Origin of the sequence: Murinocardiopsis flavida (assembly GCF_003014485.1) — a bacterium.
Taxonomy (GTDB): Bacteria; Actinomycetota; Actinomycetes; order Streptosporangiales; family Streptosporangiaceae; genus Murinocardiopsis; species Murinocardiopsis flavida.
Window position 1 is genome coordinate 113299 of record NZ_PYGA01000006.1, and the last position, 115343, is coordinate 228641.

Here is a 115343-nt window from a genome sequence, read left to right on the forward strand (position 1 = left end):
GCCACTGGTGGAAGCCCAGCACCTTGAGGTCGGCCCGCGGGATGTCGGCGCACTGGCGCTCGGCGTACTCGCGGATCTCCGCGGCCTCGGCGTCGCTGGTCAGCCGCAGCCCCGGCGACACGCACTGGCGCACGGCGTCGTCGCACCCGGCCCGGCTGAAGATGAACATGATCGCCGGGAGCAGCCCTTCGCGGTCGAGCTCCGACACGATCTGCACCCGGTTCGGCGGCACGAACTTCGACCGCGGCCGCGGCGCCGACCGCGCCCGCGACTGCGGGTGGCGGCGGCGGTGCGCCAACTGGGTCGCCCGGTCGTCCTCCTCGGCCAGCCGGACCAGCCGCGGATTCACCCGCAGCCGCTCGCCGTTGACCTCCATCACCGGGCCCTTGTCGGTGCCCGAGCGCTCGCGCCGGCGCTTGCGCCGCTTCCCGTCGCCGCCGCCGTCATCGCCACCGTCGCCGTCATCGCCGCCGTCGGCCGCCGGGCGGTCCGCGACGAACAGGTCCTGCATCCGGTTGCCGGTCATGACGTGCTGCCACAGCGGCACCGGCCGGGTCTCGTCGACGATGACCGAGGTGTCGCCGCGCACCTGCTGCAACCACTGGCCGAACTCCTCGGCGTTGGACACCGTCGCCGAAAGCGCCACCATCCGCACCGACTCCGGCAGGTGGATGATGACCTCCTCCCACACGGCGCCGCGGAAGCGGTCGGCGAGGTAGTGCACCTCGTCCATGACCACGAACGCCAGCCCCGCCAGGGTGTGCGACCCGGCGTAGAGCATGTTGCGCAGCACCTCGGTGGTCATGACCACGATGGGCGCCTCGCCGTTGACGCTGTTGTCGCCGGTGAGCAGGCCGACGTTCTCGGGGCCGTACCGCTTCACCAGGTCGTTGAACTTCTGGTTGGACAGCGCCTTGATGGGGGTGGTGTAGAAGCACTTGTGCCCCTCGGCCAGCGCGAGGTGCACGGCGAACTCGCCGACGACGGTCTTGCCCGACCCGGTGGGCGCCGCCACCAGCACGCCGTGGCCCGACTCCAGCGCCTTGCACGCGCGGACCTGGAAGCCGTCGAAGGTGAACCCGTACAGGCTCTGGAAATCCTCGATCGCGGCGCTCGTCTCGGAGGCGCGGCGGCGGAACTCGGCGTAGCGCGCTGCGGGTGTGCTCATATGCACCAAGCGTAGAGCGTTGCGCTCAGTGACTCCGACGGCGGCGCGCTATCGCAGCACCCGCACCGCCCCGGGCACGACCTCGCAGGTCAGCGGCAGCGACGCCAGGGGCTCGCCGTCGGCGTGGGCCTCGACCTCCGTGTCGGCGCTGATGGTGATGCGCTTGCCGCGCAGCACCGTGACCTCGTCGAGGTCGACGTGGGAGCCGGTGAACACCCGCGGGAAGAACCGCAGCAGCCGGGCCCGGCTCGCCGCGCGCACGAACACCACCTCCGCGAGGCCGTCGGCGGGGTCGGCGCCGGGGCAGATGCGCATGCCGCCCCCGTAGCTGTCGGTGTTCCCGACGGCGACCAGGACGCCCTCGGCGGAGAGGACGGTGCCGTCGACGTCCACCCGGAACGGGATGGTCGCGAGCGTCCGCAGCTCGGCGAGCGTGCCCACCACGTAGCTCGCCCGCCCCATCCGCAGCGGGAACGCGCTGACGCGCGCGTTCACCCGCGAGTCGAAGCCGCACGCGAGCACGCTCAGGAAATGCCGGTCGCCCACGCGCACCGCGTCGACGTCGGACACCGCACCCGCGATGATCGCCTCGGCGGCGTCGCCCGGCGCCCGCGGCAGGCCGAAGGACCGCGCGATGTCGTTCCCGGTGCCCGCCGCCACGACACCGAGCGGCACCCCCGTGCCGACCACCCCCTGCACCGCGGCGTGGACCAGGCCGTCGCCGCCCACCGCCACCAGCGCGTCGGGGCGGCGCGCCGCCATCTCCCCCGCGAAGCGGACGCTGTCGGCCGCCGAGCGCCCCGCGGCGATGGTCACCCGGGCGCCGTGCGCCCGCAGCGCGCGCACCAGGCTCATGGCGGCGACCCCCGCCCGGCGGCTGCCGGAGGCGGGATTCACGAGGAGGGCGATCCGAGGGGTCATCGGGTGCGGCCGATCTACGGGGGGAGTGAAAAAAGGGGGGCCCGGCGCGGCCGCGCCGGGCCGCCGACCGCGCTACTGGGGGTCGGGCCGCCGGTTCAACGGCGACGGCACCGCGTGGACGTCGACCTCGCCGCGCTGGATCGCGATCTCCGCGGGGGTGAGGTACTCCTCCGGGATGTCGAACTCGCCGTCCTTGGCGCCGAGGACGAACGCCTCCCACTCCTGCGGGGTGAAGAACAGGATGCCTTTCTCCGGTGCCTTGCCGTCGCGCACCGCCCGGAAGCCGTCGTCGAACTTCGCGACCTCGACGATGGCGTCGGAGTCCTCCTTCGACAACGAGGACCGGTACCACACGGCGTCGGTGGTGTCGTGCCACTTCTCGTTGCCCATGGCCTCGGGCGGCAGGTCGCGCCGCGCCGAAGGCTCCGCGGCGGATTGCCCGTCGGACTGCTCACTCATCACTGGCCTCCACTGCCGCCTCGACTGCACACACCGCACGGCGCGCGGTCGTCCCGGCGCGCCGACGAACCATGACCTTAGCGGGTCGACGTCGCGCCCGGGGCGCCATCTGCCGATTCCTCCGCAATCTCCGACATCTCGTCGTCGTCCAACCCGGCGAAGGGGTCGCCCTTGCCCCTGCGGCGGTCGTTCAGGAACGCGATGAGCTCGGCGATCTCGAACAGCACCACGACGGGGATGCCGAGCGCCATCATGGTGAACGGGTCGCCGCCGGGTGTGGCGATCGCGGCGAACACGAACGCCAGGAAGATGATCATCCGCCGCCACTTGGCGATGGCGCTGTGCGGCAGCACCCCGATCATGTTCAACAGGACCACGATCAGCGGCAGCACGAACGCCACGCCGAACACCACAAGCATCATGATGATGTAGCTGAGGTAGTTGTCGATCGTGATCATCGGGGTCGTGCCGGCCGGCGCGAAACTGAACGTGATCTGCATGCCCTTGGTGGCGATGTAGTACGCCAGCGCCGACCCGCCGAGGAACAGCGGCACGGCCGCCGCCACGAACGCGTAGGTGTAGCCCTTCTCCCTGCCGCGAAGCGCCGGGGCGACGAACGCCCACAGCTGGTACAGCCAGAACGGCGAGGACACCAGGATGCCCGCGATCAGCCCCACCTTGAAGTACAGGAAGAACGCGTCGAACACGCCCGTGAAGATCAGCCCGCAGGCCTCACCGGGGCGGTCGCCCCGCACCTCGGCGGGCAGCTCGCAGTAGGGGCCCTGGAGGAAGTCCCACAGCGGCTTGAACTGCCACAGCCCCACACCGAGGCCCGCGCCGACGAACAGCAGCGCCTTGACCACCCGGTTGCGCAGCTCGCGCAGGTGGTCCATCAGCGGCATGCGCCCCTCGGGGTCGACCTGCCGCCGGAAACCCTTCACCCTCATGCGCGCTTACCCACTCCGCCCCGCACCCGATCCGACCCGTCCTCCCGCAGATCAGCCGCCGTGCGAATACCGGCTGGGCTCGCCCTGCTCGTTCACGATGCGCTGGCCCGCCGGAAGCTGGCGGTACTCCTGCTGCGGCGAGCCCTGCTGGGGCTGCTGCTGCGGCTGCGCCTGGTTCTGCGGCGCCGGGGTGTCGGACGCCTGGGCCTGCTGCTCCTTGGCAGAGCCGTCGTCCTCGTCCTGGAGGCCCTTCGCCTCGGCCTTCAGGATCCGCGCGCTGCGCCCCATCGACCTGGCGAGGTCGGGGAGCTTCTTCGCACCGAACAGCAAGAGGGCGATGACCAGCAGGATCAGGATTTCGCGGGGACCGAAGCCCATTGTCTCAAACCTCTCTTCAGGGGCGCAGGCTGCACCACCGATGCTACGCCCTGTGCGGGCGGGACTCACGGGTGCCCTGCCCCGCTCGGCGGCCGACCGCCGCCGAGGCCCGCGCCACCGCGGCGTCGAGCACGCGCAACTGCCGCACCATCGGCACCGCGCAGGCACCGACGGCGAGCACACCGGCCACCATCACCGCGGCCAGACCGAAGATCGCGATCATGCCCCAACACTACTCGGTCGACTCCGAAACGGCAGCGGCGCAATCGTGAACCGGACCTGACCGTAACCCGAACGGGGGCGGATCGTCACCCCTCGTTCGCGGCGAGTGCGCGCCGCGCGTCGGTGCGCACCCGCTCGGCCAGCCCCGCCGGAGAGAGGACGCGGGCGTGCCGCCCCAACCGCAGCGCCAGCCGCCGCACCCAGTCCGGGGCGGGGGTCCGCAGGGTGACCCGCAGCCGGCCGTCGGGCTCCTCGCGCACCTCCGAGCAGACGTACTCCTCGCTCACCCACCGCGCCTCGGGCGCCAGCAGCAGCACCACCTCGGCGTCGGCGGCCGAACGCTGGAGGACGCCGTCGCTGAGGTCGCGCGGCCGGGCGTCGGCGGGGACCTCGGCCGCCACCGGGAGCACGGTGAGGTCGAGCACCCGGTCCAACCGGAAGAACCGCACATCGGACCGCAGCCGGCACCAGCCCTCGAGGAACGGCTCGCCGTCCTGCACCAGCAGCCGCATCGGGTCGACGTCGCGCTCGGTCACCGCGTCGGCGTAGCCGCTGAGGTACCGCAGGTGCACCCGCTGGCCGGAGCGCAGCGCCGACTCGGCCCGCGCCTGCAACTCCCGCACCTGCGGGCTCATGTCGACCCGCACGCGCACCGAATCGGCGAGCTCCGCGACCGCGGACCCCGCGGCCGACCGCAGCTTCTCCCCCGCCCGCTTCAACGCGTCGGAATCGGCGGCGCCCGCCATGTCGCCCAGCAGCTCCAACCCCACCACCAGGGTCGCCGCCTCGTCGGCGGTCAACCGCAGCGGCTCGGCGAGGGTCTCGGCGTTGCCGATGATGATCTCGCCGGTGGCCTCGGCCGCCTCCAGGTCGACCTCGATCAGGTCGCCCGGCGTGTACCCCGGCAGGCCGCACATCCACAGCAGGCTGAGGTCCTTCAGCACCTGCTTCTCCGTCAGCCCGAAGTACTCGGCGACCTCGCCCACCCGGACATCGCGGCCGTGCGCGTAGGGGACCAGCAGCAGCAGCCGCCGCAGCTGCTCCGCCGACGCCGCGCCCTTGCGCGCAGGGGCCGCCTCGACGGGGCCCGCCGGGGCGGCGGCCGCCTCCGCAGGCAGCGCCCGCTCGGCCACCGGCCGCACATGCTCCAGCACCGCCGCCCGCAGCTCCGGAGGGTCCTCCACGACCACGGCGGCGCCGAACTCCGCCACGCGGCCCACCATCCGGCCGAGATCGGAGTACGCCAGCTCCACGAGGTCCCACCCCGGGCCCTGCTCGGGCCGTGCCCCCGGCACGATGCGCAGCGCCCGGCGGCGCAGCGCGTGCCCGGCGTCCGGGCGCACCCGCAGCGCGGCGAGCCGCGGCGGCTCCGCGCTCTCGCCGCTGACCAGCGACCGGACATCGGCACCCTCGGGCACCACCACCGGCGGCCCCGACGTCAGCGTGCGCACCTCGCCCACGACCCGGCCCAGCCGGAAGACGCGCCGGCTCGCCCGGTCGCGGTCATAGCCCGCCACGTACCAGCGGCCGCGGTAGTTCACCACCCCCCAGGGCTCGACCTCGCGGCGCGACACCGAGCGGTCGGGCTTGCGGTAGTCGAACTCGATCGGGCGGCGGTCGCGGACCGCCTGCCACACCGGGAGGAACGCCGGCTCGTCGGGGCGCAGCACCGGGATGACACCGGGCGCGTCGCCGGTGTCGATGGGCACGCCCGCCGCGCGCAGCTTCAGCAGCGCGCCCGTCGCCGCCCCGCCGAGCGCGGCGTGCCGCCAGGCGCGCGCCGCCAGGCCCAGCACCGCGGCCTCGTCGGGCAGCAGCGCGATCTCCGGCAGCACGTACTCCGACCGGGAGATGCGGTACCCCTCCTCGTCGGCCCAGAGGTCGCCGCCCCCGGTCTCGACGGGGATGCCGCTGTCGCGCAGCTCCTTCTTGTCGCGCTCGAACATGCGCTTGAACGCGGCGTCGGAATCGGCGTCCTCGTACCCGGCCACCATCGCGCGGATCTGCTGGGCCGTCAGGAAGCGCCGGGTCGCCAACAGGCAGATCACCAGATTCAACTGCCGTTCGGTCTTCCTGCGCGACATCGCCGAACACCCTTCCCCGCACACCCGATCCCAGTCAGGCAGAACGCTACCGCGCCGGGCGGCCCGGGACGACGAAACGGCCCCGACCGGACACTCCGGCGGGGCCGCTGCTCGGTGCGGCGGGGCCGCTACTCCTTCTTGGCGTCGTCGTCCTTCGGGTCGGCCTCGGACTCGGGCTTGCCGCCGCCCTCTTCGTCGAGCGGCGGTGCGCTGTCGAGCGAGCCCAGGATGTCGACCACGAACACCAGCGCGCCTTCGGGCGCCTGCTGCTTCGCGGCGTCCTTGCCGTACGCCTTGTCCTCGGGCACGGTCAGCAGCACCCGGCTGCCGACCTTCTTGCCGACCAGCCCTTCGTCCCAGCCCTTGATGACCTGGCCCCCGCCGATGAGGAACGCCGCCGGAACGCCGCCCTTCTTCCACGTGGAGTCGAAGACCTTGGAGTCCTTCCAGGTGACACCCTTGTACTGGGCCACGATCTGCTGGTTCTTCTCGACCTTGGGGCCGTCGCCCTCGATGAGGTCGACCGACTCGACGTCCTTGGGGGGATCGGAGTCGGGGACCTTGATCTTCGGCTCGCCGGCGTCCTTCGCGGTGACCGTGGGCATGCCGTCCTCGCCGCCGTCGGTGGCCTGCTCACCGCGGAGGGTGTCGCCCTTGCCGTACCGGCCCTGGATGTCGACCACCGACACCGAGGAGCCCTTGGGCGGCGCCGGCTGGCCCGGCTGGGCCTGCTGCGGCGGGAACACGTACACCACCCGGCTGCCCACCGGGTTGTCGACGAGGTCGCGGCGCAGTTCGTCGGGGATGGTCGCGAGGTCGAGCAGCACCGGGGTCTTCTTGTCGTAGGTCGACTGCGCCTTCTTCGTCTTGCCCTTGCCGGTCCAGGAGTAGTCGACGACGTTCGCGACGATCTTGTCCTCGGGCCGGACCAGCGCGCCCTCGCCCGCGCCCTTCTTCACGACCCCCGAGATCTGCTTCTTCGGCGGGGAGATGTCGGGGAAGTCGAGCTTGGGCTCCTCGCCGACCTTGCCGGTGACCTTGGGCAGCCGCTTGTCGACCTTCTCCTCCCCGATCTTCATGAACGCCGGGGTCTTCCAGTCCTCAGGGATCGAACTGCACCCGGAGAGCAGCAGCATGGCGGACAGGGGCGCCGCAAGAGCGGCCGCAGCACTACGGCGCATAAGTCACTACCTTCGGAAATCAGGCTCGGGTTCGGGCGACACACTACCGAATGGGTCCACCCATCCTGGCCCGTCGGGGTTAGAGCCCAGTAAGAGGCCGCCGCCGGGCACCGGGCCCGGCGGCGGTGCCTCACATGCCCGCGATGAGCTTCTCGACCCGCTCGTCGACCGACTTGAACGGGTCCTTGCACAGCACCGTGCGCTGCGCCTGGTCGTTCAGTTTCAGATGCACCCAGTCGACCGTGAAGTCGCGCCGCTTCTCCTGGGCCTTGCGGATGAACTCGCCGCGCAGCCGCGCCCGCGTGGTCTGCGGCGGCACCGACTTCGACTCGAAGATCTTCAGGTCGCCCACCACCCGGTCCATCTCCCCGCGCCGCTGCAACAGGTAGAACAGGCCGCGCTCGCGGTGGATGTCGTGGTAGGTGAGGTCCAGCTGCGCCACCCGCGGCGACGACAGCGACAGGCCGTGCTTGGCGCGGTAGCGCTCCAGCAGCTGGTACTTCGCCACCCAGTCGATCTCGCGCGCCACAAGGTCCAGGTTCTGGGTCTCGACCGCCTCGAGCGTGCGCTGCCACAGCTCCAGGACCCGCTTGCCGGTCGCGTCGACACCGTTGCGGTCGCAGAACGAGCGCACCTTCTCCAGGTACTCCCGCTGGATCTCCAAGGCGCTCGCCTCGCGGCCGTTCGCCAACCGCACCTTGCGCCGGCCCGTCATGTCGTGGCTGACCTCGCGGATGGCGCGGATCGGGTTCTCCAGCGTGTAGTCGCGCATCACCACGTTCGCCTCGATCATGCGCAGCACGAGGTCGGTGGAGGCCAGCTTCAGCAGGGACGTGGTCTCGCTCATGTTGGAGTCGCCCACGATGACGTGCAGCCGCCGGAACCGCTCGGCGTCGGCGTGCGGCTCGTCGCGCGTATTGATGATCGGGCGCGACCGGGTGGTCGCCGAGGACACGCCCTCCCAGATGTGCTCGGCCCGCTGGCTCACGCAGTACAGCGCGCCCCGCGGGGTCTGGAGCACCTTGCCCGCACCGCAGATGATCTGCCGGGTCACCAGGAACGGGATCAGCACATCGGCGAGCTTGCCGAACTCCCCGTGCCGGCCCACCAGGTAGTTCTCGTGGCAGCCGTAGGAGTTGCCCGCGGAGTCGGTGTTGTTCTTGAACAGGTAGATCTCGCCCGCGATCCCCTCCTCGTGCAAGCGCTGCTCGGCGTCGACCTGGAGCCCCTCGAGGATCCGCTCGCCGGCCTTGTCGTGCGCGACGAGGTCCAGCAGGCTGTCGCACTCCGGAGTGGCGTACTCGGGGTGACTGCCGACATCGAGGTACAACCGGGCGCCGTTGCGCAGGAACACGTTGCTGCTGCGCCCCCACGACACCACCCTGCGGAACAGATAGCGCGCCACCTCGTCGGGCGACAGCCGCCGCTGCCCCCGGAAGGTGCACGTGACGCCGTACTCGTTTTCCAATCCGAAGATCCGACGGTCCATGCGGCCACACCACTCCCGTCCCACGGCGCCGCGGCGGGTGCACCGCGGCGCGTCCACGACTCCACACTAGTGACCGGCACGGCGGCCGGCGATGGACCGCCGGCCGCGCCGCCGGTCAGTCGTCGGACTCCTCACTGCCGGAACCGCCGGAGGTACCGGAGGTACCGTCCTCGGCGCCGGCCGAGTCCGCCTCCGCCGCCGCGCCGGAGGCGGCGGAGCCGCGCGACTCCTCGATCAGCCGCTCCAGCCGCGCGCCCTGGATCCGCCGGAACTTGCGGTGCTCCATCCGCGTGCGGTCGAGCAGCGCGACCTCCAGGCTGGACGACTCCAGTTCGCGGCGCTCGCCGTTCTCGTGCGCCAGGGCGTGCATCGCGGCGCCCAGCGCAGCCGACAGCGAGGCGCCCTTGGTGTAGCGGTCCTTCAGCGCCGCGCTCACGGCGTCGGCGGAGCCGCCCATGGCGAGGTAGTCGCGCTCGTCGACCACCGAGCCGTCGTAGGTGATGCGGTAGATCTGGTCGAGCTCGATGGACTCGCCCACCTCGGCCACCACGATCTCGACCTCCCACGGCTTGCTGCTCTCGCTGAACACCGCGCCGAGGGTCTGGGCGTAGGCGTTGGCGAGCATCCGGCCGGTGACGTCGCGGCGGTCGTAGGAGTAGCCGTGCACGTCGGCGAACCGCACCCCCGCCACGCGCAGGTTCTCGAACTCGTTGTAGCGGCCCACGGCGGCGAAGGCCACCCGGTCGTACAGCTCACTGATCTTGTGCAGGGTCCTGGACTTGTTGTCCGCCACCAAGAGGATGCCGCCGTCGTACTGCAAGACGACGGCACTGCGGCCGCGCGCGATTCCCTTGCGCGCGTAGTCCGCTTTGTCCTTCATGCTCTGTTCGGGCGAGACGTAGAACGGCATCGACACCGCGGATCGTTCCTTACTAACTGGAGGCGAGGCTCTGAAAACCCGGGAGAAACGAGTCAGCGCAACGGCGCGTTCGGACCGTCGGGGCGCCGCGAGCGCTCGGTGACGACCCGCTCGGCCACCGCCGACACATCGCTCTCGGGCAGCCGCCGATGACCGTCGTCGGTGATGACATCGACCAGGGGGTAGATCTTGCGGTAGACGTCGGGCCCGCCGGTGGCGGAGTCGTCGTCGGCGGCGTCGTAGAGGGCCTGGAGCGCCACCACGACCGCGTCGTCCTGGGTGAGGTCGTCGCGGTAGAGCTTCTTCAGTGAGCCCCTGGCGTAGACCGAACCCGACCCGATGGAGTGGTAGCGCTGCTCCTCGTAGCGCCCGCCCACGGGGTCGTAACTGAAGATGCGGCCGGTGTCGTCGGCTTCGTCGTAGCCCACCAGCAGCGGGACGACCACGAACCCCTGCATGGCCATGGCGAGGTTGCCGCGGATCATGGTCGCCAAGCGGTTCGCCTTGCCCTCCAGGGACAGCGACCGGCCGTTGTTCTTCTCGTAGTGCTCCAGCTCCATCTGGAAGAGCTTCGCCAGCTCGATGCCGATACCGGCGGCGCCCGCGATGGCGACGGCGGAGAACTCGTCGGCGCGGAACAGCTTGTCCATGTCGCGGTTGGCGATGACGTTGCCGGAGGTGGCCCGCCGGTCGCCGGAGAGCACGACGCCGCCGGGGAAGGTCATCGCGACGATGGTGGTGGCTTCGGGGGTGAGTTGCGCAGCGGAGCCCTGGGGAAGGTCGCGGCGCCCCGGCAGCAGTTCGGGGTGGACCGCGCCGAGAAAGTCCATGAACGACGAGGTACCCGGATTCATGTAGGCCGCGGGCAGTCGCCCGCCTCCCTCGAATGCTTCAGACACGCGACTCCCTTCGCTGGCACCCCGGGCCCGGGAGGACCGGCCGGGATGCGACGGGTGACCAACAACTGCCGACGCGATCGACCCTACTGAGCACCAAGGACGATCGTGTACTCCCCTGTCTCCTATCCGCTCTCGGCGAACCGCGGATCCGGAATCCGTTCCATGCGCGAATCCGGCCGTCTCTCGTCTCCGCCGGAACCCTGCGGCAGCCTTCGTCCGGCCTCGGACTCCGCGCTGCCGAATGTCCGATATGTCTTACTCGCCCCCTTTTTGTACGAATTGCCGGACAAAGTCTTCCGAATTCGACTCGAGCACCTCGTCGATCTCGTCGAGGATGTCGTCGACGTCCTCGTCGAGCTTCTCGTTGCGCTCCTGGGTCTCGGTGCTCGCCTCGACCTCCTCCACGTCCTCGTCGGAGCGGTGGGCGTGCTTCTGTCCGCCGGTGTCCTTGCTGGCCATCTCCGCAACCTCCCGTTCGGGGCTCTCGCCCTAATAGTGGCCATTCAGCGCCGGGCTCAACCTTGATCACGGCGCATCATTTTGGGCACGCTACCCCGTGCCCGACCGTACAGACGTTCCCACCGCGCCAGGGTGGCGCACGCCATACGGCATCGCCTCACATCGAGTAGTCGGCATGCAGCCCATGGACCCGAGGACCGGCCGGATATCAGCAGGTGAGCACCTGTCGGCGGGATCCCCGGGCGCCACGGCCGCGCGCCGGCGGCCCGTTCCCCGTGGCGCCGCGGGCACCGGCGTCCGTCCACCTATCAGGAGGAGCAGCACTGTGAAGATCACCGACGTCAAGGTCATCGTCGCGTCCCCCGGCCGCAACTACGCGACCCTGAAGATCACCACCGATGACGGGCTGGTCGGGTGGGGCGACGCCACCCTCAACGGCCGCGAGCTGGCCGTGGCCGCCTACCTGCGCGACCATGTGGGCCCGCTGCTGATCGGGAAGGACGCGCACCGGATCGGCGACATCTGGCAGTACCTGTACCAGGGCGGGTACTGGCGGCGCGGCCCCGTGACGATGACGGCGATCGCCGCCGTGGACGTCGCGCTGTGGGACATCAAGGGCAAGGCCGCCGGGCTGCCCGTGTACCAGCTCCTCGGCGGCGCCGCGCGCGACGGTGTCACGGTGTACGGCCACGCCAACGGCGCCGACGTCCCGGAGCTGCTCGCGGACGTGCAGCGGTTCGTCGACGCGGGGTACCGGGCGGTGCGGGTGCAGACCGCCGTCCCCGGCCTGGAACGGACCTACGGCATGGGCGGCAACAGCACCGACGTCACCTACGAGCCGGCCGACGGCGCGCTGCCGAGCGAGCACGTGTGGGAGACCGGGCCCTACCTGGACCATCTGCCGAAGGTGGTGGCGGCGGTGCGCGCGGAGTTCGGCTATGGGGTGCACCTGCTGCACGACGTGCACCACCGGCTGTCGCCCATCGAGGCGGGGAGGTTGGGCCGGTCGCTGGAGCCGTACCGGATGTTCTGGATCGAGGACGCGACCCCCGCGGAGGACCAGGAGGCGTTCCGGCTGATCCGGCAGCACACCACGACCCCGCTGGCGGTGGGCGAGGTGTTCAACTCGATCTGGGACTGCCAGCACCTGATCACGAACCGGCTGATCGACTACATCCGCACGTCCGTCTCGCACACCGGCGGCATCACGCACCTGCGCCGGGTGTTCGACCTGGCGCACCTGTACGGGGTGCGGTCGGGGTCGCACGGAGCGGGCGACCTGTCGCCGATCTCGTTCGCAGCGGCGCTCCACCTCGACCTGGCGATCCCGAACTTCGGGATGCAGGAGTACATGGGGCATCTGCCGCCGTGGGACGAGGTGTTCTCGGTGGGCTACGAGTTCGCCGACGGCCTGTTCCACCCCGGCGACGCCGCCGGGCTCGGCGTGGACTTCGACGAGGCCGCCGCCGAGCGGTTCCCGTACGAGCCGAGGTACCTGCCGGTAAACCGGCTGCGCGACGGCTCGATGCACGACTGGTAGCCGGTGCGCCGGGCCGGCGCGGAGCCCCGCGCCGGCCCGGCCGGGCTCAGCCGCGCCCGCCGGAGAGCGCCGCGACGAGGTCGGCCGCTGTCGCGCAGCGGTCGAGGAGGCCGCCGACGTGCTCCTTGGTGCCGCGCTGGGGTTCGAGGGTGGGGACGCGCTGGAGGGAGTCGTACCCGGGCAGGTCGAATATGACGGAGTCCCACGAGGCGGCGGCGACGGAATCGGAGTACTTGGCGAGGCAGCGCCCGCGGAAGTAGGCGCGGGTGTCCTCGGGCGGTTCGGTGATGGCGTGCTCGACGTCGGCGGGGTCGAGCAGGCGCCGCATGCGACCGCGCGCGACCAGCCGGTTGTACAGCCCGCGCTCGGGGCGGACGTCGGAGTACTGGAGGTCGACCAACTGGAGGCGGTGGTGGCCCCAGCCGATGTCGTCGCGCGAGCGGTAGCCCTCGAGGAGCTTGAGCTTGGCGACCCAGTCGAGCTGGTCGGCGAGGCGCATGGGGTCGTCGTCGAGGGTGTCGAGGACGCTCTGCCAGCGGGTGAGGATGTCGGCGGTGTCGGGGGCGACGTCGGCGCCGAATCGGTCCTCGACGTACTTGCGCGCCTGGTCGAGGTACTCGCGCTGGATCTGGACGGCGGTCATGCGGCGGCCGTCGCGCAGCCGCGCGGTGTGGGTGAGGCCGGGGTCGTGCGAGAACGCGCGCAGGTCGGCGACCGGGGTCTCCATCGACAGGTCGACGGAGAGGAAGCCGTCCTCGATCATGGCGAGCACGAGCGAGGTGGTGCCGAGCTTGAGGTAGGTCGAGATCTCGCTCATGTTGGCGTCGCCGATGATGACGTGCAGCCGCCGGTATTTGTCGGGGTCGGCGTGCGGCTCGTCGCGGGTGTTGATGATGGGCCGCTTGAGGGTGGTCTCAAGGCCGACCTCGACCTCGAAGAAGTCGGCGCGCTGGCTGATCTGGAACCCGGGGTCGCGGCCATCGGCGCCGAGGCCCACCCGCCCCGCCCCGCACACGACCTGGCGGGACGTGAAGAACGGGACGAGGTGCCTCACGATGTCGCCGAACGCGGTGGAGCGGCGCATCAGGTAGTTCTCGTGGCAGCCGTAGGACGCGCCCTTGTTGTCGGTGTTGTTCTTGTAGAGCTGGATGGGCTCGGCGCCGGGGACGGCGGAGGCGCGTTGGGCGGCGTCGGCCATGACGTGCTCGCCGGCCTTGTCCCACAGCACGGCGTCGCGCGGGTTGGTGACCTCGGGCGCGGAGTACTCGGGGTGGGCGTGGTCGACGTAGAGGCGCGCGCCGTTGGTGAGGATGATGTTGGCGAGGCCGAGGTCCTCGTCGGTGAGCTGGGTGGGGTCGGCGACCTCGCGGGCGAGGTCGAAGCCGCGTGCGTCGCGCAGCGGGTTCTCCTCCTCGAAGTCCCACCGGGCCTTGCGGGCTCGTGCGGCCGTCGCCGCCAGGTAGGCGTTGACCACCTGGGTGGAGGACACCATCGCGTTGGCACCGGGGTTGCCGGGGACGGAGATCCCGTACTCGGTCTCGATGCCCATGATCCGCCGAACACTCATACTCCGAAGAGTATCCACCGGCGGCGACTCTTCAATGCTGCCCGCGCGATTGTGGCCGAAGTGCCGTCCCGCCGGGCGCGCCGCGCCCGCCCCGGGACCCGGCTCCAGGGGGCCTGCTCCGTGGGCCTGCCCCGGGTGCCCGCACCGGGCGCAGGCTCCGGGATCCCCGCTCCGCGATCCTGCTCCGGGCGCCCTCCGCCCCCTCTCCCGGACGGGCCGCCCCCTCCCCCGGACGGGAGGGCCGGGGGTGCGGGAGGGCCGGCGGCGCGGTCCCCGGCGCCCCGGCGGACGGCGGCGCCGGTGTCCCGGCCGCGCACCGGCTGAGGGACTCCGGGACGCGGGGGTTGACCTGGAGTGCGCTCCAGATCCCAGACTTCCGGGCAGCGCCCGCATTCAGCGGGCGGGCGACGGGAGGATCCCCATGAAGTACCGCACCATCGGCACCGCCCCGGAGACCCGCCGCGAGGTCAGCGTCCTCGCCCTCGGCGCGATGCTGTTCGGGTCGAGGACCGACGAGAAGACGTCCTTCGCGATCCTGGACCGCTACGTCGAGGCCGGGGGCACCTTCATCGACACCAGCGACAACTACGCGTTCTGGGTCGACGGCGGCCAGGGCGGGCACAGTGAGGAGCTGCTGGGCCGGTGGCTGCGCAGCAGCGGCGCGGGCGGCGAGGTGGTGATCGCCACCAAGCTGGGCGCGCGGCCGCTGGCGCCCGGCACCGGCTTCGTCGACAACCCGGAAGGTCTGTCGGCGAAGGTGATCAGGGAGGCCGCCGAACGCAGCATGGAGCGGCTCGGAGTCGATCGGCTCGACCTGCTGTACGCGCACATCGAGGACCGTACGGTGACAGTGAGCGAGACCGTAGAAGGCTTCGCCGCTCTGGTCGCGGAGGGGACGGTCGGCCTGCTCGGCGTGAGCAACCACGCGGTGTGGCGGGTCGAGCGGGCCCGCGCGGTCGCCGCGGCGGCCGGTCTGCCGGGGTACGAGGTCGCGCAGTACCAGCACAGCTACCTCCGTCCGCGCTCGGACGTCGCCACGCCGATGTTCCCCGACGGGAACCTCGGCTCGGCGGGCGCCGAGATGACCACCTACCTGCGCGCCGAACCCGGGATGACCCTGGTGGCGTACTCGCCGCTGCTGGGCGGCGCCTACACGCGGGAGGACCGGCCGCTCCCGCCGGACTACGACCACCCGGGCACACCGGCCCGGCTGGCGGTGCTGCGGGAGATCGCGAAGGAGACAGGGGCGAGCCCGAACCAGGTGGTCCTCGCGTGGCAGATCGGCGGGAACCTCCCCATCATCCCCTTGGCGGGCGCGTCGTCGGTGGCGCAACTGGAGGAGAACCTCGCGGCGGTCGACCTCGACCTGACAGCGGACCAGAGGGCCCGCCTGGACGCCGCCCAGTAGCCAGGACGCCTCCCCCACCCCGGCCACGAGCGGTCGGCGGCGCCCGGTGACCGCGCGCCCCGGCGGAACCGGTGTCCTGGAACGCGAAGGGGCCCGCCGGGTTGCTCCGGCGGGCCCCTCACTGCGCGGTCCTACAGGTACTGGCCGGTGTTGGCGACGGTGTCGATGGAGCGGCCGGAGTCGGCGCCCTTCTTGCCGGAGACCAGGGTCCGGATGTAGACGATGCGCTCGCCCTTCTTGCCGGAGATGCGCGCCCAGTCGTCGGGGTTGGTGGTGTTGGGGAGGTCCTCGTTCTCGCTGAACTCGTCGACGCACGCCTGGAGGAGGTGCGCCACGCGCAGGCCCTTGGCCTGGTGCTCGATGAACGCCTTGATGGCCATCTTCTTGGCGCGGTCGACGATGTTCTGGATCATCGCGCCGGAGTTGAAGTCCTTGAAGTAGAGGACTTCCTTGTCGCCGTTGGCGTAGGTCACCTCGAGGAAGCGGTTCTCCTCGGTCTCGGTGTACATGCGCTCGACGACCCGCTGGATCATGGCGTCGACCGCGGCCTGCTCCGAACCGCCGTGCTCGCCGAGGTCGTCGGCGTGCAGCGGCAGGCTCTTGGTGATGTACTTCGAGAAGATGTCCTTGGCCGCCTCGGCGTCGGGGCGCTCGATCTTGATCTTGACGTCGAGCCGGCCGGGCCGCAGGATCGCGGGGTCGATCATGTCCTCGCGGTTGGAGGCGCCGATGACGATGACGTTCTCCAACCCCTCGACCCCGTCGATCTCGCTGAGGAGCTGGGGCACGATGGTGTTCTCGACATCGCTGGACACCCCGGACCCGCGGGTGCGGAAGATGGAGTCCATCTCGTCGAAGAACACGATGACGGGGTTGCCCTCGCCCGCTTTCTCGCGGGCGCGCTGGAAGACCAGGCGGATGTGCCGCTCGGTCTCGCCGACGTACTTGTTCAGCAGCTCGGGGCCCTTGATGTTGAGGAAGAAGCTCTTGCCGACATCGGTGCCGGTGCGCTCGGCGACGCGCTTGGACAGCGAGTTGGCGACCGCCTTGGCGATGAGGGTCTTGCCGCATCCGGGGGGACCGTAGAGCAGGACGCCCTTGGGCGGGCGGAGCTCGTGCTCGTAGAACAGCTCCTTGTGCAGGTAGGGGAGTTCCACGGCGTCGCGGATGAGTTCGATCTGGCCGCTGAGTCCGCCGATGTCGTTGTAGGCGATGTCGGGGACCTCTTCGAGGATGAGCTCCTCGACCTCGGACTTGGGGATGCGCTCGTAGGCGTAGCCGGAGCGCGATTCCAGCAGCAGGGAGTCGCCGGCGCGCAGCGGTGCGTCGCGCAGCGGCTCGGCGAGCCGGATGATCTTCTCTTCGTCGTGGTTGGAGATGACGAGGGCGCGCTCGCCGTCCTCAAGGAGCTCCTTGAGCATGACGACTTCGCCGACGGTCTCGAACGAGCTGGCCTCGACGATGTTGAACGCCTCGTTCAGCATGACCTCCTGGCCACGCTGGAGCGCGTCGACGTCGACGGAGGGGCTGACGTTGACGCGCATCTTGCGCCCGTTGGTGAAGATCTCCACGGTGTCGTCGTCGCGCGCCTGGAGGAACACGCCGAATCCGGACGGTGGTTGGGCCAGCCGGTCGACCTCCTCCTTGAGGGCGACGATCTGGTCGCGGGCCTCCTTCAGCGTTGAGACGAGGCGTTCGTTCTGCCCGTTCGCGGCCGCCAGGCTGGCTTGCGCCTCGCGGAGCCGGTCTTCGAGCAGCCGCACGTGGCGGGGAGAATCGGCGAGCTTCCGCCGGGCAACGCTGAGCTCCTTCTCCAGGTAGGAAACCTGCGCGGTCAGGTCTGCGACTTCACGGTCGCGCTCGGCTTGACTCTGGTCGTCGCGGTCGGCCACGTCCGCCACCTCCCTATGAAGAGGACGACTACTCGGAACCCTACCTATCCACGGACTATTCCTAACCTGTCCGCGGGTTGCAGTGTCGTAGGGCCCTCTGTTCGATCTTGTAAAGACCTAGCTCATCCGGGGGCGGACACGCCAGGCGTAATGAGAAAGTAACGTCCTGTCTATGCTCCGTGTCCGGATTCCGGGATTCTTGGCGCGCCGTCGGTGACCTCCTGGCCGGGGGCGGTCTCCTTGCCGTCGGTGACCTCCCGGCCGGGGGCGGCCTCCTTGCCGCCGGCGCCTTCCTGTCCGGGGGCGGTGCCCGCTGCCTTGAAGTCGTCGCCGTAGGCGCCCTTCGCGGGCCGGCGGCGGCGCTCGGGCACCACGGCGCCGTCGGCGATGCGCCGGGCGGTGACCAGGAACCCGGTGTGGCCGATCATGCGGTGGTCGGGTCGGACGGCGAGCCCTTCGACGTGCCAGCCGCGGACCATGGTCTCGAAGGCGTGCGGTTCGTAGAACGAGCCGTGTTCGCGCAGCGCCTCGACGATCCGCGAGACCTGGGTGGTGGTGGCGACGTAGGCGCACAGCAGCCCGCCGGGGATCATGGCCTTCGCGACGGGGTCGAGGCATTCCCAGGGGGCGAGCATGTCGAGGACGACCCGGTCGACCTCGGTGTCGGTGAGGCTGTCGGCGAGGTCGCCGACGGTGAGGGTCCACGCCGGGTGCTCGTGTCCGAAGTAGCGCTCGACGTTGGTGCGCGCGATGTCGGCGAAGTCCGCGCGGCGCTCGTAGGAGGACACCCGCCCGGTGTCGCCCACGGCGCGCAGCAGCCAGCACGACAGCCCGCCGGATCCGGCACCGGCCTCGACCACGCGGGCGCCGGGGAAGATGTCGGCCTGCGCGAGGATCTGCGCGGCGTCCTTGGGGTACACGATCGTGGCGCCGCGCTTCATCGACAGGGTGAAGTCGGCGAGGAGGGGCCGCAGCGCGATGTAGGCGGTGCCGGAGGACGCGCGGACGACGCTGCCCTCGGGCTGCCCGATGAGCTCGTCGTGGTCGACGCGGCCCCGGTGGGTGTGGAACGCCGAGCCGGCGCGCAGGGTGATGGTGTGCATCCGGCCCTTGGGGTCGGTGAGCTGCACGGTGTCGCCGTCGCCGAAGGGTCCTCGGCGGCCGTGGATGCCGGTCACGTGTACTCGTTCCTCGTCTCGGAAAGCGGCTCGTTGCGGGGATGGACGGTCATTCAGCGTATCCGTCCTGGTGGGGGGTGACGTAATCAGCGGCGGGCCGCGCGCTCCACTAGGTTGAGGGGCACATCACAGCGGAAAGGCTGCACACGCGATGCAAGAGAATGCGCCCACGGTGGGGCTGGGGATCGACATCGGCGGGAGCGGGATCAAGGGGGCCCCCGTCGACCTGCGCACCGGTGAGTTCATCGTGGACCGGGTGAAGGCGGCGACCCCGCAGCCGTCGCTTCCGGCGGCGGTCGCCAAGACGGTCGCCGAGATCGCCTCGGGGTTCCCCGACCACGCGGGGCCGGACGCCCCCCTCGGTGTCACGTTCCCCGCGCCGATCCAGCACGGGGTCGCGCGCACCGCCGCCAACGTCGACCGGTCGTGGATCGGGACTAACGTCGAGGAACTGCTCGCCGAGGCGACCGGGCGCCGGGTGTGCGCGGTGAACGACGCCGACGCCGCCGCGGTGGCGGAGCACCGCTACGGTGCCGCCCGCGACGCCGACGGGGTCGTCCTGATGACGACCCTGGGCACCGGGATCGGCACGGCGCTGCTGGTGGGCGGCAGGCTGGTGCCCAACACCGAACTGGGCCACCTGGAGGTCGACGGGTTCGACGCGGAGACCCGGGCGGCGTCGAGCGTCAAGGACCGGGAGGGCCTGTCGTACGAGGAGTGGGCGACGGAGCGGTTGCAGCGCTACTACTCGGTGCTGGAGGCGCTGCTGTGGCCGGACCTGATCGTGGTGGGCGGCGGGGTGAGCCGGGACTCCGACAAGTTCCTGCCGCTGCTGCGGCTGCGGGCGCCGATCGTGCCCGCGCAGCTGCGCAACACGGCGGGGATCGTGGGCGCGGCGATCCTGGCCGCCGAGCGGACGGCCGGCTGACCGGCTGACGCGCGGCGAGGGGTCAGGCCGCGAGCAGCCGGACGATGCGGCGCGCGGCTCCGGCGGGGTCGGCGGCGGGGGTGAGGGGGCACAGGGCGGGACCGCTCTCACCGGGGTGGCGCAGCCACCACCACAGCCGGCCCCGGTGGGGGCGCAGCACGGCCTGCTGGACGCGGTGCGCGGGCCCGCCGCCGATGGCGTTGACCGCACCGACGGCGGGATCGGTGCGCGCCGCGAGGCCGCGGGAATGGAGTTCGACGGTGAGGCTGCCGGCGGCGTGCAGCCACGGAATTTCCGCGGAATCCGGCGAACCGGGCGAAAAGCGCGATGAAGAATTGTCAAGCGCGTGGCCGGGTGCGGCCAGTCTCGGCTGACCCGAAGGCGGGGTTTCCGGTGCCGCCGGGATGTTCATTCGCGCCGATCCTCCCGAATTCATGGGACTTCCGTCCCTTGACCCTGCCTTAGATCGGTGCTTTGGAGTACCGATATGCGGACCACGCATAGCGCAATTTCTTTTACACATAGCCACGCGTCGCAGGTGAAGTCCCTAATCTGGGCGCATGCCCCAGCGTGAAGGTGTTCTCCCCGCGGAGTTCTGGTCCCGGCCCGACCTCGCGGCGGCCCTGTCGACCTGCGACATGCCCGCGGTCGTCGCCGCGGTGCGCGAGGCCCGCGGCTGGTCGCAGGGCGAGCTCGCCCGCACTGTGGGGTACTCCCAGAGCTGGGTGTCGCGGGTGCTCAACGGCCAGCAGTCGCTGACCATCGACCAGGTCCGCGAGATCGCCCGGCTGCTGGGCATCCCGGTCCACCTGCTCCGCTTCTCCGGTACGGGCGGGCGCCCCGCGGCCACCGCCGCGCCGTCCCCCCGTCCGAGCGGGCGCGCCGGCGGCGCCGACCCCGCCCGGCGCCGCGAGAACGCCAAGGCCGCCGCGCCCCCCGTTCCGCTGCCCGGCGCGGCACCCGCCGGCAACGGCATCGACGAGTCCACCGCGCCGGCGCTGCGCGCCATCACCGGCGGGCAGCGCCGCCTCGACGCGTCCTCCCCCGCCCGCGACCTCGCCGCCGCCGCGGTCGCGCACCTCGACCTCAGCGGGCGCACCCTCAAGCGCGCGCAGCGCAGCCCCTTCGCCGCCCCCGTCGCCGCGGCGGCGAGCGAGGCCGCGGGGTTCGCCGCGTGGCTGCACGCCGACATGGGCGACCTCGGGTCCGCGCGCACCTTCTACCGCGCCGCCATCGCCCGCGCCCGCCAGGCGGGCGACGACCTGCTCGACGTGTACATGCTGGGCAGCCTCGCCGCGTTCGAGATCGACGCCGACGACCCCGCGCTCGGCCTCGGCCTCGCGCAGGAGGCCGGGCACCGGCTCGGCGAGGGCGCCCACCCCACGGCCCGCGCGTGGCTCTCCTGCGTCCGCGCCATGGCCCACGCCGGCCTGGGCGACGCCGCCGCCGCGCGGCACGCCGTCGCGGCGGCCGAGGCCGACGTCGCCCGGCCCGACAACGCCGAACCCCCGTGGCCGTGGGTCTTCGCCTTCGACGACGCCAAGGTCGCCGGATACCGCGCACTCACATCGGTGAAGCTGCGCGACCCCGGCTCCGCGCACGCCGCGTTCTCCGACGCGCTCGGCACCGCCCGGCCGGGCGGCAAGCACAGTGCGGTGCTGATGGTCGAGCTCGCGAGCGCCCGCGCCGACTCCGGCGACATCGACGAGGCGTTCCGGCTGGCGGGCGACGCCCTGCGCACCGGGGCGGCGTTCGGGTCCGAGCGCATCATCGGCCGGGTGCGCCGGTTCCGGCGCCGCTACGAGGGCCCTTCGGCGCGCTGCGTCAGCCGCTTCGACGACCAGCTCGCCGCCGTACTGACGGGGTCGACCCCGGCCTGACCCCGAGGGGGAGACGAGGAGGAGCAATGCGCATCGCCGTCACCGGGCACCGCGGCCTGTCCGCGGAGCTGCAAGACGAGGTCGCCGCGCGCATCCGCGCGCACATCGGCGGGGCCGGCCCCGGCACCGTGGGGCTGTCCTGCCTCGCCGACGGACCCGATGCGCTGTTCGCGCACGCCGTGCTCGACAACGGGGGCACGCTCGAAGCGGTGGTCCCCGCCAGCCGGTACCGGGCCGCGCTCCCCCACTGGCACCTCGACGACTACGACGCCCTGCTCGACCGCGCCGTGCGCGTCCACCGGCTGCCGAACGTCGAGTCGACCTCCGAATCCCACCTCGACGCCGGCCGGCACCTCGTGGAGCACTGCGACGAACTCGTCGCGGTGTGGGACGGCCACCCGGCACGCGGCCCCGGGGGCACGGCCGACGTCGTCGCGCACGCCCGCGCGCACGACCGGCCGGTCCACGTCATCTGGCCCGAGGGCGCGCGGCGCTGAAGGGGCGCCCGCGCCCGGCGCTCAGATCCCGGCGAACGCGGCGTTGACGTCGGCGGTGCGCAGGACCCCGTGGACCGTGCCGTCGGGCTCGACGACGAGGTACTCGTCGGCGGGGTGCGCGTGCATGGCGTCGAGCAGCTCCTGCCCGCCGAGGTCGGCGCCCAGCAGCGAGCCCGAGCCGATCGCGCGGGCCGCGCTCGACACCGGCATCCAGGGGCCGCGGTCCTCGGGCACCGCCTCGGCCGCGGGCGCGTGCACGATCGACGTGGGGGTGCCGCCGGAATCGGTGATGACGACCGCCCCGGCGTCGGCCGCCGCCATGCGCCGCAGGGCCTCGGCGACCGAGGTGTCGGCGGTGACCCTGACGGCGCGCCGGGCGAGGGTCCTGGCGCGCAGCCGCGGGACGCGCTCGCGGAAGCGGGCCGCGGTGATCGCCGCCCCCGCGCTCATCCACATGAAGGAGCCGATGAGCAGTGCCACCACGACGCTGTAGAGGGACACGCCGACACCGGCCGTCCAGGCGAGGAGGAACGGGAGCGCGACGATCGCCACCGCGATGAGCCGCCCGACCCACGCCGCGACCATGGTGCCCGCGGTGTGCCGGCGGGTCGCGGCCCACACGGCGGCGCGCAGCAGCCGCCCGCCGTCGAGGGGCAGCCCCGGCAGCAGGTTGCAGACGCCGACGAGCAGGTTCGCGACCCAGAGCTGCCAGGTGAGGACGCCCAGGACGGTGGCGGGGTCGAGGGCGGCGTAGGCGAGGTAGCCGATACCGGCGAGCGCGAGGGAGAGCAGGGGGCCCGCGACGGCGATCCAGAACTCCCGGCCGGGTGTGCGCGGCTCGCCGATCTCGGTGACCCCGCCGAGCAGGCGCAGGCTGATGCGGTGGACCCGCATGCCGTAGGAGCGTGCGACCAGGGCGTGCCCGAGCTCGTGGACCAGCACCGAGGCGTAGAGCAGCACCGCGAACACGAACGCGACCAGGTAGGACATCGGGCCGATGCGCAGGGCGCCCTCGACGGTGGGCTGGTAGACCACGGTGATGACGGCGGCGATGATCAGCCAGCTCGGCGCGACGTGGACGGGGATGCCGAAGAGGCGCCCGAGGGAGAGTCCGCTCCGGCGCGGGGCCGGCGTTGCGTCGTTGTCGGTCACACCTGCAAGGCTATGCGCTCCGGCGCCGTCCGGCGGCTGGGGAGCGCCCCGGCGGCCGGTGCCCGGCGCAGCGGCCGACGCAGCGGACGGGTCCGGGGCGGCGGGGGATGATGGCGGCGCGGCGCGTCCTAAGCTTGGCGGGTATGAGCACGCCCCTCCCGACGATCCCCGTCTCGGCGCTGTCGCCGTCGCGCGCCTCGGACTTCTTGCAGTGCCCGCTGCTGTTCCGGTTCCGGGCGATCGACCGGCTGCCCGAGAAGCCGAGCGCGGCTGCGCTGCGCGGCACACTCGTCCACGCGGTGCTGGAGCGGCTGTTCGAGCTGCCGGCCGAGTCCCGCACCCCGCGCACGGCGGCCACGCTGCTGGAGCCGCAGTGGGAGCTGCTGCGCGCCGAGCGCCCCGAGTCCATGGAGCTCTTCGCCGACGACGCCGCACTGGCGGCGTGGCTTGAAGAGGCGCAGGTCCTGGTGGGGCGCTACTTCGCCATGGAGCGGCCCGAGCTGCTGGAGCCGCGCGACCGCGAACTCCGCCTCGACGTCACCATGGAGTCCGGGCTGCGGCTGCGCGGCTACGTCGACCGCCTGGACGTCGCGCCGGGCGGGCAGATCCGGGTCGTCGACTACAAGACCGGGCGGTCGCCGAGCCGGCGCTTCGAGGACAAGGCGCGCTTCCAGATCTTCTTCTACGCCGTGATGATCTGGCGCGAGTACGGCGAGGTGCCTGCCCGGTTGCAGCTGATGTACCTGGGCGACGGCGGTGTGCGCTGGTACGAGCCCACAGAGGACGAGCTGCGCGCCGCCGAGGCCGAGATCCTCGGAATCTGGAACGACATCGCCGCGACCGCCCGCTCCGGCGTGTGGGCGCCGCGGACGTCGAAGCTGTGCGGGTGGTGCGAGCACCAGGCGCTGTGCCCGGAGTTCGGCGGGACCCCGCCGCCGCTGCCCTCGCCTCTACCGTAGGGCGCCCGCCGTCATCCCTGCGCAGGAGGACGGTTCAGCCCTGGGAAGGGCTGCGCGGGGCGGGCGGCGGCTCTAGCGTGGAGGGGTGAGCGACACCGCGACCGAACAGCCCGCCGCGAATGCGCCCGTCCGGTTCCCCTCCGTGCTGTCGGGCCTGCGCACCCGTACGGTGCTGACCGACCTGCTGGTCGTGGCGGTCCTCGCCATCGGCAACACGGCCGTGGTCGCGGCTGTGGGCGCGGCGCCGTCGCCGCCGGGGGCGGAGATCCCGTTCACCGACCCCGTCGTCGGCTACACCGCGGGGGTCGCCGTCGCGCTGCTGACTCTCGGGCGGCGGATGGCACCGCTGTCGGTGTTCGTCGCCGTGACGGCGGTGGCGGTGGGGGCGCAGGCAGCCGACGGGTTCGCGTGGGCCGCTGCGGGGCCCGGCATGGGCATCGCCGCCTACGCCATCGGCCGCCACCACCGGCTGCGCCGCGCCAGGGTGGCCTTGGCCTGCGCGGCGGCGCTGACCATCATGTCGTCCCTCATGGACGCGCAGCCGCAGGAGGCGGTCACCTGGTTCTTCACCGCCTATTCGCTGGCGATGGTGGCCGGGGCGTGGTGGGCGGGGCGGCTGGTCCGGCTGCGGGCCGCCCACGTCGCCGAACTCCAGGCGCGCGCCGAGCGGCTGGAGCGGGCGCGCGACGCGCACGGTCGGGCGGTGCTCGCCGAGGAGCGCTCCCGCATCGCGCGCGAGCTGCACGATGTGGTGGCGCACCACGTCAGTGTCATGACGGTGCAGGCGACCGCGGGCCGCCGGGTCATGGAGCGCGACCCCGACCGCGCGCGCCAGACCCTCACCGACATCGAGGAGACCGGGCGGCAGGCGCTGGCGGAGATGCGCAGGATCGTCGGGGTGCTGCGCACCGGGGCCGCCGAGGCCGCCGCCCGCGCCCCGCAGCCGGGCCTGGCCGGCCTGGACGAGCTCGTCGACCAGGTGCGCGAGGCGGGGATGACCGTGGTGCTGCGCCTGGAGGGGCGCTCCTACCCGCTGCCGTCGGGCTTGGACCTCACCCTGTACCGGGTGGTGCAGGAGTCGCTGACGAACGTGTTCAAGCACGCCGGGGAGGGCGCCGGGGCGACGGTCTCGGTCCGGTACGAGCCGCGCCTGGTCCAGGTGCTGGTCGAGGACGACGGTGCAGGACCGGGCGCGCGCGGCGGCGGCGACGAACCGGGGCACGGGCTGCTGGGCATGCGCGAGCGTGTCGGGCTGTACGGCGGCGAGCTGGCCGCCGGGCCGGGGGCCGCGGGCGGGTTCGCGGTGTCGGCGCGGGTCCCGGTGGAGCAGGGCGGCTGCACGTGAGCGGCGCGGATTTCCGGTCGGCGGCCCCTTTCGGCGACAATCACCCCATGGCAATCCGCGTCCTGCTCGTCGACGACCAACCGCTGCTGCGCACCGGTTTCCGGCTCATCCTCGAATCCGAACCGGAGATCTCGGTGGTGGGCGAGGCCGCCGATGGGAACGACGCCCTGTCCGCCACCCGCCGGCTGCTGCCCGATGTCGTGCTGATGGACATCCGCATGCCGGGCCGCGACGGCATCGACGCCACCCGCGACATCCTGTCCTGGGCCGGCGGCGCCGGGCAGCAGGTGCGCGTGCTGGTCCTGACGACGTTCGACCTGGACGAGTACGTGGTGGAGGCGCTGCGGGCCGGCGCCAGCGGCTTCCTGCTCAAGGACGTCCCGCCCGACGAACTGGTGGCGGCGATCCGGGTGGTCGCCGACGGCGCCGCGATCGTCGCGCCGACCATCACCCGGCGGCTGCTCGACCGCTACGCCGCGAAGCTCCCGTCGGCGCGGGTGCGCGAGGCCCCCAGACTGGACCACCTGACCGACCGCGAGCGCGAGGTGCTGCGGCTGCTCGCCCGGGGCATGTCCAACGCGGAGATCTCGCGGCACCTGGTGGTCAGCGAGACCACGGTGAAGACCCACGTCGGCAACGTACTGACCAAGCTGGGGCTGCGCGACCGGGTGCAGGCGGTGGTGTACGCCTACGAGACCGGCGTGATCCAGCCCGGCGAGGGCGACCCCGAGGGGCCGCGGCGCTGATCGGTGCCGCGCACCCGGCAGCGCGTCGGGTCCCGTTCCCGTCGAGACCTGCGACTATGGGGGCTGTGAGCCGATTCACCCGGTGCTGCGCCGCAGCCGGGGCAAACCCCGGGCCGGTCGGCGGCGTCCCACCGGGGGCACGGGGTTCCCGCCCGGGCACCGGAATGTGAACGACCCGCGCGGTCCCCGCGCGAGGAGGTATCGAGAGCCACCGATGGCGCAGCGACCGCAGCGGCCTTCCCCGCTCACCGACAACACCCTGCTCAGCAGGCTGCGCGACTGGCGTGCGGCCCGGGAGTCCGAGATGACGGGCGATGGGCTCGACGACGACGTTGTCGAGATGCCCGATCCGCGCGCCATCGACCTCGTCCTGCGGGCGGGCGAACTGCTGCTCGCCAGTGGCGAGGGCACCGAGGCCGTCACCGAGGCGATGCTCAGCCTCACCGTCGCCTTCGAGCTGCCCCGCAGCGAGGTGTCGGTGACCTTCACCGCCATCACGCTGTCCTGCCACGCGGGCCCCGAGAACATGCCCATCACCGGCGAGCGGGTGGTGCGCCGCCGCACACTCGACTACTTCCGGGTGCACGAGCTGCACTCCCTGGTCCAGGAGGCGGCGCTCGGCCAGGTGGAGCTGGAGGAGGCCATCGCGCGGCTGCGCGCCATCAAGGCCGCGCGGTCGCCGTACCCCAACTGGGCGCTGGTCACCGGGTTCGGGCTGATCGCGTTCAGCGCGTCGCTGATGGTCGGCGGGCAGCTCTTCGTCGCGGCGGCGGCGTTCGTCGCGACGGTGCTCGGCGACCGCGTGTCGGCCGCGGTCGCCAAGCGGGGGGTCGCGGAGTTCTACCAGATGGCGGCGGCCACCATGCTGGCGTCCAGCATCGGGGTGGCGCTGCTGTGGGCGAGCAGCGCGCTCGACCTGGGGTTGAACGCCGGGGCGGTCATCACCGGCAACATCATGGCGCTGCTCCCGGGCCGCCCGCTGGTGTCGAGCCTCCAGGACGGCATCAGCGGCGCCTACGTGTCCTCCGCTGCGCGGCTGCTGGAGGTCTTCTTCACCCTGGGCGCGATCATCTCGGGTGTCGGCGCGGTCGCCTACACGGCGGTGCGGCTCGGCGTCGACATGGACCTCGACAACCTGCCCACGGCGGGCACCTCGATGCACCCGGTGGTCCTCATCGGGGCGGCGGGGATCGCCATGGCGTTCGCGGTGTCGTTGACCGTCCCGGTGCGGATGCTGCCCGCGGTGGGCCTCATGGGGCTCACCATCTGGCTGGTGTACGCCCTGGTGCGGTCGGTGCCCGTGGGCGGCCTGGCGGACCAGGCGGCCGACCACGTGCCGCCGGTGATCGGGACGGCGGCCGGCGCGGTGGTGATCGGCGTCATCGGGCACTGGCTGGCGCGGCGCACCCAGCGGCCCGTGCTGCCCTACATCATTCCGGCGATCGCCCCGCTGCTGCCGGGCAGCATCCTGTACCGGGGCCTGCTCCAGATCAGCCTCGGCGACCCGGTCGCGGGGCTGCTCAGCCTGTCGGAGGCGGTCGCCGTGGGGCTCGCCCTGGGTGCGGGCGCGAACCTGGGCGGCGAACTGGTGCGCGCGTTCCAGCGCGGCGGGCTGGCGGGATCGGGGCGGCGGCACCGCCCGGCGGCGGCCCGGACCCGCGGCGGGTACTAGGCACGTACCCGTCGAACCGGGCGGCGGGCGCCGGGCGGCGACTCAGCCGATTCCGCGCTTGCGCAGGAGTTCCTCGATGTCGCCGAAGTCGTCGTCGGCCGCAGCGGGCTGCTGCGCCTTGCGCTGCTTCGCGGGTTCGGGCGCGCCCAGCTGCGGGGCCGCCGGCGCGCCCGCTGCGGCGCCGGGCCCCGTGTCGGCGGCCGCGGCCTTCCGGCCGCGGGAGACGCCGATGCCGCGGGTCTTCATGACGCCCGAGGCGACCCAGAGGACGACGGCGAGCCCGGCGATCGCGACGCCCGCCCACACGATCGGGTTGAACACGAGTCCGGCGAAGAACCCGACCATGTCGGAGATCAGCCGCCACAGGATGGTCATGAGGCCCATGAGCCCGGCCGCCAGCGGCAGCAGCGACCACGCGACTCCGCGCAGGCCCGCTGCCGCGCCCTTGCGGCGCCAGATGATCCAGGAGATCAGCAGGCCCGCGACGGTCAGGGTCGCGCCGAGCATCGAACCTTGGATTGGCAGGTCTGGTGGCATGGGCCCAGTCTGACACTTCGCGGGGCACATGCACATCGGGTGCTTCCCTTAGGGAGCGCGTTCGCCGAGCGCGGAACGGCCGTGCGAGGACCGCGGTCAGCTCGCTGCGGCCGACTCCTCGGTGCCGCGCGCCCGGGCGCGTTCCGCGCGCAGGCTGCGGGCCTCGGCGGGGTCGAGGACCGGGGCTGCGGTCAGCAGCTGCTTGGTGTACTCGTGCTGCGGGTTCTCGTACACCGAGTCGCCCTCGCCCTCCTCGACCACCTTTCCCTTGCGCATGACCAGGACCCGGTCGCTGACCTGGCGGACCACCGCGAGGTCGTGCGCGACGAAGATCAGGGTGAGGTCGAAGTCGTCCTGGAGCTCCGCGAGCAGCCGGAGCACCTGGTCCTGGGTGGAGACGTCCAGCGCCGAGACCGGCTCGTCGCAGATGATCAGCTTCGGGCGCAGGATGAGCGCCCGCGCGATGGCGATGCGCTGGCGCTGCCCGCCGGAGAAGGCGTGCGGGAACCGGTTGTAGTGCTCGGGTTCCAGGCCGACCCGGTCGAGCAGATCGCGCACCGCGTTCTTGATGGTCTGCCGGTTCCGCTCGCCCTGCACCCGCAACGCGGTCCCGATGGAGTCGCCGATGGTGATGCGCGGGTTCAGCGAGGAGTAGGGGTTCTGGAAGATCATCTGCACGTCGCGGCGGAGCGGCCGCAGCTGGCGGTCTGCCATCCGCGTGATGTCGCGCCCCTCGAAGGTCACCCGGCCCTCGGTGGGTTGCAGCAGCCGCATCACCATGCGCGACAGGGTGGACTTGCCGGAGCCGGACTCCCCCACGATGCCGAGCGTCTCCCCTTGGCGGAGCTCGAAGGAGACGTCGTCGACCGCGTAGAAGTCCTGGCCCTGGGCGAGCATGCCGCCGCGGACCTTGAAGCGCATGCGGACGTTCTCGACCTTGAGCAGCGGTTCGCCCGCCTCGATCTCGGCACCGGACTCCATGACCGACAGGGACTCGCCCGCCTCGGCGGCCGGCGCGTCGGACGCCGCGATCCGGGCGTCCTCCGCGGCGGAGTCGGGGGCGTGGACGCGCTCGGCGCGGACCTGCGCGCGGCGCTGCGCCCGCGACACCTCCACGCGGGGGACCGCCGCGAGCAGCGCCTGGGTGTAGGGGTGCTCGGGGCGGGCCAGCACGTCGCTGACGTCGCCGCGCTCGACGACCTTGCCCTTCTGCATGACCAGGACCTCGTCCACCGACCCCGCGACCACGGCGAGGTCGTGGCTGACCAGGATCAGCGACATCCCGAGGTCGCGCCGCAGATCGTCGAGCAGGTCGAGGATCTGCGCCTGGACCGTGACGTCCAGAGCGGTCGTGGGCTCGTCGGCGAGGAGCACCCTGGGCTCGCACACCAGTCCCATCGCGATGAGGACGCGCTGGCGCATCCCCCCGGAGAACTCGTGCGGGTAGGAGTTGAACCGCCGCGCGGGCTCGGGGATGCCCACCCGGTCGAGCGCGTCGACGGCCCGCTTGCGCGCGTCGGCCTTGGACGCCTCGGGGTGGTGGGAGCGGTACGCCTCGACGATCTGGTTGCCGATCGTGTACTGGGGGTGCAGCGCCGACATCGGGTCCTGGAAGACCATGGCGATGTCGTTCCCGCGAAGCGCGCGGACCTGCGCGTCAGAGGCGGCGTTGATGTCGGTGTCGACCACCGCGATCTCCCCGGTGATCTGCGCGCGGGTGCCGCGGTGCAGCCCCATGAGCGCCAGGGAGGTCGCGCTCTTGCCCGAACCGGACTCGCCGACGATGCCCAGCGCGCCGCCCGGCGCGACGTCGAACGAGATGCCGTCGACGGCGCGGACTTCGCCGTCCATGGTCGGGAAGGTGATCGTCAGGTCGCGGACGCGCACCACCGCATCGGTGGCGGCCGCGGGCGCCTTGCCGGCTCCCGGAGTACTCATGCCGTTCTTCCTTCGGCTCTGGTCCCTGCGCCGGTTCGGAGCGCGGGCCGTGTGGTTGCGATTCGGGGGCGGCCGCCGCGCGGGCGGCGGCCGGTCGGACTCAGCCGGAGACCCTGACGCGGGGATCCACCCACACGTAGAGCAGGTCGACGATCAGGTTGCAGAGCACGATGAAGAAGGCGGAGAACAGGGTGACGCCGAGGATCACCGGCAGGTCGCTGGTGACGATGGCCTGCACCGCGTACCGGCCGATCCCCTGGAGCGAGTAGACGCTCTCGGTGAGCACGGCACCGCCGAGGACGAGCCCGATGTCGAGGCCGAAGATCGTGACGATCGGGGTGAGGGTGGGACGCAGGCCGTGCTTGAAGATGACCCGGCGCTCGGAGAGCCCCTTGGCACGCGCGGTGCGGATGTAGTCCTCCCCCATGGTCTCCAGCATGCCCGCCCGGGTCTGGCGCGCGTACTGCGCGCCCTGGAGGAACGCCAGGGTGAGCCAGGGCAGGATCATGCCGACGAGCCAGGCGAACGGGTTCTCCGTGATCGGCGTGTACTCGGGTGTGGGCAGGATGCCCCAGGCGTGCACGACGAACGCGAGCGCCAGCAGGCCGGTGAAGAACACGGGGAGCGACACGCCCGCCAGCGCGAGGCCCATGGCGACCCGGTCGAAGATGCTGCCCTTCTTGATGGCGGAGATGATGCCGATGCCCACCCCGCCGACCAGCCACACGACGCCGGCGCCGAGCGCCAGGGACAGCGTGACGGGCAGGCGGCGGATGATCTCGGGGAAGACCTCCTGGTAGGTCTGGAAGGAGTACCCGAAGCACGGCGCCGAGCACTGGGTGACCTGGTTGCCGAACGTGTAGTCGGCGCCGACGAAGATCGCCTTGACGAACTCCCAGAACTGGACCACGACGGGCTCGTCCAGGTTGTAGCGCGCGATCGCGGCCTGGATGGCCTCCTCCGTGGGGGCCTTCCCCACGTACATGGTGGCGAGCTGCTCCGTCGTCTGGCCGGCCATGCGCGGAACAACGTAGAAGATCATGAATGTCACGAGCGTGACGACGGCGAGCAGCAGCACGCCCGCGCCCAAGCGGCGGAGTAGGTAAGTGATCAACGTGACCGGCCTCCCGTGCCGCCCGGGCCCCCATGGGTCCCGGCCGAGGTGCGGCCTTCACCTGCCAATCTCAACTGATCGAAGGGGCGGTACGCGCCGTGTGCGCCGATGGGACGAAGCTGTGTGCGTCCTGCTGCCGCGGAGCGGACGGCGTGTGCCGTCGGTGCTCCGGTGCCGGGGACCCGGGTCTGTTCGGACATGGTCGACCGGCCCTCAGTCCGTGGAGCGCGGGTCGAAGGCGTCGCGCAGGCCGTCGCCGAGCAGGTTGAACGCCAGCACGGTGAGGAAGATCGCGAGGCCCGGGACGATCACGAAGTGCGGGGACGTCGTGTAGTAGTCGAGCGCGTTGTCGAGCATGCCGCCCCAGCTGGGGGTCGGCGGGTTGATGCCGACGCCGAGGAAGGACAGCGACGCCTCGAAGATGATGTTGGTCGGGATCAGCAGCGTCGAGTAGACGAGGATCGGGGTGACCAGGTTCGGCAGGAGCTCGCGGAACAGGATGTGGGCGTTGCCCGCGCCCAGGCTGCGCGCGGCCTCGACGAACTCGCGCTCCTTCAGCGCCAGGGTCTGGCCGCGCACGATGCGGCCGATATAGGGCCAGTTGAAGAAGCCGATGATGAAGATCAGCAACCCGATGCGGAGCCCGTTGCCGTTGAGGCCGAAGGCGCCGTCGGGGACCACCCCGGCGAGCGCGATCGCGAAGAGCAGCAGCGGGAAGGCCAGGAAGATGTCCATGGCCCGGCTGATGACCGCGTCGACCCAGCCGCCGAAGTAGCCGGAGACGATCCCGAGGAGCGTGCCGATCACGACGCAGAGGACGGTCGCGCAGAACGCCACGATGAGCGAGATCTGCGCACCGTAGATGACCCGGAGGAACATGTCGCGCCCATTGCCGGGCTCCAGCCCGAAGGGGTGCTTCAGGCTCATGCCGCCGAGCGGGTCGACACCGCTCGCCGGGTCCGCGGGGTCGTTCAGGGCGCCGCCGGTCAGCGGGTCCATCAGCGCTTCGTCGTACTGGTACGGCGACTCGCCGGTCAACCATGCGATGACGGGGGCGAGCACGGCGGCGAGGACCAGGACGATGACGACGACACCCCCCGCCATCGCGACCCTGTCGCGCTTGAGGCGCTGCCATGCGATCTGGCGCAGCGAGCGGTTCGCCGTGTTGCGAACGCCCCGGGTGATCGCCTCGGGTTCGGCTCCCTCGGCCGAATCCTGCGCTTCCAAAGGCGCGGTCATGGCACCACTACTCTCAATCAGTCCCGCTTGTGGCTGGGGCGTTGACTTCGGGCGGTCCGTTCGGGTTGCCGGTACCGGCCGCCGGGCGCGGTTCTCGCCGAAACGGCCCGCGGGGCCGCCGGCCCGCGTGCGGGCCGTTCACGCCGGGAGGCGGGGGCGGCGCCGCAATGCGGGCACAGCGCGCTGTTCAATGTATGCCCGGGTACCGGGCCGGGCGCCAAGAATCCGGCCGTGATGCACAATCGTGACAGATGTTGCGCAAAGCTGTCATCCAGCCACTCGAATACACCGTGACCAGCCGGTATGACCGAGAGTGGCGCGAGCGCGCGTCGCGGCCGGGCGCTCCCTCGGGAACGAGCCGCGGGGACCGGCGTGCTCGCTGGCACACCGGCCCCCTGGTCCGTGCGGAGGCCCCTCGGCGGCGGTGCGGCCCGGAGACAAGCCGGGCCGCACCGGGTCGGGACCGGGTCGGCTACTCGCCGCCGGCGGTGGTGCCGAGCGCCATGTAGTCGTACATCTTCCAGGTCTCGCTGAAGTAGACGTTGGTGAGGGTTTCGGGGCGGTAGAGCACCGACTTCTGGAAGACCAGAGGAGCGACGGTTGCCGACTCCATGATCTTCTGGTCCGCCTCCGTGTACATCTTGTTCCGCTCGCCCTCGTCCTGGGTCTCCTGCGACTCGTCGAGCAGCTTGTTGACCTCGGGGGCGTCCAGCTCCGCGAGGTTGGAGTTGCCGGCCTTCTTGATGGCGTCACCGTGCATGATCTGGCTCATGTAGCCGAATCCGGTGTTCCAGTCGGGCATCCAGCCGTAGATGCTCAGCGCGAGCTTGTTCTTCTTCACGAAGCTCGGGGAACCGGCCTGGGTGTTGGTGAAGGTGTCCGACGGGAACTTGCGGATGTTCACGTTGATGTCGGCCTTCTTCAGGCTCTGCTGGATCGCCTCGGCCGCGGCGACCTCCTCGGGGCGGTCACTGCGGACGCCGAGGTTGACGTCGAGGCCGCCCTCTTCGCCGCAGTCGGCCAGCGCCTGCTTCGCCTTCTCGACGTTGCCCTTGTCGCCCTTGGTCTTGAACGGGTTGATCTTGGCATCGGCACCGGGCACGCTCGGCGGCAGCAGCTGCGAGGAGATGGTCCCGCCGACGTCGCCGCCCCAAGCGCGCTGGGTGGAGGTGCGGTCATTCGCCCACTGGATGGCCTCGCGGCACTCGATCTTGTCGAACGGCTTGACCTTGGTGTTGACCGCCATGTAGTTGTGCGCGCCGGACTCGGGGTTGTCGAGGTTGGCCTTGACCGCGTCGTCGGTGAGCGCCGTGCCCTTCGCCGCCGGGCCGAGCCCTCGTCCGCCGAGGTCGACGTCCAGGTCGCCGTTCTGGAGGCGCTGGTCGATCTCGTTCTGGTCGACGCCCTCCTCGACGCTGACCTTGTCGGGCAGCGCCTTGCGCACGGGGTCGGACTCGGCGTCCCACTCGTCGTTGCGGACCAGTTTGAGCCCGCTGCCGGGGTTCCACTCGCCGTCGAACTTGTAGGGCCCCGAGGAGAGGACCTTGGTCTGGTACTGCTCGCCCTTGTCCTTGTCGGCCGGGACCGGCGCGCTCTGCGGCTGGACCAGCACGAACGGGAAGTCGGCGAAGGGCCGGTTCAGGTGGAAGACGAGCGTGGTCTCGTCCTTGACCTCGACACCGCCGAAGCCCTTGAGCGGGTCGTCGGGGTTGTCGTAGGGGCCCTTGTAGTCCTCGCTCTTGGCGAGGTAGTCGGCGTAGTACTTCGGGCCGTTGGGCAGCGCCTGCTCGCCGAAGTTGCTGCGCGCGACCGCGTAGGCGAAGTCCTCGGCGACGATCTCGGAGCCGTCCTCGTACTTCATGCCCGGCTTGATCTTGATGGTGTAGGTCTTGCCGTCGTCGCTAATCTCGGGCTCGCCGTCGGCAAGGTCGGGGACGACCTTGTGGCCGGCCTCCTTCGGGCCCACGTCGTAGGTGTAGAGGGTCCGCGCGTAGTAGCGGCTGAAGTTCCACACGTAGCCGTAGTACGTGTTGCCGGGGTCGGTGCTCTCCATGTTCGACGCGATCGCGTACCGGAGCGAGCCGCCCTTTTTATCGGACTTGTTCACAATCGACTCGACGCCCTGGTTGAACTTGGCGTCGCCGCCGCCACCGCCGTCACCGCCGCCGCCGCACGCCGAAAGCAGCAGGGTCGCCACCGCTCCGACCGCGACGAATCCGAGCGCTCGTCTGCTCAAGATGTTCAGCCTTTCCATCACCGGAATCGACACGCGTACCGATCGCCACGAAGTAGCCCTGCACCGCCTGGGTGGAGCGGCGCTGAACATCAGGAATCATCCCGCGGGCGCGCCATACGTCACGGCGCACAAGCTACACAAGCACAGGTTACATTTTGTCTAAGGCAAGGTAACTAGTTCGCCCCAATATGCCCGGTTCGCCGTTGACCCTCCGTGTGGGTCGCCTCTGATCGTGGGGCGATCGTATTCGGCGGGACCCGGTTCACACGCTCGCGGCGCGCTGCAACCAGTCGAGGTCGATGTCGGTGAGGGACTCGACCACGATGCGGCCCGGTGCCGGCTCGACCGGCGCCATGTGCGGGACCGCCACGGTCACGCAGCCGGCCGCCTGCGCCGATGCGATCCCCGCAGGGGAGTCCTCGATGGCCGCGCAGCGGGCGGGGTCGACCCCGAGCAGCCGCGCCGCCTTCAGGTACGGCTCCGGGTGCGGCTTGTTGTGCGCCACCTCGTCGCCCGCCACGACGAGGTCGAAGTGGTGGACGCCGAGCCGCGCGATGGCGGTGCCGATGACACCGCGGTGGGTCGAGGTGACCAGCGCCGCGGGGATCTGCGACGCCGCGACCTCGGCGAGCAGCGCCGCCGCCCCGGGGCGGATCTCGGCGCCGCCCGCGAGGCGGCCCTTGAAGGCGGTCTCCAGCATCGCCACGACGGAGTCGAGGGCCCGGTCCGACCCGGTGGTCTCGATCATGTACCGGGCGACGGAGGTGACCGACCCGCCCAGGTTGATCTGCTGATCGGCCTCTGTCCAGTCACCCCCCAGGACGGCGGCGACCTCGCGCTCGGTCTGCATCCACAGCCCCTCGCTTTCGATCAGGGTGCCGTCCATGTCGAACAGCACGGCCTGGAGCGCTGGGCCGCCGGGCAGGTCCGGCAGGGTGGCGGACTGGGGTGACGATCGGGGCATGGCTTCGCGGGCGCGCCCGACTGGGCTCGGGCGCGCCACTCCTCCTCACGGGTATTCCGGGGCCGGCGGCCCCGGTCGGTGGTCAGACGTTGAAGTACGTCGCTTCGGGGTGGTGGATCACGATCGCGTCGGTGGCCTGCTCCGGGACGAGCTGGAACTCCTCCGACAGGCTCACGCCGACCCGCTCGGGCGCCAAGAGCTGCATGATCTTCGCGCGGTCCTCCAGGTCGGGGCAGGCGCCGTAGCCCAGCGAGAAACGGGCGCCGCGGTACCCCAGCTTGAAGAACGCCTCGATGGCCGCCGGATCTTCCCCGGCGAAGCCGAGTTCCGCGCGGATGCGCGTGTGCCAGTACTCCGCGAGCGCCTCGGTGAGCTGCACGCTGAGTCCGTGCAGTTCGAGGTAGTCGCGGTAGGCGTTCTTCTCGAACAGCTCCTGGGTGGCCCCGCTGATGGCGCCGCCGACCGTGACGACCTGGAAGGCCGCGACGTCGAGCTCGCCGGACTCCTTGGGCCGGTAGAAGTCGGCGAGGCAAAGGTGGCGGTCGCGCCGCTGGCGCGGGAACGTGAACCGGGTGCGCTCGGTCGTGCCGTCGTCGTCGAGGACGACGAGGTCGTCGCCCTCGCTGTAGCACGGGTAGTACCCGTAGACCACGGCGGCCTCCAGCAGGCCGTCGGTCTGGATGCGGTCGAGCCACATGCGCATGCGCGGGCGGCCCTCGGTCTCGACCAGCTCCTCGTAGGTCGGCCCGCCGCCCTTGCGCGACCCCTTCAGCCCCCACTGGCCCATGAACGTGGCGCGCTCATCGAGGTAGGAGGCGTAGTCGGCGAGCGGGACGCCCTTGCTGATGCGGTCGCCCCAGAACGGCGGGACCGGCACCGGGTTGGTGGTCGTGACGTCGCTGCGGGCCGGCATCTGGTCGGGCTCGGTGACCTTCAGCTTCGCCGTGGTCGTGACCCGGCGCTTGCGCAGCGCCGGGAGTTCGGCGCCCTCGACCCCGCGCTTGACGGCCATGATGGCGTCCATCAGCTTCAGGCCGTCGAAGGCGTCGCGGGCGTAGCGCACCTCGCCGTCGAACAGCTCGGCGAGGTCCTGCTCCACGAACGAGCGGGTGAGCGCCGCGCCGCCCAGCAGCACCGGGTACTCCTCGGAGATCCCGCGGGAGTTCATCTCCTCCAGGTTCTCGCGCATGATGACCGTCGACTTGACCAGCAGCCCCGACATGCCGATGACGTCGGCGCGGTTGGACTCGGCGGCCTCCAGGATGGCCGAGACCGGCTGCTTGATGCCGATGTTCACGACGTCGTAGCCGTTGTTGGACAGGATGATGTCGACGAGGTTCTTGCCGATGTCGTGCACGTCGCCCTTGACGGTGGCGAGCACGATGCGGCCCTTGCCGTCGTCGTCGCTCTTCTCCATGTGCGGTTCGAGGTGCGCCACCGCCGACTTCATCACCTCGGCGGACTTCAGCACGAACGGGAGCTGCATCTCACCGGCGCCGAACAGCTCGCCGACGACCTTCATGCCGCCGAGGAGGTGGTCGTTGACGATCGCCAGCGCGGGCTTCTCCGCGAGGGCGGTGTCGAGGTCGGCGTCCATGCCCACGAGCTCGCCGTCGATGATGCGCCGCTCCAGGCGCTCCCACAGCGGCAGCGCGGCGAGCTCCTCGGCGCGCGACGCCTTCAACGCCTGGGCGTCGACGCCGTCGAACATCTGGAGGAACCGCTCCAGGGGGTCGTAGCCCTCGCTGCGGTTGTCGTAGACCATGTCGAGGGCGACCTGGCGCTGGTCGTCGGGGATGCGGTTCATCGGCAGGATCTTCGCGGCGTGCACGATGGCCGAGGTCATGCCGGCCTGCACGCACTCGTGCAGGAACACGGAGTTCAGCACGATCCGCGCGGCGGGGTTGAGGCCGAACGACACGTTGGACAGGCCGGAGGTGGTCTGCACGCCCGGGAAGAGCCGGTTGATCTCCTTGATGGCCTCGATGGTCTCCAGGGCGTCGCGCCGGGTCTCCTCCTGCCCGGTGGCGATGGGGAACGTGAGCGGGTCGACGATGATGTCCTCGCGCCGCATGCCCCAGGAGCCCGTGAGCTCCTCGATGGCGCGGGTGGCGACCCGGACCTTCCACTCGGCGGTGCGGGCCTGGCCCTCTTCGTCGATGGTCAGCGCCATCACCGCGGAGCCGTGCTCCTTCACCAGGCGCATGATGCGCTGGAACCGGGAGTCGGGGCCGTCGCCGTCCTCGTAGTTGACGGAGTTGATGACCGCGCGCCCGCCCAGCTGCTCCAGGCCGGCCTCCAGGACGGCCGGCTCGGTGGAGTCGAGCACCAGCGGCAGGGTGGACGCGGTGGCCAGCCGGGACGCGTACTCGCGCATGTCGCGCACGCCGTCGCGGCCGACGTAGTCGATGTTGAGGTCGAGCAGGTGGGCGCCGTCGCGGATCTGGTCGCGGGCGATCTCGATGCCGTCGTCGTAGCGGTCGCCGACCAGGGTCTCGCGGAAGACCTTCGAGCCGTTGGCGTTGGTGCGCTCGCCGATGGCGAGGTAGCTGGTGTCCTGGCGCAGGGGCACGCTGGAGTAGAGCGAGGCGACGGTGCCTTCGCTGATGGGGGTGCGCGGGGCGATCCCGCGGCCGCCGACGCGCTCGACGACCTGGCGCAGGTGCTCGGGGGTGGTGCCGCAGCAGCCGCCGACGAGGCTCAGCCCGAACTCGTTGGTGAACGCGTCGTGGGCGTCGGCGAGCTCGGCCGGCTGCAACGGGTACACGGCGCCGTCGGCGCCGAGTTCGGGCAGGCCGGCGTTTGGCATGCAGGAGACGGGGACCCGGGAGTGGCGGGAGAGGTAGCGCAGGTGCTCGCTCATCTCCGCGGGGCCGGTGGCGCAGTTCAGCCCGATCATGTCGATGCCCAGCGGCTCCAGTGCCGTGAGCGCCGCACCGATCTCGGACCCCATGAGCATGGTGCCGGTGGTCTCGATGGTGACCTGGGCGATGATGACGATGTCGGAGCCCGCGGCGCGGCGCGCCCGCATGGCGCCGATGACGGCGGCCTTGGTCTGGAGGAGGTCCTGGCAGGTCTCGACGAGGACGGCGTCGGCGCCGCCCTCGATCAGGCCCTTGGCGCACTCCTGGTAGTAGTCGCGCAGCAGGGCGTAGGGGGCGTGGCCGAGGGTGGGGAGCTTGGTGCCGGGGCCGACCGAGCCGAGGACGTAGCGGGGCTGGTCGGCGGTGCTGTACTCGTCGGCGACCTCGCGGGCCAGGCGGGCGCCGGACTCGGCGAGTTCGTAGGTGCGGTCGACGATGTCGTACTCGCCGAGGTTGCCGTAGTTGGCGCCGAAGGTGTTGGTCTCTACGCAGTCGACGCCGGAGTCGAAGAAGGCGGCGTGGGTGGCGCGGACCACTTCGGGCCGGGTGACGTTGAGGATCTCGTTGCAGCCTTCATGCCCCTGGAAGTCGTCCAGTCCGAGATCGTGTGCCTGAAGCATGGTGCCCATGGCTCCGTCAGCGACGATCACGCGCTTGAACAGAGCATCACGAAAGGAGAGTGGAGAGCTCATTGGCCTTAACTGTTGGGTCGACGGGATCTTCGAGCCGGATCGCGCGGTTTCTCGGGCGCGCCGCGTTCCATCGCGGGCGGCGCTGCCCGGACCACGGTGTCATACGGTCAATCGCGTCCAACGTTATCTCACCGTGCCGCGGCGGGTCCGACCCGCGTACCTTCCCGTGGTAAAGCGGGGCGGGTCGCGGCGGCGATCCGTGGAACAACCGCGGGCCGGAGCCTGTTCCAGTCACCACTAGGGTCGTGGGCGTGCGCCGGTCGTGTTTAGAAAGTCATTTCGGGCTCGCGGCCACCAGACACCGCCTCGCGGCACCGATGTCACTCGAACAGCCAACCAGGCTGAACTTCGTGAATCGGCTTGCGACGCGGCGCCTGGACGGCCGCTCGCTGACCCGAAAGCACTTTCTAAACACTCCCCGGCCCGCCGCAGCCGGTGCGGCACCCGTCCCGCGGGGCGGTGCGCAAACCGGGTGTCGCCGGGAAGCGCGCCGTGGTAGGGCTGGTATGCGCGCACCCGCGCGGCGTGTACCGGAGTCACGAGTCGAACGAGCCGCAGTCGTCTGCGGCAGTGCCAGAGGAGGCCGCCTGTGCCCGAGCCCGGCAGGGTTCCTGATCTCGTCGATCCCGTCATGGTCGCGGCGTTCGACGGCTGGAACGACGCCGGCGAGGCCGCCAGCGGTGTCGTCGACCACCTGTCCTCGGTGTGGTCGGCCGATCACCTGCTGGCGCTGGAGCCCGACGACTACTACGACTTCCAGGTCTCGCGGCCCCGCGTCGTCATGGCCGACGGCGAGAGCAAGGGGCTGACCTGGCCGGGTACCCGCGTCTCGGTCGCCGCTCCCGCCGAAGGCGGGCACGTCGTCCTGGTGCGCGGCTCCGAGCCCAACATGCGCTGGCGGGGGTTCGCCCGCGACCTGCTGTCGATCGCGCGCGAGCTCGGCGTGCGCCGGGTGGTGCTGCTGGGGGCGCTGCTGGCCGACTCCCCGCACACGCGGCCGATGCCGGTCACCGGTGTTTCGAGCCCGCCGGAGCTGGGCGGCGCGCTGCACCTGGAACCCGCCTCCTACGAGGGGCCCACGGGCATCCTCGGCGTCCTCCAGGACGTGTTCGGCGGCGCCGGGCTGGAGACCGTTTCGCTGTGGGCCGCCGTTCCGCACTACGTCGCCCAGCCGCCGTGCCCCAAGGGCACCCTGGCGCTGCTGCGCCGGGTCGAGGACGTCCTCGACCGGCCGGTCCCCATGGGCGACCTCCCCGAGGCGGCCCGCGCGTGGGAGAACGGTGTCGACGAGTTGGCGGCCGAAGACGAGGACGTCGCCGGCTACGTCCGCAGCCTCGAGGAGGCGAAGGACGCCGCGGAGCTGCCCGAGGCCACCGGCGAGTCGATCGCCCGCGAGTTCGAGCGCTACCTCAAGCGCCGCGGGAGGGGCTGAGCCCCGCACGCACCTGAGGGCTGCCGCGGCGGATGCGCATCCGCCGCGGCAGCCCTCGTCCCATGCTCGGACCTGATTCGGGCCCTTGTGCGGGCCCTTGTTCAGACCTTGATGTCGACCCACTGCCCGGTGCTCAGGACCACGGCCCAGGCACCGGCGACGCGGGCCAGGCCGCGCCGCACCTCGTCGACCACCGCCGGCGCCAATGGCGACAGCGCGTCGGGGTCGGGTGCCAGCCGGACGGTCACCCGCAGCCCGTCGAGGACCCGCTGCCCGCGGGCGAGGACCTCGGCGTCGGCGGGGTCGTCGGGGCCGCCGGGCGCGGCGCCGCTCGTGCGCAGCCGGACCCGGATGGCGTCGCGCAGGGCGATCGCCTCGTCGAAGTCGGCAAGGGTGATGGGGATCGCGCCCTCGGTGACCAGGCGGTGCTCGCGCAGGAACTGCGCGAGGTCGGCCCGGTCGGCGAGCGGTGCGCGGGGTGCGGCGAACGCCTCGATCAGCGCCGCGGCGTTCGCGTTGTCGTTGGGGGTACTCATACGCACCATCCCATCACGGAGCGCCGTGCCCGCAGGGGATTTCGCCGGTTCCGGCCGCGGATCGACCCCGTGCGGCGGGCGCGCGCCCCCGCCCGCCGCCCGACCGCCGCAGGGGCGCACCGTCCGCCTCAGTCCTCTGCCGGGTCAGCCAGGTCGTCGACGAGTTCCCGGGCGAGCGCCACGAGGTCGTCGTCGCCGGTGCCGCGCATGTGGTCGAGCGCCTCGGCCGCTACCTCGCGCGCCTCCTCGGTGCGGTCGAGCCGGGCCAGGGCGCGGGCGCGGTGGTAGGCGATCGTGCCGAGCTGCCAGTGGCGCGCGTCGTCGGGGAGGCTGAGGTCGGGGTCGTCCGCCGCGCGGCGCGACCACGCCAGGGCCCGCGCGGACACCTCCAGCGACTCCTCGGCCCTCCCCGCCCACATGAGTGAGCGGGCGTGCCGCTCGCGCATGCGGGCGGCGTGGAAGGGTTCGTCGATCTCCTCGCAGGTGTCAGCGGCCGCCGCGAAGCGCTCGGCGGCCTCGTCGTCGCGGTCGAGCCGGTCGAGTACCCCCGCCGCCTGCTCCAGGAGGTGGAACCGGGTGGGACCGGCATCGCGCTCGGCGTCGGCGGCGATCAGCTCCTCCCAGCGGGCCAGCGCGCCGTCGAGCTCGCCGATCTCGGTGAGCGCCCGGGCGAGGACGTCGCGGGCGCGGAGCCGGTCGACGCCGTCGGGCTCCTCGGCGTCGAGCGCGGGAACGGCCTCCTCGGCGACCTCGGCGGCCTCCAGGTGGCGGCCCTCCTGGTGGTAGCAGTCGGCGAGCAGGAGGCCTGCGGTCCCCGCCATCAGGGGGTTCTCCAGTGCGGTGAAGGCCGCGACCGCCTCGGCGAGCGGCGCGACGGCGTCGGCGGTGTCGCCGGAGTCCGCCAGCCACCGGCCGAGCAGCATCTGGGACATGGGGCGGCCGATCGGGCCGACGCCCTCGGCGGCGGCGTTCTCGGCCGCCTCGGTGAAGGCGGCGCCGGCCGCGCGCCAGGCGTCCTCCCCCTCCTCCCGGGACAGCAGTTGGCCGTGCAGCGCGCTCATGTCGTGCAGGAGGAGGGCGCGGCCGACCGCGCGGGCGGCCTCGCGCGCCGCACCGGCCGCCTCGGCGGCCTCGGCGAGGGCGCCGTTCTCCAGCAGGGTCAGGGCGAGGTGGGCGTGGAACGGTGCGCCGACCGCGGGGTCGGCGCTGATCGCTGGGACGGCGGCGCGCGCGTCGGTCAGCACGGCGACGGCGGTGTCGAGGTCGCCGGTGTGCCCGTGGGCGCGCGCCAGCGCGCGCACGGCGGCGACGTGCTGGTCGGGCGCTCCGTGCTCGGCGAGGTGCGCCACCGCGGCGGCCGCCAGTGGGACCCCGGACTCGTCGCCGTGCTCGGCGAGGACGGCGCCGAGGGCGGCGCGGACCCCGTGGGCGGCGTTGTCGTCGCCGAGAGCGTCGAACAGCTCGGCCGCGCGCTCCAGCGGGGCGCGCGCGGCGGCGCCCTCGGCGGTGCGGCCTTCGGCGCGGGCGCGGCGCGCGGCGAGCGGGCCGTCGAGGTCGGCGCCCGCCTCGGCGTCGAAGCGGTCGAGGAGCAGCCGCGCGGTCTCCTGGCGGCCCTCGAACCACGCCTGCTCGTGCGCCGCCATGAATTCGGCCGGCGTGCGCCGCCCGGTCACGGCCTGCTGCGGCGGTGCCGGGCGCGGCGCCGCCGGGCGCGGGGCGTGCGCGCTGAGCGGCAGGTGCTCGATGATGGGCTCGGCGCCGATGCGCTCGCGGACCCACTCCCCTTGGGTGCCGGTGCCGTTGCGGAGGTCGAACTGCGCGCCGAGGTCGGTGGCGCGGGCCCGCATGCGCTCGAACAGCTCCTCGGGCGTCGTGGCGGACTCCGCGGTGTCGCCGTGGGCCGGCAGGTGCACGGGCAGGCCGCCGTTGCCGGACTCGACCAGGCGGCGGGCGAGCAGCGCGGCGGTCGCCGCGAACATCATCTCGTCGTCGGGGCTGTTGCCGGGGGCGGTGAGCTCGGGGAGGAACCGTTCGAGCAGCCGCAGCCCGGTCGCCTCGTTGCCGGTCTTGGCGCAGAACGCGATGTCGGCGGTGATGCTCGCGGAGTGCCGCACGGGGTTGCCGCGGTGCGTGCGGTGGGCCCTGCGGTGCGCGTCGCGCGCGGCGTCGAGGCGGCCGATGCGGACGTAGGGGGTCCGCAGCGTTTCGAGGATCCCGTGCGGCTGGCTGGTGCAGTCCAGCTCACCGGCGAGGACCGGCTCGGCCACCTGCACCGCCTCCTCGTAGCGGCCGAGCCCGGACAGGTAGGACGCCTTCTTCGAGGGGTCGCACCCCTCGCAGTCGGAGTTGCCGTCGCGGGGGGTGGTGCACCACAGCTCGTAGTAGTGGGCCGCCGCTTCGGTGTCGCCGATGTGCTGGGCCAGGCGCATGCGCCGGCCGTGGACGGCCTGGAGGCTGTGGCCGCCCTCGCGGTAGCGCCGCTCCATGTCGTCGACCGTCGCCGTGATGCGGTCCAGCGGGATCTGCGGGAACTCCAGCAGGTTGCCGATCATCCACTTGAAATGCCAGCGCAGCCGGCCCGCTGCGGCGGCACCGTAGGTGGCGGGGTCGGCGTCGAACAGGGAGAGGCAGCGGGAGAAGTTGCCGAGGGCCTGCGCGGGCTCGCCGCCGTAGGAGTAGGCGGAGGTGAGGTCCATGCGCAGCCAGAACACCTCCATGGGGGTGGCGCCCTGGGCGGGCGCGAGGCGCAGCGCCTCCTCCCGCAGCATGGTCTTCGCCCTGCCGTAGGGCATGCGGTCGGCCTGGATGTCGAGGTCGCGCCATTCGCGGTCGCTCATGCGTCCCCCTCTGCGGTGTCGGCGCCGTCGTGCACGGCCCAGTCGAGCAGGCCGAGGAAGGAGCGGTTGAGGACGGCGGTGTCGGCGGGCCGCAGCGGGTGGCGGCCGTGCAGCAGCGCCTGGCCGTACAGCGACTGCACGGCGAGCGCGACGAGCCCCGGGTCGGTGAGGGCGCTGATGCGGCGGGTCAGCGGGTTGGTGTGATTGAGCACCAGGCGGGGGCGGTCGGCCGCGAGCACGGGTTCGAGCGCGCCGAGGACGTCGGACCACAGGTCGTCGGCCGCGGCCCGGGACTCGGCGAGGTCGGCGCTGTGGTCGGCGGCACGGCTGGTGAGGTAGAGCGCCGGGAGGGAGGCGGGCGCGAAGGTGCGCAGCACGATGTCGCAGCCGAGGTGCTCGACGGCCTCCTGGGCGGTGCGCTGGAAGCCGCGCAGGGCGAGTTCCGCGTCGGGGTCGAGGGTGCCCATGCGGGTGCTGATGTCGCCGGGGTCGATCCGCCGCAGGTCCATGCCGTCGTCGAGGTCGCGCAGCCGGGTGACGATGGCGTCGTCGTAGACGTAGCCGGCGTTGACCAGCCCGACGCCCTGCGCGGCCGACACCGCGGAGAGGCGGCGGAACTCGTCCACGTCGGTGGTGTAGCGGCCGTCGGGGTGGCGGCGGCCGAACTCGGCGAGGGTCATGGCCCCGGCGCTGGTCTCGAACTCCAGCCAGTCGCGCACCAGGCGCAGCAGGGTGTCGTCGTGGGCAGCGACGGCCTTGACGCCGAGGTGGTGCAGGCGCAGGAACGAGCGGAGCCCGGCGGGGTCGGTCTCGGCCAGGGCGAGGAGCCAGTCGCGCAGCGCGGCGCCGAGCGACTCGCGGACGTGGCCGAGGAGGTCGTCGTCGTAGAGCGCCTCGCGGCTGGCGGTGGGCCGCAGCTCCTCGGCGTCCACGACGCAGCGGACGAAGAACGCCCAGTCGGGCAGCAGGTCGGTGACGTCGTCGGCGAGGAGCATGCGCTTGAGGTAGACCCGGTGGGCCGAGCGCACGGCGGGGTTCGCCGCGGTGGGCAGCACGAACGCGACCCCGCTCAGGCCGGCCTCGGCGACGTCGAGGTCGATCACGTCGAGCGGGGTGAATCCGAACAGTTCGACGCAGTAGGCGTCCAGTGCCGCGCGCCGCCGGGCCGGGGAGTCGAAGCCGCGCCGCCACACGGGGCCGGCGCCGGTGATGGGGGTCGGGCCGACGTGCACCTCGGCGGGGAGCAGGGAGCCGTAGTGGCGGGCCAGGTCGGTGACCGTGCGGACGCCGAACCACTCCTCGGCCCCCTGGCGGGGCCGCAGTGTCACCGTGGTGCCGGGCGCCGCGCGCTCCTCGGCGGCGGCCTCGACCCGGTAGCGGCCGTCGGCGAAGCCGGTCCAGCGGACGGTGCCGCCGCCGCGCGCGGAGCGGGTGACGACCTCGATCTCGTCGGCGACGAGGAAGCCGGAGAGCAGGCCGATGCCGAACTGGCCGAGGAACTCGTGGCGGGCGAAGCCGAGCTGGTCGCGCTTTGCCGAGCGCCCGATGGTGGCGAGCAGGTCGTGGACCTCGTCCTCGGTGAGGCCGACCCCGGTGTCGGACACGCGCAGCACGCCTTCGGCGTTGTGCCCGGGCGCCTCGATCCGGATCTCGGCCGGCGCCGACGGGTCGTCGGCGCGCCGGGCGGTGATGGCGTCGACCCCGTTCTGGAGGAGTTCGCGCAGGTACACCCGGGGGCTCGAATAGAGGTGCCGACTCAGGAGTTCGACGACTCCGCGCAGGTCGACTTGGAACGCACGATCCGCCACGTCACATCCTTTTCCGCCGTTGGGACCCGGGCACCCGATGTGACCGGCCTCGGCAGGACGTACCGTAACGCACACCTTGAACGGGTTCATCCGGTTTCCCGGCGGGGGGGGCACCCGTGGGTGTGACGCGCCCCTGCCCCCCGCTGTTCCCGCCGGGGGCGGGCGCCGCTACAAGCGGACCCCGAGCAGGGTGTCGACGGTGGTGCGCATCAGGTCGGCGGCGCCGGGGTCGGTCCCGCCCGCGGTGAGGGCCTCGCCCACCCAGGCGTCGACGGCGGCGACCGCGGCCGGGGAATCGAGGTCCTCGGCCAGGGCGGCGCGGACCCGCTCCAGCAGCGGGGCGGCGTCGGGGGCCGTGGACAGCGCGGCGGCCGAGCGCCAGCGCGCCAGCCGCTCCTCGGCGCGCGGCAGGTCGGCGGGGGTCCAGTCCCAGGCGGTGCGGTAGTGGTGGCCGAGCAGGGCCAGGCGCACGGCCATGGGGTCGACGCCGCCCGCCAGCAGCTCGGACACGAACACCAGGTTGCCGCGCGACTTCGACATCTTCTCGCCGTCGAGGCCGACCATGGCGACGTGCACGTAGTTGCGGGCGTGCGGGCCGGTGCCCGCGACGCAGCGCGCCTCGGCCGCGCCCATCTCGTGGTGCGGGAACACGAGGTCGTCGCCGCCGCCGTTGAGCTCGTAGCCGACACCGAGTTCGTGCAGCGAGATGGCGCTGCACTCGACGTGCCAGCCGGGGCGGCCGCGGCCCAGCGGGGAGTCCCAGCCGGGTTCGCCGGGGCGCTCGGCGCGCCACAGCAGCCAGTCGAGCGGGTCCTTCTTGCCGGGGCGCTCGGGGTCGCCGCCGCGCTCGGCCGACAGCCGCAGCATCTCCTCGCGGCTCAGGCCGCCGATCTCGCCGAAGTGCGGGGCCGCGGCGACGGAGTAGTAGATGTCGCCGTCGAGGTCGTAGGCCGCGCCGCTCTCGCGGATGCGCTCGACGAAATCGGCGATGAGGCCGATGGACTCGACGACGCCGACGTAGGCGCGCGGCGGGACGACCCGCAGCGCGGCCATGTCGTCGCGGAACACCTGGATCTCGCGCTCGGCCAGCGCCCGCCAGTCCTCGCCGGTCTCGGCGGCCCGCTCCAGCAGGGGGTCGTCGATGTCGGTGGTGTTCTGGACGTAGTCGACGTCGATGCCGGAGTCGCGCCACACCCGGTTGACCAGGTCGAAGGTCAGATAGGTGAACGCGTGCCCGAGGTGGGCGGCGTCGTAGGGGGTGATTCCGCAGACGTACATCCGCGCGGTGGGCGCCGGATCGGTGTCGCGGAGGCTGCCGGTGACGGTGTCGTGGACACGCAGCCGGTGGCCGGTTCCCGGAAGCGGGACGAGATCGGGCGCAGACCAAGAACGCATGGTTCCGAGAGTATCCGCCCAGTTGGGCGGATTCACCTTCGGGTACTGGCCATGGCGCGGCGCGGTGTCGGCGCATGGCGCGGTGGAAGTGGGCGCATGGCGCGGCGCGGCGTCAGCGCATGGAGCGGTGGAAGTGGGCGATGTCGCGGATGCTCATGACGACGGCCACCCCGCACAGCACGGCCAGAGCGACGTTGCCGACGCGCCAGTGCAGGACCGCCGCGCCGAAGGCGACGACGTAGAGCAGCCAGTACGCCGCGATCTCCACGCGCGGGCGGATGGGCCGGCGCGGCGCGGCGGTGTCGCCCGCGACGGGGGGATCGCGCCGCAGTCGTCTGGGCACAGTGCCGCCTCCTCCCTCGCACGCGCGTATATGGGGAGGCCCCGGCGGCCGGTGCGGTGCTCCCGTTTCGACCGGGTTTGGCCCCGGTCCGTCGTGTTCTAGACGTCTCTTTTGCCGCCGCGGTTTACCAGTGGCGCCGCTGACCGGTGTGACCTGCGTGTCATCGCGATGCCGCCGTGGCGGGTCAGGCGACCATCCGCCAGGCGCCGGGGTCGCCGGGGGTGCCGTTGAACGCGTAGCGGACGCCGTCGGCGGAGCCGGCGAGCAGGGTGATCGAGTTGGACGACCACACGCGCCCGTCGCCGAGCTCGACCCGGGTGAGCAGGGCGGCGGGGTCGTCGGGGCGGGACCCGGTGCCCGCGGTGCGCAGGCCGGTGCCCGCAGCCTCGTCGAGCAGCCGCACCCAGTCGCCCCAGATCTCCTCGGGCCGGGTCGCCGCGGCGCGCTCGCGCGCGCCGGGGTCGGGCCGCGCGGCGGCGAACACCGGCCCGTGCCGGAGGGCGCGGGGCTCGGCGGCGTCCAGTCCGCTGTTGACGACGACGCTCAGCCCCACCGGCAGCACCTGCTCGTGGGGGCGGGTGCCGTCCCAGGAGAGGAGCACGGCTCCGGCGGGGTCGGCGGCCAGCAGGTGGAACGGGTCGTAGCAGGTCAGGTCGTCGTGGCCGGCGGCGGCGCCGCGCTTGGGGTCGGTCGCCGCCAGCAGCGGGAGTTCGCCGCGGGACCGCCGCTCGACCCCGGCCGGCACCGTGGTGTCGAACACCGGGCGGCGCGGGCGCGCGGGATCGGGGGCGAGCCGCCCGTTGAGCACCGCCCCGAGCCGCGGCTCCGGCCCGGTGCGCGCGGCCAGCCAGGTACCGCCGGCCCGCACGTCCAGCCCGCCGGTGAGATCGGGGTACCGCCGCCAGTGGCGGTCGGGGCCCTGCCACGGCCGGTCGGACATCTCGTCGCGGATGGCGGCGACCAGCAGCGGGGTCTCCGCCGCCGGGTCGGTGGAGACGATGACGGTGCACACTGCGCGGCTCCCTGGGGCGTTCGCGGATCGGCCGGGCGCGGCGGCGGTCGGCTCCGCCGAAATGAGTAGTGCGGGCGCGCCGATCGGCCGATGCCGTTCGTGCGGCCACTCTGCCAGCATGCCGGAGGCGGCGCCCGGGCGGTCCGGCGACACGGCGGTCCGCGACATGGCGGGCCTGCACGACCGCCCATGGCGGCGGGTTCCCATAAGCTCGATCAGCGATCCGCGGTGCCGTATCCGCCGAGCGCGGCCGCACCCGGCGGCCCGAACCGACGACCACGAGACGGAGACCGGATGGCCCAGCACGGTGGACAGGGCTCCGGCCCTGGGGCGGCCCTCGCCGACGGACTGACCTCAGCCCAGGTGGCCGAGCGGATCGCCGACGGCCGGACCAACGACGTCCCCGTCCGGGCGAGCCGGACCCTCGGCCAGATCATCCGGGCGAACCTGCTGACCCGCATCAACGCGATGGTCGCCGTCCTGTTCGCGATCATCGCGGTCATCGGCCCCGTCCAGGACGGCCTGTTCGCGCTGATCATCGTGTTCAACACCTTGATCGGCATCGTCCAGGAGCTGCGCGCCAAGCGGACCCTGGACCGCCTGGCGATCGTCAACGCCGCGCACCCCCGCGTGGTCCGCGACGGCCGGGTGGCGGACGTCCCGGCGCAGGACCTGGTCCTCGACGACGTGGTCGAACTGGGGCAGGGCGACCAGGCCGCCGTCGACGGCGAGGTGGTCGACGCCGCCGGCCTGGAGATGGACGAGTCGCTGCTGACCGGTGAGGCCGACCCGGTCCTCAAGCGCCCCGGCGACCCCGTGATGTCGGGCAGCTTCGTGGTCGCCGGCAGCGGGCGGTTCCGCGCCACGCGGGTGGGCCGGGCCGCCTACGCCGCGCGGCTCGCCGAGGAGGCGGGGCGCTTCACCCTGGTGCACTCGGAGCTGCGCTCGGGCGTGAACCTGATCCTGAAGTACATCACCTGGCTGCTGTTCCCCGTGGGCGGGCTGCTGATCTTCAGCCAGCTCGTCCTCGGCGGGAACGTCACCATCGACGAGGGCGGCGGAGCGGGGTCGGGGATGGCGGGGCCGCTGCCCGACGCGCTGCGCGGGATGGTGGCGGCCCTGGTGTCCATGGTCCCCGAAGGGCTGGTGCTGCTGATCAGCATCGCGTTCGCCGTGGGCGTGGTGCGGCTGGGGCAGCGGCGGTGCCTCGTCCAGGAGCTGCCCGCGATCGAGGGCCTGGCGCGGGTCGACGTGGTCTGCACCGACAAGACCGGGACCCTCACCGAGAACGGCATGCGGGTCGCCCGGGTGCGCGCGGCGGTGGGCGCCGCCCCCGGCGACCCCGCGCCCGTCCTCGCGGCGCTGGCGGCCTGCGACCCCCGTCCCAACGCGAGCCTCGCCGCGATCGGCGAGGCCTACCCCGAACCCCCCGCCTGGCCGGTCCTCGCGGTGGCGCCGTTCTCCTCGGCGCGCAAGTGGAGCGGGGCGAGCTTCGACACCGCCGCCGACGGCGGCGGGGAGCACCATTACGTCCTCGGCGCCGCCGACGTGCTCACCGACCCGCACGGCCAGGTCGCCGCCGAGGCCGAGCGCATCGGCGCCCAGGGGCTGCGCGTGCTGCTGCTGGGCCGCGCCGGGGAGCGGGTCGACGCCGAGGGCGCGCCGGGCGCCGTCGCCCCCATCGCGCTGGTCGTGCTGGAGCAGCGGGTCCGCGACGACGCCGCCGCCACCCTGCGGTACTTCGAGGAGCAGCGGGTCGAGGTCAAGGTCGTCTCCGGCGACAACGCCACCTCGGTCGGCGCGGTCGCGCGCGACCTGGAGCTGCCCGGCTCCGAGAACCCGGTCGACGCCCGGGCGCTGCCGGCCGACGACGAGGGGTTCGCCGGGGAGGTCGGCGAGCGCAGCGTGTTCGGCCGGGTCTCCCCCGAGCGCAAGCGCGCCATGGTCAAGGGCCTCCAGAGGCGCGGCCACACGGTCGCGATGACCGGCGACGGCGTCAACGACGTGCTCGCGCTGAAGGAGGCCGACATCGGGGTGGCCATGGGCTCGGGCAGCCCCGCCGCGCGCTCGGTCGCCCAGATCGTGCTGCTCGACAACAAGTTCGCCACCCTGCCGTACGTGGTGGCCGAGGGCCGCCGCGTCATCGGCAACATCGAACGGGTCGCGAACCTGTTCCTCACCAAGACCGTGTACTCCATGACGATGGCCACCATCGTCGGCCTGATGGCGGTGGCCTACCCGTTCTTCCCGCGGCACGCCACCCTCATCAACGCGGTGACGTTCGGGATCCCCTCGTTCTTCCTCGCGCTGGCGCCCAACAACGAGCGGGCCGAGCCGGGGTTCGTGGGGCGGACCCTGCGCCTGGCGGTCCCCGCCGGGATCATCAGCGGCGCCGCCGCCATCACCACCTACCTGATCGCGATGGGCGACGCCCCCGGTCCCGCGCTCACCGACCGCACGGCGGTCGTCATCACCCTGTGCGCCACGACCCTGTGGGTGCTGCTCCTGGTCGCCAAGCCGTACGTGTGGTGGAAGGTCGTACTGGTCGCGAGCATGGCGGGGCTGCTCCTCACCGCGATGCTGACCCCCATCGGCAGGGCGTTCTTCGCGCTCGACATCAGCGACCCCGGCAAGATCACCACGGCGCTGGTGGTGGCGGGGGTCGCTGCCACGCTGATCACCATCGTCCGCATCGTCGACGACCGGTTCATCGGCCGGGCGAAGGAGCGCCGGACGCGCGAGGCCGCCGAGGCTGCGACCGCCGGCGCCGGGTGAGGGCCCCGCGCGGGGCGTACTGGGGTACACCGCAGTAGGGCCGTGCGGCCGGCACCATGGCCGCCGGGTCCGCGGATTCCTAGCGTTGGGGCCGACCGCGCGCCGAACGGCGCGCCCGCCGCCTCACGGAACGGACCCGCCGTGCCCGCCCCCTCCCCCTCCCCCTCCCCCGCGCCCGCCGCCCTGGCCGAGGCGCCCGCGCGCCCGGTGCCGCCCCGGCGCCGCTTCCGCTGGCTGTTCGCCGGCCTGCTGCTCACCCTGTTCTCCTGGCACGCGGACTGGGACATCGCGGCGGCCGCGTGGCTCGCCGCCGTCCCGCTGATGCGGTTCACCCGGCTGAGCGGGCCCGTGAACGGGTTCGCGTGGGTGTTCGGCCTGGGGCTGGTCGCCGCTGCCGCGTGGATGGCGCTGTCGGGCCTGCTGGTGCCGGGCTTCTGGCTGCCCCTCGGCATCGTCTCCCTTGCCGCCGTCACCGCCGTCCCGCTGCTCGCCGACCGGCTGCTCGCGCCGCGGCTGGGCGCGGTGGGCACCGTCCTCGCCACCCTGGTCTTCCCCACCGCCAGGGTCGCGTGCGAGTTCCTCATCGGCGAGTTCAGCGGCATCGGCGCGTTCCTCGGCGTCCTGGGCACCACCCAGCACGCGAACCTGCCGCTCATCCAGCTCGCCTCGGTGACGGGGGCCTACGGGGTGAGCTTCCTCGTCGCCTGGTCGGCGCCCGTCACCGTCACGGCGTGGGAGCGCGGTTTCGCGCTGCGCCGGGTGCGCGGCGCCGTCGCGGCGTACACCGCCGTGCTGGGCGCGGTGCTCGCCGGGGGCGGACTGCTGCTGGCGTTCGCCGCGCCCGCGTCGGACACCGTGCGGGTCGTGGGGGTGAGCCCGGCGCGGGCCGCCAAGGAGTCGCTCGCGGACGTCGACCGGCGGGCGCCCGGCTTCGCGGCGTTCCTCGCCGACCGCGACGCCCAGCGCGCGGCGTTCGGCCCCGTCCAGGACGACATCGTGCGGCGCACGGAGGACGCCGCCCGGTCGGGCGCCGACGTGGTGAGCTGGCCGGAGACCGACGTCCCCACGACCGACTGGGGCAAGGACGCCCTCGTGGACCGGGTCGGGGCCGTCGCGAGCGAGCACGGCGTGCACGTCCTGATGGGGCTGCTGGTGTACACCGAGGACCCCGGCCTGGTGCGCAACCAGGCCGTCCTGGTCGGCCCGGACGGCGCGCCGTCGGCGGTCTACGACAAGGCGCACCCCACCCCCATGGAGGCCGTCGCCATGGAGCCCGGCGACGGCGTGCTGCCCGCCCGCGACACCCGCCACGGCCGGATCGGGGTCGCCATCTGCTACGACGCCGACTTCCCCGCGCTGATGCGCCAGGGCGGCCGGGCCGGGGTCGACCTGATGCTGGTCCCGGCGAACGACTGGTCGGGCATCGACCGGATGCACCCGGAGAGGGCGACGCTGCGCGCCGTGGAGAACGGCTACGCGCTGGTCCGCCAGGCCACGAACGGGATCGCCACCGCGGTCGACCACCAGGGGCGGCCGCTGGGCCGGTCCGACCACGACCGGACCGCGCAGCAGACCATGACCGCGGACGTCCCTTCGTCCGGGGTGCCCACTCTCTACAGCAGGATCGGCGACACGTTCGCGTGGCTGTGCGTCGCCGCGACTACGGGTGCCGCGGCCGCGGTGGCCCTCCGGCGGCGGCGCGACCGCGGGCGCGCGGCGGGCACGGGCGCGCCCTACACGGGCGGCCAGGGGACGGCCGGCCAGTCGGGTGACGGGTAGGGGTGCACCCGGTGGTCGCGGAGGAGGTCGACCCGGCGGCGGGCGGCGTAGTGCTCATCGGGGGTGAGGTGCGCCGCGAACGCCTGGGCGACCGCGGAGTCGGTGCGGTCGAGGTCGGCGGCGAGGGAGTCGAGGGCGTCGAGCGCCTCCGCCGTGAGGGGGCGGCCCCGCCACTGCCACAGGACGGTGCGCAGCTTGTAGTCCTCGGCGAAGGACACGCCGTGGTCGCACCCGTACAGGTGGCCGCCGCGCGTGGGCAGCAGGTGCCCGATCTTGCGGTCGGAGTTGTTGATGACCGCGTCGAACACCGCCATGCGGCGGAGCCCCTCGTGCTCGGTGCCGCGCGCCAGCGCGACGAGGTCGACCCCGGGGTCGCCGTCGATCCACAGCTGGCACATGCCCTCGCCGAACGGGCCGTCGCGGTGCACCGTGGGCGGCACGACGCCCCATCCCAGCGCCTCGGACGCGGCGAAGGCCGCGAGCTCGCGCCCCGCCAGCGTGCCGTCGGGGAAGTCCCACAGCGGGCGCTCGCCCGCGACCGGCTTGTACACGCAGGCGGCGCGCAGGGTCCCGGCGGACACGGTGCAGTACAGGGTGGCGTTCGACGCCTCGGCGAGGCGGCCCTCGACGGTCAGTTCGCCGGTGCGCAGCAGGTCGAGCGCCTCGGCCGCGCTCAGCCCCGACAGGCCGTCCAAGGACGCGGTCATGGCCGGCGGACTCCCCCCTCCAGCGGACGTCAGCGGTGTCGGTTCCACCCGGGCCGATCAGCCGCCCATGGGCTTGTAGCCGTTCTGGCGCGGGCAGATGTGGCCTTCGGGGTCGAGCGGCTGCCCGCAGAGCGGGCAGTTGGGCCGCCCCGCCGCGACCACCTTCATGGCCCGCGCGGCGAAGGCGCGCGCGTCGTGCGGGGGCAGGTGGACGCGGAGGACGTCGCGGGCCTCGGGCGCGTCGTCGGCGAACACCTCGATCTCGCGCTCCTCCTCCCCCTCGGAGTCGTCCTCGGCGCCCTCCTCGATCTGCTGGGCCTCGATGACGACACGCTCGGTGTCGGAGTCCCAGGCCAGGGCGAGCGTGCCGACCCGGAAGTCCTCCTCGATGGGCTGCTCCAGCGGGCGGTCGTCGGAGTCGCCGACGGCGCCGGGGTCGCCCGCCTGGTCGCCGAAGCGGCGGCGGACCTCCTCCAGAAGTTCCTCGATGCGCTCGGCGAGGGCCGCCACCTGGGATTTCTCCACAACCACGCTGGTGATGCGGCCGTCGCCGACGGCTTGCAGGAAGAACGTGCGCTCACCGGGCTGGCCGACCGTCCCGGCCACGAAGCGTTCCGGCGGGTCGTACTGGAAGACAGGCATGCAAAGAACCCTAGATGATCCGCCGACCGAGCGGCATTCCGCTGGTGCGGACGCGGGCGGATCGCCGCCGCCGCGGCGGCGGCGCGGGCCCCCCGCGCCGCCGACAGCGGCGGTGACGACTCCAGCGCTTCCGGGGAAGTCACGAAGCGCTGGAGTCGGTCGTGTCTATGGGGTGGCGCTTTCAGATTTCTTGCGCGGCTGGTCGGTGGCGTGCGGCGGAACGCCCCGGTCAGGGTCTGCCGCCCGCGCCGCCGCCCACGACGGCGTCGGCCGAGGCGCCGGACGGGTCGGGCACGAGGTCGGCGACCGAGCCGCCGATGTCGTTGAGGCGGACCAGGAACGGGCGGGTCTCGGTGTAGCGGATGACGGTCAGCGAGCACGGGTCGGCCTGGATGCGCTGGAACTGGTCGAGGTGCAGCCCGAGCGCGTCGGCGACGATCGCCTTGATCACGTCGCCGTGGCTGCACACCGCGTAGACCGGGGCGGGGTCCTCGGCGAGCAGCCGCGCGTTGTGGTCGCGCACGGCGGCGACGGCGCGCTGGGAGGTCTCGGCCAGGCTCTCGCCGCCGGGGAAGCGCGCGGCGCTGGGGTGCGACTGGACGACCCGCCACATGGGTTCGCGGGCGAGTTCGGCGAGCGGGCGGCCGGTCCAGTCGCCGTAGCGGCATTCGCCGAAGCGGTCGTCGGTCGCGACGTCGACGGCCGCGGTGTTCGCGGCGGCGATCACCGCGGCGGTCTCGGCGCAGCGTTCGAGCGGGCTGGTGATGACGGCGCGCAGCGGGACGTCGGCGAGGCGCCGCGCGACGTCGGCCGCCTGCGTACGGCCCCGTTCGTCGAGGTGGATGCCTGGCGTCCAGCCGGCGAGCGAGGTGCCGGTGACGGCGGTGAGGCCGTGCCGGACGAGGAGCAGTGTGGCGGCGCGGGGAGCCGGTTCGCTGTCGGTTCCGGTGCCGGTCGCCGCGGTGGAGTCGCCCATGGGTCCCCACCCTATGGGGCGCGGCCCCCCGCGGCCCCCGCCCCGCGGCACTCCGCGGAGCGGCGGCCGTCGGCGCCGCGCGCCCGGGTCAGCGGACCGGCTGGGACTGCTCCGCGGCGTGCCCGCCGCCTTCGGCCTGCGCGCCCGACTGCGGCTCCAGCGCGCCGAAGCTCACCAGGCCGAGGATCAGGATGCCCAGCGCCACCCGGTAGTACACGAACGGCATGAAGCTGTTGGTGGAGATGAAGCGCATGAACCAGGCGATGACGGCGTAGCCGACGGCGAACGCGACCACCGTGCCGATGATGGTCGCGCCGACGCCCGCGTACTGCTCGCCGCCGATGTCCTTGAGCTTGTAGAGCCCCGATGCGAAGACGGCGGGCATCGCGAGCAGGAACGCGTAGCGCGCCGCGGCCTCGCGCTTGAAGCCGAGGAGCATGCCGCCGGTGACCGTGGCGCCGGAGCGGGACACACCGGGCACGAGCGCGAGCATCTGGAACAGGCCGTAGATCAGGCCGCGCTGCATGTTGAGGTCCGTCAGTTCGCGGTGCTTGCGGGTGACGCGGTCGACGACGCCGAGGATGACGCCGAACACGATCAGGGTCAGCGCGATCAGCCGCAGGTCGCGGAACGGCTCGGCGATCTGCTCCTCGAAGAGGAGCCCGGCGATGGCGATGGGCAGGCTGCCCAGGATGACGTACCAGCCCATGCGGGCGTTGATGTCGCGCCGCAGCTCACTGTTGACCAGCGAGCGGGCCCAGGTCGACAGGATGTTCCACACGTCCTGGCGGAAGTAGATCAGCACCGCCAGCTCGGTGCCGATCTGGCTCACAGCGGTGAACGCCGCACCGGGGTCGGGCCAGCCGGAGAACGCGGCGACGATCCGCAGGTGTCCGCTTGAGGAGATCGGCAGGAACTCGGTCAGCCCCTGGACGAGTCCGAGGATGACGGCTTCGAAGATGGACACGGCGGGATCGGCTCCTGGCTGGTCGGGGGCTGGTACGTCGGTCACGGGTCCGCGGAGCCGGGCGCGTGGCGAGGAGGGGGCCGCCGCGGCGGGGTGGCCGCCCGAGGGCGGAACGGCGGGCCCGGACGCGGGCCGGCCACCCCGACGGATCCAGGGGTGGGGCTGGCAGGGCACGCCCGAGAGAGCGGACCCCGGAAGCCTACTCTGATCCGAGGAGTCCCGGCAGCCGGAGCTCCCTGCCTGCCGGGGATGCGCGACCCGCCGCCCGGACGGGACCGGTGTCACACCCCGGTGAGCGGCGTTTCGGCGGGGATCTCTGCCCTTCCGAGACCGTGACCAGGTACTGTCCGCGCCATGGAACAGCGAAGGCTCGGCGGATCAGGACTGTGGGTGTCGCGGACCGCCCTGGGCACGATGACCTGGGGAAAGGACACACAGGAGGAGGAGGCCGCCGATCTGCTCGCCGCTTTCGTGGACGCCGGGGGGAGTCTGATCGACACCGCCGACATCTACACGGGAGGGCACAGCGAGCGCATGGTCGGCCGACTGCTGCGATCGGCCGTCCGGCGCGATGATGTGATCATCGCCACCAAGGTCGGGCACACGCCCGAGGGGTACCGGCCGCACGACACGTCGCGCCGCCACCTGCTGGCGACGCTCGACGCCTCGCTCCGGCGGCTCCAGACCGACCACATCGACCTGTGGCAGCTCCACGTCCACGACGCGCAGACGCCCATCGAGGAGACCCTCGCCGCCATCGACCACGCGGTCGCAACGGGCCGGGTCCGCTACGTGGGCCTCGGCGAGCTGACGTCGTGGCAGGTCGCGACCTACGCCACCTGGCAGCGGGCCGGGCAGTCCGTGGGCCGCGCCCCGGTCGTCTCCGTGGGGTCGGAGTACTCGCTGCTCAACCGCAAGGCGGAGACCGAACTGGTGCCCGCGCTCGCCGACTGCCGCGCGGGCCTCATCGCGTGGTCCCCGCTGGGCCGGGGGGTGCTCACCGCCAAGTACCGCACCGGGGTCCCCGGCGACTCCCGCGCCGCGCTCCAGCACATGGCGCCCTTTGTCGAGCCCTACTTCGACGAGCGCAGCAGGAGCGTGGTCGAGTCCGTGTGCACCGCCGCCGACGGGCTCGGCGTGTCGCCGCTCGCCGTCGCCCTGAGCTGGGTGCGCGACCAGCCGGGCGTATGCGCGACGACGGTCGGGCCGCGCACAGCCGCCCAGCTCGGCGAGATCCTCTCCGCGGAGGACGTCGTGCTGCCCCGCGAGATCCGCGAGGCCCTCAACGACACCTCGTCGGCCACCGCCGCGCCCTGAACCCCCGCCGGGGCGGCCCCCGCCGCTCCCCCGGCCCGCGCGCCAACCGGCCCGCGCGCCAACCGGCGGCGGCACGACGGCGGCGCTCCCGATGTCCCCGCCGGTTCCGCCGCCGGCGCGGCCCGCGTCCACAGCCCTCCGGGAGTGCGTGCCCGCACCCGCCGGGGATCGCTAAGCTCGCAGTCCGTACGCCGAGGAGAGGAAGATCCCGTGCCCGAGTCGCCACCCCCCGCCGCACCCGTGACCGAAACGGTGCCGGCGGACGGCGGACCGGACGCCCGGCTGCGGTCCGTGCTGGGCGCCCTGGGCGCACCCGAGGCCCTCGCCGCGCCCCTCGCGGGCGCGCTCGGGCCGGGCGCGGCCGAGGAGCTGCGCGACGACCCCTGGCGGCTGCTCGCGCTGCCGCAGGTCACCCGCGAGCAGGCCGACTACTGCGCGCGCCGGGCGCTGGGCGCCGACGCCTCCCCCGACGACCCCCGCCGGGGCCGGGCGCTCGCCGCGCGCCTGCTGCGCCACGCGTCCCGCGAGGGCCACACCGCCATGGAGGCGAAGCGGCTGGAGGAGGCGCTGCGCTCCATGGGCGTGCGCTCGCCGTCCCCCGCGCTCGACGCCGCGGTCGACGGCGGCGACGCCGTGGTGTTCGAGGTCCTGCCCGAGGGCGACGACGACATCGTCGGCGAAGGCGGCGAGGCCGCCGAGATGCCCGACCCCGACCTCTTCTACGCCCCGCCGCGCCTGGGCCGCGCCGAGGAGCAGCTGGGCGAGGCCCTGGCCCGGCTCACCGCGGGCGGCGAACCCGTCATGGACTCCGCGACCGCCGCCGAGTCGGTGCAGGCCACCGACGAACGCTTGGGGCTCGGTATCGCACCGGAGACCACGGCGGCCCTGGTCTCGGTTGCGCTGCGCACCGTGTGCGTGCTGCCGCACACCGAGGCCGGCCGCGAGGCGGTCGGGCACGTGCTCGAATGCGTGGCGGCCATGGCCGCCGAGAGCGAGGTCGGGGTGGCCGTCACCGTCCCCACGGCGCAGGGCGCCGCCGCGCTGAACGCCGCCGTCCCCGCCGCCGCGGCGCGGCCGCTGGGGCAGCTGCTGCGCGACCACAGCCCCGCCGAGCCCGTCCCCGCCGGGTTCGTGGTGGTGGCCGAGGCCATGGCGCTGGGCGCCGAACTCGCCGCCGAGCTGGCGCGCGCCTGCGCCGACGGCACGCACATCGTCCTGCTGGCCGATCCCGCGAACGCCCCGTCGGCGGCGCCCGGCCAGGTCGTCGCCGACATCGTCGCCTCGCGCACGGCAACCGTCGCCCCGCTGCCCGACTCCCCCGCGCCCGGCCCGCTCGCCCAGGCGGCGGCGCTGGTCTCCGGCGGCGAACTCGCCGAGGTCGAGGCGCCCGGCAAGGAGGTCGTCACGGTCCCCGCCGCGTCGGCGGACGAGGCCGCGCACCGGGCCGTGCAGCTCCTGACCGACTCCATCCCGCGCGCCATCGGCACGGCGGCCGACGCCACCCAGATCATCACCTCGGCGCGCGGCGGCGAGGCCGGTGCCGACGCCCTGAACACCGCGTGCAAGGAGCGCCTGAACCCCGGCCCCGGTGCGCTGGGCGGGTTCGACCCCGGCGACCGTGTGCTGCTCACCGGCCGCGGTCCCGGCTACGTCCCCGGCGACACCGGGCGCCTCACCGGCGCGGCCGACGGCGGGGTCGAGGTCGAACTCGCCGGAGGCGCGGTGGTGACCGTCGCCGACCCGGCGCACCTGCGCGCGGGCTGGGCCATGACCATCGCCGCCGCCCACGGCAGCCGCTGGGAGGCGGTGATCGCCGTGTTCGGCCCTGAGGCGCGGTCGTCGCGGCCGCAGGTGCACACGGCCATCACCCGCGCCGAGCGGCACCTGTCGGTGGTGCAGGCGGCCGGCCCCGCACTGCACGAGGCCGTCCGCGACGTCCCCGCCATCCACCGCCAGACCCGCCTGGTATCGGTCCTCCGCGAGGCATGAGCGGGCCGGCGGGCGCGGACGGACCGCGCACACGACTCCTTCACCCGGGAGCAAGCACCGGGAACCCCAGATCCGCCGCCGCCTTCGTCAACTCGTTGTCGTAGGTGACGAACTCGGTCAACTCCGAACGGAACGGATCGGCCGTCGCGAGATGGATGGCGTCCAACGAGCCGAGCCGCGGCACCTGGTAGGCGATCGCGCGTGCGAGAACCGTGCTGGACAGGTCGATGAGGTAGAGGCCCTTCAGCGCCTGGTCGGCAAAATAGGGCACCCGCTGGTGGTCGGTCCCGATACGGATAAGGGTCCGGGTGATCTCCAGCCGCGCGAGTGCACTCGTGACCAGTTCGGTACCGGCGGGGAGAGACGACCGCCATTGGCGCAGCGCATCAGTCTCACGTTCGGCCTTGATGAACTTGAGAAGGGCGCACGAATCGAAGTAGATCACCGGTCGCGCTCCCTGGCGCGCTCAGAGATGAGGAGATCGGCCAGGCTGTCGGTCTCCGGGGCCAGTTCGGGGATCAGATCGGGCATCCCCTGTTCGACAGGTGCAGTCGCCTCACCGTCGAGGATCATCTGCTGCATGGGTCCCGGGTGGTCCGGCTCGGGAACCATCCGCAGCACCGGACTTCCCCGATCGGTGACGAGAAGAGAATGTCCGGCCCGTACCCGGGCGACCGCACGGGACGGGTTCTGGTTGAGCTCTCTCAAGCCGATGGTGTCCATGCACCAAATGTACCTACAAAATATAGGTACATCAATGTTCTGCGGCAGTCCCGGCGCCGCGGTGTCAGACCCGGTCGAGGAAGCCGCCGTCGACCACCAGGTTGGCGCCCGAGATGAAGGACGCCGCCGGGCTCGCGAGGAACACCGCCGCGCGGGCCACCTCCTCGGGGCCGCCGAGCCGCCCCATCGGGATCTGGTCGCGCACCGCGGCGTAGAACTCCGGCTCCTGCTCCCTGCGCTTCGCCCAGCCGCCGCCCGCGAACTCGATCGGGCCCGGCGAGACGGTGTTGACGCGGATCCCCTTCGGGGGGAGTGTGCGCGCGAGCGCGGCGGCGTAGTGGTTCAGCGCCGCCTTGACCGCCCCGTACGCCTTCGCCCCCGAGGGCGGACCGGTGTGCAGGGCGGAGGTGGTGGAGACCAGCACCACGGCGCCGCCCCGCTCAGAGGCGGCCAGGTGCTCCTCCGCGCGGTCGGTCATCCGGACGAACGGGATCAGGTCGACGGCGACGTTGCGCTCCCACTGGTCGGGCGGTGTCGAACTGCCCGCCGACACGTTGGAGACCAGGACGTCGATGCCGCCGAGCTCCGCCGCTGCGCGGTCGATGAATCGGTCCAGGTCGTCGTCCGCCGCGACGTCGACCCGCTCCGCGACGACCTTCGCCCCGCCGGACCGCAGCTCCTCGGCCGTGCGGTCGAGCGCCTCGCCGCCGCGCGCGCAGAGGGCGAGGTCGGCGCCTTCCGCCGCGAAGGTCTGCGCGATGGCGCGGCCGATGCCGCGGCTCGCCCCCGTGACGACGACCCGCGCTCCGGTGAGCCCCAGATCCATGTGCGTATCCCCCGTGTTCCTGATGCGGCTTCCTGGTGCGGCCGGCGCCGTGCGCGGCGGCGGATGCGGGCGAGGCTTCCCGCCGGGGCGGGCGCCCGCGACCCGCACACCCCGGGGCCGGTGACCGCCTCGCGCGGTGCCGAGTGGGTTCAGGCGCCGGTCGAGTGGAAGCCGCCGTCGACGTGCACGATCTCGCCGGTGGTGGCGGGGAACCAGTCCGACAGCAGCGCGACGACCGCCTTCGCCGCCGGCTCCGGGTTGCCGGTGTCCCAGCCCAGCGGGGCGCGCTCGGGCCAGGCCGAGGCGAGTTCCTCGAAGCCGGGGATGCTGCGCGCGGCCATGGTCTTCAGCGGCCCCGCCGACACCAGGTTCACCCGGATCTGCTGCTCGCCCAGGTACCGGGCGAGGTAGCGGGCGGTGGACGTGAGCGCGGACTTCGCCACGCCCATCCAGTCGTAGATGGGGTAGGAGACGCTGTTGTCGAAGTCGAGCGCCACCACCGATCCGCCGTCCTTCATCAACGGCTGCACCGCCATGACGAGGGACTTCAGCGAGAACGTCGACGTGTGCATCGCGGTGGCGACGTCGGCCCATTCGGTGTTGAGGAAGTTGCCGCCGAGCGCCTCCTGCGGGGTGAACCCGATGGAGTGCACGACCCCGTCGATCCCGTCGACGTGCTCGCTGATGCGCTCGGCGAGGCTGTCGAGGTGGCCCTGGTCGGTGACGTCGAGTTCGAGCACCGGGGGCGCGTCGGGCAGCCGCTTGGCGATGCGCTCGACCAGGCTCAGCCGCCCGTAGCCGGTGAGGACGACGGTCGCGCCCTGCTCGTGGCAGAGCCGGGCCACGTGGTAGCCGATGGAGGAGTCGGTGAGCACCCCGGTCACGAGGATGCGCTTGCCTTCGAGAATTCCCATGGAGATGTTCGTCCTGATTCCGTGTTCCGTACGCGGGAGGGGCTGGTGCGGGTCAGTGGCCCATTCCGAGGCCGCCGTCAACGGGGATGACGGCCCCGGTGATGTAGGCGGCGCCGTCGCTCGTGAGGAAGCGCACGGTCTTGGCGATCTCCTCGGTGCTGCCGTAGCGGCCCAGCGGGACGTTCTTCTTGATCTCGGCCTGGCGCTCCTCGGGCAGGGCCGCGGTCATCGCGGTCTCGATGAACCCGGGGGCCACGATGTTCACGGTGATGCCGCGGGAGCCGATCTCGCGGGCGAGCGAGCGGCCGAAGCCGACCAGGCCGGCCTTTGACGCGGCGTAGTTCACCTGTCCGCCGGAGCCCATCAGGCCGACCACCGAGGAGACCAGCACGATGCGCCCGGTGCGCTTGCGCATCATGCCGCGCACGGCGCGCTTCGCCACCCGGAACGCGCCGGTCAGGTTGGTGTCGAGGACGGAGCTGAAGTCGTCCTCGCTCATCAGGGCGAGGAGTTGGTCCTTGGTGATGCCGGCGTTGGCGACCAGCACCTCGACCGGGCCCTGGGCCTCTTCGACCTGCTTGAACGCGGCGTCGACCTGGGTGGAGTCGGTGATGTCGCAGGGGACGCCGAGCAGCCCGGCGGGGGGTTCGCCGGAGCGGTAGGTCACGGCGACGTTGTCGCCGGCCGCGGCGAGTTCATGGGCGATTGCTTGGCCGATCCCCCGGTTTCCACCGGTGACCAGTACCGAGCGCGACATAGTAAGCGGGCCCTTTCGCCGAAAGCGGTGCTGCGCGGAGCAGCGAAGATGATGGGTGGGGACGGACAGCAGGGTAACGGGCTACCGGCCGGTACCCCGAACCGAGGTCGCGACCGGTACCAGGTCGTGGCCTGGAAGCCGTTGCGAGCCCGACGGCCCGAAAGCCGTTTCAGAAGACTCGCAGAACACTCGCAGAACGCTCCCTCGGCCGCCGGCGGCGCCCGCGCCATGGGTGGTGCCATTGTCCCGGTTCGCCCGGCGCCCCGCGACCCGCGGGGGCGGTGCCGGTAGCCTGGGAGCCGCGGACGGGCGGCCGTTGGCACGCCCCGGGACGTCAGGAGTGCGCCATGCCGTCGGTCTTCGTCGCGACCCCCGTGGACTTCGCCTTGCACGGCGACTACGGCGCCGCGCTGACCGCGCCCACCACCCCGCGCTTCGAACGTCCGCCGTATTCGTTCCGCGGCCGGATCGGGTCGGCGGAGTTCCCCGCCGAGTCGGGCCGCTACCACCTGTACGTCTCCTACGCCTGCCCGTGGGCGCACCGCACCCTGATCGTGCGCGCGCTGAAGGGCCTGACCGAAGCGGTATCGGTGAGCGTCGTCGACCCGGTCCGCGACGGGCGCGGGTGGGCGTTCCGCGAGGGGGCCGGCCACGGACCCGACCGGGTCGGCGGGTTCGCCCTCCTCAGCGAGGTGTACGAGGCCACCGAGCCGGGCTACGACGGGCACGTCTCGGTCCCGGTGCTGTGGGACACCCGCACCCGGCGCATCGTCAGCAACAACTTCCCCGACATCACCGTGGACCTCAACGCCGCGTTCGGCGCCGACGCCGAGGGTCCCGACCTGTACCCCGAGGCGCTGCGCCCCGAGATCGACGAGCTGAACGCGCTGGTGTACCGCACCGTCAACAACGGCGTCTACAAGTGCGGTTTCGCCCCGACCCAGGAGGCCTACGACGAAGCGGTGGCCGACCTCTTCGCGACCCTCGACCTCCTGGAGGACCGGCTCGCCGGGCGCCGCTACCTCACCGGCGACGCGATCACAGAGGCCGACGTGCGGCTGTGGGTGACCCTGGCCCGGTTCGACGCCGTCTACGTCGGCCACTTCAAGGCGAACCTGCGGCGGATCGTCGACTACCCGAACCTGTGGGGCTACACCCGCGACCTGTACTCGGTCCCGGCGTTCGGCGACACGCTCGACCTCGACCACATCAGGCGGCACTACTACACGACCCACCCGGGGTTGAACCCGCGCCGGATCGTGCCGGTCGGACCGTTGCCGGACTTCGGCGCCCCGCACGAGCGGGGCGGGGGTGGCGACGCGCACGAGCAGCGGGGCGAGGGGACCGACGCGGGCGAGCAGCGGGGTGGGGACGCCGACGGGCACGCTCAGCGGGGCGGGGAGGCCGACGAGCACTCTCAGTCGGCGACGTAGCGCAGGCCGCTCGCGACCAGGTCGGGGACTGCGTCGCCGATGCCCTCGAAGTCGGCGCCGACGGTATTGCCCTGGGTGTAGCGGTAGTGGATGCCCTCCAGGATCACCGCGAGTTTGAACGCCGCCAGGCCGAGGTACCAGTCGAGTTCTGAGACGTCGCGGCCGGAGCGTTCGGCGTAGCGGGCGACGATCTCGCCGGTGTCCGGGTAGCCGGGGGCGTCGACGGCGGTGCTCACCCCGGCGACCGCGGGCATGTCGCTCCCGCTGTAGGCCACCAGTACGGCGAGGTCGGTGAGCGGGTCGCCGAGGGTCGACATCTCCCAGTCGAGGACGGCCGTGATCCGGTCGTCGGCGCCGATCAGCACGTTGTCCAAACGGTAGTCGCCGTGCAGGACGGTTGCGGCGGGCGAGGCGGGCAGCCGCCGGGCGAGCCCGCTGCGCAGTTCGTCGACGCCGGGAAGGTCGCGGCTGCGCGAGGCGTCGAGTTGGCGGCCCCAGCGCCGCACCTGGCGTTCGAGGAAACCGTCGGGGCGGCCAAAGTCGCTGAGCCCGACCTCCGCAGGAGCGACAGTATGCAGGTCGACAAGGGTGTCCACGAGCGACAGCACAATGGCGCGGGTGCGCTCGGCGCCGAGCGCGTCCAACTGATCGGCCGTCCGGTAGGGGGTGCCGGGGGCGTACTCCATGAGGAAGAACGGGGCACCGAGGATCGCGGGGTCCTCGCACAGCAGCACGGTCGCGGGGACCGGGACGGCGGTGCCTGCGAGGGCGGTGATCACGCGGTGCTCGCGGGCCATGTCGTGGGCGGTGGGCAGCACGTGCCCGAGCGGGGGGCGGCGCAGCACCCATTCGCTGCGGCCGTCGCCCACCCGGTAGCTGAGATTGGAGCGCCCGCCCGGGATGATCTCGGCCGCGAGTTCGCCGCTGCACAGGCCGGGGCTTCGCGCGTCGAGGTAGTCGCGCAAGCGGCGAAGGTCCAGTCCTTGCGGGTCGGTGCCGGGCATCGCGCCTCCTGCGGCTGGTGGCTCACCGCCGGACCGACCAGACGGTCGGTCGGCTGCCGCAATATACCGCAGCACGCTCGTCCACGCCGCGCCCTCGCGGGCACCCGGCGTGCCTCCGCCGAGGCGGGACCCGGGCGCGTGCCCCGCCGGGCGGTGGCTTCCGTCCACAGCCGGGCGGTGGCAGCCGACCGCCACCGGGCGGTGGCGTCCGTTCGTCACCCGACGCGCGGCCGGTCCGCTCGCATCGCCGCTCTCGGCGCCGGGCGGCCGGGGCACGTCGGCGCGCCGGTCATGGGTCGCCGGTCGTCGCGATGGCGGCGTGGTAGGCGGCGGCGAGCTGTTCGCTCGGGCGCGGGGCGTCCGGTCGGGGCCTCGGTGTGCCGAGGTGCGCTTCGCGGAGCTCGTCCATCATCGCCTCGACGAGTTCGGGACCGCCGTCGCGGAGCAGTTCGGCGCGGACCCGCAGCCGTAGGTCGCCCTCGCGGTGCGCGAGACCCCAATCGCCGAGGGCGACCATGACGGGCAGCACGCGGATGCCCGACTCCGTGAGCGAGTACGTCGCGCGCTGGCCACGGCGTGCGTCGTCGCGGGTGAGGAGACCCTCGGCCACGAGCTGTTTGAGGCGGCTGGACAGGATATTGGTGGCGATGCCCTCTTCGGAGTTCGTCACGAGTTCCCGGAAGTGCCGCCTGTTGCCGAACATGATGTCGCGCAGTACGAGCATCGACCACGGATCGCCCAGGACCTCCACCGCTGCGTTGATCGCGCATCCAGAGCGCGGTGCGCTGTTCATGCCCGCAGCATATGTGATTGCGACTTGCAATCACAGCGGCCGTTGTTAAAGTAATTGCTATATGCAAGCACTTGATCCAATGGAGGACACCGATGAAGGTGCGCGCCGATCTGAACATCTCCCTCGACGGGTACGGCACGACGACGGACGGGACACCGGAGGAACCGCTCGGCAAAGACTGGTACCGCCTGGTCAACGCGTATACGGCCACGCGGACCTTCCGCACCCGCGTCCTGGGCGACACCACAGGGAAGGGCACCACGGGGGTCGACGACAAGTACGCCGCCACCTACTTCGACATCGGCGCGGAGATCATGGGCGCGCGGATGTTCGGCCTCGACCTCCACCCGAACGAACCGGAATGGCACGGCTGGTGGGGCCCGAACCCACCCTTCCAAGTGCCGGTCTTCGTCCTCACCCACGAAAAGCGGCCGCCCCTCGCCATGGAGGGCGGCACGACCTTCCACTTCGTCTCGGCGACACCGGAAGAGGCGCTCGCCCTCGCGGCCGCGGAGGCCGCGGGTTCCGACGTCCGGATCGGCGGCGGCCCCACCGTCGTGCGCGACTTCCTCAAAGCGGGGCTCGTCGACGAACTCCACGTCGCGATCGCCCCGATCCTGCTCGGTGGCGGCGTCCGGCTCTGGGACGAACTCCGCGGACTTGAGTCGCAGTACAAGGTCACCACGGAAGCGGCGGAGAGCGGGACGATCCACGTGACGTTCTCCCGCGCCGCCACGGACCCGGATCCGGCCACCGACCAGCCCTGGCGCCCGGCCGGAACCACGCTCTGAGCGGCTGTTGTGGGGTGCCGGCCCGGCCTGTCCCGATCAGGACGTGTCTCGGCGGTCGCTGCTGCGCAGCAGCGACCGCCGAGACACGTCCTCCCGGCCGAATCCGGACCGGTACCCCAACAGCCACTGGTGTGGCGCGCCGTCCGAGCCGGCAGAAGCGGGCGGCGGCCGCGCTCCTGCGGCAGCCGCGCCGACACCGTCCCGCGCCCCCGCTGCGACGGCCTGCAATCGGTGACCGAGGCCGTCAGCGGGTCACGCGGTGGAACCGCCGAACCCGGTGTGCGCGCCGCCCTGCGGGTGGGCGCCTGCCGTGACGGTGATGCGGCCGTTCTTCGGGCCGCTGCCGTCGACGCAGAAGACCTTGGCCATGAACTCGCCGGTCGCCGCGCCCATCCGCACCTGCACCGACCTCTTGCCGTTCAACCGGACGTTGCCGGCGTTCAGTGCGTCGGACTCGACGAACCCGGTGCTGTCGACCCGGTCGCACTTGACGCTCAGGACGGTCGCCGACCCGGCGGTGGCGCTCTGCGGGCTGACCACGTTGTCGTTCGCGACGACGGGCGGGGGTCCACTGGCAGCTGCGAGGGAAGCGGCGAGCATCGCGGCGGCGGCTGCGGAGTGGACCAAACGCATGGGGTGGGCCCCCTTTTGCCTCGGGTACGCGGGCGACACCCCGGAGGACGCCTTTCGCGCGACCCGTGCGACCCTCGCGACCCCGGAGCGTGTTCACCACTCAGAGTTGTCAACATTAACCGAAGAGTGATCATATCCCGGCAAAGCACCCTTCATCGCCTGCCCGCCTTTGCGTCACACTCCCGGCATCCCGGACACCGCGCACCGGGCACCGGGCACCGGGCACCGCACCAGCCGCGCATCCCGGAGGGCAGCAGTCCCGCGCGTCGGGAGGGGTGGGTGTGCTCACGGCCTCGTGTCGCGGGAGGAGGGGGTGGTTGCCGCCCACGGTCACCTGAACCGTGAACACATCCGTGGTGCATGGGCCGGGCCCCCATGGCGACCACTGCACTACCCACATCCCGCGGCGGCCTCCCTGCCCGACGGGCGGGCCAGCAGGCCAGCAGGCCAGCAGGCCAGCAGGCCAGCAGGACGGGAAACCGGGCGGCACGGCGTTCGGGTTCCCGTGGTGCACAACGGTCGGCGGCGCCGAGCCGTAGGCTGGATTCCGGGGTATCCGCATCCGCGGCATACTTCAACCCCGAATTTCCGATCGCTAGAGTAGGTTTATGTCGAACCAGGTGCCGACCGCGCGGCCGGTCATCGCCTTCGTCGGCGGCGGCGCGAGCGCCACCGTCACGGCGATCGCACTGCTGCGTGCGACCGCCTGGCTGCGGCTGCGCTACCGGATCGTGGTCATCGACGAGCACGGTCGCCACGGCCGCGGCACCGCCTACGCCACAGCCGACCCCCGGCACCTGCTGAACTCCCCTGCCAAATCGATGTCGGCTCTCCCCGACCGACCCGGCCACCTGGTGGAGTGGGCGGCCAAGAGCGGCGTCCCCTGCGGGCCCGACACCTTCCTGCCGCGCTCCTGCTACGGCGACTACCTGGACGCCTCCCTCGCCACCGCCGCCGCGGGCGCCGCCCCGCACGCCGAGGTCGTGTTCAGACGCGATCGGGTGGTGGCCGCCCATGCCGACGCCGACCGCGTCGTATTGGAGCTGCCCGGCGGAGCACGCATGGAGGCAGCCGCCGCCGTGTTCGCCACCGGCGGCACCCCCGCGTCGCTGCCGACCGTCCTCGGCGGCACCTTCGACGCCGCGCGCACCGGCGGAGCGCCGGTGGTGGCCGACCCGTGGCACCCGGTGTCGGGGTTCGCGTCCCTGCGCGGTTGTGGCGCCGCCCTCGCCGTGGGCACCGGCCTCACCATGGTCGACACCGCGTTGTCCATGTGTGCCGCCGACCCCGACACCGTGGTGCACGCGGTCTCGCGCCGCGGCCTGGTCCCCCGGCGGCACCGCCTGCCCCTCGTCGCGCCTCCGGGACTCGTCGACCTGCGTTCCACCGACGGCGCCCCACTGCCGCTGCGGACCCTCCTGCGCCGGCTGCGCGCCGCGATCGACGCCTACCCGGGCGACTGGCGGCACGTGGTCGACTCCGTCCGCCCGCACACCGCCGACCTCTGGCAGGGACTGACTCCTGCGGAGCAGGAGGTGTTCCTCGCCCGGCTGGCGCGCCACTGGGAGTCCGCGCGCCACCGCATGGCGCCCGAGGTCGCCGACCGGTTCGACCATCTGCGCGCGAGTGGCCGCGTCCGGCTGCACACCGGCCGCGTCACCGCACTGGAGGACGACGGACGGCGCAGCAGCGCACGCCTGTCCGACGGCACCGTCATCGACGTCGACGCCGTGGTCAACTGCACCGGCGGCGTTCCGGCCCGCTCACCGCTGATCCGTCGCCTGATCAGCGACGGCACGGCCCGCCCCGACCACCTCGGACTCGGGCTTGCCACCTGCCCGCGAGGCGCGCTGGTGACCCCGTCGGGGCTGGTGAGCCGCCGCCTGTTCGCGCTGGGCCCGGTGCGCCGGGGGCAGCTCTACGAGACCACTGCAATCCCGGAGATCCGCGCCCAAGCCGAGCCGCTCGCCGAACGCATCGCCGACACAGTCCTCCGCAACCGCCGCGTGGCCCCCGCCACCATCCCCTGACCCCACCGCCCGCCCGACCGACGCACGAGTCCAACGGACCCCGGGATGCGGGCGGACCCAACGAGCCCGACCCCTCGCCGCCCTTGGCGCCGCTTTTGGCCGCAGATCACCCGCGCGCGGCACGCCGACAAGGCCGCCCAGCAGACGGACCGACCCCAAGAAGACCGGCCTGATCGCTTCAAGACCTACATCCCCGCGCGCCGTTGGTGCCGCTTGTCCCCACCGCGCACCGGCCCGATCCAGCCAGACCCCGGGCTCCGCGCGCCGTTGCTGCTGCTTGTAACCGCAGACCACGGGGATCCGGCCTGGGGACAAGGCCGCCCAGCGAACGGGCCGACCCACCACAGAAGCCGGATCGCCTCCGCCGGAGCCCGGACCCCCACCGTCCTTGCTGCTGCTTCTCCCCACCACGCAGCCGGCACGACCCCGCCGGGGCCCAGACCTCTCCGTCGAACAGGGCGGACAAGGGAGCGCGACGTCGTGGGTGCTCGCCGCCCTGTCCGCGGGGAGCGCCTTGGGCGGGCTCGCCTACGGTGCGCTGACGTGGCGCTCGGGCGCTCGCGTGCGCCTGGCGCTGCTCGGATCCGGATTCGGGGTGAGCCTCGCCGCAGCGGGGTTCGCCCCGGGGATCGGCGCGCTCGCCGCCGTGAGCGCGCTCGCCGGGGTGTTCGTGGCACCCGCGCTGACGACCGCCTACCTCATGGTGGACGATGCCGCCCCGGTGCACGCCCGGACGCGGGCGAACGCATGGGTCAACACGGCGTTCAACGCGGGGGTGTCCGGGGGAGCCGCCGCGGGTGGGCTGATGGTGTCGGGGCTCCCGCTGGAGCTGTGCTTCGCGCTGGCGGGCGCTCCAGTGCTCGCGGCGGCGGTGGTGGCGGGCCTGCGTGTGCGGGTTGATGCGGGTGGTACTAGGCTCGACCCGTCCCGTTCCCCGGCGCCGCCGCGGAGGCCCGGGCACGGCCCCGGCTGAGCCGGGGCACCGCAGCAGCGAGGTCCCCGGCCCGGCGGGGGCCCACCCACGGATTCGGAACCCGAGATGAAGTTCAAGCCCCTTGCCGTCGGCGTCGCGACCGCGTCCCTGCTTCTCGGCTCGCTGGTGACCGCGGCCCCCGCCGCGGCGGCCGGGTACAACGGTGTCTGCGGCAAGGGATTCCGCGTGGTCAACTCCGCCGACATCGGCGGCAAGGGCACCGTGTTCCTGACCTACAACGGCTCCTCAGGCAAGAACTGCGTGGTCACCGTGTTGGCGAACAAGGGCAAGGTCCGGGCCGACGCCGCGGTGAAGAAGGCGTCGGGCGGCCCGTGGGCGAAGGACTCCGGGCAGTTCGCCCAGTACGCGGGCCCCGTGCACCTCGCGGCGGCGGGGTCGTGCGTGGACTGGGGCGGCATGATCGGCTCCACCTGGGTGGTTCGTACCGGCACCAACTGCGGCTGACCGCGAACGGCCGTCGCCCCTACTGCGCCGCTTCGCGATTATCGCGCAGCGGGGGCCCGGGCCGGCGCGCACCTCAGGTCCGACCGAAGGCGGCCGGCGAGGGCGAGATCGCCCTCGGGGCACGGGCTACGCCCAGGGTGGTGCCACGCCGTCGCCCTTGCTGCGGTGGTGCTCGACGACCTTGCTGATGGTGGCGACGCCGTTGCCGTCGACCTTGTAGGTGACCTCGGCGAGGATCCCGGCGTTGCCCTTGGCGAGGTGGCCGCTGAGCGCCCCCGGCGACGACGGGGTGGTGCCCGGCGCGCCCTCCTTGGGCTTGTTGCCCGCGGACTGGCAGAAGCTCCAGGCGCACAGCACCTGGGCGCCGTCGAGCCTGGCCCAGCGCGTCTTCCCGCCTTCGGTGGGGGCCAGCCCCACTACGTGGGCGCCCGAGGGCTTCGCGCCGCCGGCGCCCGCCGCCGGGCCGAGCACGGCCATGCCGGTCGTGGACTTCGCCCCCGCCTTCTTCTCCCCCGGCTCGCCGCCCTTGCCGTCCTTCTCCTGCGCCTCGGACTTGTCGGACTTCTCCGCCTTGCCCTTGGCGTTGGTGGAGGGGCTGCCGGAGGGGAGGTCGGGGCCCGCCTGGTCGGGGCCGGGGTCCTGGCCGGCCTGCGCGGCGCCGGAGTCGCCGCCGGTGACCAGCTTCCACGGCGCCTCACCGGTGACGGCGGCCACGGCCGCGCCCCCCGCCGTGAGCAGCAGCGCCAGTGCGACCAGGGACGCCGCCACCACGGTCCCGATGCGCCGGCCGCCGCCCTTCTCGGCCTCGACCGCGAACTCCTTGCCGGTGGGGACCTGGACCCCCGTCCAGTTGTCGTCGAGGACGCGGGACAGCACGTGGGTGGCCTCCGGCGCGCTGGCGACGCTCGCGGCGAAGCGCTGGCCGATGGACGCGGTGGCCGCGAGGAGCTGCGGGGCCGTCGGCCGCTGCCGGGCGTCCTTGCTGAGGGCCGCGCGGGCGAGGTCGGCGAGTTCGCCGTTGAAACCGTGCAGGTCGGGCTGCTCGTGCAGGACCCGGTAGCCGATGGCGTCGGCGTTGCCGCGCCCGAACGGGGGGCGCCCGGTCGCGCTGTAGGCGACCATCGCGCCCCAGGCGAACACGTCGTCGGAGAAGGACGCGGGGGCGCCCTTGTAGTGGTCGGGGCTGATCCAGCCGGGTGATCCGACGACGGACCCGGTGCGGGTCAGCGCGGTCTCGTCGATGGCGCGCGCGATGCCGAAATCGAGGACGCGCGGACCGTCGGGCGACAGGATGATGTTCGACGGCTTGAGGTCGCGGTGGGCGATGCCCGCGTCGTGGATGCGGGTGAGCGCCTCGGCGACGCCCGCCGCCAGGCCGCGCTGGAGGGTCTGTTCGAGGGGCCCGTTGCGCCGGACGTAGGCGCCGAGGGTGGCCCCGACGACGTAGGCGGTGGCCAGCCAGGGCCGCGCGGCACCGGGGTCGGCGCCGAGCAGCGGCACGGCGCACGCGCCGCCCACCCGCCCCAGCAGGTCGACCTCGCGGGCGAACCGGGCCCGGAACTCGACGTCGGAGGCGTACTCGGTGTGCACCACCTTCACCGCGACGACGCGCCCCTGCCCGTCGGCGCCGGCGTAGACCACCCCCATGCCGCCCGAGCCGAGGCGCTTGAGCAGCCGGAACGGGCCGACCGTGCGGGGGTCCTCCGGCGTGAGGTCGGTTGCCGTGCTGGGCAGCAGGACAGAGGAGGCGTTCGTGGGGTTCACCGGCGGCATTGGGGTATCTCGTGATCCATCGCGGGAGGGGAGAGAGGCACACGCAGTCGTGGGGCAGGACGACTGCGGTCCAACGATCGTATCGGCACCGCCCTGGCGGAACCGAATGGGCGCCCGCGAGCACGCCGACAGTGCCGGAACGGGTCCCCTGACGGCACTTGGGGGACCCGTTCCGTCGGTTCCGGCAGAATCAGCGGGGAACGCGGAACGGGCGCGGCGCGCTCCTAGCGCTCGTGGTCGCGGCGGCGGAGGTCGCGCTCGTGCTTGCGGAGCTGGAACGGGCGCAGCGCCGATTCGACCTGGACCGCGAGGTCCATCTTGCTGTCGCCCTCTTGGCGGTCCTCGAAGTGGATGGGGATCTCCAGCATCTTCTGGCCGCGGCGGAACGCCCTGAAGTGCATCTCGACCTGGAAGCTGTACCCGGTGCTGTGGATCGACGCCAGGTCGATGGACTCCAGCGCGCTGCGCCGCCACATCTTGAACCCCGCGGTGACGTCGCGCACGGGCATGGCCAGGATGGCCTTCACGTAGGTGTTGGCCCACCCCGACAGCAGGCGGCGCCGCAGCCCCCAGTTGTCGCTGAGGCTGCCGCCGGGCACGTAGCGGCTGCCGATGACGACGCCGGCGTTGGTGGCCAGCAGGGTGCCCAGCAGTTGCGGCAGGTAGGCGGGCGGGTGGCTGAGGTCGGCGTCCATCTGGGCGACGAAGTCGGCGCCGTCGTCGAGCGCGCGGGTCATGCCCGCGATGTAGGCGCGGCCCAGGCCGTCCTTCGCGGTGCGGTGCACGACGGTGATGCGCCCGGACGCCTCGCCGCCGTATTCGGCGGCGAGCTTGTCGGCGATGTCACCGGTGCCGTCGGGGGACCCGTCGTCCACGACGACCATGCTCAGCCCGGGGAGGTCGAGCGCCATGACCTGGTCCACGAGAACGGGGAGGTTGTCGGCCTCGTTGTAGGTGGGCACCACCACGGCGACCCGGGAGAGGGACCAGGGTTCGGGCAGCGACACGGGCGGGGGCGGCATAGGCGGGTCTCCTCCAGCGTCATCGGGCGGGCACGGGGAGCCGTGGTGCACAGCGACCTACTGGGCTGATTCCCGCGGAGCCCGGCGCCACTCCCCGATCGTCGTTCGTAGGACGCAGCGTACGCGGTCGCGGGCGGGGCGCTCGCCCGGGAGCGGCCCGCCCCGGCCCGGCGCGGGACGCCCAGGTAGGCGGCGTTGAGGGCGCCGGCCGGCCCCGCGCGCAGCCCCGATCCCGCGCAGACCCACACGGTGGTGCGCCGACCACATGAGCGCACCAGCCAATCAAACGCGGAAAACTAAGATCATTTTCGATCAGACATTCTGACCGGAGCCGCCCGGTCGGACGGCCGGCCTCACTCGCCCCGATCCACCGCCAGGACCGCGACGTGGACGTCGGTGCCCATGTCCTCCAAGGTCATCAGCACCTCGGGGTCGGCGTGGTTGTCGGTGATGAGCTGGGAGATCTGCTCGGGGGCCACGGTCTGCACCATGGTGTCGGCACCGATCTTGGTGTTGTCGGCCAGCACCACGATCTCCTGCGCCGTGGCGACCATGGCGCGGTCGACGCTCGCCACCGCGGGGTTGGGCGTGCTCAGCCCCCGTTCGGCCGTGAGGCCGTTGCCGGAGACGAACGCCCGGTGCACCCGCAGGCCCTGGAGCGACTGCTCGGCGGCCGCGCCGACGAGGGCCAGGATCGATCCGCGCAGCGAACCGCCGGTGAGCACGACGTCGACCCCGTTGGCGTTGGCGAGCGCCTGGGCGACGAGCAGCGAATTGGTCACGACGGTGAGGTTCTGGCGGCCCACGAGTTCGCGTGCGAGCGCCTCGGTGGTGCTCCCCGCGCCGATGACGATCGCGTCGTCGTCCTCGACGAGCCGCGCCGCCGCCTTCGCGATGGCCAGCTTCTCCGGGGCGGCCTGGCGCGTCTTCTGCGCGTAACTCTGCTCATGGCCGAGCCGCCCCGGCAGTGCGGCGCCGCCGCGGCGCCGGTCGATGAGCCCTTCGGCCTCCAGGGCGCGCACGTCGCGCCGGACGGTCACCTCCGAGGCGCGCACCTGGTTCGCGATGTCGCGCAGCGCCATGGCACCGTTCGCGCGAACGAGCTCCAGGATGCGTTCGCGCCGCTCGGCGGCGAACGCCGGCTTTCCGTCCTCTGCCATCTCGGTGGCCCTTCCCGCTGCGAAATGATGCGCTCCGATCATAAACGGTCGCGGCGTACGAAACAGGGCGCAGTGCGGGGACGCGCGGGAACCGGGCCCGGGGCAAGGGATCCCGGGCGTCGCGGCGCGATCAGGAGCGGTCGCGGACCCGGGCCGCCGCAGAGGGCCGGACCGCCGCAGGGGGCGGGGGCGCCGCAGGGTGCCGGGGCACCGGTCAGCGGTAGTGCACGCCGTGCGTCTGGAAGGACTGGTCGATCGTGTCGTTGTCGGCGTAGCCGTCGCCGGTATCGGACCCGGCACCGTGGTAGACGGCCGCGATGAACAAGGCCACCAGCAGCACGAGCGCGATGATGACCGCGCCGCCGAACAGGGCCAGGACCGACATGTCCGCCTCCCCCAAGGTGAACCCGCCCCGGCACGAACCGGGGTCACCCGGTCGATGCCCGTCGGCGTGTCGCCCTACACCCCGGTGCGCGAGATATTTTCGTTATCTCCGTGGTCCGCCGCGCCGCCCACCGGCCGCGACGGCCTGATGGCGGCCGCGCCCGCGGCGATTCCCAGCGCGAGTACCGCCGGGACCGCCAGCGCGATCGTCAGGGTGAGCGCGTGGGCGATGGCGCCGATGACCACCGGGCCGCTCAGCATCCCCAGGTAGCCCAGCCCGGCGACGAACCCGAGGTTGCGCCCCGCGCGCAGCGGGTCGTCGTTGACGGTGGCGGTGAAGATCTGCGGCACGATGCACGACAGCCCGGCGCCCAGGAGGCCGAACCCGGTGATGGCGACCGCGGGCGAGGGCACCAGCAGGCTCGCGCCGAGGCCGCACGCCGCGAGCAGGCCGCCCGCACGCACGATGGCGACCGGGCCGAACCGGGCGGTGAGGCGGTCGCCGACCATCCGCCCCGCCGCCATCGTCGCCGAGAACACGGCGAAGCCCACTGCGGCGAGCGCGCCGGAGGTGGCGAGCTCGTCGTGCAGGTAGACGGTCGTCCAGTCGGTCGCCGCGCCTTCGCCGAGGAAGCAGGCGAACGCCAGGACTCCGAACAGGACCGTCTTCGCGCGGATCCGGGGCGGTCGCGCGCCGCTCGCGCGCGGGGTCCCGGAGGTGTCCGCAGCCGCGGGCGCCTCCGCCGCGGCGGCCGGGCCGGGGTCCTCCCGGGGCAGCAGCATCCGGCGCACCGCGACAGCGGGCACCAGCAGGACGAGGGCGACGGCCCAGAAGGTGGCGGCGGCGCCGACCCCCGTCGCCGCGGCGAGCGCGCCGACCCCGGCGCCGACGAACATCCCGACGGAGAACGCGGCGTGGAATGAGGCCATGATGGGACGACCGTAGTGACGCTCGACCCGGGCGGCCTCGACGTTCATGGGCACGTCCACCAGGCCGTGCCCGGCGCCCAGCGCGAACAGCGTGGCGAACAGCATCGGCAGCGAGTAGGCGTGGCCGGGGCCGACGAGCGTCGCCACGGCGAGCAGCGCGGCGGGCAGCAGCGTCGCGACGCTGCCGAACCGGTCCGCGAGCCGCCCCGCCACCTGCATCGCCGCGAGCGCGCCGACGGCGAGGCCGAGCAGGGCGATGCTCAGGCCGCCTTCGTCGAGTCCGGTCTGCTGCTTGACGGCGGGGATGCGCGACGCCCAGGTGGCGAGGACCATCCCGGCCAGGAAGAAGTACGCGGCGACGGCGAACCGGGCGCGCCGCAGGTGCCTGCCGGGCTTCGCCGCAGCGGAGGTGGCGGGGGCGGGGTCGGGGCTGTTCCGGGGCTCAGACACAGTGGACGGTCACTCCGCTCGCTCGGATCTCGGACACGGTGGCATCGGGGGCGTCGGTGTCGGTCACCAGGACGTCGAGGTCGCCGGCGGCGCACACGTAGCCCATGGCGACCTGGCCGAGCTTGGCGGAGTCGGCGATCATGACGACGCGCCGCGCCGAGCGCATGGCGGCCCGCTTCGTCGCGACGTCGCCGAGGTCGTGAGCTGTGACACCGTCGGCGGCGGACATCCCGCAGCAGCTCAGGACGGCTGTGTCGAAGCGCACGGCGGCGAGGGACGCCTCGGCCAGGGGGCCGATGAACGACAGTTCGCCGGGGCGCACCTCGCCCCCCGGCAGCAGCAGCCGCCCGTCGGGGCGCTCGGCGAGCACACGGGACGCCTGGAGGGACAGCGGCATCACGGTCAGCGCCCGCCCGGCGAAGCGCGCGGCGACCTCGACGGCGGTGGTGCCGCTGTCGAGCACCACGGCCTCGCCGTCGCCGACGAGTGCGTCGACCGCGGCGGCGATACGCTTCTTCGCGTCGGCTCCTTGGCGCTCGCGGACGGCGAACGGCGGTTCCTGCCCGCGCGGCATCAGGCTGACGGCTCCGCCGCGGACCCGCCGCAGCACGCCCTTCGCGGCGAGCTGGTCGAGATCGCGGCGGATGGTCATCTCGGAATGCCCGGTGGCCTCGGCGAGGCCGATGACGGTGACCGTGCCGGAGTCCTGCAACCCGGTCACGATCACGTCGAAGCGTTCAGCACTGTCCATCCGACAATTCAAACATAGACTCCGTTCGTTTCGCAGAGATCCGAACAGATCATTCGCACAACTCGTGGCCCGAGCAGGCCACCGGCCCGAAGGAGCGCACCGTGGTACATCCCGACCCGTCGTCCCGGCCGGTCGACCCCGCCGCGCACAGCCCCGCTTCCACGGCGGTCGCGTGCTCCCTGTGGTGGGCCGACCCCTCCTGGGCCGGGCCGCGGCTCCTCGCGCTCCTCGACGACTCCGAACGGGCCCGGCGCGCGCGCTTCCAGCGCGCGGCCGACCGCGACCGCTACACGGTGGCGCACGCGCTCGCGCGGGTCGCGTGCGCGCACGCCGCTGGGTGCGCCCCGGAGGAGGTCGGGTTCGCGCACCGCTGCCGCTCCTGCGAGCGGCGCGGCGAGCGCGACCGCGAACCGCACGGCAAGCCGCACCCCGCCGGCCCCGCCGCGGGCCTGGAGATGTCCCTCAGCCACTCCGGCGACCGGGTCGTGCTCGCCCTCACCCGGGGCGCCGCCGTCGGCGTCGACGTCGAGCAGGTCACGGGGGCCCGCGACGTCGACGGCCTGGCGAAGTACGCGCTCGCCGGCGGGGAGCACGCCGACTGGCGCGCGCTCCCCGCCCCGGTGCGCACGGCGGGCTTCTTCACCTACTGGGCCCGCAAGGAGGCCCTGCTGAAGGCGACCGGCGACGGCCTCTCCGAAGGGCTGACCGTCGTGCAGGTCGGGCCGCCGCACGAGCCCGCCGTGGTCCGGTCGTGGCGCACCCCCGAGGCGCCGGGCGCCGTGTACCTCACCGACCTCGACGCGGGCGCGGACTACCGCGCGGCCCTCGCCGTGCTCGCCCCCGGCGAGGTCCGGGTCGCCCACCAGGACGCCGCGCCGCTCCTCGGCGTCCATCCCCGCTGAACGCCCCGGCCCGGCACCCGCCGGACCCGCCGGACCCGCGCCGAGCACCGCGAACACGGCGTCCGCGCGGCTAAACATGGGGATACCGACACATTCCCCTGCTCCCCGGGTAAGCCACGACTGCCTTGACCCCGACTGCGGCTGGTTGATGTATTGCAGTCGTGCCGAACCTCCCCAGTGCGGCCCTTGCCGCACGTGCCCGCCGCACGGCCCTTGCCCCGGGCGCTCCTTGAGCGCGCGCTCGGTCGCACGGGCCCGCACTCCGGGTGGGGGCCGCGGCGACGGCGGGCCCGAGGCGGAGGTGACGCATGGGCGCCGGGTGCCCGACCCCTTCCGCTGGCTCGAGGCACCCGACTCCCCCGCCACCCAGGCGTGGCTGGCCGAACGCGAACCCGAGTTCGCCGAGGCTGTGCGGCGCTGGCCGCTGCGTGGGTGGCTGCGCTCGGAGATCCGCGGTCTCGTCGCCGCCGACCTCTGGTCGCCGCCGCAGTGGCGCGGCGGCACCGCGTTCGCCACCCTGCGCACGGCCGGCGCCGAGCACCCCCGCCTGCTCGCCCTCACCGGCGGCGGTCGGCGGGTGCTCTTCGACCCCGCCGCGTTCGACCCCAGCGGCGGCACCACCCTCGACGCCTGGGAGGCGTCGCCCGACGGCAGGCACGTGGCGGTGCAGACCTCCAGCGGGGGTGTCGAACGCGGCGAGCTGCGGGTCCTCGACACCGCGACGGGACGGACCGTCGAGGCGCCCATCGGCGGCGTGCGCTACTCCCACGTCGCGTGGCTGCCCGGCACCGGATCCCCCGCCTTCTACTACGTCCGGCGCGACGGCGCCGACGGGCGCAGGGGCGTTTGGCTGCACCGGATCTCCGCGGACGCCGACGTCCTCGTGCACGCGTGCGCGGCACCGCGCACCGTCCCCGGTGTCCGCGTGCGCCGCGGCCGGTGGCTGATCGTCACCGAGAGCCACGGCACCGGGCACCGCAACGACCTGTGGCTCGCCGACCTCGACGCGGGCCCGGCCGAGGCGCCGCCGCTGCTGCCGGTCCAGGTCGGCGCCGACGCGGAGAACGACGCCGACATCGGCCCCGACGGCCTCCTCTACATCCGCACGACCTGGGGTGCGCCGCGCCGCCGGGTGTGCGCGGCCGACCCCGCCGCGCCCGGCCCGGAGCACTGGCGCGAGGTGGTGCCCGAGTCCGCCGACGCCACCCTCGACGGGTTCGCGCCCGCCGGCGCGCCCGGCGACACCCGGGTCGTGACCGCGCACACCCGCCTCGGGCTGAGCACGCTGAACGTGTACGGCGGCAGCCACTCCCTGCCGCTCCCCCTCCCCGGCGAGGGCATGATCACCGGGCTGCACGCGCACGACGACGGCTCCGTGTCGCTGAGCTACGCCGATGTCGCCACCCAACTGGTGGTGCTGACCTGGCGGCCGGGCGAGCACCGGCCGAACCGGTGGCCCCCCGCCGCGCCCGGCGCCGCCCGCACCACCGCGCCCGTCCCCCGGCAGGTCCTGACCGGCGTGTCCGACGACGGCACGCCGATCCCGGTGACCGTGTTCTCGCGGGCCGGATTCGACCGGCCCGGGCCGACCATCCTGCACGGCTACGGCGGCTTCGGCCGCCCCCGCCAGTTCGGATTCAGCGCGACCGTGCTGGCCTGGTTGAACGCCGGCGGCCGCTACGCGGTGGCGCACGTGCGCGGCGGCGGCGACGCCGGGCGCGCCTGGCACCGCCAGGGCTCGGGACGGGGCAAGGTCCGCGCGGTGCGCGACCTCATCGCGTCGGGCGACGCCCTGGTCGGCGCGGGCGTGTGCGCCCGCACCCAGCTGTGCCTGTCCGGCGGCTCGGCGGGCGGGCTGCTCGTCCTCGCCGCCGCCGCGCAGCGCCCCGACCTGTGCGCGGCGGTCATCGCCTCGGCCCCGCTGGCCGACATGGCCCGGTTCGAGCTGCTCGGTCTCGGCGCCATGTGGACCAGGGAGTTCGGCACCGCGGCCGACCCCGACGACTTCGCCGCGCTCATGGCCTACTCCCCCTACCACGCCGCGCTCGCCGCGCCGACCGGCGATGGTCCGGCCGTGCTGCTCACGGGGTTCCACGGCGACACCCGCACCGACGCCGCGCACCCCCGCAAGATGTGCGCGGCCCTGCGCGCGGGCGGCCGCGCCCCGGATCGGGCGCTGCTGCGCTACGAGCACGGTGTCGGACACGGGCCGCGGTCCGTGAGCCGCGCCATCGACCTCGCGGCCGACGCGCACGCGTTCGCCGCCGCGTGGACGGGGCTCGCCCCAAGGCAGGCTCCGTGATCACCGGAGAGACCGGAACGGCAAGAAAGGCGGGACGTATGGACCCGAACGAGTTCGAGGTCGAGGTCGAGGACCTGCACGAGGTCACCTCGCGTGACATCACCGCGGGCAGCGACAGCGACGGCACCGATTCCAGCTCCGACTTCATCTGACCCTGCCGCCCCACCCGGCCGCCGGAGGGCGTCCCGTCCTCCGGCGGCCGGCCGCGCGGCACGCGCCGCCCGCCGGCCGCCGCCCGTCCCCACCATCCGCCGCAGCCACCGGAGGACACCCGCCGTGACCGACCGCCTGTTCACCGAGACCCTCGCGTCCGCAGTGGGACCGGACCTGCTGAGCGCCCGGCTGTCGAACGACTTCGTGTTCGCCGACCTCGGGGCCGACACGGTGCGGCCCCTCCTCACCTTCGACGACCTCAACGCCATCCTCGGCGCCGGCACCCTCGAACCGCCCCGGCTGCGCCTGCACCGCGAGGGGTCGCCCGTTCCCGTCGAGCGCTACACCGAACCCGGCGAGTCCTCCGGCGCCGCGCGCCGCACCATCAACCCGGAGGCGCTGTACACGGAGCTGCGCGGCGGGGCGAGCCTCGTCATGGACGGCGTCGACCGGCTGCACCCGCCCGTCCGCGCGGCGACCGACGACCTGATGCGGCTCGTCCAGGAGAAGGCGCAGGTCAACCTGTACCTGATCTGGGGCGAATCGCACGGCTTCGACACCCACTGGGACGACCACGACACGTTCATCGTGCAGCTCACCGGCACCAAGTCGTGGCAGGTGCACGGGCCCGGCAGCCGCCCCTACCCCATGAAGGTCGACTCCGACCACTCCCACACCCCGCCCGAGGGGGTGCTGTGGGAGGGCGTGCTGCGCCCCGGCCAGGTGCTGCACGTGCCGCGCGGCTGGTGGCACACCGTCCGCGGCACCGGCACCGTCAGCATGCACCTGACCTTCGGCTTCACGCGCGCCACCGGGGTCGACTGGGTGCGCTCGCTGCTGGAGCGGCTCTACGACGTCGAGGTGTTCCGCCGCGACCTCCCCCGGTTCGCGCCGCCCGACGAGCAGCGCAAGCACCAGCACGAACTCGTCAGCACCCTCATCGACCTGGCAGGGGAGCACGACCTCGGCGCGTTCCTCGCCGCGCGCGACGCCCGGTTCCCCCGGCGGCAGTCCTTCGCTCTGCCGCACGCGGTCGACGGCACCGCCCCGGCCCCCGGCGAGGTCGTGGAGTTCGTGCCGATCCTCGCGCCGCCGCTGGAACAGGAGGGCGCGCACGTGGCGCTCACCGTCTCCGGGCGCCGGTACAGGTTCCCCGCCGCCGCCGAACCGGTCCTCGCCGAACTCGCCTGGCGGCGCAGCGCGACCGTCCGCGCACTCGCCGACGGCGCCGGGGTCCCGGTGGAGACCGCCGCGGGAGTGGTGCGCGCCCTGGTCCGCCACCACCTGGCGGTGCTGCGACCGCAGTGACGCCGTGGCGGTGGCGGCGCGCACCGCACGCGCGCCGCGCGGTGCGGCCGCCCGGCGAGCGCGGGGTGTGACGTGGATCTCCGGGGTAGGGGCGGTGCCGTGGCGGCGGCCTCATTGCTGTGCCGTGATCCGTTAGGGTAGCCTCAACTAAGAGTTAGTCGTTCAAGCCGCCGACGCCACTGGCTGCGCATACGCAGCGCACCGGCATCCGGCGGCGCGGGGCCTCACCACCGGCCCGGCACCGTCCCACCACGTCCGAAAGGCGTCCTCGTCGATGGCAGAGCCGCGGCATCCGTTCCAGGCGGTGATCGACGCCTGCGCGGGTCTGAAGTTCGCCCCTCTGCCGGAGGTCCGCACCAGCGAGGTGCACACCGCCGGGGAGCACCCCGGCACCGAGCACTGGTACCGCGCCGACCTCATGGTCGCCGAGGGCGCGGTCCCGGTCCTGTTCGACCAGATCACCCGCCACCACGGCCCCGACCACAAGCTGCCCGCGGCGACGCACTTCCTGCGCGCGCTGCTGCGAGAACCGGTGTTCCTGGTCGCCGCCGGCACCTACCTCACCGGCCGCGCACCGCTGCTCGACGTCGCCCACCTGTGGTTCCCCTGGCGGGTCAACGCCAGCTTCGGGCGGCCCATGGTCACCAGCACCACCATGGCGGTCCTGCCCGACGACCCCGCCGCCGGGCACCCCGACACCATCGTGGTCGCCGACACCGACGCCATGAACGCGCTCGCCGCCGAGCGCATGGTGCAGGCGTTCTCCCCCATGATCAACGCGCTGCACGCGCACACCCGCGTCGGCCTGCGCACACTGTGGGGCTGGGTGCTCGACACCCTGCACTTCTACATGCTCAACCCGGCCCGGTTCCTCGGCCGCGACGCCGAGGACGCCTGGGCCCGCGCCGACGCGCTCGGCGAGGCACTCATCGCCGCCGGAGCCATCACCCGCTCCCGCCCGCGGCTCTTCCCGTTCCGCGCCGACCACCCGCGCGGCACCTGGGCGGTCCGCGGCACCTGCTGCTTCGACTACAAGGGCGACCCCGCGCACGGGTACTGCACCACGTGCCCCCTGAAGTGCGACAGCGAGCGCCGCGACGAACTCCAGGACTGGCTGCGCAACCCCGCGCTGGCGCCCTGAGCCCGGCGCGCCGGGCTCACGCCCCGGCGCCCTTGCCGTCGGTCGCCTGCTTGGCCGCCTGCTTCGCTGCCTTCTTGGCCGCGCGGACCTCCTCCAGCGACTCCGGACCGGTGATGTCGGCGACGGAGCGGCGCGACCCCTCCTCGCCGTAGGCGCCGGCCGCGCCGCGCCAGCCCTCCGGTGCCACGCCGTACTGCTTGCCCAGCAGCGCGAGGAAGATCTGCGCCTTCTGCGCACCGAACCCGGGCAGCGCCTTGAGCCGGGCGAGCAGCTCCGTGCCTGTTGCGGCGTCGCGCCACAGCGCCTCGGCGTCGCCGTCGTAGTGCTCGACCAGGTAGCGGCAGAGCTGCTGGATCCGCTTGGCCATGGACCCCGGGTAGCGGTGCACGGCCGGCTTGTCCGAGAGCAGCGCGGCGAAGCGCTCCGGGTCGTAGGCCGCGATCTCATGGGCGTCGAGGTCGTCGCCGCCCAGCCGCTCGGCGATGGTGTAGGGCCCGGCGAACGCCCACTCCATTGCGACCTGTTGGTCCAAAAGCATTCCCACCAGGGCGGCGAGCGGGCTGCGGGAGAGCAGCGCGTCGGCCTCGGGCCGCTGTGCGAGCCGAACTTCTCCGTCCATCGTGTGCCGGGGCCGCACGGCCGACAGGCCCGCGCCCCGTCCCCCTCTCGCCTCGCGCCGGTGCGGGCGGCTCCGGAGCCCGCTGTCCGCGCGGCCCTGCCCGGGCCGCGCCGTCGAGCCTAGCCAGGGCGGCCGCACGGGCGCCACGTCACCACGCGGAGGGACGCCCGGCCGTCCGCTCGCGCGCGACCGCCCACACGGCGACGGCCACGACCGGCAGGGTGAGCAGCGCCGCGAGCCCGTTCAGGCCGCCGAACCCGATCGCCGCGAGCACGACCCCCGACAGCGCGCCGCACCCCGCACCGCCGAGGTTCATCGCGAGGTCGGACAGGCCCTGCGCGCCGGGGCGATCGGCGACGTCGAGGGACTCGGCGAGCAGGGTCGAGGCCGAGACCAGGCCGAACGACCAGCCCAGGCCGAGCAGCACGAGCCCGGTCGCCACCAGCGCGGAACTGTGCCCGGCCATGCCGCTGACCACGGCGGAGACGATGAGGATGCCCTGGCCCGCGAGCAGGGTCCGCACCCTGCCGAAGCGGTCGGCCAGCCAGCCGACCACCGGCGACAGCGCGAACATCCCCGCGATGTGCAGGCTGATCGTGAGGCCGATGACGGTGAGCTCCGCGCCGCCGTGCGCCATGTGCACCGGTGTCATGGTCATGACCGCGACCATGACGGCGTGGCTCGCGACGATCGTGGTGACCGCGAGGACGGCCATCGGCGTACGCCCGATCGCGCGCAGGGCCGCGCCGAAGCCCCGCTTCGGCCGGGCCGCGCCCTGGTCGGCGCCCGCCGCCATCTCCCTGGCCGTGACCAGCGGGTCCGGGCGCAGGAGGACAAGGGTCAGCAGCCCCGCCGCGACGAACACCACGGCGGCGAACACGAACGGCCCGAGCAGCGGCATCAGGCCGAGCCGCACCGCGACCGCCGCGCCGGGCCCGGTCAGGTTCGGCCCCGCCACGGAGCCGATGGTGGTGGCCCAGACGACGACGGAGAGGTCACGGCCCCGACGGCGCTCCGTCGCGAGGTCGGCGGCGGCGTACCGGGACTGGAGGTTGGTGGCCGTGCCGGCGCCGAACAGCACCATGCCCAGGAGGAAGAGCGGGAACACGCCGATATGCGCCCCGGCGATCACCACCAGGGCGCCCAGCGCCGCGACGAACCAGCCGGTGCTCAGGCCCGGGCGCCGCCCCCGCCGCGCCGCGATCGCGGCCAGCGGCAGCGCGAACAGGGCCGCACCGAGGGTGATCATGGTGACGGCGAGGCCCGACCACGACTGCGACCCGGTGAGGCGCTCGGCGATGAGGCCGCCGACGGCGAGCGCGGTGCCCATGCCGACCCCGCCGACGACCTGGGAGAGCATCAGGGTGGCGACGGCCCTGCGCTGGATGTGCGCGGCTCGGTCGCGGACGGCCCGATCCGCTGCGGACTCCTCCAGTGTGCTCACCGCGGCCCCGTTCCCACACCCATTCCCACACCCCTCGGAGTCCGATTCGCCCGACTCCGCCCGAACCGCTCGATCCTACGCGGTCGGCCCGCGGCCGCTTCCGGTCGGGGCCCGAGCACCACCGGGTGGGCCCGTTTCGGCTTTTCGCGGTCGGCCCGTCAGCGGGGCGGCCTTGCCGCCGGGCCGCCCGCGGGTGTGCGGTGGGGAAACAGCAAGCACCAAGGGCCGCGGGGGCAGGGGCAGCGGTCGCATGCACGGTCTCCGGGTGGAGAAGGCAGTGCCAGGGGCGGCGGGTGGGGCCCGGTCGGCGGTCATCGGCAGCGTGCCGTCGCATTGCACGCCCCGTCTCAGCACCGGAGCCAGGCCGCGATGTCCGTTTTATCCCTGTTCTCTTGCCGATCTTGACAAAAGTGTCCCCTCAAGCGCGGCCGAGGGAACACTTTTGTCAAGATCAACGGGGAAATGCGGAGCCGGACGGGGCCGTCAGCCGGCGACGTCGACGACCAGGCGGCCGGTCGAGCGTCCCGCCGCCAGCTCGGTCAGGCCCTCGGCTGCCTGGTCGAACTCCAGGCGCCGCGAGACCACGGGGGTGAGGGCGCCGCTCTGCACCGACTCCGCGAGGTCCCGCGCGGCGTCGCGGATCAGCTCCGGCGCGCGCGAGCGGTACAGGCCCCAGTGCAGGCCGAGGACGGCGTAGTTCTTCACCAGCGCGTGGTTGGTCGCCGCCTGGGCGATCTCGCCCCCGGCGAAGCCCACCACCACGATCCGCCCCTCGAACGCCACGGCCTTGGTCGACGCGGCGAACGCCGCCCCGCCCACCGGGTCGTAGACCACGTCGGCGCCGCCCGGCCCGCACGCGTCCTTGAGGGCCTGGGCGAACGCGCGCTGCTCGGGGTACAGGGTGCGGTCGACCACCGCGTCGGCGCCCGACTCCCGTGCGGCGGCGGCCTTCGCCGCGCCGCCCACGACCCCCACCACCCGGGCGCCCGCCGCCTTGCCGAGCTGGACCGCGGCGCTGCCGACGCCGCCGGCCGCGGCGTGCACGAGCAGCGTCTCCCCGCTGCGCAGGGCGGCGCGGCGGTGCAGCGCGAACCAGCCGGTCTGGTAGGCGACGGTGAAGGCGGCGGCCTGGGCGTCGTCGAACCGCGCGGGTGCGGGGAAGAGCATGTCGGCCGCCGCGATGGCGTACTCGGCGAGTCCGCCGTGCGGGAGCACGCTCGCCCCCATGACCCGCTCGCCGACGACGGCCTGCGTGCCAGGCCCGGCGGCGACGACGTCGCCGCACAGTTCGATCCCCGGTGTGAACGGCAGCGGCGGCCGCTCCTGGTACCCGCCCCGGATCATCAGCGCGTCGGGGAAGTTCAGCGCCGCCGCGCGGACGCGCACCAGCACCTCCCCCTTCCCCGGTTCGGGGCGCTCGACCTCCGCCCGCTCCAGTACCTGCGCCGGATCACCCGTTGCGCCGACCGACCATGCCCGCATCGTCCCGCCTCTCTCCCGAATCCCGGTTCCCGCTCGGTTCGCGTCGGCGAAGGCGATCAGGCCGCGTGCGCTGCGCCGGTTCGGTGCCGAGGGTTTGCCGCCGCTGCCCGGCGGCCTCGTGCACACGCCGCAAACTACCAGGATTGGTTTTTGATCGGCAGGGCATGAGGACCGGCGTCCGCACCCCGATCCCCGCGCCGGACCGGTACCCGGCAGGCGCCTACTAGCCGAAGCGGCGGGCCAGGTCGACGCGCGAGCGGATCTCGAGGCGCGCGAAGATGTTGCGCAGGTGGTGCTCGACCGTGCGGGGGCTGATGTGCAGCCCGCGGGCGATCTCCCTGTTGGTGGCCCCCTCGGCGACCAGGCGCGAGATCTGCTCCTGCTGCGGGGTCAGGACGGCCGGGGCGGCGGTCCCCTGCTCCGGCAGGCCGCCGGTGGCGCGGAGCTGCTGGACGGCCTGCCGGTGCAGCAGCGGCATTTCGAGCCGCGCCAGCGCCTCGGCCGCGAAGCGCAGGTGCGGCCGGGCCGCGGACGGCAGCCGGCCGCGGCGCAGGAACGAGCCGAAGGCGAGCCGCGTCCGCGCCTCCTCGACGCCGCCCCTTTCGCCGCTGCGGTGCAGCCGCACGGCCTCCTCGAAGTGCTCGTGCGCCGCGGCCCCCTCGCTCAGCAGCGCCCGGCAGCGGGCCAGGAGCGCCCGCTGTTCCGGGCCCGCGGTGCTGGTGGCCCAGCGCTCGTACCCGGCGAGCGCGGCGGCGGCGCGCTCCTTCGCCCCGATGCGCACGGCCGCTTCGACGTAGAGGGGCGCGCTCAGCAGGCGGATCTCGCGGTGTCCCTGGTAGGGCTCTGAGGACGCCAGCTCCTCCAGGCGTGCCGCGGCCTCGCGCGCGCGGCCCGCCGACAGCTCCGCGAAGGCCATGGCCCACGCCGCCAGGGCGGCCGGGAGCCCCAGCGGGTGCGGCAGGCTGTGTTCGGCGACCAGCCCGGCGCGCAGCGCGCAGGTGGCCTCGTCGCCCTGGAGCGCCGCGGCCATGGCCAGCGCCGCCATGTGGTGCGCCGCGTAGGCGCGCTGGCCGGTCGCGCGCGACAACCGGAGCCCCAGTTCGGCGCGCTCGGCGACCCGCGGCGCCGGGACGGTCCAGAAGTCGGTGTAGGACGCGAACGCCAGCGCCTGCGGCACCATCGACGCCGCGCCGCTCGACCGGGCGGCCGCCAGGGCGCGTTCGGCGAGGCGGCGCGACCGCGCCGGGTCGCCGAGGCGCAGCGCGCCCACGATCCCCCGGACCAGGCTCACCGGGTCGTCGCCGCCCTCGGCGAGGTCGAGCGCATGGCGCAGCGGCCCGCCCGCCGCCCGGTAGTCGCCGGTGAAAGCGGCTTGCGTTCCCGTGGCGTAGGTGACCCCCGCACGCAACTGGAGCGCGGCGTCGGGCGAGCACACCTCGGCCGCGCGCCGGCTCGCGGCGGCGTGCCGGGCCGGATCACCCGCCAGCGCCGCGGCGTCGGCGGCGCGCAGCAGCAGGTGGAGCGCGCACTCCCGGTCGTAGGGCGCCGTCGCGCGCGCCGCCTCCAGCAGGCGGTCGCAGCCGGCGATCGGATCGTCCATCCGGATCGCGAGGTGGCCGTCGACCAGGTCGGCGAGCCCGACCGTGCGGACGTAGGCCATGTGCGGCACGGCCCGCTCGACCAGCGCCGCACTGCGGCACGGCCGCCCCGCCGTCCACGCCTGGTAGGCGGCGGCGGTGAGCCGCGACGCCTTGGCGCCGCGGCGGGCGGTCAGCTCGGCCGAGCGCTCCAGCAGCCGCGATGCCTCCGCCGCGGCGAGCCCGGAGGTGCGCGCCGCAGCGGCGAGTTCGGCGCTCAGCGCCTCGTCGCCGGCCGCCGAGGCGGCCGCCCGGTGCCACAGGGCCCTGCTCTGGGCGCCCTGCCCGGCCATGATCCGTGCCATCACCTGGTGGGCCTCGCGCCGCAGCGCCGGGGCCGCCGCCTGCCAGGCGGCGTCGGCCAGGACCGGGTCGGCGCACTCCAAGCGGTCGGTGCCGGCACGCAGCGCCCCCGCCCGGCCGGCGTCCCCCAGCGCGGTGGCGGCGTCGGGCCAGGGGGTGTCGGGCCAGCAGTCGTCGAGCCGCTCGACCGCCGCGGTCTCGACCCCGGGCTCCAACGCCGCGAGCAGCAGCAGGCGCTCCGTGCCCGCGGAGAGCGACCGGAGCAGGTCGGCGTAGGCGTCCATGACGCGGTCGGGAACCGCCGGTGTCAGCGGCAGCGGCGACTCGGCCGCCCGCTCGGCCGGGGTGAGCGCCCGCGCCCGCTCCACTGCCAGGGCCGGGTTGCCGTGGGCCCGCGCCGCCAGCTCCGCGCGCACGGTCGGGTCGAGGTCGGCGAAGGCGTCGAGCAGCACGGCGTCGAGCGCCTCCGGCGGCATGGGTGCCAGGGCGTGGGCGGGCAGGTCGGCCAGCTCCGCCGGAAGGTCCGCCGCCCGCGACCCGAAGAGCATGCAGAGCGCGAGGTCGTCGGCCCGGTGGGCGGCGAAGGACAGCAGGGCGAGGGACCGCCGGTCCATCCAATGGCAGTCGTCGATCAGGCACAGGAGCGGCCCGTCGCGCGCGAGCAGCGCGAGCAGGTCCAGGGTGGCCAGGTAGAGCGGCATCCCGTCGGCGTCGCCGGCGCGCCCTTGTTCCAGTGCGCGGGTGAGCACGCCGCCGTGGTCGGGGCGGAGGTCGCCGAAGCGGTGCCGGGCCGGGCGCAGGAGCGCGTGCAGCCCCGCCAGCGCGATGCCGGTCTCGGCCCGCCTGCCCCGCGCGCGCAGCACGGTGGCACCGGGGCGCATCGCCGCCGCCTCGGCGAGCAGCGTGGTCTTGCCCGAACCGGGCGGTCCCGACACGACGGTCGCCGAACCGCCGCCCGTCGCGGCGGCGGCGATGCTCCGCGCCAGCAGTCCGGCCGCCTCACTGCGGCCGTACCGCCGGGGCCCGGCGCCGGTCTGCGCGGTGGACACCGCCTCAGGTTACCGAGGTGCCGACCGCGGGTGAAGGCCCGGATCGCCGCGGCGGCCGACCGGGTGGCGCGGCCGGCCGCTCACCCGCCGTCGAAGAACTCCGTCTCGCCGGGGTCGGGACGCTCCAGCTCGAAGCCGGAGATCGCGCCGCCCTCGCGGTCGGTCACCTTGGGCTCGCGCAGGGTCTCCGGTTCGCCGCCGGCGTGGAAGCGCGTGACCATCGCCCCGGCGAACCCGCCGTGGTCGTCCTTCGAGGCCGCGAACGGGACGAGCCCCGGACCGGCCCATTCGCGCGACTCCAGCGCGTCGAGCAGCGACTGCCGGGTCAGGTCGCGCCCCGCCTCCTTGAGCACCTGGGCGAACAGCGTCGCCTGCACCATCCCGTAGACGGTGGTGTTGGTGAACGCGCCGTCCTTGTTGTGGTCCTCGTGGATCTTGCGGTAGAGGCCGATCCACGGGTCCTCCGCCATACCGACCTGCGGCAGGTAGGCCGTTGCGATGAGCCCGTCGAGCAGCTCCTCCACGGCGTCCTCCCCCGCGCCGTCGGTGAACTCCGTGAGCAGGCCCTTCAAGGTCTCGGTGTCGGCGCCGATACTGGAGACCACGAACTGCGGGCGGTACCCGATGCGCTCGGACTCCACGATCGCCAGCGCGACGTAGGTCGGGATGCAGGCGCACACCACGACGTCGGCGCCGGCCTTCTTCAGCGCCGCGATCTGGGGCCCGATCTCGGTGACACCGGACTCGTAGCGCTGCTCCTCGACGATCTCGTCGCCGAGGTACCGTTCCAGGCCCGCCCGGGAGTCCTCGCCGACGTCGTCGTTCTGGTAGAAGAAGCCGATCTTCTCGTCGGGGAACTCGTCGGCGATGAACTCCCCCTGGATCTTCGCCTCCTTGGTGTAGTCGACCTGGTAGCCGTAGGTGAGCGGGCTCTTCTCCGGGGCGTTCCACATCAGCGCGCCCGAGGAGACGAACAGGTCGGGGACCCCCTCCTTGTTGAGGTAGTCGACGACCTTCGAGTGGGTGGGGGTGCCGAGCCCGCCGAGCATCGCGAAGATCTCGTCGGAGGCGACCAGTTCGCGGGTGACGTCGATGGTGCGGACCGGGTCGTAGCCGTCGTCCTCGACCAGGTACTCGATCCGCCGCCCGTTGACGCCGCCGTTCTCGTTGACGTATTCGAACACCGCCTTCGCCCCGGCGGATATCTGGGCGTAGCCGGGCGCGGCCGGCCCGGTGAGCGGCTGGTGCGTGCCGATGCGGACCGTGTCGTCGGTGACACCGGTGGCGACGTCCAGGTCGGCGGTGCGGCCCTCCTCGACCTCACCCGCGCCGCCGCACGCCGTCGCCAGCAGGGCGAGTGTCAATCCGATCGCGAGTACGGGTGTTCGTGGACTCATGGCGGACTCTCCTGGGGATCGGGGGTGGGAGCGGAGACTCGGGGGCGGCGGCGGAGCGGCGCCTCATCGGGCCCGGCGGACGGCGCCGGCGGCGTCCCGCACGGCGCCGTGCACACCGTCGGGGCGCAGCAGGACGACGACGATGAGGATCAGGCCGAAGAGGACAATCGGCAGGTTGTTGGTGACACTGGTGCCCAGGGAGAGGGCGTGGGCGGCGTCCTCGGCCCACACCTCCAGGTAGACGAGGGCCGCGCCGCCCCACAGTGCCCCCCACAGGCTGCCCATCCCGCCGAACACGAGCGCGGCGAGCAGGCTGAGCGACAGGGCGAGCGTGAACGAGCTCGGTGTCGCCGTGCCCAGGAGGTAGCCCTGGCAGGCGCCGGCGAGCCCCCCGCAGCAGGCGCTGAGGACGAACGCCGCCACCTTGGTGCGGCCCACCGGGATCCCCGCGGCCGCCGCTGCCAGCGGGTCGTCCCGGACGGCGCGCATGCGCCGTCCCAGCCGGCCGCGGCTGACGGTGGCGAGGACGGTGAGCGCGAGCAGCACGGTGAACCACACGGCCGCGGCCTGCCACTGGGCCGTCGACACCGTCGCCGCCAGTGCCGGCGGCGCCCCGCGCGTGGTGAAGGCCAGGCCGTTGCCGCCGCCCAGCAGTTCGGGGAACCGCACCGCCAGCGACGGCAGCCCCACGGCGAGGGCCAGTGTCGCGCCCGCCAGGTAGGGGCCGTGCAACCGGGCGGTCGCCCCGCCGACCACCACCCCCGCCGCCGCGCTGACCGCAACGGTGATCAGCAGGTTCACCCAGAGCGGCAGCATCGGCAGCCGGATGACGAGCAGGGCGACCGTGTACGCGCCGATGAACATGAACGCGCCGTGGCCGAGCGAGACCTGGCCACTCGCACCGATGAGGACCTGGAGCCCGGCGATCGCCAGGACCGAGTAGCCGACGGCGGCGATCCGCATGGTGTTCACCGTGTCGGTCGCCGCGATGAGCAGCAGGACGGCGGCGAGCGCCCCCGCCGCCAGGACCAGGTGCCGCACGACCAGCGGCACTGTCGACCAGCGGGCCCGTGTGCCGACCGGGGCCGGCGGCCCGGCCGGCGGGCGGACCTCGTCGGCCGCGGGCCGCGGCGCGGGAGAAGCCATCGTCATACCTTTCGGGCGGAGGGCGCGGCGAACAGCCCGGCCGGGCGGGCGCTGAGGACGGCGACCAGGATCGCCAGGCAGGCGAGGGGGGCGAGCTCGGGGCCCGCGTACCCCGAGACGTAGGACAGCCCCAGGCCGACCAGCACCCCGCCCGCGAGGGCGCCGAACGGGTTGTCGAGCCCGCCCACGACGGCCGCGGTGATGCCGTACACGAACACCGCGTCCAGGACGTTGGGCGAGACGAAGGGCGGGACGGCGAGCATCGCCGCGAGGGCGCCGATCGCGGACGCCAGCGCCCACCCGGTGGTGAGCATCAGGCCGACGCGGACCCCGGCGACGCGGGCGGCCTCCGGCCTGTGGGCGGCGGCGCGCATCCGCAGCCCGAGCGGGGTGAACCGGTACAGGGCGAACACCAGGGCCGCGGCGGTGCCGACCGAAACCAGCGCGAAGGCGTCGGAGGCGGAGAACCGCCCCCGGAAGTCCATGGGGTACGGGAAGGAGTGCGGCTCGTTCGTCCAGATCATCCCCGCGGCGCCCTGGAGCACGAGCAGCAGCCCGAGCGTCACGATGACCGCGCTGAGCGGGGACCTGTCGTGCACGGACCGGATCAGCAGGCGTTCGGTGAGGGCGCCCATGAGCAGGCCGGCGAGCAGCGCCGCCGCGAACCCGAGCCAGTAGCGGCCGGTCAGGCCGCTCACCGAGTAGGCGATGTAGACGGCGATGAGGGCCAGGGCGGGCTGGGCGAAGTTCACGACGCGGGTCGCCTGGTAGATGATGACCAGCGAGAGCGCCAGCGCGGCGTAGACGGCGCCGTTGGCGGCGCCGTTGAGGGTCAGGTCCACGAACCGGTCCACGATCGCACCTCAGAATCCCAGGTAGGCGTGGCGCATGCGGTCATCGGCGAGCAGCTCGCCGGGGGCCGCCGCGGCGACGACCTCCCCTTGGGCGAGCACCGACCCGCGGTCGCTCACGGCGAGTGCGCCGCGCGCGTTCTGCTCGACGAGGACCACGGCCATGTCCGCGGAGTCGCAGAGCCTGCGGAGCAGCAGCATGATCTGGCGGGTGACGCGCGGCGCCAGCCCGAGTGAGGGCTCGTCGAGCAGCAGCACCTCTGGGCGGGCCGCCAGGGCGCGGCCGATGGCGAGCATCTGGCGTTCACCGCCCGAGAGGGTCGCCGCGGGCCGGGCCCGCCGCTCGGCCAGCGGCGGGAACAGGTCGAACGCCGCCGCGAGGGCCGCCGGACGCTCCGAACGACGCCGCCAGAGCGCACCGAGGCGGATGTTCTCCGCCACGGTCAGCTCGACGATGATCCCGCCGCCTTCGGGGACGTGCGCGATCCCGTGCCGCACACGCTGCTCGACCGGCATCCGGGTCACGTCGTCCCCGCGCAGCAGCACCCGGCCCGCCGCGACCGGGTGCAGCCCCCCGATCGCGCGCAGCAGGGTCGTCTTCCCGGCCCCGTTCGCCCCGAGGACCGCGTGGACGCGTCCCTTCTCGAAGGCCATGCTCACACCCGAGAGCGCGCGCACGGCGCCGTAGTCGGCGGTGAGCCCCTCGATGCGCAGCAGCGCCGGCTCAGGCATCGTCCGCCGCCTCCTCTCCGGTGCCGAGGTAGGCCTCCGCGACGCCGGGGTCCGCCCGGACCGCCTCCGGCGGCCCCGCGCAGATGACCCTGCCGAAGTCGAGGACCGTGATCCGCTCGCACACCTGCATGACCAGGTCGACGTGGTGCTCGACGAGCAGCACGCCCATCCGCTCGCCGAGTCGGCCGATGAGCTCCGCCAGCGCGCCGATATCGTCCGCCGAGATCCCGGCGGCGGGCTCGTCGAGCAGCAGCAGTTCGGGCTCCGCGACCACGGCCCGCGCGAGGGCGACCCTCTTCTGGAGGCCGAAGGGCAGGGTGCCCGGCAGGGAGCGCGCGGTTCCGGCGATGCCGAACTCCTCGAGGACCGCCATCGCGCGGTCCCGCATGAGCCGCTCGTCGCGCCCGTGGGCACCGAGCCCGGTGAGCATCGACACCGCCCCGCCCCGTGCGAAGCGCTCGGCGCCGACCATGACGTTGTCGAGCACCGGCAGCCCGCCGAACAGGTTGAGCCCTTGGAAGGTGCGTGCGATCCCCAGGCCGGCGAGGTCGTGGGGGCGGTGCCGCCGCAGCGTCCGCCCCTTCCACTCGATGCGGCCGGAGTCCGGGCGCAGCAGCCCGGAGACGACGTTGAACAGGGTGGTCTTGCCCGCGCCGTTGGGTCCGATGAGCCCGGCGACCGTGCCGGCGGGGACGTCGATCCGCACGTCGTCGAGCGCGGCGAGCCCGCCGAACCGCACGCTCACACCGTGCACACTCAACAGGTGGTCCACGGGATCCGGGGGCATCGGTGCTCTTCTCTGTGCCGGCGGGGCGGCGCGGCCCGCCCACGGGGGCACGGCGGACTCGGGACGCGGCGCGCCGCTGAGGGGGACTCGGACCGTCGAAGGGGGTACTCCGGGATGCCGCCGCCCGGCGGCCCGCGGGGACGGGCGGCTCCGGCGGTTTCCACTTCCTCGGGCGATCGCGCGCTCGCCGTGCCGTCAAGCTACAGAAGGGGTTCCTGCGGCCGGAAGGCCCGCGGGCGGGAACCGGTGATTTCACCGATAGGGCGCGGGCCGCACGGCGCGCATCCGCGGTACCGGGGCGGGGCCGCGGCTCGGCGGGCAGCCGGCGCCGGCCCGGCCGGCGCGTGCGGCGCGGCCGGCCCGGTCGCATCGGCCCGGCGAACCGGCCCGCCGCGTGCGGGCGCGCGGTTCAGCGCCTGCCGTAGCGCCAAGTCATGAAGTCGTGGCGGCGTTCGGAGTCGCGCATGCGGGTGTAGAGCTCGCCGACGGTCGGCGCCGACACGACCTCGCCGCCCTCGGGCACCGGCCAGCACGCGAACGCCCAGAACCGGCGGGTGTAGGCGCCCCACAGTACGAGCCACGCCCCCTGTTTCTGCCATTGGACGTGCGCAGCGGCGCGGTGGCGCTCCTCGTCGCTCACCCGCGCCCTCCCGGATCCCACCTTGCCCACCGATCACGACGGCGGTTTGGAATCTGGGCATACCCTGCCATTCCCGCTGTTTCACGTCGGAGCGCCGAAAGAGGATGGCCGAATAGGGCCTCCGCCGCCCCTACCGGGCGGGGGCGGTGTCCGCTCCGGACGACAGCCCGGAGCCCGGCACCGGGGCGGCGGGGTCGCCGCCGAGGGCGACGATGCGGTTGCCGCGGTCGACGTGGACGACGCGGGGCGTGTGCGTGCGCCGCTCCGCGTCGTCCATGACCGCGTACGACATGACGATCACCAGGTCGCCGGGTGCGACGAGGCGGGCGGCGGCGCCGTTGACGCCGACCACGCCGCTGCCGCGCTCGCCCGTGATGGCGTAGGTGACCAGGCGGTTGCCGTTGTCGATGTCGACGACGTGCACCTGCTCGCCGTCGACCAGGTCGGCCGCCGCCATGAGGTCGGCGTCCAGGGTGATGGAGCCGACGTAGTGGAGGTCGGCGCGGGTGACGGTGGCCCGGTGGATCTTGCCGTTGATGAGGGTGCGCTGCACGGTGACTGCTCCTGTTTCGCTCTCCAGGCCCCGGCGGGGTCCCGTGGCACCCCGATCATCGCCGACCGCGCCCCGCCCGCCCGCGGCCGGGGCGCCGCTCCACGCACTCCCTAGTCGTCGTCCTCGTGGTGGTCGAGGTTGACGGTGCCGCGCCGCCAGTACCCGTCGACCTCGTAGCCGTCGTCCTTGGCGAAGCCGAGGTCCTTGAAGTGGCGCCGGATCGGCTTCAGCGACAGCGCCTCGCCCGCGGCCCACGCGAACCCGTCGCCCTCGGGCAGTGGCAGCGCGCGCACGGCCGCCTCCAGGATCCCGGTGGTGCCCGGCGCGGCCGTGCCGCGGTGCAGCCAGGTCACGGCCGCCCCTGCGGGCGCGTCGATGGGCTGCTCCTCGCCGCTGTCGGCGACCTCCAGGAACGCGAACACGCGGGCGTCGCGGGGCAGCTCCTCCAGCCAGCGGGCCGCGGCGGGCAGGGCGGTCTCGTCGGCGGCGATGATGTAGTAGTCGGCGCCGGTGGGCACGTGCACGGTGCCGCGCGGACCGAGGACCCCGATCCGGTCGCCGGGCGCGGCGCGGCCGGCCCAGCGCCCGGCGGGTCCGTGGTCGTGGTCGACGAAGTCGATGTCGAGGGTCTGGCGGGCGTCGTCGTAGCCGCGGACGGTGTAGTCGCGGAAGATCACACCGGGGGCGCGGAAGTTGCCGACCCGGCCGTCCCCGTCGAGTTCGGGGAGGACGTGGGCGCCGGTCTCCTCATCGGGGAACCACAGCTTGACGTGGTCGGCGAAGTTGGCGGTGCGGAACCCGGCGAGCTGGTCCCCGCCCAGGGTGACCCGGATCATCCGCGGGGTGATCCGGCGGACCGCTCGCACGTCGAGCAGGCGCGGGGTAAGCGGGAACAGCTCGGTCCGGGACTTGCTGCGCGGCTGCGCCATCAGGCGTTCTCCTCGTTTGCTTCTGGGGTGGTCGTGGGCGGCAGGGTCGGCGCTGCCGATGGCGCCCGCCGGACGGGATCGCGCGGGCCGGCCGTGCGGCGCGGCCGGCGGCGCCCCGCCGCACCCGGCGCCGGCCTACTTAGGCAACGCTAACCTATCTTCCTCGCTGCGTTCCGCCGCAGTGGGCCTCCCGCGGCGGCCCCGCCCGGCCGGCCGCGGCACCAGGGGGCGGAACGCGGGCGGGGGCGGTCCCGCTCACCGCCGTTCCGGCTCGCCCGCCCCGGCCGCCGCCTCCCCGCTCGGCCACGCCGCGCGCAGGCCGGGGAAGAGCGCCGCGACCGCCGCCGCCGACGCCACGGTGAGCGCGCCGCCCGCGACGATCGCCGCGACCGGCCCCACCAGGGGGGCGAGCGCGCCCAGCGTCATCGCGCCCAGGGACGTGCCGACCGTGGCCTGGGCCGTCCATAGGCTGTTGACGCGGCCGCGCAGCGGGTCGGGCGTGTGCGCCTGGAGCAGTGAGTAGCGCAGGATCTCCTCGGTGACCTCGGCGAAGCCGAGCACGACGAGGACGGCGAACGCGGCGGCCGGCCACGGGCTCAGCCCGAACCCCGCGACCGCGGTGCCGCACACGGCGACCACCACCGGCAGCAGCGCCCCGTGGTAGTGCACCCGGCCGGTCCACCCGCTGGTGAGGGAGCCGAGGACGGCGCCCACCGCGGGCGCGGTGTAGAGCAGGCCCGCCGTCCCCTCGCCGCCGCCCAGCACCTCCGCGGTGAATTGCGGGATGAGCACCTGCGGCGTGGCGAACAGCAGCTGCGCGAAGCCGAGCAGCAGCAGCGGGCCGACCACGCGGTGGCGGGCGGCGAAGCCCAGCCCGGACCGGATGGCGGCGGCGATCGGCGCCTTCCCGTCCCCCGCGCCGGGCCGCAGCGGCGGCAGCCGCGCCACGACCACCGTGGTCAGGGCGGACGCGGCGGCGGTGACCGTGTAGTTCACCCCGAACCCCCACGCCGCGATGATCACGCCGCCCAGCGCGGGGGCCAGCACCGATCCCAGCTGGGTGGTGAGCGCGATGAGCGCGCCCGTGGCCGCCAGCCGGTCCTTGCCCACCAGGCCGGGCGCCGCCGCCTGGAGCGCGACGGCGCTGAACGCGCCGATCAGGCCGTTGACCACGGCGGCCCCGTAGATCACCGCCAGGTAGGGCCCGCCGGGGACGGCGCAGTTCACCGCCAGCGCGGCGAACGCCGCCGTCCCGGCGGCCCTGCCGATCACCATGAGCGTGCGCCGGTCCATCCGGTCGGCGAGCAGCCCCCCGGCCAGGGTCCCGCAGAACGTCGAGACGCCCGCCGCGGCGGCGACGGTGGCGACCATGAAGGACGAGCCGGTGATGGCGTACACCTGGAGCGGCAGCGCGACCATGGTGAACCCGATCCCGAACAGCGAGACGAGCCGCGCGGTGAACACGATCCGGAACGCGGGGACGTCGCGGAGCGGGCTGAGGTCGATGGCGATGTGGGCGAGTCTCATCCGCGGGTCAGGACTCCCCCATGGCGGCGCGCAGGGACGCGGGGCGCAGGTCGGTCCAGGTGCGGTCGATGTAGTCGAGCGCCACCTGGCGCGGCGCCGAACTGTGGGCGACCTGCCAGCCGGCGGGGACCGCGGCGAACTCGGGCCACAGCGAGTGCTGCCCCTCGTCGTTGACGAGGACGAGGAAGTCGCCGTCGGGGTCGTCGAACGGGTTGGTCATCACTGCTCCTTGCAGTCGGGGTCCGGACCCGCGCTGCGCGGGTCCGCTGGGTCCGGGCGCGGGTTCCCGCGCGGCGGGGCACCGCCGCCCGGGTCAGGCGTCGGGTCGGGCGCGCAGCGCCCGGTCGACGATCGGGCCGATCACGCTGAGCGCGGTCGGCGCGGCCATGTCGTCGTGGCGGCAGTTCACCCCGTGCGCGCGGACGGCGCCGCTGACGTAGGGCTCCCAGGTGCGGTGCAGGTCCGCCGCCGGGACGCTCGCCGTCGCCGTGAAGAACAGCACGTCGCCGTCGAAGCGGCGGTGCCGGGCGGCGTGCATGAGCCGGGTGGCGGCCTGCCAGGTGTCGGCGATCGCGCCGATGGTGTCGGGGCCGAGCCCGGTGAGGAGGCCGCCGTCGGCGTCGGCGACGACCCGGTCGCGGGTCAGGGGCCCCGCCGCGGGGTCGGGCGGTGCCGCGCGGGCGAGGTCGAGGACGGCGCGCAGCGCCTCCTGCTCCAGTTCGGCGGCCGAGGGCTCCTCGGTGCCCAGAGCCTCCAGCGGGTAGGTGTCGAGCATCCCGAGCAGGCCCACGTCCTCGCCCGCGTCCTGGAGGAGCACCGCCATGGCGTGGGCGACCTGGCCGCCGAACGACCAGCCCAGCAGGTGGTAGGGGCCTTCGGGCTGGACCGTGCGGATCTGCTCGATGTAGTGGGCGGCGAGCTCCTCGATGTCCGCCGCGGCCCCCGCCGGGTCGCCGCCGCGCAGCCCCGGGTGCTGCACGCCGTACACCGGGCGCCGCTGGTCGATGTAGGGGACCAGCGCAGCGAACGGCCAGGCGAATCCGGCGGCGGGGTGCACGCAGAACAGCGGTTCGGCGCGGCCCGCGGTGCGCAGCGGCAGGAGGCCGCCGAGCTGGGCGCCGCCCTGGTGCCCGGCGACGTGCTCGGCGAGCCGCGCCACCGTGGGCGCGGCGATGAGGGTGCCGACGTTCAGCCTGATGCCGAGCGCCTTGCGGACGCGGCCGACGACCCGCATGGCCAGCAGCGAATGGCCGCCCAGCTCGAAGAAGTCGTCGTCGGGCCCCACCAGCGGCACGCCGAGGACCTCGGCGAACACCCCGCACAGCAGCTCCTCCGCCGCGCCGCGCGGCGCGCGCCCCTCCCCCGCCGCGACCGGCGGCGCGGGCAGCGCGGCCCGGTCGAGCTTGCCGTTGACGGTGAGCGGCAGCGCGTCGAGGACCGTGAGCGCCGAGGGGACCATGTACTCGGGCAGCCGCGCCCGCAGCGCCTTGCGCACCAGTTCGGTGTCGACCGCCGCCCCGGCTCGCGCCACGAGGTAGCCGGCCAGCCGGCGGACCCCCGGCGCGTCCTCGCGCACGACGACGGCGGCCTGGGCGACGTCGGGCTCGGCGCGCAGCTCCGCCTCGACCTCGCCCGGCTCGATCCGGTGGCCGCGCACCTTGACCTGGTCGTCGGTGCGGCCGAGGAAGTCGACGCTGCCGTCGGGCGCCCAGCGCACCAGGTCGCCGGTCCGGTACATCAGCCCGCCGGCCGGGCCGAAGGGGTCGGCGACGAACCGCTCGGCGGTCAGGCCGGGCCTGCCGTGGTAGCCGCGGGCGGTCCCGGCCCCGCTGAGGTACAGCTCGCCGGGGACGCCGACGGGGACGGGGTGCAGCCCGGTGTCGAGCACGTAGGCCCTGGTGTTGGCGATCGGGCCGCCGACCGTGGGGACGGCGCTGTCGTCGGTGCCGCCGCCCAGCGCGTTGATCGTGTACTCGGTCGGGCCGTAGAGGTTGTAGCCGAGGACGCCCTCGGCGTCGGCGAGGGCCCGCCACACCTCGCCGGTCACGGCCTCCCCGCCGAGGAGCACCAGGCAGGGGCGGCGGCCCGGGTCGGCGAGCAGCCCGTCCTCGATGAGCTGGGCGCAGTAGGACGGGGTCACGTTGACGACGTCGATCGCGTGCGCGGCGCAGTAGCCGGTCAAGGCGGCGGAGTCGCGGCGCATCTCCTCGTCCATGAGGTGCACCTCGTGCCCCTGGACGAGCCAGAGCAGCTCCTCCCACGACATGTCGAAGGAGAACGAGACGGTGTGCGCGATGCGCAGGACGCGGCCGCCCGCGCGCTCCACTACGGGGTCGAAGATGTGCTCGCGGTGGTTGACCAGCATGTTGGTCAGTCCGCGGCGGCCGACGCTGACCCCCTTGGGACGGCCGGTGGAGCCGGAGGTGTAGATGACGTAGGCGGTGTGGTCGGGGTGCGGCGGGGCGGTGAGCTCGGTATCGGCGAGCGGGTGCCCGGGTGCTGCGGCCACCGCGTCGCGGGTGGCGGGGTCGTCGAGGGTGATGCGCCGCGCCCCGGCTGTGTGCGGGACGCGCCCGGCGGCGGCAGCGGTCACCAGGACGGCGGCGGGGGCGGCGTCGTCCAGCATGTGCGCGAGCCGGTCGGCGGGGTGGTCCAGGTCAAGGGGGACGTAGGCGGCCCCCGCCTTGAGCACGGCGAACAGGGCGACGACGAGGTCGGCCGAGCGCGGCAGGCCGAGGGCCACCCGCGACTCGGGGCCGATGCCCAGTGCCGCGAGGTGGCGGGCGAGGCGGTTGGCGCGGGCGTCGAGGTCGGCGAAGCCGACCCCGGCGCCGTCGAACACCAGGGCGGTGCGGTCCGGCCAGGTGCGCGCCGCGTCCTCCAGCAGCCGGGAGATCGACGCGTCGGGCACGGCCCGCCCGGTGCTGTTGAACGCGGTCAGCACCCGGGCGCGCTCCTGCGGCCCGGTCGGGTCCAGGCGGCCGACCGGGGCGCCGGGGTCGGCGCAGACCGCGGCGAGCACGCGGCGGACGGTGTCGAGGGTGCGCCGCGCCGTGTCGTCGGCGACCAGGTCGGGGCGGTAGGCGAGGGTGAGCTCGGCGCGCGGCCCCGGCTGCACCACGAAGGTCAGCGGGTAGTGGGTGAAGTCGCCGCCGGCGAGGTCGGACAGTCCGACGGCGTCGGCGAGCGCGTCGAAGGACGCGTCGCGCTGCGGGGTGTTGCGCAGCACGTAGAGGCTGTCGAAGAGCTGCCCGGCGCCGGCCTCCCGCTGGATGTCGGCGAGGCCGAGGTGGTGGTGGGCGAGCAGGTCGGTCTGCTCGGCGTGCACGCGGCGCAGCAGCGCCGTCGCGGTCTCGCCGGGGCGCACGGCGATGCGCACGGGGAGCGTGTTGAGGAACAGCCCGATCGCGCGGTCGATGCCGTCGAGTTCGGCGGGGCGGCCCGAGACGGTGCTGCCGAACACGATGTCGTCGCGGCCCACCAGGCCGCGCAGCGCCAGCGCCCACGCCGTGTAGTACACGGTGTTGGCGGTGATCCCGAGCGTGCGGGCGAGTGCCGATACCGCGGCGGTGAGGTCAGCGGGCAGCAGTTCTGCGTGGGATCGGGGCACGACGGTGGCGCGGGCGGGGTCGGGCCGCGCCACGAGGGTCGGTTCCGCCGGCCCGGAGAGCGCGCGGCCCCACGCGGCCTTCGCGGCGTCGGCGTCCTGGGCCGCGAGCCACCCCAGGTAGTCGCGGAACGCCGGGGCGGCGGGCAGGGCCGCGTCGTCGCCGCCCGCGCGGTACAGCTCGAACAGTTCGCGGCTGAACAGCCCGAACGACCAGCCGTCCATCAGGATGTGGTGGCTGGTGACCAGGAGCGTGTGGTGGTCGGGCCCGCGCCGGACGAGGACGGCGCGGGTGAGCGGGGGCCGGGTGAAGTCGAACCGGCGTTCGCGCTCGGTGTCGCTGATCCGGTCGATCTCGGCCTGTTGCGCCGCGCCGTCGAGCCCGGCCAGGTCGACCTCGCGCCAGGGGAAGGCGACCTTGCGCGGGATGAACTGCACCGGGCGGGCGACGCCCTCGTGCCAGAACCCCGCGCGCAGGTTGGGGTGGCGGCGCAGCAGCGCGGCGAGCGCGCCGCGCAGCGCCTCGGCGTCCAGCGGCTTGGTGAGGGTGTAGACGCTCTGGACGGTGTAGACGTCGAGTTCGTCCTCGTTGTACAGGGTGTGGAACAGCATGCCCTCTTGCAGAGGGGTCAGCGGGAGCACGTCCTGCAACGCGGGCTGCGTGGCCACGTCGGGTGGGTCCTCTCTTCGGTCGGTGCGCGGGGTCCGCGCCGGGCGGCGGGTCATCCCTGGTCGCGGACGAACGCCTCCAGCATGTCGATCTGGTCCTGGCCGAGGTCGACCAGCGGCAGGTCGGACGGTGTGAACCCGCCGGAGCCGGGGTCGTCGGCGTGCTCGGCGAGCGCGGTCAGCGCCGCGGTCCAGCGGTCGGCGAGGTCGGCGACCCGGTCCGCGTCGACCAGGCCCGGCGCCCAGGTCCAGTGCGCGCGCAGCACCGGACCGCCGGGGGTCTCCAGCGCGACGGCGTTGACCTGGATCGGGTGCGACAGCGCCTGGTCGGGGTCGAACGCGCTGGGGATCGCGTCGACCTCGGGGCAGGGCTGCCAGTCGCCCGCCGCGGGTGCGGGGAACCGGCCCAGGTAGTTGAACAGCAGCGGCGGGCGCGGCGCCGCCGCCAGCGCGGCGGCGGTGTCGGGGTTGAGGGCGTTCAGCAGCCCGAAGCCGATGCCGTTGTCGGGCAGGCCGCGCAGGTGCTCCTTGACGGCCTTGACCGCCGTGCCGGGGTCCCCCGCGGGGGCGGGGTCGAGCCGGACGGGGTAGGCGGAGGTGAACCAGCCGACCGTGCGCGAGGCGTCCAGCCGGGCGTCGATCTCCTCGCGCCCGTGGCCCTCCACCTCGACCAGGAACGGGGCCGCGTCCGCCGCGCCGCCGGCGCGCCACGCGGTGAGGGCCGCGGCGAGGGCGGCGAGCAGGACGTCGTCGACCCCCGCCGTGTAGGCCGCCGGTACGGCGCCCAGTACGGTGCCGGTCGCCGCCGCGGGCAGGTCGCGCACGAGGGTGCGCGCCGCGCCGATCGTGTCGCGGGCCGGGTCGGGCGGGCCGGCGGCGATGGGCGCGGTGCCCGGTGCGAGGACCCGCTGCCACCGGTCGAGCTCGGCGGTGCGGGCCGGGTCGGCGGCGTGCTCCCGGAGCCCGATGGCCCAGCCCCGGTAGGACGTGCCGGTGTCGGCGGGGGCGGGGTCGCGGCCCTCGCGCACCGCCGCGACGGCCTCGGCGAGGTCGGGCAGCAGGATGCGCCACGACACGCCGTCGACGGCGGCGTGGTGCACGAGGATCAGCAGCCGCCCGGGGGCGTGCTCCCCCGCGTCGAAGAAGACCGCCTGGGCCACCCGCCCGGCGGCGAGGTCGAGCCGGTCGGCGGCCTCGTGCGCGGCGCGCACCAGCTCCCGCTCGGCGCCCGGCCCGGTGGGGGCGGGTGCGGTGCGCAGGACGTCGGCCGCCCGCACCGCGCCGCGCGGCAGCACCCGGACGTCGGCGCGGCCGGGGTCGCCCGCCGGGTCGGGGCGGACCGCCAGGCGCAGGGCGTCGTGGTGGTCCAGCAGCGCGTCGAGCGCCGCGACGAGGTCGGCCGCCATGAGCCCGGGCGGGGTCCACACCAGGCGGCGCTGCGTGTAGCGGCCGATGGCGCCCCCTTCGCCGAGGAGGTCGCGCAGCACCGGCGGCGCCGGGAGGGCGCCCACGGGGTCGTCGGCGCCTGCCGGGGCGAGCGGTTCGGCGCGGCGCGCCACCGCGGCGAGTGCGCCCGGCGTCTTGCGGGTGAACACCTCCCGCGCGGTGATGCCCAGCCCGTCGCGGCGGGCCAGCGCGACCGCGCGCAGCGCGACGATGCTGTCGCCGCCCAGCGTGAAGAAGTCGTCGCCGGGGCCGACGCGGTCCAGGCCGAGGGTCTCGGCGAACACCGCGCACAGCGCCGCCTCGGGCCCGTCGGCGGGCACCGGGGCGGTGCCGTCGTCGCGCGACAGCGCGGGGGCGGGCAGCGCCGCGCGGTCGACCTTGCCGCTGGGCAGCACGGGCAGTTCCGGGAGGGCCGCCAGCGCCTGCGGCACCATGAACGCGGGGAGCGTGCGGGCGAGCGCGTCGCGGACCCCGTCGGGGTCGGCCCCCTCCCCCGGCGCGGGCACCAGGTAGCCGACCAGCCGGCGGACCCCCGGCACGTCCTCGCGCACCGCGGCCACGGCGTGGGCGACACCGGGCAGCGCCGCCATCGCGGCCTCGACCTCGCCGAGCTCGATCCGGTAGCCGCGGATCTTCACCTGGTCGTCCGCTCGGCCGAGGACCTCGACGGCGCCGTCGGCGCGCCGCCGGGCGAGGTCGCCGGTGCGGTACATGCGCGCCCCCGGCGAGCCGTACGGGTCGGCGGTGAACCGCTCCGCCGTCAGCGCCGGGCGCCCGCGGTAGCCGGTGGCGAGGCTGCCCCCTGCCAGGTACAGCTCGCCGGGCACGTGCGGCGGGCAGGGCCGCAGCCACGGGTCGAGCACCCGCGCCGCGGTGCCGGGCAGCGGGTGGCCCGCGACGGGTGTGCCGCTGTCGGCGACGTCGGCGCACAGCGCGTCGACGGTCGCCTCGGTGGGCCCGTACAGGTTGAGGGTGCGCCCGCCGGGGATGGCGCGCATGCGCCGCCACAGGTCCGCGGGGAACGCCTCGCCGCCCACCACCCGGATGCCCGGCATGCGGGAGAGCGCGCCGGAGTCCAGCAGCCGCCGCCAGTAGGTGGGGGTGAAGTCCAGGTAGTCGATCGCGTGGTCGGCGGTGTAGCGGCCGAGCCGGTCGAGGTCGAGGTAGTCGTCCTCGCCGAGCAGGTGCAGTTCGTGCCCGAGGAGCAGGGCGGCGAGCGCGTCCCAGGACGCGTCGAAGGTGAACGCCGCCGTGTGCGCGACCCGCAGGCGCCGTTGCGCGCCGGGCCCGCCGAACAGCCCATCCCGGTGCCGCGCCAGCAGGCGCGCCAGCGCCGCGTGGGCGACGGTGACGCCCTTGGGCGCCCCGGTGGAGCCCGACGTGTAGATGACGTAGGCGGGCGCGTCCGGCACCTGGGAGAGGTGCGGGTCGGCGCCGGAGCGGGCGGCGAGGTCGGCGCGGACCGCGGGGTCGTCCAGGTCGACGGTCGGCACGCCGCCGGGCAGCGCGGGGAACCCGCCGGAGCGCAGGGCGAGGACCGGTGCGGTGTCGGCGAGCATGAACGCGAGCCGTTCGGCCGGCAGGCCCGGGTCGAGCGGCAGGTAGCCGGCCCCGGTCTTCGCCACGGCGAGGATCGCCGCCACCGCCGCAGCGCCGCGGGGCAGCGCGAGCGCCACCACGGCGCCGGGGCGCGCACCGGCGTCGGCGAGCAGCCGGGCCAGCCGGTTGGCGCGCGCGTCGAGGGCCGCGAAGTCGGCCGACTCCCCCTCGGCGACCAGTGCGGTGTCGCCGGGCCGGGCCGCGGCCTGGCGCCGGAGCAGCTCAGCGACCGTCGGCTCCGCCGTCGCCGCCGGTGCGGGGGCCTCGCCGGGTTCGCCGGGCAGCCGCAGGGTGAGCGCTGCGACGCGCGCCGCGGGGTCGGCGGTGATCTGCGCGGCGAGGTGCCGGGCGCGGTCCAGCAGGCGGTCGGCGATCCCGGGGGCGAGCAGGTCGGGCCGGTGGTCCAGCCGCAGCCGCAGCCGCTCCTCGGGCAGGACGGTCAGCGCCAGCGGGTAGTGGGTGGCGTCGTAGGGGCGGACGGCGGTGACGTGCGGGGGCGCGGGGTCGGCGCCGCCGTCGCCGTCGTCTTCCCCTGGACCGGTGTCGGGCAGGTTCTCCAGAACCGCGTAGGTGTCGAACAGGGCGGGGTGGCCGGCCGCGCGCTGGATGTCGGCGAGCCCGAGGTGGTCGTGCTCCAGCAGCCGGTTCTGCTCGGCGCGCAGCCGCACCAGCAGGTCGGCGGCGCTCTCGCCCGGGTCGAGGCGCACCCGGACCGGGACGGTGTTGATGAGCAGGCCGACGGCCGACCCGGTTCCGGCGCCGTCCGCGCGGCGCCCCGACACCGCCGTGCCGAACACGACGTCGGTCGTCCCGGTGACGGCGCCCAGCAGCAGGCCCCACACCGCCTGGACGACGGTGCTCAGGGTGACGCCGAGGTCGCGGGCGAGCGCCCGCACGGCCGCGTCCTCCTCGGCCGGCAGCACCAGTTCGGTGCTGTGCGGTTCGCCGGTGCCGGGCCCGGTGCCGGCGGCCCCGGCGAGGGTCGGGCCGGGCAGCCCCGCCAGTGCGGCGCGCCACGCCTCCTTGGCCGCGTCGGTGTCGGCGGCCGCCGCGCGGGCGAGGTGCGCGGAGAACGGGACGGGGTCGGGCAGCGGTGTGCCCCGGTAGAGCGCCCGGAGCTCGCCGACGAGCAGCCGCGCCGACCAGCCGTCGAGGACCACGTGGTGGTTGGTGAGGACCAGGACGTGCTCGGCCGGCCCGGTGCGGGCCAGTGCGGCGCGCATCAGCGGCGGGCGCGCCGGGTCGAAGGGTTCGCCCCGCTCGGCGCGCTCCAGCGCGTCGAGCGCCGCGGCGCGGTCGGCCCCGCCGGCGGCGGCCAGGTCCGTTTCCCGCCACGGCAGGTCGGCTGCTGCGGGGACGAACTGCACCGGGTCGCCGCCGGGCGGCGTCCAGAACCCGGCGCGCAGCGCGGGGTGGCGGTCGAGCAGCGCTTCCGCCGCCGCGCGCAGCCGTGCGGGGTCGAGGGGGCCGGACAGGGTCAGGCTGAGCTGGTAGACGTAGGCGTCGTCGGCGCCGCTGTGCACCAGCAGCCCGGCCTGGAGCGGGGTGAGCGGCCAGACCTCCTGGATCTCCCCTGCCCCGGTGTCGGCGCGGAGCTGGGCGAGGCGGCGGCCGTCCAGCCGCGCCTCCGCCGCCGCGGGCTCCGGGGCGGCCCCGGGCGCGGCGGCGTCCTCGGCGCGTCCGGCGGCCGCGGCGAGGCGGGCCGGGGTGCGGTGCTCGAACACCGCCCGGACGCTCAGCTCCAGCCCCCGGCGGCGGGCGAGCGCGACGATGCGCAGCGCGGTGATGCTGTCGCCGCCCAGGGCGAAGAAGTCGTCGTCGGGCCCTGCCGCGGCCCGGCCGAGGACCTCGGCGGTGACCGCGCACATCGCCGCCTCGGCGGCGTCGGCGGGCGCGCGGCCGGGTGCAGGGGCGTCCCCCGCGGCGTCCTCCGGCGCGGGCAGCGCGGCCCGGTCGACCTTGCCGTTGGCGGTCAGCGGGAACGCGTCGACCGCGACGAGCGCCGCGGGCACCATGTACTCGGGCAGGGCGGCGGCGAGGTGCGCGCGCGCCCGCGCCGGGTCGACCGCGCGGCCCGGGGCGGTGGTGTAGTGGGCGACGAGGCGCCGGGCGCCGCCGGGCGCGTCCGCGCGCGCGGTGACGACGGCCCGCGCGACACCGGGCTGGTCGGCGAGGACCGCCTCGATCTCGCCGAGCTCGATCCGGAAGCCGCGGATCTTCACCTGGTGGTCGGTCCGGCCCAGGAAGTCGAGCCCGCCGTCGCCGCGGCGGCGGGCGAGGTCGCCGGTGCGGTACATCCGCGCCCCCGGCGGGCCGAACGGGTCGGCGGTGAACCGCTCCGCGGTGAGCCCCGGCCGGTTCGCGTAGCCGCGGGCCAGGCCGTCGCCCGCGATGTAGAGGTCGCCGGGCACGCCCGGCGGGACCGGCCGCAGGCCCGCGTCGAGGACGTACAGCCGGGTGTTGGCGAGCGGGCCGCCGATGGTGACCGGGTCGCCGGGGCGCACGGGCGCGGCGGCGGACCAGATGGTGGTCTCGGTGGGGCCGTAGACGTTGAGGACCTCCGTTGCGGCGCCGCCGAGGGTGTCGGCGAGCGCCGCGGGCAGCGCCTCGCCGCCGACCAGGACGCGCAGGCCGCGCGGCGCCTCGGGGCGCTCCTCGGTGAGCGCCTGCCACAGGGTGGGCGTGGCCTGCATGACGGTGGTCCCGTGCGCCGCCATCAGCTCCGCCAGTGCGCGGGGTTCGCGCACCGTGGCGCGGTCGGCCAGCAGCACGGCGCCGCCGTGCAGCAGCGGCAGGAACAGTTCCAGCGCGGAGATGTCGAAGCCGACCGTTGTGACGGCGGCCCAGACGTCGCCGGGGCCCAGCGGGACCCTGCGGCCCATGTCGGCGAGGAAGTTGCGCAGCGCACCGTGGCCGACCACGACGCCCTTGGGGGTGCCGGTGGAGCCGGAGGTGTAGAGGACGTAGGCGGCGGAGTCGGGGCCGATCGCCGCGTCGGCGGGGACCGGGGTCTCCGGTGCGGCGGCGTCGGCGTCGGCGTCGAGCACGATCCGCGGCAGCGCGGCGGGCAGCCGGCCGGCCGAGGCGGTGTCGGTGAGCGCGAGCGCGGTGCCCGAGTCGGCGACCATCGCGTCGATCCGGGACGCGGGGAACCCGGGGTCCAGCGGCAGGTACGCCGCCCCGGCCCGGTGCACGGCCACGAGCGCCGCGACCAGGTCGGCGGTGCGCTCCATGGCGACGGCGACCACCTGCTCGGGGCCCGCGCCGCGCCGCCGGAGCAGCGCGGCGATCGACTCGGCGCGCTCGTGCAGCCGCGCGTAGGTGGTGCGGGCACCGCCCGCGATGACGGCGGGCGCGTCGGGGTGGTCGGCGGCGGCAGCGGCGAGCGCGGCGGGCAGCAGCGGCGCGTCCACCGGGTGGCGTGCGGCGGCCGACTCGGCGGCGAACGCGGCGTGCTCGGCGGGCAGGACCGGGTCGAGCCCGCCGATGGGGCGGCCGGGGTCGGCGAGGACCTGGTCGAGGACCAGCAGCAGGCGCTCGGTCAGCGCGGCGGCGGTGGCGTGTTCGAACAGATCGGTGGCGTAGCTCAGCCCGCCGGTGACCCCGTCGGCGCCGGGCCGCTCGGCGAGGATGAACTCCAGGTCGGCCTTTGCCGCCCGCAGTTCGACGGGGTGCACCTCGCCGTCGAGGCCCAGCAGCCCCGGCGCGCCCTCGGGGTCGTGCTGGTGGCTGACCAGCACCTGGAACAGCGGGTTGCGGCCGGGGGCCCGTGCCGGGTTCAGCGCCTCGACGACCCGGTCGAAGGGCAGGTCGGCGTGGGCGAACGCGTCGGTGTCGGCGGCGCGCACGCGGCGCAGCACCTCGGTGAAGTCCGGGGACCCGGCGAGGTCGGTGCGCAGCACCAGCAGGTTGAGCAGCAGGCCCACGACGCCGTGGGTCGCGGCGTCGTCGCGGCCGGCGTGCGGGGCGCCCACGGCGATGTCGGTGCCGCCGCCCACGCGGTGCAGGAGGGTGGCGATGACGGCGTGCCAGGCCATGAACTCGGTGACGCCGTGGTCGCGGGCGAGGGCGCGCAGCCGCCGGTGCCGTTCCGGGTCGACGCGGAACACCGCGGTGCGCCCCTGCCCTGTGGGTGCCAGGGGGCGGGGGCGGTCGGCGGGGAGGGCGGCCTCCTCCGGCAGCCCGTCCAGTGCGGCGCGCCAGTGCCGGACCAGCCCGGCGGCGGCGCTGTCCGGGTCGGCGGGGTCGCCCAGGCGCTCGCGCTGCCACAGGACGGTGTCGCCGTGCTCCAGCGCGAGATCGGGGAACGCGGGCGCGCGCCCGGCGCGGCGGGCGGCGTAGGCGGCGTCCAGGTCGCGCAGCAGCGGCCCTTCGGACCATTCGTCGGTGGCGATGTGCGCGAACACCAGGCAGAGGACGGATTCCGGCGGGGCGGCGGCCGGGCCGCCGGGCGCGGGGCGGCAGCGGACGAGCAGTGCGCGCACCGGGACGTCGGCCGTGATGTCGAAGACCTCGTGCACCGCGGCGTCGACCAGGGCGTCGAGCCCGTCGGCGGCGGCGTCGGCGGTGCGCAGCAGCGGGCCGACGTCCTCGGGCGCGAGCGTGCGCTGGAACGGGACGCCGTCGCGTTCGCCGTAGACGGTGTGCAGGCTCTCGTGCCGCAGGACGACGTCGCGCAGCGCGGCGGCGAGGGCGTCGGCGTCCACGGCGCCGCGGAGCCGGACGGCGACGGGCACGTTGTAGGCGGCACTGGGCCCGGAGAGGCGGTCGAGGAACCACAGCCGCTCCTGGGCCGGCGACAGCGGCAGGACCGCTGGCCGTTCCCGCGCGGTCGGCCCCGCGGCCGCGGCGCCGGGCCCGGCCATGCGGGCGGCGAGCGCCTCGGGGGTGGGCGCCGCGAACAGGTCGCGCACGCGCACGTCGGCGCCCAGCGCCGCCCGGGCGCCGTTCGCCGCGCGGGTGGCGAGGATCGAGTGGCCGCCGAGGGCGAAGAAGTCGTCGGCCGCGCCGACCTCGGGCAGGCCGAGCACGTCGGCGAAGACCGCGCACAGCGCCTCCTCGGCGGGGGTGCGCGGCTTCGCTCCGGCGGCGGGCGCGGCGAACTCCGGCGCGGGCAGCGCGGCGCGGTCGACCTTGCGGTTCGCGGTCATCGGGAACGCGTCGAGCTCGACCAGCGCCGCGGGCACCATGTACTCCGGCAGCCGGGCCGCCAGCGCGGCGCGGACCTCGTCGGGGTCGACGGCCGAGCCGGGGTCCGCGACGAGGTATCCGGCCAGGTAGGTGCGGCCGGGCGCGTCCTCGCGAGCGGTGACGACGGCCCGCGCGACACCGGGGTGGTCGGCGAGCGCCGCCTCGATCTCACCGAGCTCGATCCGGAAGCCGCGGATCTTGACCTGGTGGTCGGTCCGGCCCAGGAAGTCGAGTCCGCCGTCGGGGCGGCGGCGGGCGAGGTCGCCGGTGCGGTACATCCGCGCCCCCGGCGGGCCGAACGGGTCGGCGGTGAAGCGTTCCGCGGTGAGCCCCGGCCGGTTCGCGTAGCCCAGTGCCAGCCCGTCGCCCGCGATGTAGAGGTCGCCGGTGCGCCCGGCGGGCACGGGGCGCAGCGCGGCGTCGAGCACGTGGACGCGGGTGTTGGCGATCGGGCGGCCGATGGAGGCCGGTGCGTCCGGGTCGACCGGCGCCGCCGTCGACCAGATCGTGGTCTCGGTGGGCCCGTAGAGGTTCGTTGTCGCGCCGAGCCCGCTGAGTGTCGCGGCGAGCGCGGGCGGCAGCGCCTCCCCGCCGACCAGGATGCGCAGCCCCCGCAGCGCTTCGGGGGCGGTCTCTGTGAGTGCCTGCCACAGTGTGGGGGTGGCCTGCATGACCGTGGTGCCCGCGGCGGTGATCTGCGCCGCCAGCGCGGCGGGGTCGCGTACGGTGTCGCGGTCGGCGAGGACCAGCCGGGCGCCGTGCAGCAGCGGGAGGTACAGCTCCAGCGCGGAGATGTCGAAGCCGACCGTTGTCACGGCCGTCCACGCGTCGCCGGTGTCCAGCGGGAAGCGGCGGCCCATGTCGGTCAGGAAGTTCACCAGGGCGCGCTGCGGCACGACCACGCCCTTGGGGCGGCCGGTCGAGCCGGAGGTGTAGAGGACGTAGGCGGGTGCGCCGGGCCCGGTGCGCGGTCCCGGGGGCGGCTCCGGCGGCGCGGCGGCGATCTCCGCCGCCGCGGCGGGGTCGTCCAGGCGCAGGGCAGCCGGGCCGCCGGTGCCGAGCCGCGCGGTGGTGCTGTCGGTGCCGACCAGCAGCGCGGCGCCGGAGTCGGCGAGCATGGTGCGCAGCCGCTCCGCCGGGAAGTCCGGGTCGAGCGGCAGCACGGCCGCGCCGGTCGCTCCGACCGCGATCATGGCGGCGACCAGGTCCGTTCCGCGCGGGAGCGCGACAGCGACGACGTTCCCCGGTGCGGCGCCGCGGGCGGCGAGCACCTGCGCGATCCGGTTCGCCCGCGCGTGCAGCGCCCCGTAGTCCAGCCGCTCTCCGCCGGACTCCACGGCGGTGGCGCCGCAGTGCCGCGCCGCGGCGCGCGCGAGCAGTTCGGGCAGGGTGGCGTCGGGGATCTCGGCGCGCGCGGCGAGGGCGTCGTCCCGGAGCGCCCGGTGGCCCGCCGGCGGGAGCAGGTCGAGGCCCGCGAGCCGGCGGTCCGGGTCGGCGGCGGCGACCTCGGTGAGGACGCGGGCGAACTCGCCCAGGCGGTCGGCCGCCCCGTCGGCGTCGTAGCGGGCGGCGTTGGCGCTGAGGTCGAACGTCAGCCCGCTGTCGCCGTCGCGGTACACCGACAGGGACACGTCGTCCACGGGCCCCTCGGACAGGGTGCGGCTGGTGCCGCGGACCCCGGCGAAGGACAGGGTGTAGTCGAACGCCTTGATGTTGAGCATGGGGCCGTGCAGCCCCGTGGCGCGGCCGACGAGGCCGAGGTCGCGGCGGATGTCCTCGGCGCGGTAGCGCTGGTGGGCGCGCAGCCCGCGCAGCCGCTCGGCGGTGTGGCGGACCGCGTCGCCGATGCAAGTCGCCGGGGTCAGGTCGAGGCACAGCGGCAGGACGTTGACCACCATCGAGGGGACCCGCAGCGACGCCGAACCGAGCCGGCCCATCGCGGGCACGCCGAGCACGACCCCCGTCGCGCCGGTGAGGCGGTGGGTGTGCATCCCGAACGCGGCGGTGACCAGGTCGGCCCAGGTGTCGCCGGACGCGCGGGCGCGCGCGTCGAGCGCCGCCGCGGCGTCGGCGCCCAGCCCGGCGACGGCCCGCACCTTGGCGCCGGGGGGCGCGGGGGCCGCCTCGCTCAGCAGCGGGGGTTCGGCCCGGCCGGCCAGCAGCGCCGTCCAGTGGTCGCGGTCGGCGGCCCGGCGCGCCGAGGCGGTGTAGGCGGCCTCCTCGGCGAGGACGTCGGCGAGGCGGCCGGGCCGCGCGGCGGGGACCGCCGTCCCCGCGGCGAGGGCGGTGTAGACGGCGGCGACCCGGCGGCTGATGCCGGTGACGGCGAACGCGTCGGCGATGACGTGGTGGTAGCGCTGGTACCAGAGGCAGCGCCGGCCGAGGCGGAACAGGGTGTGCGCGTGCAGCGGGCCGGCGGCGGTGTCGACCGCCGTGCCCATGTTGGCCCGCATGGCGGCGAGCGCCGCGGCGTGGGGGTCGTCGTCGCCGCCTCCGCTCAGGTCGCGGACGGTGAGGACGGGAGCCGCGGGGTCGGCGGGGGCGATCTCCTGGTGCGGTGTGCCGTCGACCTCCACGATCCGGGAGCGCAGCGCCTCGGACTCGGCCACAACGGTGCGCAGCGCCGCGTCGAGCAGTTCGGGGTCGACGTCGGCGTCGATCTCCACGTACTGGCCGACGTTGTACACCGGGTCGCCGGGGCTGCGCTGCTGGGCGTACCAGACCCCGAGTTGCGCGCCGGTCAGCGCCAGCCGCGCGGGTGCCGCGGTGTGGGTGTCGGCCATGGTGCTCCTCGTCGCTACCGTGCGTCCACCGGGCGGCCGGGCCCTGTTCGGGGCCCGGCCGCCCGGTGCCGTTCGTCGTCGTCGCGGGGGCGGCGCCCGCTCCGTTCGCGCCGCGCCGCCGGGTTCTCGGTCCGCCGCCGGTCCACCGCCGTTGCGCCACCGGGGCGCGCGGGGCGGCGGACGGCGGTCAGCCGGGTGTGAGCAGCCGGGTCCACGCGGCGATGGTGGGCTCGTCGCCCAGCGCGACGAAGTCGGTCTCGGCGCCGGACCTGCGCCACGTCTCCACCAGGCTCATGAGCCGGATCGAGTCCATGCCCCGGTCGAGGAGGTCCTCGTCGGGGTCGATCGTCGCGGGGTCCTCGCCGAGGACCTCGGCCACGTCGGCGTGCAGTCGTTCGGCCGTGAGCGGGGTGCCCGGCGCGGTGTCGGTCATGGCGTGCTCCTCGCGTTCGTGGTGGTCAGGGGGTGGTTGCCCGGGTTCAGCGCGGTCGGGGGGTCCGGGCCGCGATGGACGCGGTGATCTCGCCGACCCGCACCGCCACGTTGGACAGCAGCGAGGAGGAGATGCCGTGCGTGTGCTCCGTGCCGCCCTGGAGGTAGATCCCGCAGGTCAGGTCGTCGGTGGTGGCGAGCCGGTAGTCGCGGTCGACAACGGGGCGGCCCTTCTCATCGGCGACGACGTGCACGCCCAGCGGGCCGAGGAGGTCGCGGGGGTCGGCCGCCGGCCGGTAGCCGGTGGCGTAGACGAGGTAGTCGGCGTCGACCGGGGTCTGCTTGCCGGTGGCGCGGTCCTCGACGGTGGCGGTGACGCCGTCGGCGCGCTCCTCCACCGCGGTGACGCGCGAGGTGCCGTGCAGGACGAGCCGTTCGGCGCCGCGCACCCGGTCGGCGTAGGCCCGCCGGTACAGCTCGTTGATCAGGTCGGGGTCGACCACCGAGTAGTTGGTGTTGCGGTGGTAGCCCATCAGCTCGTCCTTGACCTCCTCGGGCGCGTCGTAGAACGCGTCGACGGCCTCGGGGTCGAAGATCCGGTTGGCGAACGGGGTGTCGTCCGAGGGGCTGTAGCCGTACCGGGAGAACACCGCGGCGACCCGCGCGCCGGGGAACCGGTGGTAGAGGTGCTCGGCGGTCTCCGCCGCGCTCTGCCCGGCGCCGACGACCACGAAGGAGCGCGGGCGGGCGTCGGGGTCCAGCGCGTCGAGGCGGTGCAGCAGGTGCTCGTTGTGCCACACGCGCTCACTGGCGCGGGCGCCCTCGGGCAGCCGCGGGCGCAGCCCCGGCGCCAGGACGAGGTTGCGGCCGCGGGTCCGGGTCACCGCGCCGGACGGGTCGCGGCTGAGGACGTC

General features: G+C 73.9%; 89 protein-coding genes (2 of these 89 only partly in view). 23 read left to right on the forward strand and 66 right to left on the reverse strand.

The window, feature by feature from the left end:
- The 12 genes from CLV63_RS10685 to CLV63_RS10740 all read right to left on the reverse strand — a co-directional run.
- Window positions 1-1168 carry the 5' portion of a DEAD/DEAH box helicase gene (locus CLV63_RS10685; RefSeq protein WP_106582798.1) on the reverse strand. Its footprint begins 1688 nt before the window's first position, so 1168 of the gene's 2856 nt are visible here — the first part of the coding sequence; it begins with the start codon at window positions 1166-1168; its stop codon lies off the left edge, out of view.
- Between the two features lie 48 nt (window positions 1169-1216).
- Window positions 1217-2089 carry a diacylglycerol/lipid kinase family protein gene (locus tag CLV63_RS10690; protein WP_106582799.1) on the reverse strand — a complete coding sequence of 291 codons (873 nt, stop codon included), beginning with the start codon at window positions 2087-2089 and terminating at the stop codon, window positions 1217-1219.
- Window positions 2090-2161: 72 nt separating this feature from the next.
- Window positions 2162-2548: a DUF397 domain-containing protein gene (locus CLV63_RS10695; protein WP_106582800.1), complete on the reverse strand. Its 387-nt coding sequence runs from the start codon at window positions 2546-2548 to the stop codon at window positions 2162-2164.
- A 77-nt stretch (window positions 2549-2625) separates the two neighbouring features.
- Window positions 2626-3495, reverse strand: a complete 870-nt coding sequence (gene tatC / locus CLV63_RS10700; protein WP_342751378.1) for a twin-arginine translocase subunit TatC — start codon at window positions 3493-3495, stop codon at window positions 2626-2628.
- A 51-nt stretch (window positions 3496-3546) separates the two neighbouring features.
- Window positions 3547-3873, reverse strand: a complete 327-nt coding sequence (gene tatA, locus CLV63_RS10705; protein WP_106582801.1) for a Sec-independent protein translocase subunit TatA — start codon at window positions 3871-3873, stop codon at window positions 3547-3549.
- 43 nt (window positions 3874-3916) lie between these two features.
- Window positions 3917-4096: a hypothetical protein gene (locus CLV63_RS10710; protein ID WP_106582802.1), complete on the reverse strand. Its 180-nt coding sequence runs from the start codon at window positions 4094-4096 to the stop codon at window positions 3917-3919.
- An 85-nt stretch (window positions 4097-4181) separates the two neighbouring features.
- Window positions 4182-6179, reverse strand: coding sequence for a helix-turn-helix transcriptional regulator (locus CLV63_RS10715; protein ID WP_106582803.1), 1998 nt, complete (start codon window positions 6177-6179; stop codon window positions 4182-4184).
- Window positions 6180-6307: 128 nt separating this feature from the next.
- On the reverse strand, window positions 6308-7360 hold the full coding sequence (locus CLV63_RS10720) for an FKBP-type peptidyl-prolyl cis-trans isomerase (RefSeq protein ID WP_106582804.1): 1053 nt from the start codon (window positions 7358-7360) through the stop codon (window positions 6308-6310).
- A 130-nt stretch (window positions 7361-7490) separates the two neighbouring features.
- Window positions 7491-8849: a Pup--protein ligase gene (gene pafA, locus CLV63_RS10725; RefSeq protein WP_106582805.1), complete on the reverse strand. Its 1359-nt coding sequence runs from the start codon at window positions 8847-8849 to the stop codon at window positions 7491-7493.
- A 115-nt stretch (window positions 8850-8964) separates the two neighbouring features.
- Window positions 8965-9759: a proteasome subunit alpha gene (prcA, locus tag CLV63_RS10730; protein ID WP_106582806.1), complete on the reverse strand. Its 795-nt coding sequence runs from the start codon at window positions 9757-9759 to the stop codon at window positions 8965-8967.
- A 62-nt stretch (window positions 9760-9821) separates the two neighbouring features.
- Entirely contained in the window at window positions 9822-10667 is an 846-nt protein-coding gene (gene prcB, locus CLV63_RS10735; RefSeq protein WP_211301253.1) for a proteasome subunit beta, read from the reverse strand.
- A 255-nt stretch (window positions 10668-10922) separates the two neighbouring features.
- The gene (locus tag CLV63_RS10740; RefSeq protein WP_106582808.1) at window positions 10923-11126 is read right to left on the reverse strand and encodes a ubiquitin-like protein Pup; all 204 of its coding nucleotides are present in this window, start codon (window positions 11124-11126) and stop codon (window positions 10923-10925) included.
- A 325-nt stretch (window positions 11127-11451) separates the two neighbouring features.
- Between CLV63_RS10740 and manD the strand changes: the two genes are divergently transcribed.
- Window positions 11452-12666, forward strand: coding sequence for a D-mannonate dehydratase ManD (gene manD, locus CLV63_RS10745; protein ID WP_106582809.1), 1215 nt, complete (start codon window positions 11452-11454; stop codon window positions 12664-12666).
- A 46-nt stretch (window positions 12667-12712) separates the two neighbouring features.
- Here the strand turns inward: manD and dop are convergent, their stop codons facing one another.
- Complete coding sequence (gene dop / locus CLV63_RS10750) at window positions 12713-14233, reverse strand: depupylase/deamidase Dop (RefSeq protein ID WP_342751379.1); 1521 nt, start codon at window positions 14231-14233, stop codon at window positions 12713-12715.
- 421 nt (window positions 14234-14654) lie between these two features.
- Here dop and CLV63_RS10755 point away from each other — a divergent pair, with 421 nt between their 5' ends.
- Window positions 14655-15641: an aldo/keto reductase gene (locus CLV63_RS10755; protein ID WP_106582811.1), complete on the forward strand. Its 987-nt coding sequence runs from the start codon at window positions 14655-14657 to the stop codon at window positions 15639-15641.
- 131 nt (window positions 15642-15772) lie between these two features.
- Here the strand turns inward: CLV63_RS10755 and arc are convergent, their stop codons facing one another.
- On the reverse strand, window positions 15773-17542 hold the full coding sequence (gene arc, locus CLV63_RS10760; protein ID WP_106582812.1) for a proteasome ATPase: 1770 nt from the start codon (window positions 17540-17542) through the stop codon (window positions 15773-15775).
- A 161-nt stretch (window positions 17543-17703) separates the two neighbouring features.
- Window positions 17704-18711 (reverse strand): tRNA (adenine-N1)-methyltransferase, encoded by a 1008-nt coding sequence (locus CLV63_RS10765; protein WP_106582813.1) that lies wholly within the window; start codon window positions 18709-18711, stop codon window positions 17704-17706.
- Between the two features lie 151 nt (window positions 18712-18862).
- Between CLV63_RS10765 and ppgK the strand changes: the two genes are divergently transcribed.
- Window positions 18863-19639, forward strand: coding sequence for a polyphosphate--glucose phosphotransferase (gene ppgK, locus CLV63_RS10770; RefSeq protein WP_106582814.1), 777 nt, complete (start codon window positions 18863-18865; stop codon window positions 19637-19639).
- Between the two features lie 22 nt (window positions 19640-19661).
- On the opposite strand, the gene CLV63_RS10775 is transcribed toward ppgK, so the two are convergent.
- Entirely contained in the window at window positions 19662-20051 is a 390-nt protein-coding gene (locus CLV63_RS10775; protein ID WP_245928717.1) for a hypothetical protein, read from the reverse strand.
- Window positions 20052-20199: 148 nt separating this feature from the next.
- Here CLV63_RS10775 and CLV63_RS10780 point away from each other — a divergent pair, with 148 nt between their 5' ends.
- Both CLV63_RS10780 and CLV63_RS10785 read left to right on the forward strand, forming a co-directional pair.
- Window positions 20200-21519 carry a helix-turn-helix domain-containing protein gene (locus CLV63_RS10780; RefSeq protein ID WP_106582815.1) on the forward strand — a complete coding sequence of 440 codons (1320 nt, stop codon included), beginning with the start codon at window positions 20200-20202 and terminating at the stop codon, window positions 21517-21519.
- A 26-nt stretch (window positions 21520-21545) separates the two neighbouring features.
- Complete coding sequence (locus tag CLV63_RS10785) at window positions 21546-22016, forward strand: hypothetical protein (protein ID WP_106582816.1); 471 nt, start codon at window positions 21546-21548, stop codon at window positions 22014-22016.
- A gap of 21 nt (window positions 22017-22037) precedes the next feature.
- Here CLV63_RS10785 and CLV63_RS10790 read toward each other — a convergent pair whose 3' ends face one another.
- Window positions 22038-23168 carry a site-2 protease family protein gene (locus tag CLV63_RS10790; RefSeq protein ID WP_106582817.1) on the reverse strand — a complete coding sequence of 377 codons (1131 nt, stop codon included), beginning with the start codon at window positions 23166-23168 and terminating at the stop codon, window positions 22038-22040.
- 143 nt (window positions 23169-23311) lie between these two features.
- Here CLV63_RS10790 and CLV63_RS10795 point away from each other — a divergent pair, with 143 nt between their 5' ends.
- From CLV63_RS10795 to CLV63_RS10810, 4 genes are all read left to right on the forward strand, one after another.
- Window positions 23312-24127 carry a RecB family exonuclease gene (locus CLV63_RS10795; RefSeq protein WP_106582818.1) on the forward strand — a complete coding sequence of 272 codons (816 nt, stop codon included), beginning with the start codon at window positions 23312-23314 and terminating at the stop codon, window positions 24125-24127.
- An 85-nt stretch (window positions 24128-24212) separates the two neighbouring features.
- The gene (locus CLV63_RS10800) at window positions 24213-25472 is read left to right on the forward strand and encodes a sensor histidine kinase (RefSeq protein ID WP_245928718.1); all 1260 of its coding nucleotides are present in this window, start codon (window positions 24213-24215) and stop codon (window positions 25470-25472) included.
- A gap of 47 nt (window positions 25473-25519) precedes the next feature.
- A complete protein-coding gene (locus CLV63_RS10805) occupies window positions 25520-26218 on the forward strand; it encodes a response regulator (protein WP_106582953.1) in 699 nt (232 codons plus the stop codon).
- 214 nt (window positions 26219-26432) lie between these two features.
- Window positions 26433-27890 carry a threonine/serine exporter family protein gene (locus CLV63_RS10810; RefSeq protein WP_106582819.1) on the forward strand — a complete coding sequence of 486 codons (1458 nt, stop codon included), beginning with the start codon at window positions 26433-26435 and terminating at the stop codon, window positions 27888-27890.
- 42 nt (window positions 27891-27932) lie between these two features.
- Here the strand turns inward: CLV63_RS10810 and CLV63_RS10815 are convergent, their stop codons facing one another.
- The 7 genes from CLV63_RS10815 to metH all read right to left on the reverse strand — a co-directional run bounded on the left by CLV63_RS10815 (window position 27933) and on the right by metH (window position 39474).
- On the reverse strand, window positions 27933-28427 hold the full coding sequence (locus tag CLV63_RS10815; protein WP_245928719.1) for a cellulose synthase: 495 nt from the start codon (window positions 28425-28427) through the stop codon (window positions 27933-27935).
- Window positions 28428-28523: 96 nt separating this feature from the next.
- Window positions 28524-30365 (reverse strand): ABC transporter ATP-binding protein, encoded by a 1842-nt coding sequence (locus CLV63_RS10820; RefSeq protein WP_106582821.1) that lies wholly within the window; start codon window positions 30363-30365, stop codon window positions 28524-28526.
- Window positions 30366-30465: 100 nt separating this feature from the next.
- Window positions 30466-31479 (reverse strand): ABC transporter permease, encoded by a 1014-nt coding sequence (locus tag CLV63_RS10825; protein ID WP_106582822.1) that lies wholly within the window; start codon window positions 31477-31479, stop codon window positions 30466-30468.
- 213 nt (window positions 31480-31692) lie between these two features.
- A complete protein-coding gene (locus tag CLV63_RS10830; RefSeq protein ID WP_106582823.1) occupies window positions 31693-32718 on the reverse strand; it encodes an ABC transporter permease in 1026 nt (341 codons plus the stop codon).
- 472 nt (window positions 32719-33190) lie between these two features.
- Window positions 33191-34954, reverse strand: a complete 1764-nt coding sequence (locus CLV63_RS10835; RefSeq protein ID WP_106582954.1) for an ABC transporter substrate-binding protein — start codon at window positions 34952-34954, stop codon at window positions 33191-33193.
- 262 nt (window positions 34955-35216) lie between these two features.
- Complete coding sequence (locus CLV63_RS10840; RefSeq protein WP_106582824.1) at window positions 35217-35918, reverse strand: HAD family hydrolase; 702 nt, start codon at window positions 35916-35918, stop codon at window positions 35217-35219.
- A gap of 82 nt (window positions 35919-36000) precedes the next feature.
- Window positions 36001-39474, reverse strand: a complete 3474-nt coding sequence (gene metH / locus CLV63_RS10845) for a methionine synthase (RefSeq protein ID WP_106582825.1) — start codon at window positions 39472-39474, stop codon at window positions 36001-36003.
- Between the two features lie 589 nt (window positions 39475-40063).
- On the opposite strand from metH, the gene CLV63_RS10850 reads away from it, so the two are divergent.
- On the forward strand, window positions 40064-40906 hold the full coding sequence (locus CLV63_RS10850) for a PAC2 family protein (RefSeq protein WP_106582826.1): 843 nt from the start codon (window positions 40064-40066) through the stop codon (window positions 40904-40906).
- A gap of 101 nt (window positions 40907-41007) precedes the next feature.
- Here CLV63_RS10850 and CLV63_RS10855 read toward each other — a convergent pair whose 3' ends face one another.
- The 6 genes from CLV63_RS10855 to CLV63_RS10885 all read right to left on the reverse strand — a co-directional run bounded on the left by CLV63_RS10855 (window position 41008) and on the right by CLV63_RS10885 (window position 48837).
- Window positions 41008-41442, reverse strand: a complete 435-nt coding sequence (locus tag CLV63_RS10855) for an ABATE domain-containing protein (RefSeq protein WP_106582827.1) — start codon at window positions 41440-41442, stop codon at window positions 41008-41010.
- Between the two features lie 128 nt (window positions 41443-41570).
- Window positions 41571-44279 (reverse strand): hypothetical protein, encoded by a 2709-nt coding sequence (locus CLV63_RS34035; protein WP_211301254.1) that lies wholly within the window; start codon window positions 44277-44279, stop codon window positions 41571-41573.
- Window positions 44276-46087, reverse strand: a complete 1812-nt coding sequence (locus tag CLV63_RS10870; RefSeq protein WP_211301255.1) for an HSP90 family protein — start codon at window positions 46085-46087, stop codon at window positions 44276-44278. Before CLV63_RS10870 ends, CLV63_RS34035 begins: the two co-directional genes overlap by 4 nt.
- A 168-nt stretch (window positions 46088-46255) precedes the next feature.
- On the reverse strand, window positions 46256-47482 hold the full coding sequence (mshC, locus tag CLV63_RS10875; RefSeq protein ID WP_106582829.1) for a cysteine--1-D-myo-inosityl 2-amino-2-deoxy-alpha-D-glucopyranoside ligase: 1227 nt from the start codon (window positions 47480-47482) through the stop codon (window positions 46256-46258).
- A gap of 112 nt (window positions 47483-47594) precedes the next feature.
- Complete coding sequence (locus CLV63_RS10880; protein ID WP_170134193.1) at window positions 47595-47825, reverse strand: hypothetical protein; 231 nt, start codon at window positions 47823-47825, stop codon at window positions 47595-47597.
- Between the two features lie 184 nt (window positions 47826-48009).
- Entirely contained in the window at window positions 48010-48837 is an 828-nt protein-coding gene (locus CLV63_RS10885; RefSeq protein WP_106582955.1) for an NRDE family protein, read from the reverse strand.
- Window positions 48838-49131: 294 nt separating this feature from the next.
- Here CLV63_RS10885 and CLV63_RS10890 point away from each other — a divergent pair, with 294 nt between their 5' ends.
- Both CLV63_RS10890 and CLV63_RS10895 read left to right on the forward strand, forming a co-directional pair.
- On the forward strand, window positions 49132-51612 hold the full coding sequence (locus tag CLV63_RS10890; protein WP_106582831.1) for an HAD-IC family P-type ATPase: 2481 nt from the start codon (window positions 49132-49134) through the stop codon (window positions 51610-51612).
- 141 nt (window positions 51613-51753) lie between these two features.
- Window positions 51754-53391 carry an apolipoprotein N-acyltransferase gene (locus tag CLV63_RS10895; protein ID WP_170134198.1) on the forward strand — a complete coding sequence of 546 codons (1638 nt, stop codon included), beginning with the start codon at window positions 51754-51756 and terminating at the stop codon, window positions 53389-53391.
- On the opposite strand, the gene CLV63_RS10900 is transcribed toward CLV63_RS10895, so the two are convergent.
- The 4 genes from CLV63_RS10900 to CLV63_RS10915 all read right to left on the reverse strand — a co-directional run bounded on the left by CLV63_RS10900 (window position 53346) and on the right by CLV63_RS10915 (window position 56683).
- Window positions 53346-54098 (reverse strand): SCO1664 family protein, encoded by a 753-nt coding sequence (locus CLV63_RS10900; RefSeq protein ID WP_106582833.1) that lies wholly within the window; start codon window positions 54096-54098, stop codon window positions 53346-53348. The genes CLV63_RS10895 and CLV63_RS10900 overlap by 46 nt on opposite strands.
- Window positions 54099-54155: 57 nt before the next feature.
- Window positions 54156-54740, reverse strand: a complete 585-nt coding sequence (locus CLV63_RS10905; protein ID WP_106582834.1) for a DUF3090 domain-containing protein — start codon at window positions 54738-54740, stop codon at window positions 54156-54158.
- Window positions 54741-54969: 229 nt separating this feature from the next.
- Entirely contained in the window at window positions 54970-55716 is a 747-nt protein-coding gene (locus tag CLV63_RS10910; protein WP_106582835.1) for an MSMEG_4193 family putative phosphomutase, read from the reverse strand.
- A gap of 88 nt (window positions 55717-55804) precedes the next feature.
- Entirely contained in the window at window positions 55805-56683 is an 879-nt protein-coding gene (locus tag CLV63_RS10915; protein ID WP_106582836.1) for an undecaprenyl-diphosphate phosphatase, read from the reverse strand.
- 354 nt (window positions 56684-57037) lie between these two features.
- On the opposite strand from CLV63_RS10915, the gene CLV63_RS10920 reads away from it, so the two are divergent.
- Together CLV63_RS10920 and CLV63_RS10925 are read left to right on the forward strand one after the other, a co-directional pair.
- Window positions 57038-58000: an aldo/keto reductase gene (locus CLV63_RS10920; protein WP_211301256.1), complete on the forward strand. Its 963-nt coding sequence runs from the start codon at window positions 57038-57040 to the stop codon at window positions 57998-58000.
- Between the two features lie 252 nt (window positions 58001-58252).
- Window positions 58253-59989 carry a helix-hairpin-helix domain-containing protein gene (locus tag CLV63_RS10925; RefSeq protein WP_106582956.1) on the forward strand — a complete coding sequence of 579 codons (1737 nt, stop codon included), beginning with the start codon at window positions 58253-58255 and terminating at the stop codon, window positions 59987-59989.
- A 40-nt stretch (window positions 59990-60029) separates the two neighbouring features.
- Here the strand turns inward: CLV63_RS10925 and CLV63_RS10930 are convergent, their stop codons facing one another.
- The 5 genes from CLV63_RS10930 to fabG all read right to left on the reverse strand — a co-directional run bounded on the left by CLV63_RS10930 (window position 60030) and on the right by fabG (window position 63209).
- Window positions 60030-60434, reverse strand: a complete 405-nt coding sequence (locus CLV63_RS10930; protein WP_106582838.1) for a type II toxin-antitoxin system VapC family toxin — start codon at window positions 60432-60434, stop codon at window positions 60030-60032.
- A complete protein-coding gene (locus CLV63_RS10935; RefSeq protein ID WP_106582839.1) occupies window positions 60431-60712 on the reverse strand; it encodes a type II toxin-antitoxin system Phd/YefM family antitoxin in 282 nt (93 codons plus the stop codon). The genes CLV63_RS10930 and CLV63_RS10935 overlap by 4 nt, the downstream gene beginning before the upstream one ends.
- A 64-nt stretch (window positions 60713-60776) precedes the next feature.
- A complete protein-coding gene (locus CLV63_RS10940) occupies window positions 60777-61538 on the reverse strand; it encodes an SDR family NAD(P)-dependent oxidoreductase (protein ID WP_106582840.1) in 762 nt (253 codons plus the stop codon).
- Between the two features lie 149 nt (window positions 61539-61687).
- Entirely contained in the window at window positions 61688-62452 is a 765-nt protein-coding gene (gene fabI, locus CLV63_RS10945) for an enoyl-ACP reductase FabI (protein WP_106582841.1), read from the reverse strand.
- A gap of 52 nt (window positions 62453-62504) precedes the next feature.
- Window positions 62505-63209: a 3-oxoacyl-[acyl-carrier-protein] reductase gene (gene fabG, locus CLV63_RS10950; RefSeq protein WP_106582842.1), complete on the reverse strand. Its 705-nt coding sequence runs from the start codon at window positions 63207-63209 to the stop codon at window positions 62505-62507.
- Window positions 63210-63556: 347 nt separating this feature from the next.
- Here fabG and CLV63_RS10955 point away from each other — a divergent pair, with 347 nt between their 5' ends.
- Window positions 63557-64642 (forward strand): glutathione S-transferase family protein, encoded by a 1086-nt coding sequence (locus CLV63_RS10955; protein ID WP_106582843.1) that lies wholly within the window; start codon window positions 63557-63559, stop codon window positions 64640-64642.
- On the opposite strand, the gene CLV63_RS10960 is transcribed toward CLV63_RS10955, so the two are convergent.
- Window positions 64627-65646 carry a phosphotransferase family protein gene (locus tag CLV63_RS10960; RefSeq protein WP_106582844.1) on the reverse strand — a complete coding sequence of 340 codons (1020 nt, stop codon included), beginning with the start codon at window positions 65644-65646 and terminating at the stop codon, window positions 64627-64629. The genes CLV63_RS10955 and CLV63_RS10960 overlap by 16 nt on opposite strands.
- Before the next feature lie 289 nt (window positions 65647-65935).
- Window positions 65936-66439 (reverse strand): winged helix-turn-helix transcriptional regulator, encoded by a 504-nt coding sequence (locus tag CLV63_RS10965; protein WP_106582845.1) that lies wholly within the window; start codon window positions 66437-66439, stop codon window positions 65936-65938.
- A 92-nt stretch (window positions 66440-66531) separates the two neighbouring features.
- On the opposite strand from CLV63_RS10965, the gene CLV63_RS10970 reads away from it, so the two are divergent.
- Window positions 66532-67230 (forward strand): dihydrofolate reductase family protein, encoded by a 699-nt coding sequence (locus CLV63_RS10970; protein ID WP_106582846.1) that lies wholly within the window; start codon window positions 66532-66534, stop codon window positions 67228-67230.
- Window positions 67231-67482: 252 nt separating this feature from the next.
- Here the strand turns inward: CLV63_RS10970 and CLV63_RS10975 are convergent, their stop codons facing one another.
- Window positions 67483-67863 carry a hypothetical protein gene (locus CLV63_RS10975; RefSeq protein WP_146165546.1) on the reverse strand — a complete coding sequence of 127 codons (381 nt, stop codon included), beginning with the start codon at window positions 67861-67863 and terminating at the stop codon, window positions 67483-67485.
- 608 nt (window positions 67864-68471) lie between these two features.
- Between CLV63_RS10975 and CLV63_RS10985 the strand changes: the two genes are divergently transcribed.
- The 3 genes from CLV63_RS10985 (at window position 68472) to CLV63_RS10995 (ending at window position 71331) form a co-directional block, all read left to right on the forward strand.
- Window positions 68472-69893 (forward strand): FAD/NAD(P)-binding protein, encoded by a 1422-nt coding sequence (locus tag CLV63_RS10985; protein ID WP_106582849.1) that lies wholly within the window; start codon window positions 68472-68474, stop codon window positions 69891-69893.
- Window positions 69894-70281: 388 nt separating this feature from the next.
- A complete protein-coding gene (locus CLV63_RS10990; protein WP_281260721.1) occupies window positions 70282-70866 on the forward strand; it encodes an MFS transporter in 585 nt (194 codons plus the stop codon).
- A 66-nt stretch (window positions 70867-70932) separates the two neighbouring features.
- Window positions 70933-71331, forward strand: coding sequence for a spore-associated protein A (locus CLV63_RS10995; RefSeq protein ID WP_106582851.1), 399 nt, complete (start codon window positions 70933-70935; stop codon window positions 71329-71331).
- A 126-nt stretch (window positions 71332-71457) separates the two neighbouring features.
- On the opposite strand, the gene CLV63_RS11000 is transcribed toward CLV63_RS10995, so the two are convergent.
- From CLV63_RS11000 to CLV63_RS11020, 6 genes are all read right to left on the reverse strand, one after another.
- Window positions 71458-73095: a serine/threonine-protein kinase gene (locus CLV63_RS11000; RefSeq protein WP_245928721.1), complete on the reverse strand. Its 1638-nt coding sequence runs from the start codon at window positions 73093-73095 to the stop codon at window positions 71458-71460.
- Window positions 73096-73328: 233 nt separating this feature from the next.
- Complete coding sequence (locus tag CLV63_RS11005) at window positions 73329-74126, reverse strand: polyprenol monophosphomannose synthase (RefSeq protein WP_106582853.1); 798 nt, start codon at window positions 74124-74126, stop codon at window positions 73329-73331.
- Window positions 74127-74479: 353 nt separating this feature from the next.
- On the reverse strand, window positions 74480-75286 hold the full coding sequence (locus CLV63_RS11010; RefSeq protein ID WP_106582854.1) for a DeoR/GlpR family DNA-binding transcription regulator: 807 nt from the start codon (window positions 75284-75286) through the stop codon (window positions 74480-74482).
- Window positions 75287-75500: 214 nt separating this feature from the next.
- Entirely contained in the window at window positions 75501-75671 is a 171-nt protein-coding gene (locus CLV63_RS33525; RefSeq protein WP_170134199.1) for a hypothetical protein, read from the reverse strand.
- Window positions 75672-75745: 74 nt separating this feature from the next.
- Window positions 75746-77050 carry an MFS transporter gene (locus tag CLV63_RS11015; protein ID WP_245928722.1) on the reverse strand — a complete coding sequence of 435 codons (1305 nt, stop codon included), beginning with the start codon at window positions 77048-77050 and terminating at the stop codon, window positions 75746-75748.
- A complete protein-coding gene (locus tag CLV63_RS11020) occupies window positions 77043-77801 on the reverse strand; it encodes a DeoR/GlpR family DNA-binding transcription regulator (protein ID WP_106582855.1) in 759 nt (252 codons plus the stop codon). Before CLV63_RS11020 ends, CLV63_RS11015 begins: the two co-directional genes overlap by 8 nt.
- A gap of 101 nt (window positions 77802-77902) precedes the next feature.
- On the opposite strand from CLV63_RS11020, the gene CLV63_RS11025 reads away from it, so the two are divergent.
- The 4 genes from CLV63_RS11025 to CLV63_RS11040 all read left to right on the forward strand — a co-directional run bounded on the left by CLV63_RS11025 (window position 77903) and on the right by CLV63_RS11040 (window position 83607).
- Window positions 77903-78703, forward strand: a complete 801-nt coding sequence (locus tag CLV63_RS11025) for a 4'-phosphopantetheinyl transferase family protein (protein WP_342751382.1) — start codon at window positions 77903-77905, stop codon at window positions 78701-78703.
- 148 nt (window positions 78704-78851) lie between these two features.
- The gene (locus CLV63_RS11030; RefSeq protein WP_106582856.1) at window positions 78852-81005 is read left to right on the forward strand and encodes a prolyl oligopeptidase family serine peptidase; all 2154 of its coding nucleotides are present in this window, start codon (window positions 78852-78854) and stop codon (window positions 81003-81005) included.
- A gap of 276 nt (window positions 81006-81281) precedes the next feature.
- Entirely contained in the window at window positions 81282-82466 is a 1185-nt protein-coding gene (locus CLV63_RS11035) for a JmjC domain-containing protein (protein WP_106582857.1), read from the forward strand.
- Between the two features lie 274 nt (window positions 82467-82740).
- Complete coding sequence (locus CLV63_RS11040) at window positions 82741-83607, forward strand: (2Fe-2S)-binding protein (RefSeq protein ID WP_106582858.1); 867 nt, start codon at window positions 82741-82743, stop codon at window positions 83605-83607.
- A 16-nt stretch (window positions 83608-83623) separates the two neighbouring features.
- On the opposite strand, the gene CLV63_RS11045 is transcribed toward CLV63_RS11040, so the two are convergent.
- The 18 genes from CLV63_RS11045 to CLV63_RS11130 all read right to left on the reverse strand — a co-directional run.
- Complete coding sequence (locus tag CLV63_RS11045; protein WP_106582859.1) at window positions 83624-84226, reverse strand: HhH-GPD-type base excision DNA repair protein; 603 nt, start codon at window positions 84224-84226, stop codon at window positions 83624-83626.
- Window positions 84227-84374: 148 nt separating this feature from the next.
- The gene (locus tag CLV63_RS11050; protein WP_245928724.1) at window positions 84375-85670 is read right to left on the reverse strand and encodes an MFS transporter; all 1296 of its coding nucleotides are present in this window, start codon (window positions 85668-85670) and stop codon (window positions 84375-84377) included.
- 483 nt (window positions 85671-86153) lie between these two features.
- Window positions 86154-87152 (reverse strand): NADPH:quinone oxidoreductase family protein, encoded by a 999-nt coding sequence (locus tag CLV63_RS11055; RefSeq protein ID WP_106582860.1) that lies wholly within the window; start codon window positions 87150-87152, stop codon window positions 86154-86156.
- A 223-nt stretch (window positions 87153-87375) separates the two neighbouring features.
- The gene (locus tag CLV63_RS11060; protein WP_106582861.1) at window positions 87376-90141 is read right to left on the reverse strand and encodes a helix-turn-helix transcriptional regulator; all 2766 of its coding nucleotides are present in this window, start codon (window positions 90139-90141) and stop codon (window positions 87376-87378) included.
- Window positions 90142-90221: 80 nt separating this feature from the next.
- Window positions 90222-91538, reverse strand: a complete 1317-nt coding sequence (locus CLV63_RS11065) for an ABC transporter substrate-binding protein (protein WP_106582862.1) — start codon at window positions 91536-91538, stop codon at window positions 90222-90224.
- A gap of 63 nt (window positions 91539-91601) precedes the next feature.
- The gene (locus tag CLV63_RS11070; RefSeq protein ID WP_106582863.1) at window positions 91602-92684 is read right to left on the reverse strand and encodes a branched-chain amino acid ABC transporter permease; all 1083 of its coding nucleotides are present in this window, start codon (window positions 92682-92684) and stop codon (window positions 91602-91604) included.
- 2 nt (window positions 92685-92686) lie between these two features.
- Window positions 92687-93538: a branched-chain amino acid ABC transporter permease gene (locus tag CLV63_RS11075; protein ID WP_106582864.1), complete on the reverse strand. Its 852-nt coding sequence runs from the start codon at window positions 93536-93538 to the stop codon at window positions 92687-92689.
- 9 nt (window positions 93539-93547) lie between these two features.
- The gene (locus CLV63_RS11080) at window positions 93548-94267 is read right to left on the reverse strand and encodes an ABC transporter ATP-binding protein (protein ID WP_106582865.1); all 720 of its coding nucleotides are present in this window, start codon (window positions 94265-94267) and stop codon (window positions 93548-93550) included.
- Window positions 94260-95054 (reverse strand): ABC transporter ATP-binding protein, encoded by a 795-nt coding sequence (locus CLV63_RS11085; protein WP_106582866.1) that lies wholly within the window; start codon window positions 95052-95054, stop codon window positions 94260-94262. Before CLV63_RS11085 ends, CLV63_RS11080 begins: the two co-directional genes overlap by 8 nt.
- A 409-nt stretch (window positions 95055-95463) precedes the next feature.
- Window positions 95464-95694: a hypothetical protein gene (locus tag CLV63_RS11090; RefSeq protein WP_245928725.1), complete on the reverse strand. Its 231-nt coding sequence runs from the start codon at window positions 95692-95694 to the stop codon at window positions 95464-95466.
- Between the two features lie 130 nt (window positions 95695-95824).
- Window positions 95825-96247 (reverse strand): aspartate 1-decarboxylase, encoded by a 423-nt coding sequence (panD, locus tag CLV63_RS11095; RefSeq protein ID WP_106582868.1) that lies wholly within the window; start codon window positions 96245-96247, stop codon window positions 95825-95827.
- A gap of 110 nt (window positions 96248-96357) precedes the next feature.
- Window positions 96358-97176: a siderophore-interacting protein gene (locus CLV63_RS11100; RefSeq protein WP_106582869.1), complete on the reverse strand. Its 819-nt coding sequence runs from the start codon at window positions 97174-97176 to the stop codon at window positions 96358-96360.
- 255 nt (window positions 97177-97431) lie between these two features.
- Entirely contained in the window at window positions 97432-98703 is a 1272-nt protein-coding gene (entS, locus tag CLV63_RS11105) for an enterobactin transporter EntS (protein WP_106582870.1), read from the reverse strand.
- 7 nt (window positions 98704-98710) lie between these two features.
- On the reverse strand, window positions 98711-98923 hold the full coding sequence (locus CLV63_RS11110) for an MbtH family protein (protein ID WP_106582871.1): 213 nt from the start codon (window positions 98921-98923) through the stop codon (window positions 98711-98713).
- Between the two features lie 93 nt (window positions 98924-99016).
- Entirely contained in the window at window positions 99017-102979 is a 3963-nt protein-coding gene (locus tag CLV63_RS11115) for an amino acid adenylation domain-containing protein (protein ID WP_245928726.1), read from the reverse strand.
- Between the two features lie 53 nt (window positions 102980-103032).
- On the reverse strand, window positions 103033-113997 hold the full coding sequence (locus CLV63_RS11120) for a non-ribosomal peptide synthetase (RefSeq protein WP_106582873.1): 10965 nt from the start codon (window positions 113995-113997) through the stop codon (window positions 103033-103035).
- 187 nt (window positions 113998-114184) lie between these two features.
- The gene (locus CLV63_RS11125; RefSeq protein ID WP_106582874.1) at window positions 114185-114430 is read right to left on the reverse strand and encodes a phosphopantetheine-binding protein; all 246 of its coding nucleotides are present in this window, start codon (window positions 114428-114430) and stop codon (window positions 114185-114187) included.
- Between the two features lie 46 nt (window positions 114431-114476).
- Window positions 114477-115343 carry the 3' portion of a lysine N(6)-hydroxylase/L-ornithine N(5)-oxygenase family protein gene (locus tag CLV63_RS11130; protein ID WP_106582875.1) on the reverse strand. Its footprint extends 441 nt past the window's final position, so 867 of the gene's 1308 nt are visible here — the last part of the coding sequence; the start codon falls outside the window, past its right edge; the stop codon is at window positions 114477-114479.

Bases quoted from the DNA above. Each gene is read 5' to 3' on its own strand.
- CLV63_RS11085 (WP_106582866.1), bottom strand. From the start codon at position 95,054: ATGCCCCCGGATCCCGTGGACCACCTGTTGAGTGTGCACGGTGTGAGC.
- CLV63_RS11100 (WP_106582869.1), bottom strand. From the start codon at position 97,176: ATGGCGCAGCCGCGCAGCAAGTCCCGGACCGAGCTGTTCCCGCTTACC.
- CLV63_RS11065 (WP_106582862.1), bottom strand. From the start codon at position 91,538: ATGAGTCCACGAACACCCGTACTCGCGATCGGATTGACACTCGCCCTG.
- CLV63_RS10855 (WP_106582827.1), bottom strand. From the start codon at position 41,442: ATGAGTACCCCCAACGACAACGCGAACGCCGCGGCGCTGATCGAGGCG.
- CLV63_RS10965 (WP_106582845.1), bottom strand. From the start codon at position 66,439: ATGAACAGCGCACCGCGCTCTGGATGCGCGATCAACGCAGCGGTGGAG.
- CLV63_RS11010 (WP_106582854.1), bottom strand. From the start codon at position 75,286: ATGGCAGAGGACGGAAAGCCGGCGTTCGCCGCCGAGCGGCGCGAACGC.
- CLV63_RS10890 (WP_106582831.1), top strand. From the start codon at position 49,132: ATGGCCCAGCACGGTGGACAGGGCTCCGGCCCTGGGGCGGCCCTCGCC.
- CLV63_RS10690 (WP_106582799.1), bottom strand. From the start codon at position 2,089: ATGACCCCTCGGATCGCCCTCCTCGTGAATCCCGCCTCCGGCAGCCGC.
- CLV63_RS10740 (WP_106582808.1), bottom strand. From the start codon at position 11,126: ATGGCCAGCAAGGACACCGGCGGACAGAAGCACGCCCACCGCTCCGAC.
- CLV63_RS11040 (WP_106582858.1), top strand. From the start codon at position 82,741: ATGGCAGAGCCGCGGCATCCGTTCCAGGCGGTGATCGACGCCTGCGCG.
- CLV63_RS10910 (WP_106582835.1), bottom strand. From the start codon at position 55,716: ATGGGCGACTCCACCGCGGCGACCGGCACCGGAACCGACAGCGAACCG.
- CLV63_RS11120 (WP_106582873.1), bottom strand. From the start codon at position 113,997: ATGGCCGACACCCACACCGCGGCACCCGCGCGGCTGGCGCTGACCGGC.
- CLV63_RS34035 (WP_211301254.1), bottom strand. From the start codon at position 44,279: ATGAGCGACCGCGAATGGCGCGACCTCGACATCCAGGCCGACCGCATG.
- mshC (WP_106582829.1), bottom strand. From the start codon at position 47,482: ATGCGTTCTTGGTCTGCGCCCGATCTCGTCCCGCTTCCGGGAACCGGC.
- CLV63_RS10960 (WP_106582844.1), bottom strand. From the start codon at position 65,646: ATGCCCGGCACCGACCCGCAAGGACTGGACCTTCGCCGCTTGCGCGAC.
- CLV63_RS10995 (WP_106582851.1), top strand. From the start codon at position 70,933: ATGAAGTTCAAGCCCCTTGCCGTCGGCGTCGCGACCGCGTCCCTGCTT.
- CLV63_RS10905 (WP_106582834.1), bottom strand. From the start codon at position 54,740: ATGCCTGTCTTCCAGTACGACCCGCCGGAACGCTTCGTGGCCGGGACG.
- CLV63_RS10935 (WP_106582839.1), bottom strand. From the start codon at position 60,712: ATGGACACCATCGGCTTGAGAGAGCTCAACCAGAACCCGTCCCGTGCG.
- CLV63_RS11055 (WP_106582860.1), bottom strand. From the start codon at position 87,152: ATGCGGGCATGGTCGGTCGGCGCAACGGGTGATCCGGCGCAGGTACTG.
- CLV63_RS10900 (WP_106582833.1), bottom strand. From the start codon at position 54,098: ATGACCGCGTCCTTGGACGGCCTGTCGGGGCTGAGCGCGGCCGAGGCG.
- CLV63_RS10795 (WP_106582818.1), top strand. From the start codon at position 23,312: ATGAGCACGCCCCTCCCGACGATCCCCGTCTCGGCGCTGTCGCCGTCG.
- CLV63_RS11030 (WP_106582856.1), top strand. From the start codon at position 78,852: ATGTATTGCAGTCGTGCCGAACCTCCCCAGTGCGGCCCTTGCCGCACG.
- fabG (WP_106582842.1), bottom strand. From the start codon at position 63,209: ATGTCGCGCTCGGTACTGGTCACCGGTGGAAACCGGGGGATCGGCCAA.
- CLV63_RS10970 (WP_106582846.1), top strand. From the start codon at position 66,532: ATGAAGGTGCGCGCCGATCTGAACATCTCCCTCGACGGGTACGGCACG.
- CLV63_RS10815 (WP_245928719.1), bottom strand. From the start codon at position 28,427: ATGCCACCAGACCTGCCAATCCAAGGTTCGATGCTCGGCGCGACCCTG.
- CLV63_RS10710 (WP_106582802.1), bottom strand. From the start codon at position 4,096: ATGATCGCGATCTTCGGTCTGGCCGCGGTGATGGTGGCCGGTGTGCTC.
- CLV63_RS10755 (WP_106582811.1), top strand. From the start codon at position 14,655: ATGAAGTACCGCACCATCGGCACCGCCCCGGAGACCCGCCGCGAGGTC.
- CLV63_RS11005 (WP_106582853.1), bottom strand. From the start codon at position 74,126: ATGCCGCCCCCGCCCGTGTCGCTGCCCGAACCCTGGTCCCTCTCCCGG.
- CLV63_RS10920 (WP_211301256.1), top strand. From the start codon at position 57,038: ATGGAACAGCGAAGGCTCGGCGGATCAGGACTGTGGGTGTCGCGGACC.
- fabI (WP_106582841.1), bottom strand. From the start codon at position 62,452: ATGGGAATTCTCGAAGGCAAGCGCATCCTCGTGACCGGGGTGCTCACC.
- CLV63_RS10785 (WP_106582816.1), top strand. From the start codon at position 21,546: ATGCGCATCGCCGTCACCGGGCACCGCGGCCTGTCCGCGGAGCTGCAA.
- CLV63_RS10985 (WP_106582849.1), top strand. From the start codon at position 68,472: ATGTCGAACCAGGTGCCGACCGCGCGGCCGGTCATCGCCTTCGTCGGC.
- prcA (WP_106582806.1), bottom strand. From the start codon at position 9,759: ATGCCGTTCTACGTCTCGCCCGAACAGAGCATGAAGGACAAAGCGGAC.
- entS (WP_106582870.1), bottom strand. From the start codon at position 98,703: ATGAGACTCGCCCACATCGCCATCGACCTCAGCCCGCTCCGCGACGTC.
- CLV63_RS11070 (WP_106582863.1), bottom strand. From the start codon at position 92,684: ATGGCTTCTCCCGCGCCGCGGCCCGCGGCCGACGAGGTCCGCCCGCCG.
- CLV63_RS10975 (WP_146165546.1), bottom strand. From the start codon at position 67,863: ATGCGTTTGGTCCACTCCGCAGCCGCCGCCGCGATGCTCGCCGCTTCC.
- CLV63_RS33525 (WP_170134199.1), bottom strand. From the start codon at position 75,671: ATGTCGGTCCTGGCCCTGTTCGGCGGCGCGGTCATCATCGCGCTCGTG.
- CLV63_RS10830 (WP_106582823.1), bottom strand. From the start codon at position 32,718: ATGACCGCGCCTTTGGAAGCGCAGGATTCGGCCGAGGGAGCCGAACCC.
- CLV63_RS11045 (WP_106582859.1), bottom strand. From the start codon at position 84,226: ATGGACGGAGAAGTTCGGCTCGCACAGCGGCCCGAGGCCGACGCGCTG.
- CLV63_RS11080 (WP_106582865.1), bottom strand. From the start codon at position 94,267: ATGCCTGAGCCGGCGCTGCTGCGCATCGAGGGGCTCACCGCCGACTAC.
- CLV63_RS11020 (WP_106582855.1), bottom strand. From the start codon at position 77,801: ATGGACAGTGCTGAACGCTTCGACGTGATCGTGACCGGGTTGCAGGAC.
- CLV63_RS10775 (WP_245928717.1), bottom strand. From the start codon at position 20,051: ATGAACATCCCGGCGGCACCGGAAACCCCGCCTTCGGGTCAGCCGAGA.
- CLV63_RS10940 (WP_106582840.1), bottom strand. From the start codon at position 61,538: ATGGATCTGGGGCTCACCGGAGCGCGGGTCGTCGTCACGGGGGCGAGC.
- CLV63_RS10695 (WP_106582800.1), bottom strand. From the start codon at position 2,548: ATGAGTGAGCAGTCCGACGGGCAATCCGCCGCGGAGCCTTCGGCGCGG.
- CLV63_RS10840 (WP_106582824.1), bottom strand. From the start codon at position 35,918: ATGCCCCGATCGTCACCCCAGTCCGCCACCCTGCCGGACCTGCCCGGC.
- dop (WP_342751379.1), bottom strand. From the start codon at position 14,233: ATGAGTGTTCGGCGGATCATGGGCATCGAGACCGAGTACGGGATCTCC.
- CLV63_RS10810 (WP_106582819.1), top strand. From the start codon at position 26,433: ATGGCGCAGCGACCGCAGCGGCCTTCCCCGCTCACCGACAACACCCTG.
- ppgK (WP_106582814.1), top strand. From the start codon at position 18,863: ATGCAAGAGAATGCGCCCACGGTGGGGCTGGGGATCGACATCGGCGGG.
- CLV63_RS10715 (WP_106582803.1), bottom strand. From the start codon at position 6,179: ATGTCGCGCAGGAAGACCGAACGGCAGTTGAATCTGGTGATCTGCCTG.
- CLV63_RS11125 (WP_106582874.1), bottom strand. From the start codon at position 114,430: ATGACCGACACCGCGCCGGGCACCCCGCTCACGGCCGAACGACTGCAC.
- CLV63_RS10955 (WP_106582843.1), top strand. From the start codon at position 63,557: ATGCCGTCGGTCTTCGTCGCGACCCCCGTGGACTTCGCCTTGCACGGC.
- CLV63_RS10820 (WP_106582821.1), bottom strand. From the start codon at position 30,365: ATGAGTACTCCGGGAGCCGGCAAGGCGCCCGCGGCCGCCACCGATGCG.
- pafA (WP_106582805.1), bottom strand. From the start codon at position 8,849: ATGGACCGTCGGATCTTCGGATTGGAAAACGAGTACGGCGTCACGTGC.
- CLV63_RS10805 (WP_106582953.1), top strand. From the start codon at position 25,520: ATGGCAATCCGCGTCCTGCTCGTCGACGACCAACCGCTGCTGCGCACC.
- CLV63_RS10780 (WP_106582815.1), top strand. From the start codon at position 20,200: ATGCCCCAGCGTGAAGGTGTTCTCCCCGCGGAGTTCTGGTCCCGGCCC.
- metH (WP_106582825.1), bottom strand. From the start codon at position 39,474: ATGAGCTCTCCACTCTCCTTTCGTGATGCTCTGTTCAAGCGCGTGATC.
- tatA (WP_106582801.1), bottom strand. From the start codon at position 3,873: ATGGGCTTCGGTCCCCGCGAAATCCTGATCCTGCTGGTCATCGCCCTC.
- tatC (WP_342751378.1), bottom strand. From the start codon at position 3,495: ATGAGGGTGAAGGGTTTCCGGCGGCAGGTCGACCCCGAGGGGCGCATG.
- CLV63_RS10720 (WP_106582804.1), bottom strand. From the start codon at position 7,360: ATGCGCCGTAGTGCTGCGGCCGCTCTTGCGGCGCCCCTGTCCGCCATG.
- CLV63_RS11110 (WP_106582871.1), bottom strand. From the start codon at position 98,923: ATGACCAACCCGTTCGACGACCCCGACGGCGACTTCCTCGTCCTCGTC.